The 112,849-nt window shown below is 65.8% G+C and carries 109 protein-coding genes, 2 tRNA genes and 1 pseudogene (2 of these 112 only partly in view); 61 read left to right on the top strand and 51 right to left on the bottom strand.

Annotated features, from left to right (window positions below):
* From J0X25_RS19615 to J0X25_RS19605, 3 genes are all read left to right on the top strand, one after another.
* On the top strand, positions 1-540 hold the 3' end of the coding sequence (locus J0X25_RS19615) for a pyridoxal phosphate-dependent aminotransferase (protein ID WP_207289135.1). 561 nt of this gene lie to the left of the window's left edge; the window shows 540 of its 1,101 coding nt (coding positions 562-1,101); its start codon lies off the left edge, out of view; its stop codon occupies positions 538-540.
* A 113-nt stretch (positions 541-653) separates the two neighbouring features.
* Positions 654-2,240 (top strand): glycosyltransferase family 2 protein, encoded by a 1,587-nt coding sequence (locus tag J0X25_RS19610; RefSeq protein ID WP_207289134.1) that lies wholly within the window; start codon positions 654-656, stop codon positions 2,238-2,240.
* Positions 2,241-2,368: 128 nt separating this feature from the next.
* Entirely contained in the window at positions 2,369-3,613 is a 1,245-nt protein-coding gene (locus tag J0X25_RS19605) for an ArsA family ATPase (protein ID WP_207289133.1), read from the top strand.
* Between the two features lie 426 nt (positions 3,614-4,039).
* On the opposite strand, the gene J0X25_RS19600 is transcribed toward J0X25_RS19605, so the two are convergent.
* Together J0X25_RS19600 and J0X25_RS19595 are read right to left on the bottom strand one after the other, a co-directional pair.
* Positions 4,040-4,192: a hypothetical protein gene (locus tag J0X25_RS19600; protein WP_207289132.1), complete on the bottom strand. Its 153-nt coding sequence runs from the start codon at positions 4,190-4,192 to the stop codon at positions 4,040-4,042.
* Between the two features lie 93 nt (positions 4,193-4,285).
* Positions 4,286-5,482 (bottom strand): MFS transporter, encoded by a 1,197-nt coding sequence (locus tag J0X25_RS19595; protein WP_207289131.1) that lies wholly within the window; start codon positions 5,480-5,482, stop codon positions 4,286-4,288.
* A 150-nt stretch (positions 5,483-5,632) separates the two neighbouring features.
* Here J0X25_RS19595 and J0X25_RS19590 point away from each other — a divergent pair, with 150 nt between their 5' ends.
* A complete protein-coding gene (locus J0X25_RS19590; RefSeq protein ID WP_207289130.1) occupies positions 5,633-5,908 on the top strand; it encodes a DeoR/GlpR family DNA-binding transcription regulator in 276 nt (91 codons plus the stop codon).
* Between the two features lie 157 nt (positions 5,909-6,065).
* Here the strand turns inward: J0X25_RS19590 and J0X25_RS19585 are convergent, their stop codons facing one another.
* Positions 6,066-7,037, bottom strand: coding sequence for an SDR family oxidoreductase (locus tag J0X25_RS19585; protein ID WP_207289129.1), 972 nt, complete (start codon positions 7,035-7,037; stop codon positions 6,066-6,068).
* Between the two features lie 225 nt (positions 7,038-7,262).
* Here J0X25_RS19585 and J0X25_RS19580 point away from each other — a divergent pair, with 225 nt between their 5' ends.
* A complete protein-coding gene (locus J0X25_RS19580; protein WP_207289128.1) occupies positions 7,263-8,159 on the top strand; it encodes a universal stress protein in 897 nt (298 codons plus the stop codon).
* 21 nt (positions 8,160-8,180) lie between these two features.
* Here J0X25_RS19580 and J0X25_RS19575 read toward each other — a convergent pair whose 3' ends face one another.
* On the bottom strand, positions 8,181-8,972 hold the full coding sequence (locus tag J0X25_RS19575) for an endonuclease V (RefSeq protein ID WP_207289127.1): 792 nt from the start codon (positions 8,970-8,972) through the stop codon (positions 8,181-8,183).
* An 89-nt stretch (positions 8,973-9,061) separates the two neighbouring features.
* The gene (locus tag J0X25_RS19570; protein WP_207289126.1) at positions 9,062-10,006 is read right to left on the bottom strand and encodes a rhomboid family intramembrane serine protease; all 945 of its coding nucleotides are present in this window, start codon (positions 10,004-10,006) and stop codon (positions 9,062-9,064) included.
* Positions 10,007-10,284: 278 nt separating this feature from the next.
* Here J0X25_RS19570 and J0X25_RS19565 point away from each other — a divergent pair, with 278 nt between their 5' ends.
* The 3 genes and pseudogenes from J0X25_RS19565 (at position 10,285) to J0X25_RS19555 (ending at position 12,992) form a co-directional block, all read left to right on the top strand.
* Entirely contained in the window at positions 10,285-10,725 is a 441-nt protein-coding gene (locus tag J0X25_RS19565; protein WP_207289125.1) for a DUF5788 family protein, read from the top strand.
* Entirely contained in the window at positions 10,726-12,477 is a 1,752-nt protein-coding gene (gene polX / locus J0X25_RS19560; protein ID WP_207289124.1) for a DNA polymerase/3'-5' exonuclease PolX, read from the top strand.
* Positions 12,478-12,516: 39 nt separating this feature from the next.
* Positions 12,517-12,992: pseudogene (locus J0X25_RS19555) on the top strand (Mut7-C RNAse domain-containing protein).
* 40 nt (positions 12,993-13,032) lie between these two features.
* Here the strand turns inward: J0X25_RS19555 and J0X25_RS19550 are convergent.
* From J0X25_RS19550 to J0X25_RS19540, 3 genes are all read right to left on the bottom strand, one after another.
* Positions 13,033-13,239: a dodecin family protein gene (locus J0X25_RS19550; RefSeq protein WP_207289123.1), complete on the bottom strand. Its 207-nt coding sequence runs from the start codon at positions 13,237-13,239 to the stop codon at positions 13,033-13,035.
* 117 nt (positions 13,240-13,356) lie between these two features.
* Positions 13,357-14,124: a PHP-associated domain-containing protein gene (locus tag J0X25_RS19545; protein WP_207289122.1), complete on the bottom strand. Its 768-nt coding sequence runs from the start codon at positions 14,122-14,124 to the stop codon at positions 13,357-13,359.
* A gap of 25 nt (positions 14,125-14,149) precedes the next feature.
* Positions 14,150-14,578, bottom strand: coding sequence for a hypothetical protein (locus tag J0X25_RS19540; RefSeq protein ID WP_207289121.1), 429 nt, complete (start codon positions 14,576-14,578; stop codon positions 14,150-14,152).
* Between the two features lie 126 nt (positions 14,579-14,704).
* Between J0X25_RS19540 and J0X25_RS19535 the strand changes: the two genes are divergently transcribed.
* From J0X25_RS19535 to J0X25_RS19520, 4 genes are all read left to right on the top strand, one after another.
* Positions 14,705-14,992 carry a DUF7565 family protein gene (locus tag J0X25_RS19535; protein ID WP_207289120.1) on the top strand — a complete coding sequence of 96 codons (288 nt, stop codon included), beginning with the start codon at positions 14,705-14,707 and terminating at the stop codon, positions 14,990-14,992.
* A 188-nt stretch (positions 14,993-15,180) separates the two neighbouring features.
* A complete protein-coding gene (locus tag J0X25_RS19530) occupies positions 15,181-15,960 on the top strand; it encodes an NAD-dependent epimerase/dehydratase family protein (protein WP_207289119.1) in 780 nt (259 codons plus the stop codon).
* Positions 15,961-16,042: 82 nt separating this feature from the next.
* Positions 16,043-16,261 carry a DUF7535 family protein gene (locus J0X25_RS19525; RefSeq protein ID WP_207289118.1) on the top strand — a complete coding sequence of 73 codons (219 nt, stop codon included), beginning with the start codon at positions 16,043-16,045 and terminating at the stop codon, positions 16,259-16,261.
* A 497-nt stretch (positions 16,262-16,758) separates the two neighbouring features.
* Positions 16,759-18,015 carry a divalent metal cation transporter gene (locus tag J0X25_RS19520; protein ID WP_207289117.1) on the top strand — a complete coding sequence of 419 codons (1,257 nt, stop codon included), beginning with the start codon at positions 16,759-16,761 and terminating at the stop codon, positions 18,013-18,015.
* A gap of 122 nt (positions 18,016-18,137) precedes the next feature.
* Here J0X25_RS19520 and J0X25_RS19515 read toward each other — a convergent pair whose 3' ends face one another.
* Complete coding sequence (locus J0X25_RS19515) at positions 18,138-19,148, bottom strand: glutathione S-transferase family protein (RefSeq protein ID WP_207289116.1); 1,011 nt, start codon at positions 19,146-19,148, stop codon at positions 18,138-18,140.
* 81 nt (positions 19,149-19,229) lie between these two features.
* Positions 19,230-20,198: a calcium/sodium antiporter gene (locus tag J0X25_RS19510; protein WP_207289115.1), complete on the bottom strand. Its 969-nt coding sequence runs from the start codon at positions 20,196-20,198 to the stop codon at positions 19,230-19,232.
* Between the two features lie 184 nt (positions 20,199-20,382).
* On the opposite strand from J0X25_RS19510, the gene J0X25_RS19505 reads away from it, so the two are divergent.
* The 3 genes from J0X25_RS19505 (at position 20,383) to J0X25_RS19495 (ending at position 23,457) form a co-directional block, all read left to right on the top strand.
* Positions 20,383-21,954 carry a Na+/H+ antiporter NhaC family protein gene (locus J0X25_RS19505; RefSeq protein ID WP_207289114.1) on the top strand — a complete coding sequence of 524 codons (1,572 nt, stop codon included), beginning with the start codon at positions 20,383-20,385 and terminating at the stop codon, positions 21,952-21,954.
* Positions 21,951-22,223 carry a DUF7513 family protein gene (locus J0X25_RS19500; protein WP_207289113.1) on the top strand — a complete coding sequence of 91 codons (273 nt, stop codon included), beginning with the start codon at positions 21,951-21,953 and terminating at the stop codon, positions 22,221-22,223. The genes J0X25_RS19505 and J0X25_RS19500 overlap by 4 nt, the downstream gene beginning before the upstream one ends.
* Positions 22,224-22,308: 85 nt before the next feature.
* On the top strand, positions 22,309-23,457 hold the full coding sequence (locus J0X25_RS19495) for a DNA methyltransferase (protein ID WP_207289112.1): 1,149 nt from the start codon (positions 22,309-22,311) through the stop codon (positions 23,455-23,457).
* 210 nt (positions 23,458-23,667) lie between these two features.
* Here J0X25_RS19495 and J0X25_RS19490 read toward each other — a convergent pair whose 3' ends face one another.
* Positions 23,668-24,330, bottom strand: coding sequence for a potassium channel family protein (locus J0X25_RS19490; protein WP_207289111.1), 663 nt, complete (start codon positions 24,328-24,330; stop codon positions 23,668-23,670).
* 658 nt (positions 24,331-24,988) lie between these two features.
* Positions 24,989-26,335: a glycerate kinase type-2 family protein gene (locus J0X25_RS19485; RefSeq protein WP_207289110.1), complete on the bottom strand. Its 1,347-nt coding sequence runs from the start codon at positions 26,333-26,335 to the stop codon at positions 24,989-24,991.
* Positions 26,336-26,537: 202 nt separating this feature from the next.
* On the opposite strand from J0X25_RS19485, the gene J0X25_RS19480 reads away from it, so the two are divergent.
* Entirely contained in the window at positions 26,538-27,950 is a 1,413-nt protein-coding gene (locus J0X25_RS19480) for an NCS2 family permease (RefSeq protein ID WP_207289109.1), read from the top strand.
* 108 nt (positions 27,951-28,058) lie between these two features.
* Positions 28,059-28,316: a glutaredoxin family protein gene (locus tag J0X25_RS19475; RefSeq protein ID WP_207289108.1), complete on the top strand. Its 258-nt coding sequence runs from the start codon at positions 28,059-28,061 to the stop codon at positions 28,314-28,316.
* A 57-nt stretch (positions 28,317-28,373) separates the two neighbouring features.
* Here the strand turns inward: J0X25_RS19475 and J0X25_RS19470 are convergent, their stop codons facing one another.
* Together J0X25_RS19470 and J0X25_RS19465 are read right to left on the bottom strand one after the other, a co-directional pair.
* Positions 28,374-28,583: a hypothetical protein gene (locus J0X25_RS19470; RefSeq protein WP_207289107.1), complete on the bottom strand. Its 210-nt coding sequence runs from the start codon at positions 28,581-28,583 to the stop codon at positions 28,374-28,376.
* A 99-nt stretch (positions 28,584-28,682) separates the two neighbouring features.
* Positions 28,683-29,657, bottom strand: coding sequence for a transcriptional regulator (locus J0X25_RS19465; RefSeq protein WP_207289106.1), 975 nt, complete (start codon positions 29,655-29,657; stop codon positions 28,683-28,685).
* A 258-nt stretch (positions 29,658-29,915) separates the two neighbouring features.
* Here J0X25_RS19465 and J0X25_RS19460 point away from each other — a divergent pair, with 258 nt between their 5' ends.
* Entirely contained in the window at positions 29,916-31,256 is a 1,341-nt protein-coding gene (locus J0X25_RS19460; protein ID WP_207289105.1) for a tRNA(Ile)(2)-agmatinylcytidine synthase, read from the top strand.
* Between the two features lie 105 nt (positions 31,257-31,361).
* Here J0X25_RS19460 and J0X25_RS19455 read toward each other — a convergent pair whose 3' ends face one another.
* Both J0X25_RS19455 and tnpA read right to left on the bottom strand, forming a co-directional pair.
* Positions 31,362-32,600, bottom strand: a complete 1,239-nt coding sequence (locus J0X25_RS19455) for an RNA-guided endonuclease InsQ/TnpB family protein (protein ID WP_207289104.1) — start codon at positions 32,598-32,600, stop codon at positions 31,362-31,364.
* Complete coding sequence (tnpA, locus tag J0X25_RS19450; protein ID WP_207289103.1) at positions 32,597-32,986, bottom strand: IS200/IS605 family transposase; 390 nt, start codon at positions 32,984-32,986, stop codon at positions 32,597-32,599. The genes J0X25_RS19455 and tnpA overlap by 4 nt, the downstream gene beginning before the upstream one ends.
* A 244-nt stretch (positions 32,987-33,230) precedes the next feature.
* Between tnpA and J0X25_RS19445 the strand changes: the two genes are divergently transcribed.
* On the top strand, positions 33,231-34,445 hold the full coding sequence (locus J0X25_RS19445) for an outer membrane protein assembly factor BamB family protein (protein WP_207289102.1): 1,215 nt from the start codon (positions 33,231-33,233) through the stop codon (positions 34,443-34,445).
* Complete coding sequence (locus tag J0X25_RS19440) at positions 34,442-34,870, top strand: hypothetical protein (RefSeq protein ID WP_207289101.1); 429 nt, start codon at positions 34,442-34,444, stop codon at positions 34,868-34,870. The genes J0X25_RS19445 and J0X25_RS19440 overlap by 4 nt, the downstream gene beginning before the upstream one ends.
* Before the next feature lie 196 nt (positions 34,871-35,066).
* Here the strand turns inward: J0X25_RS19440 and J0X25_RS19435 are convergent, their stop codons facing one another.
* A complete protein-coding gene (locus J0X25_RS19435; protein WP_207289100.1) occupies positions 35,067-35,270 on the bottom strand; it encodes a VNG_1110C family protein in 204 nt (67 codons plus the stop codon).
* Positions 35,271-35,451: 181 nt separating this feature from the next.
* Between J0X25_RS19435 and J0X25_RS19430 the strand changes: the two genes are divergently transcribed.
* The 5 genes from J0X25_RS19430 (at position 35,452) to J0X25_RS19410 (ending at position 45,840) form a co-directional block, all read left to right on the top strand.
* Positions 35,452-36,561, top strand: a complete 1,110-nt coding sequence (locus tag J0X25_RS19430) for an OBG GTPase family GTP-binding protein (protein ID WP_207289099.1) — start codon at positions 35,452-35,454, stop codon at positions 36,559-36,561.
* Between the two features lie 160 nt (positions 36,562-36,721).
* Positions 36,722-38,437 (top strand): Na+/H+ antiporter NhaC family protein, encoded by a 1,716-nt coding sequence (locus J0X25_RS19425; protein WP_207289098.1) that lies wholly within the window; start codon positions 36,722-36,724, stop codon positions 38,435-38,437.
* A 48-nt stretch (positions 38,438-38,485) separates the two neighbouring features.
* A complete protein-coding gene (locus tag J0X25_RS19420) occupies positions 38,486-39,274 on the top strand; it encodes a VOC family protein (RefSeq protein ID WP_207289097.1) in 789 nt (262 codons plus the stop codon).
* A 761-nt stretch (positions 39,275-40,035) separates the two neighbouring features.
* Positions 40,036-42,612: a DUF7827 domain-containing protein gene (locus J0X25_RS19415; RefSeq protein ID WP_207290831.1), complete on the top strand. Its 2,577-nt coding sequence runs from the start codon at positions 40,036-40,038 to the stop codon at positions 42,610-42,612.
* Positions 42,613-42,975: 363 nt separating this feature from the next.
* Entirely contained in the window at positions 42,976-45,840 is a 2,865-nt protein-coding gene (locus J0X25_RS19410) for a DUF7827 domain-containing protein (RefSeq protein WP_225896707.1), read from the top strand.
* 334 nt (positions 45,841-46,174) lie between these two features.
* On the opposite strand, the gene J0X25_RS19405 is transcribed toward J0X25_RS19410, so the two are convergent.
* The 3 genes from J0X25_RS19405 to J0X25_RS19395 form a co-directional block, all read right to left on the bottom strand.
* Positions 46,175-47,464, bottom strand: coding sequence for an outer membrane protein assembly factor BamB family protein (locus J0X25_RS19405; protein ID WP_425600924.1), 1,290 nt, complete (start codon positions 47,462-47,464; stop codon positions 46,175-46,177).
* 366 nt (positions 47,465-47,830) lie between these two features.
* On the bottom strand, positions 47,831-49,030 hold the full coding sequence (locus J0X25_RS19400; protein ID WP_207289094.1) for a hypothetical protein: 1,200 nt from the start codon (positions 49,028-49,030) through the stop codon (positions 47,831-47,833).
* A 184-nt stretch (positions 49,031-49,214) separates the two neighbouring features.
* The gene (locus J0X25_RS19395; protein WP_207289093.1) at positions 49,215-50,543 is read right to left on the bottom strand and encodes an FAD-dependent oxidoreductase; all 1,329 of its coding nucleotides are present in this window, start codon (positions 50,541-50,543) and stop codon (positions 49,215-49,217) included.
* A 162-nt stretch (positions 50,544-50,705) separates the two neighbouring features.
* On the opposite strand from J0X25_RS19395, the gene J0X25_RS19390 reads away from it, so the two are divergent.
* The 4 genes from J0X25_RS19390 (at position 50,706) to J0X25_RS19375 (ending at position 53,182) form a co-directional block, all read left to right on the top strand.
* Positions 50,706-50,990, top strand: coding sequence for a DUF357 domain-containing protein (locus J0X25_RS19390; protein WP_207289092.1), 285 nt, complete (start codon positions 50,706-50,708; stop codon positions 50,988-50,990).
* A gap of 354 nt (positions 50,991-51,344) precedes the next feature.
* Positions 51,345-52,316, top strand: a complete 972-nt coding sequence (locus J0X25_RS19385) for a transcription initiation factor IIB (protein ID WP_207289091.1) — start codon at positions 51,345-51,347, stop codon at positions 52,314-52,316.
* A gap of 111 nt (positions 52,317-52,427) precedes the next feature.
* On the top strand, positions 52,428-52,607 hold the full coding sequence (locus J0X25_RS19380) for a DUF7836 family putative zinc-binding protein (RefSeq protein ID WP_007261362.1): 180 nt from the start codon (positions 52,428-52,430) through the stop codon (positions 52,605-52,607).
* 338 nt (positions 52,608-52,945) lie between these two features.
* Positions 52,946-53,182, top strand: a complete 237-nt coding sequence (locus J0X25_RS19375) for a UPF0058 family protein (RefSeq protein ID WP_207289090.1) — start codon at positions 52,946-52,948, stop codon at positions 53,180-53,182.
* 205 nt (positions 53,183-53,387) lie between these two features.
* Here the strand turns inward: J0X25_RS19375 and J0X25_RS19370 are convergent, their stop codons facing one another.
* The gene (locus J0X25_RS19370) at positions 53,388-53,888 is read right to left on the bottom strand and encodes a DUF555 domain-containing protein (protein ID WP_207289089.1); all 501 of its coding nucleotides are present in this window, start codon (positions 53,886-53,888) and stop codon (positions 53,388-53,390) included.
* A 210-nt stretch (positions 53,889-54,098) separates the two neighbouring features.
* Between J0X25_RS19370 and J0X25_RS19365 the strand changes: the two genes are divergently transcribed.
* A complete protein-coding gene (locus J0X25_RS19365) occupies positions 54,099-55,049 on the top strand; it encodes a DNA-3-methyladenine glycosylase family protein (RefSeq protein ID WP_207289088.1) in 951 nt (316 codons plus the stop codon).
* A 45-nt stretch (positions 55,050-55,094) separates the two neighbouring features.
* On the opposite strand, the gene J0X25_RS19360 is transcribed toward J0X25_RS19365, so the two are convergent.
* Complete coding sequence (locus J0X25_RS19360; RefSeq protein WP_207289087.1) at positions 55,095-55,346, bottom strand: hypothetical protein; 252 nt, start codon at positions 55,344-55,346, stop codon at positions 55,095-55,097.
* Positions 55,347-55,372: 26 nt separating this feature from the next.
* Positions 55,373-56,473, bottom strand: a complete 1,101-nt coding sequence (locus J0X25_RS19355) for an MBL fold metallo-hydrolase (protein WP_225896706.1) — start codon at positions 56,471-56,473, stop codon at positions 55,373-55,375.
* 337 nt (positions 56,474-56,810) lie between these two features.
* Here J0X25_RS19355 and J0X25_RS19350 point away from each other — a divergent pair, with 337 nt between their 5' ends.
* A complete protein-coding gene (locus J0X25_RS19350) occupies positions 56,811-57,089 on the top strand; it encodes an acylphosphatase (protein ID WP_207289086.1) in 279 nt (92 codons plus the stop codon).
* A gap of 24 nt (positions 57,090-57,113) precedes the next feature.
* Here J0X25_RS19350 and J0X25_RS19345 read toward each other — a convergent pair whose 3' ends face one another.
* Together J0X25_RS19345 and J0X25_RS19340 are read right to left on the bottom strand one after the other, a co-directional pair.
* The gene (locus J0X25_RS19345; RefSeq protein ID WP_207289085.1) at positions 57,114-57,386 is read right to left on the bottom strand and encodes a hypothetical protein; all 273 of its coding nucleotides are present in this window, start codon (positions 57,384-57,386) and stop codon (positions 57,114-57,116) included.
* Between the two features lie 99 nt (positions 57,387-57,485).
* On the bottom strand, positions 57,486-57,983 hold the full coding sequence (locus J0X25_RS19340; protein ID WP_207289084.1) for a hypothetical protein: 498 nt from the start codon (positions 57,981-57,983) through the stop codon (positions 57,486-57,488).
* A gap of 104 nt (positions 57,984-58,087) precedes the next feature.
* On the opposite strand from J0X25_RS19340, the gene J0X25_RS19335 reads away from it, so the two are divergent.
* The 3 genes from J0X25_RS19335 to J0X25_RS19325 are packed head-to-tail and all read left to right on the top strand — an operon-like array spanning position 58,088 to position 61,112.
* Positions 58,088-59,521 carry an NAD(P)H-hydrate dehydratase gene (locus tag J0X25_RS19335; protein ID WP_207289083.1) on the top strand — a complete coding sequence of 478 codons (1,434 nt, stop codon included), beginning with the start codon at positions 58,088-58,090 and terminating at the stop codon, positions 59,519-59,521.
* Positions 59,514-60,056: a cyclic pyranopterin monophosphate synthase MoaC gene (gene moaC, locus J0X25_RS19330; protein WP_207289082.1), complete on the top strand. Its 543-nt coding sequence runs from the start codon at positions 59,514-59,516 to the stop codon at positions 60,054-60,056. The genes J0X25_RS19335 and moaC overlap by 8 nt, the downstream gene beginning before the upstream one ends.
* Before the next feature lie 30 nt (positions 60,057-60,086).
* Entirely contained in the window at positions 60,087-61,112 is a 1,026-nt protein-coding gene (locus tag J0X25_RS19325) for an NAD(P)H-dependent flavin oxidoreductase (RefSeq protein WP_207289081.1), read from the top strand.
* A 271-nt stretch (positions 61,113-61,383) separates the two neighbouring features.
* Here the strand turns inward: J0X25_RS19325 and fabG are convergent, their stop codons facing one another.
* From fabG to J0X25_RS19300, 5 genes are all read right to left on the bottom strand, one after another.
* Entirely contained in the window at positions 61,384-62,127 is a 744-nt protein-coding gene (gene fabG, locus J0X25_RS19320) for a 3-oxoacyl-ACP reductase FabG (RefSeq protein ID WP_207289080.1), read from the bottom strand.
* A 154-nt stretch (positions 62,128-62,281) separates the two neighbouring features.
* Positions 62,282-63,934, bottom strand: a complete 1,653-nt coding sequence (gene phaC / locus J0X25_RS19315) for a class III poly(R)-hydroxyalkanoic acid synthase subunit PhaC (RefSeq protein WP_207289079.1) — start codon at positions 63,932-63,934, stop codon at positions 62,282-62,284.
* The gene (locus J0X25_RS19310; RefSeq protein WP_207289078.1) at positions 63,931-64,476 is read right to left on the bottom strand and encodes a poly(R)-hydroxyalkanoic acid synthase subunit PhaE; all 546 of its coding nucleotides are present in this window, start codon (positions 64,474-64,476) and stop codon (positions 63,931-63,933) included. Before J0X25_RS19310 ends, phaC begins: the two co-directional genes overlap by 4 nt.
* A 58-nt stretch (positions 64,477-64,534) precedes the next feature.
* Entirely contained in the window at positions 64,535-65,020 is a 486-nt protein-coding gene (locus J0X25_RS19305) for a hypothetical protein (protein WP_207289077.1), read from the bottom strand.
* Positions 65,017-65,337: an AbrB/MazE/SpoVT family DNA-binding domain-containing protein gene (locus J0X25_RS19300; RefSeq protein WP_207289076.1), complete on the bottom strand. Its 321-nt coding sequence runs from the start codon at positions 65,335-65,337 to the stop codon at positions 65,017-65,019. Before J0X25_RS19300 ends, J0X25_RS19305 begins: the two co-directional genes overlap by 4 nt.
* Before the next feature lie 288 nt (positions 65,338-65,625).
* Between J0X25_RS19300 and J0X25_RS19295 the strand changes: the two genes are divergently transcribed.
* The 7 genes from J0X25_RS19295 (at position 65,626) to cdd (ending at position 73,511) form a co-directional block, all read left to right on the top strand.
* The gene (locus J0X25_RS19295; protein ID WP_207289075.1) at positions 65,626-66,261 is read left to right on the top strand and encodes a MaoC family dehydratase; all 636 of its coding nucleotides are present in this window, start codon (positions 65,626-65,628) and stop codon (positions 66,259-66,261) included.
* A gap of 220 nt (positions 66,262-66,481) precedes the next feature.
* Complete coding sequence (locus J0X25_RS19290) at positions 66,482-67,927, top strand: phosphohexomutase domain-containing protein (protein WP_207289074.1); 1,446 nt, start codon at positions 66,482-66,484, stop codon at positions 67,925-67,927.
* A 130-nt stretch (positions 67,928-68,057) separates the two neighbouring features.
* The gene (locus J0X25_RS19285; protein ID WP_207289073.1) at positions 68,058-69,110 is read left to right on the top strand and encodes a BMP family lipoprotein; all 1,053 of its coding nucleotides are present in this window, start codon (positions 68,058-68,060) and stop codon (positions 69,108-69,110) included.
* Positions 69,111-69,114: 4 nt separating this feature from the next.
* Entirely contained in the window at positions 69,115-70,758 is a 1,644-nt protein-coding gene (locus J0X25_RS19280) for an ABC transporter ATP-binding protein (RefSeq protein WP_207289072.1), read from the top strand.
* The gene (locus J0X25_RS19275) at positions 70,755-71,990 is read left to right on the top strand and encodes an ABC transporter permease (RefSeq protein ID WP_207289071.1); all 1,236 of its coding nucleotides are present in this window, start codon (positions 70,755-70,757) and stop codon (positions 71,988-71,990) included. Before J0X25_RS19280 ends, J0X25_RS19275 begins: the two co-directional genes overlap by 4 nt.
* Positions 71,983-73,047: an ABC transporter permease gene (locus J0X25_RS19270; protein ID WP_207289070.1), complete on the top strand. Its 1,065-nt coding sequence runs from the start codon at positions 71,983-71,985 to the stop codon at positions 73,045-73,047. The genes J0X25_RS19275 and J0X25_RS19270 overlap by 8 nt, the downstream gene beginning before the upstream one ends.
* A gap of 71 nt (positions 73,048-73,118) precedes the next feature.
* Complete coding sequence (gene cdd / locus J0X25_RS19265; protein WP_207289069.1) at positions 73,119-73,511, top strand: cytidine deaminase; 393 nt, start codon at positions 73,119-73,121, stop codon at positions 73,509-73,511.
* Between the two features lie 37 nt (positions 73,512-73,548).
* Here cdd and J0X25_RS19260 read toward each other — a convergent pair whose 3' ends face one another.
* Together J0X25_RS19260 and J0X25_RS19255 are read right to left on the bottom strand one after the other, a co-directional pair.
* The gene (locus tag J0X25_RS19260) at positions 73,549-74,142 is read right to left on the bottom strand and encodes a flavin reductase family protein (RefSeq protein ID WP_207289068.1); all 594 of its coding nucleotides are present in this window, start codon (positions 74,140-74,142) and stop codon (positions 73,549-73,551) included.
* A 106-nt stretch (positions 74,143-74,248) separates the two neighbouring features.
* Positions 74,249-74,734, bottom strand: coding sequence for a DUF488 domain-containing protein (locus tag J0X25_RS19255; RefSeq protein ID WP_207289067.1), 486 nt, complete (start codon positions 74,732-74,734; stop codon positions 74,249-74,251).
* A gap of 58 nt (positions 74,735-74,792) precedes the next feature.
* Here J0X25_RS19255 and J0X25_RS19250 point away from each other — a divergent pair, with 58 nt between their 5' ends.
* On the top strand, positions 74,793-75,632 hold the full coding sequence (locus J0X25_RS19250; protein ID WP_207289066.1) for a nucleoside phosphorylase: 840 nt from the start codon (positions 74,793-74,795) through the stop codon (positions 75,630-75,632).
* Positions 75,633-75,668: 36 nt separating this feature from the next.
* Here J0X25_RS19250 and J0X25_RS19245 read toward each other — a convergent pair whose 3' ends face one another.
* The 5 genes from J0X25_RS19245 to J0X25_RS19225 all read right to left on the bottom strand — a co-directional run bounded on the left by J0X25_RS19245 (position 75,669) and on the right by J0X25_RS19225 (position 79,694).
* The gene (locus J0X25_RS19245) at positions 75,669-77,051 is read right to left on the bottom strand and encodes an APC family permease (protein WP_207289065.1); all 1,383 of its coding nucleotides are present in this window, start codon (positions 77,049-77,051) and stop codon (positions 75,669-75,671) included.
* Between the two features lie 442 nt (positions 77,052-77,493).
* A complete protein-coding gene (locus J0X25_RS19240; protein ID WP_207289064.1) occupies positions 77,494-78,261 on the bottom strand; it encodes a mechanosensitive ion channel family protein in 768 nt (255 codons plus the stop codon).
* A 1-nt stretch (position 78,262) separates the two neighbouring features.
* The gene (gene dacZ, locus J0X25_RS19235) at positions 78,263-79,075 is read right to left on the bottom strand and encodes a diadenylate cyclase DacZ (RefSeq protein ID WP_207289063.1); all 813 of its coding nucleotides are present in this window, start codon (positions 79,073-79,075) and stop codon (positions 78,263-78,265) included.
* 316 nt (positions 79,076-79,391) lie between these two features.
* Positions 79,392-79,476: transfer RNA gene (locus J0X25_RS19230), tRNA-Leu, on the bottom strand.
* Positions 79,477-79,520: 44 nt separating this feature from the next.
* Positions 79,521-79,694, bottom strand: a complete 174-nt coding sequence (locus J0X25_RS19225; RefSeq protein ID WP_207289062.1) for a hypothetical protein — start codon at positions 79,692-79,694, stop codon at positions 79,521-79,523.
* 255 nt (positions 79,695-79,949) lie between these two features.
* Between J0X25_RS19225 and J0X25_RS19220 the strand changes: the two genes are divergently transcribed.
* Entirely contained in the window at positions 79,950-80,258 is a 309-nt protein-coding gene (locus J0X25_RS19220; protein ID WP_207289061.1) for a transcription initiation factor IIB family protein, read from the top strand.
* A 135-nt stretch (positions 80,259-80,393) separates the two neighbouring features.
* On the opposite strand, the gene J0X25_RS19215 is transcribed toward J0X25_RS19220, so the two are convergent.
* The gene (locus J0X25_RS19215) at positions 80,394-80,879 is read right to left on the bottom strand and encodes a phosphopantetheine adenylyltransferase (RefSeq protein WP_207289060.1); all 486 of its coding nucleotides are present in this window, start codon (positions 80,877-80,879) and stop codon (positions 80,394-80,396) included.
* A gap of 147 nt (positions 80,880-81,026) precedes the next feature.
* On the opposite strand from J0X25_RS19215, the gene J0X25_RS19210 reads away from it, so the two are divergent.
* From J0X25_RS19210 to J0X25_RS19200, 3 genes are all read left to right on the top strand, one after another.
* Positions 81,027-83,282 (top strand): NADP-dependent malic enzyme, encoded by a 2,256-nt coding sequence (locus tag J0X25_RS19210; protein WP_207289059.1) that lies wholly within the window; start codon positions 81,027-81,029, stop codon positions 83,280-83,282.
* 9 nt (positions 83,283-83,291) lie between these two features.
* Positions 83,292-84,689, top strand: a complete 1,398-nt coding sequence (locus tag J0X25_RS19205; RefSeq protein WP_207289058.1) for an outer membrane protein assembly factor BamB family protein — start codon at positions 83,292-83,294, stop codon at positions 84,687-84,689.
* Positions 84,690-84,782: 93 nt separating this feature from the next.
* Positions 84,783-85,154: a 30S ribosomal protein S8e gene (locus tag J0X25_RS19200; protein ID WP_207289057.1), complete on the top strand. Its 372-nt coding sequence runs from the start codon at positions 84,783-84,785 to the stop codon at positions 85,152-85,154.
* 96 nt (positions 85,155-85,250) lie between these two features.
* Here the strand turns inward: J0X25_RS19200 and J0X25_RS19195 are convergent, their stop codons facing one another.
* Together J0X25_RS19195 and J0X25_RS19190 are read right to left on the bottom strand one after the other, a co-directional pair.
* On the bottom strand, positions 85,251-86,234 hold the full coding sequence (locus J0X25_RS19195; protein WP_207289056.1) for an aldo/keto reductase: 984 nt from the start codon (positions 86,232-86,234) through the stop codon (positions 85,251-85,253).
* A gap of 101 nt (positions 86,235-86,335) precedes the next feature.
* Positions 86,336-87,331 (bottom strand): phosphate uptake regulator PhoU, encoded by a 996-nt coding sequence (locus tag J0X25_RS19190; protein ID WP_207289055.1) that lies wholly within the window; start codon positions 87,329-87,331, stop codon positions 86,336-86,338.
* A gap of 317 nt (positions 87,332-87,648) precedes the next feature.
* On the opposite strand from J0X25_RS19190, the gene pstB (J0X25_RS19185) reads away from it, so the two are divergent.
* From pstB (J0X25_RS19185) to phoU, 6 genes are all read left to right on the top strand, one after another.
* A complete protein-coding gene (pstB, locus tag J0X25_RS19185; RefSeq protein WP_207289054.1) occupies positions 87,649-88,503 on the top strand; it encodes a phosphate ABC transporter ATP-binding protein PstB in 855 nt (284 codons plus the stop codon).
* A 277-nt stretch (positions 88,504-88,780) separates the two neighbouring features.
* Complete coding sequence (locus J0X25_RS19180) at positions 88,781-89,755, top strand: PstS family phosphate ABC transporter substrate-binding protein (RefSeq protein ID WP_207289053.1); 975 nt, start codon at positions 88,781-88,783, stop codon at positions 89,753-89,755.
* On the top strand, positions 89,752-90,681 hold the full coding sequence (gene pstC / locus J0X25_RS19175; RefSeq protein ID WP_207289052.1) for a phosphate ABC transporter permease subunit PstC: 930 nt from the start codon (positions 89,752-89,754) through the stop codon (positions 90,679-90,681). The genes J0X25_RS19180 and pstC overlap by 4 nt, the downstream gene beginning before the upstream one ends.
* Positions 90,681-91,571, top strand: a complete 891-nt coding sequence (gene pstA, locus J0X25_RS19170) for a phosphate ABC transporter permease PstA (protein WP_207289051.1) — start codon at positions 90,681-90,683, stop codon at positions 91,569-91,571. Before pstC ends, pstA begins: the two co-directional genes overlap by 1 nt.
* Before the next feature lie 2 nt (positions 91,572-91,573).
* Entirely contained in the window at positions 91,574-92,449 is an 876-nt protein-coding gene (gene pstB, locus J0X25_RS19165; RefSeq protein ID WP_207289050.1) for a phosphate ABC transporter ATP-binding protein PstB, read from the top strand.
* 166 nt (positions 92,450-92,615) lie between these two features.
* The gene (gene phoU, locus J0X25_RS19160; protein ID WP_207289049.1) at positions 92,616-93,287 is read left to right on the top strand and encodes a phosphate signaling complex protein PhoU; all 672 of its coding nucleotides are present in this window, start codon (positions 92,616-92,618) and stop codon (positions 93,285-93,287) included.
* 43 nt (positions 93,288-93,330) lie between these two features.
* Here the strand turns inward: phoU and J0X25_RS19155 are convergent, their stop codons facing one another.
* The 7 genes from J0X25_RS19155 to J0X25_RS19125 all read right to left on the bottom strand — a co-directional run bounded on the left by J0X25_RS19155 (position 93,331) and on the right by J0X25_RS19125 (position 100,042).
* Positions 93,331-93,642 carry a HalOD1 output domain-containing protein gene (locus J0X25_RS19155; RefSeq protein ID WP_207289048.1) on the bottom strand — a complete coding sequence of 104 codons (312 nt, stop codon included), beginning with the start codon at positions 93,640-93,642 and terminating at the stop codon, positions 93,331-93,333.
* Between the two features lie 54 nt (positions 93,643-93,696).
* Positions 93,697-94,338: a helix-turn-helix domain-containing protein gene (locus J0X25_RS19150; protein WP_207289047.1), complete on the bottom strand. Its 642-nt coding sequence runs from the start codon at positions 94,336-94,338 to the stop codon at positions 93,697-93,699.
* Positions 94,339-94,434: 96 nt separating this feature from the next.
* Complete coding sequence (locus J0X25_RS19145; protein ID WP_207289046.1) at positions 94,435-94,785, bottom strand: DUF8055 family protein; 351 nt, start codon at positions 94,783-94,785, stop codon at positions 94,435-94,437.
* Positions 94,786-94,787: 2 nt separating this feature from the next.
* Complete coding sequence (locus J0X25_RS19140) at positions 94,788-96,458, bottom strand: FAD-dependent monooxygenase (RefSeq protein WP_207289045.1); 1,671 nt, start codon at positions 96,456-96,458, stop codon at positions 94,788-94,790.
* A complete protein-coding gene (locus J0X25_RS19135; RefSeq protein WP_207289044.1) occupies positions 96,451-98,040 on the bottom strand; it encodes an electron transfer flavoprotein subunit alpha/FixB family protein in 1,590 nt (529 codons plus the stop codon). The genes J0X25_RS19140 and J0X25_RS19135 overlap by 8 nt, the downstream gene beginning before the upstream one ends.
* Position 98,041: 1 nt before the next feature.
* The gene (locus J0X25_RS19130) at positions 98,042-98,911 is read right to left on the bottom strand and encodes an electron transfer flavoprotein subunit beta/FixA family protein (RefSeq protein ID WP_207289043.1); all 870 of its coding nucleotides are present in this window, start codon (positions 98,909-98,911) and stop codon (positions 98,042-98,044) included.
* A 273-nt stretch (positions 98,912-99,184) separates the two neighbouring features.
* Positions 99,185-100,042 carry a polymer-forming cytoskeletal protein gene (locus tag J0X25_RS19125; protein WP_207289042.1) on the bottom strand — a complete coding sequence of 286 codons (858 nt, stop codon included), beginning with the start codon at positions 100,040-100,042 and terminating at the stop codon, positions 99,185-99,187.
* Between the two features lie 126 nt (positions 100,043-100,168).
* Between J0X25_RS19125 and J0X25_RS19120 the strand changes: the two genes are divergently transcribed.
* From J0X25_RS19120 to J0X25_RS19105, 4 genes are all read left to right on the top strand, one after another.
* Positions 100,169-100,366: a DUF5800 family protein gene (locus J0X25_RS19120; protein WP_207289041.1), complete on the top strand. Its 198-nt coding sequence runs from the start codon at positions 100,169-100,171 to the stop codon at positions 100,364-100,366.
* 108 nt (positions 100,367-100,474) lie between these two features.
* Positions 100,475-100,559: transfer RNA gene (locus tag J0X25_RS19115), tRNA-Ser, on the top strand.
* Between the two features lie 436 nt (positions 100,560-100,995).
* Positions 100,996-102,726 carry a 4Fe-4S ferredoxin N-terminal domain-containing protein gene (locus J0X25_RS19110; protein ID WP_207289040.1) on the top strand — a complete coding sequence of 577 codons (1,731 nt, stop codon included), beginning with the start codon at positions 100,996-100,998 and terminating at the stop codon, positions 102,724-102,726.
* Between the two features lie 69 nt (positions 102,727-102,795).
* Positions 102,796-102,993 carry a hypothetical protein gene (locus tag J0X25_RS19105; protein ID WP_207289039.1) on the top strand — a complete coding sequence of 66 codons (198 nt, stop codon included), beginning with the start codon at positions 102,796-102,798 and terminating at the stop codon, positions 102,991-102,993.
* 37 nt (positions 102,994-103,030) lie between these two features.
* Here the strand turns inward: J0X25_RS19105 and J0X25_RS19100 are convergent, their stop codons facing one another.
* Positions 103,031-104,557 carry a (R)-citramalate synthase gene (locus J0X25_RS19100; RefSeq protein ID WP_207289038.1) on the bottom strand — a complete coding sequence of 509 codons (1,527 nt, stop codon included), beginning with the start codon at positions 104,555-104,557 and terminating at the stop codon, positions 103,031-103,033.
* Positions 104,558-105,094: 537 nt separating this feature from the next.
* Here J0X25_RS19100 and hpt point away from each other — a divergent pair.
* Positions 105,095-105,673, top strand: coding sequence for a hypoxanthine/guanine phosphoribosyltransferase (hpt, locus tag J0X25_RS19095; RefSeq protein ID WP_207289037.1), 579 nt, complete (start codon positions 105,095-105,097; stop codon positions 105,671-105,673).
* A 49-nt stretch (positions 105,674-105,722) separates the two neighbouring features.
* Positions 105,723-105,905, top strand: coding sequence for a hypothetical protein (locus tag J0X25_RS19090; protein ID WP_207289036.1), 183 nt, complete (start codon positions 105,723-105,725; stop codon positions 105,903-105,905).
* A 27-nt stretch (positions 105,906-105,932) separates the two neighbouring features.
* On the opposite strand, the gene J0X25_RS19085 is transcribed toward J0X25_RS19090, so the two are convergent.
* Both J0X25_RS19085 and J0X25_RS19080 read right to left on the bottom strand, forming a co-directional pair.
* Positions 105,933-106,310, bottom strand: coding sequence for a DUF192 domain-containing protein (locus J0X25_RS19085; RefSeq protein WP_207289035.1), 378 nt, complete (start codon positions 106,308-106,310; stop codon positions 105,933-105,935).
* Positions 106,311-106,626: 316 nt separating this feature from the next.
* Complete coding sequence (locus J0X25_RS19080; protein ID WP_207289034.1) at positions 106,627-106,995, bottom strand: ArsR family transcriptional regulator; 369 nt, start codon at positions 106,993-106,995, stop codon at positions 106,627-106,629.
* Positions 106,996-107,139: 144 nt separating this feature from the next.
* Here J0X25_RS19080 and J0X25_RS19075 point away from each other — a divergent pair, with 144 nt between their 5' ends.
* Positions 107,140-107,667, top strand: coding sequence for a DUF7097 family protein (locus tag J0X25_RS19075; RefSeq protein ID WP_207289033.1), 528 nt, complete (start codon positions 107,140-107,142; stop codon positions 107,665-107,667).
* A gap of 70 nt (positions 107,668-107,737) precedes the next feature.
* On the opposite strand, the gene ppc is transcribed toward J0X25_RS19075, so the two are convergent.
* Positions 107,738-110,482 carry a phosphoenolpyruvate carboxylase gene (ppc, locus tag J0X25_RS19070; protein WP_207289032.1) on the bottom strand — a complete coding sequence of 915 codons (2,745 nt, stop codon included), beginning with the start codon at positions 110,480-110,482 and terminating at the stop codon, positions 107,738-107,740.
* A gap of 1,087 nt (positions 110,483-111,569) precedes the next feature.
* Here ppc and J0X25_RS19065 point away from each other — a divergent pair.
* Positions 111,570-112,592: a glycosyltransferase family 2 protein gene (locus J0X25_RS19065; RefSeq protein WP_207289031.1), complete on the top strand. Its 1,023-nt coding sequence runs from the start codon at positions 111,570-111,572 to the stop codon at positions 112,590-112,592.
* Positions 112,585-112,849, top strand: partial view of a DUF354 domain-containing protein gene (locus J0X25_RS19060; protein WP_207289030.1) — the beginning only. The gene runs 914 nt beyond the window's last position; the window shows 265 of its 1,179 coding nt (coding positions 1-265); the start codon lies at positions 112,585-112,587; its stop codon lies beyond the right edge, outside the window. The genes J0X25_RS19065 and J0X25_RS19060 overlap by 8 nt, the downstream gene beginning before the upstream one ends.

Here is a 112,849-nt window from a genome sequence, read left to right as displayed (position 1 = left end):
GACGAGGTGTACGACCACTACGACCTCTCGGGGCGGTTCGCCAGCGCGCTCGCGGTCGACTCGAGCCACCGGATCGTCACGAACGCCTTCTCGAAGTCGATGGCGATCACGGGCGTTCGGGTCGGCTACGCGATCTTCCCGCCGGAACTCGTCGCGAACGCCAGGAGTCGCCACATGCTGGTCAACGTCGCCACCACTCGCCCCGGCCAGTACGCGGTCCTGCGGGCGCTCCGTGAGACGGGACCCGACTACTACGAGGCCAACCGCGACCTGCTCCGGGAGCGCGTCGAGACCTTCACCGACGCCCTCGACGACGCGGGCGCCGAGTACACCACGCCCCAGGGCTCGTTCTACGTGATGGCTCGCTTCGACGGCTACCCCGGGACCCTCGCGAACGTCGAACGGCTGATCGACGAGGCCGGCGTCGCGGGGATGCCCGGCGAGGCGTTCGGCGACTCCCGAACCGAGTGGCTGCGCTTCGCGCTCGTCACCCCGCGCGTCGAGGAGGCGGCCCGGCGACTGGCGGCGTACTTCGAGTGAGCGCCCGCGTCGCTCGAGCCCGAATCGACCGACCGGTCCCGTCGAACTCCCGGTCGAACTCCCGGCCGAACCGGCCGCAATACAGATACGGAGGGACGACAGTCCCCTAGTCGATGCTGGTCGAGGCCGTCGTCGCCGCGTTCGTCGCGACGCAACTCTGTTACTTCGTCGTCAACTGCGGGCTCCTGGGGCTGTTCCTCCGCCGTCCGACGAACGTGGTCGACGAGCGGACGCTCGGGCGCGTCCTCGAGCGGGCCGCGAAACAGGACGAGCGCCGGCCCGACGACGCGGCCGACCGGGCTCGAGCCCGCGCCGACGGCGGCCATCGCGGGACGAGCCACTCAGGGACACACGCGGGGACGACAACGGCAACGTCGGTCGACACGTCGACGACGGGGGTCAACACGGAGACGACAGCGGCCGACGCGGAAGCGAACCCGCACCGAACGCCGGCCGTCGAAGACGGGCCCGGCCCCCGCTGTCGGCTTCCCGAGCGCTACCGTCGGCGGATTCACGTCTTCGTGCCGGTCGCGAGCGATCGGTGGGGCGCCCTCGAGCGAACGCTCGCGAGCGTCGCGCGCGGGACCTTTCCGGCGTCGGCGATCACCGTCTACCCCGTCTTCGAATCGCCCGACTCGAGTTCGACCGATCTCGAGGGGACGATCGACCCGCGGCGACCGCCGGGGCTCGAGGTCGATCCGATCGAAGTCGACCCGACCAAATTCGGTCCGACCGAGACCGACCTCGGGGAGGCGGACTCAGAGGGGGCGCCGTACGAGCGACCCGCCCTCGCGTGGACGTTCGAGGGCCCGGAGCTCTCGCGGTCGACGGCCGCCGCGGTGGCCGACGCCTACGCCTCCCGATCGGTCGCGGCCGACGACGTCGTCACCGTCCTCGAGGCCGGAACGCGGGTGCCGGTCGACGCGCTCGAACTCGCCGTCGCCGGCCTCGAGGAGTACGACATCGTGCAGGCCAAACGGACGGTGGACGACGTCGACGGCGGAATCCTCCCGCTGCTCGAGTCGATGGGAGCGGCGATCCGTTCGGATCTCGAGGCCGGCTCGAGTGCGGGCCCGTTCCACCTGCCCGGGACGGCCGCGTTCCTCGAAGCGAGCGCGCTGGAGGACCTCGACCGCTGGCGACGCGAGACGGAGTCGGCGCTGCCCCTCGGCGTGGCGGCGTCCCGCCGGGGTTACGCGTTCGGCGTTATCGACCGGTACGTTCGAGCGCCCTGTCCGACGAGATTCGGCGACTGGGTGCGGGAAAAGCGGGGATGGGTCCGCCGGCTGTATCGGGACCTGTTCGCGCGCTGTGTGGCCGGCGTCGACGACCGACGACGGTGGGCGGGGACCCTCCTGTTGCAGTCGCTGGCCGTTCTCACCGTCGTCGGACTCCCCGCCGCGGCGCTCGTGGCGCTGCTGTCCCCCAGCGGCCTCGACGGGGTCGCGTTCTCGACCCCGATGCGGTTCCTCGTCGGCTTCAACGCGGTCGTCTGGATCTACGCCGTCGTGCGGGCCTATCGGGCCGCCTGGGACGCGGTGCCCTTCCGATCCGGTTTGCACAAACTCGCTTACTCCGTCCTCGCGAATCCAGGTTCACAGGCGCTGTACGCGATGGCGTGGGCAGTCCCGATCTGGCTCGGTCTCGCTGATGTTATCCGCGGCCGCGACGAGTCCGCCGTCGATCCTGCGTCGCGCTAGCGTTTTTCCTGGGTTTCGCCGGTAGAGCCGACTCGAGGGACGCTGTTACTCGAAGTCGACGCTGTTGCTCGAGACTCACACCACTCGATACCGACGAATACTCGTGGCGGGGGGATGAACCGACCGCTATGAGTGGAATCGACGTGGAGCCGGTCGACGAAGAGGCCGAGGGAGCCGACGCTGACGGGGCCGAGGGCGCAGACGACGACTCGCACACGATCGAGGTGACGCCGACGGAGTCCGTCGACGAGCGCGAGACGGTCGGCGTGGAGCCGTCGGACGACCCCATCGACGGCCCCAGCTACGTCCTCTACGGGGGAAAGGGCGGCGTCGGGAAGACGACGATGGCGGCGGCGACCGCGCTCGACAGCGCCCGCGGCGGGACCAGCACGCTCGTCGTCTCGACGGATCCGGCACACTCCCTCTCGGATACCTTCGAGACCGACGTCCCGGCCGAACCGGCCCGCATTCGTGAGGACGTCCCCCTCTACGCGGCGGAGATCGATCCGGAGGCCGCGATGGAGGGCGGCGGGATCGGCTTCCTCGGCGGCGGTGCTGGCGGGCCCGGCGACGATGCGGACGCCGACGCTGCGGGCCGGAACCCCTTCGCCGACGGAGCCGACTCCGCCGCGGGTGGCGCGGGCGAGATGGGTGGGCTCGGCGGCCTCGGTGAACTGCTCGGCGGCGACGAATCGCCGATGGAGGCCCTCTTCGGCGGCGCGATGCCCGGCGCCGACGAGGCCGCCGCGATGCAACTCCTGCTCGAGTACCTCGACGACCCCCGGTTCGAGCGCGTGGTCGTCGACACCGCGCCGACGGGTCACACCCTCCGGCTGCTGAAGCTGCCCGAACTGATGGACACGATGATGGGCCGGATGATGAAGTTCCGCCAGCGGCTCAGCGGGATGCTCGAGGGAATGAAGGGGATGTTCCCCGGGCAGAACGCCCCAGAGAGCGCGGACGACCTCGGCGATCTGGACGAACTCCGCGACCGGATCGAGCGTCTCCGGGCGGCCCTGCAGGATCCCGCGCGGACCGACTTCCGGATCGTGATGGTCCCCGAGGAGATGAGCGTCTTCGAGTCCAAACGCCTGCGCCAGCAGCTCGAGGAGTTCCAGATTCCGGTCGGCACGGTGGTCGTCAACCGCGTCATGGAGCCCCTCTCGGACGTCACCGACGACGTGCACGGTGAGTTCCTCCAGCCGAATCTGGACGACTGCGAGTTCTGCCAGCGGCGGTGGGACGTCCAGCAGAAGGCCCTCGCCGAAGCGCAGGACCTCTTTCGGGGCACCGACGTCCGCCGCGTCCCGCTGTTCGCCGAGGAGGTCCGCGGCGAGGGGATGCTCGAGGTCGTCGCGGCCTGTCTGCGGTGATCGGCGTGTCGGGCGGTTGATCTCAGGTGTGCTGTTCACGCGGTAGACGTTCCGAAGCCAGTCGTTCGGTGATGGCCTCTTCATTCGGAGAGAGAGACGCAGTTTGCACAGCGTGTTCGACGTATCGTGGCAACGGGGAACTGCCTCGTCCTCCCCAGCCGATTCACTCACTCCCTTCGGTCGTTCGCTCATCCCTCGCACAATTTCGCCCCGCGGCTCGCTGGTCGCTCACCGCGGACCAGCGCGCGCCACCGCGCGGCGGACACGTACCACGCGGTGGCGTGCGCTGTCAGCTGGCCGAGCACTGCGAGGCCAGCTGATACTTCCGCGCGAGGGATGAGCGAGTGCAACGAGCGAATCGGCTGGGGAGGGCGTGGCGATTCCCCGTTGCCACGATAGGAGAAAGCGGTTCGACTCCGTCCGCGTTCATTCGGGTTCCTCATCCCCTGCAGCGTCCTCGTGGACGTGCAACAGGTCGACGTGTATCTCCTCGTCGGCCGCCGGCAGGTCGCGGACCGCCGCGGCCTGGGCGCGCGCCCTCGATTCCTCGTCGTCGACAAGTAGCAGGACTGCGCACATGTGATACCGTACCACGCGCAGTTCCTAACGTCGTCCTCCGGCCCCGGTCGACGGACGGGGTGCGATCGGCCGCGCGCTCGCGCCCGCCACCGGTCACTCGCTCATCGCCGGCTCGTCGACCGGCGGCTCGAGTCGAACGGCGTACGACAGGAGTCCGGCGGCGAGGACGGTGCCGGCGGCGAGCAGCCACCACGAGGCGCGGTAGCCGGCGGCGTCCGCGAGGTAGCCGAACGCGGGCGGGGAGACGATCGAACCGGCGACCAGCGAGAGCTGTCCGGCGGCGGTCGCACCGCCCATCTCGTCGCTCGAGACGAGCGTCGCCATGTAGGAGTAGTAGACGCCGGTGTTCCCGAGGACGAAAAAGCCCAGCGCCGAGAAGGCGACGACGGCGCCGCGGACCGTCGCGGTCGCCGCGACGACGAGGAACAGCGCGGCGCTCCCGAGCGACTGTACGATCAGGATCGCACCGATCCGAACGTCCGGATCGCCGGGGAGGTTGTCGCTGAGCCAGCCGCCGACCACGCGGCCGACGCTCCCGAACAGCTGGACGAGCGCGAGGACGACCCCGCCGAACGCGGCCGAGGCGCCGACCGCCTCCTCGACGTACAGTACGGTGTAGCCGGTCGTGGTGAACAGCGCCGCACCGAGGAAGAAGCCGGCGGCGACGAGGACGCGGTAGGGACGGTTCCGGGACAGCGCGCGGAAGTCGAGATAGCCCGTCCCGTCGCCGTCGCCGGATTCCTCGTAGCAAACGGCGAAGAGCAGCGCGACGACGACGGCGACGCCGGTGGCGATCAGGAACCCGGCTTGCCAGAATAGGACGCCCGCCAGCCCCGTCACGAGCAGGGCGCTGATCCCGCTGCCGGCCGTGACGCCGACCTGTTTGATCCCCAGCGCGAGGTTCTGGCGGCCCTCGGTGATGGCGTCGTAGATCGCCTTGTTCGTCCCCGGAATCGCCGTCGCGTACGCCGACCCGAGGACGAACGCGGCCGCGAGCAACAGCGCGTAGCTGGGCGCGCCGGCCACCAGCGTGGCGCCGGTCGCCAGCCCGACGAGTCCGAGCACGAGCGACCGCCGCTCGCCGAACCGGTCGATCAGCGCGCCCGCCGGCAGGAGCCAGACCGCGTAGCCCAGCGTGAGCGCGGTCACGACGAAGCCGACCGAAACGCGCGCGAGCCCGAACGCGTCGCGGAAGAACGTCGTCGCGGCGAAAACCGTGTAGTAACAGATACTCGCCGACACCTGCCACAGCGTCACGAGCGCGACCGTCCGCCAGTACGACCGGTCCATTCGACGACGGGACCTTCCTCGAGGACGCGCTTGACTGTCCCGGTGGCGGAGACCCTTCCGTTATATTTCCAATGGAAACCACGTTCCAACTCGCTGGGAACGGGGTACAGCGTTGATACGCATCGTCGGTGAGTATCCGGACGAGACGGTATGCCAGACCGCACCACAGCACGACGACGGGAGGACGCGATTCTCGAGGTCCTCGAGGAGTCGAGTCCGGCGACGACCGCCGACCTCGCGACGGCGCTCGAGACGCATCCGGTAACGATCGAGCGCCGCTGTCGTGCGCTGTACCGGTCCGGGCGTATCCGTCGCTGTACCGGCGGCGCGTACGCGCTCGCCGAGTCCGGCGCCGATCGGCCCGCGGCGTCGGCGATCGACGACGCGAGCGCCGACCGAACCACGTCGACGAACCCCGCCGACTGACTCGCCTCTCCGACGACAGGTATCGTCGATCGGCCCCACGTCGCGACCGCGGACCGTCCCGTAGCACCGGTTCGCCGCTCCCATAGCATCCTGCCGATTCCCGGCCGGTCGATTTCGATTCCCGCCTCCCGTTTTTGGACCGCGCGCGTCGACCGACTCAGACTAACTTCCGGAGCAGCCGGTAGCCCGCGTCGCGAAGCGTGTCCGGCAAGAATCGCGCGTAGACGCCGTACTGAGCCAGCGGTCCGACCGGATACCGGGCCGGCGGCTCGGGCGTCGTGGCGGCCTCGAGGATGGCCGCGGCGACGTCCTCGGCCGAGGATGCGAAGGGGCCGCCGTTGCCGCCGCCGATCAGTTGCATCTCGTCGTAGAGGTCGTACAGCGTCTCGTAGGCGGGCGTCCGCTCGTCGTCGGGCAGTTCCTCGTCGACGCGGTCGGAGAAGTTCGTCTCGACCGGGCCGGGTTCGATCACGGTGACGTCGATGCCGAACTCCTCGACCTCGGCGCGCAGCGAGTCGCTCATCGCCTCGAGGGCGTGTTTCGACCCGGCGTACGCGCCCGATCCGGGGAACGCGATCCGACCGACGACGCTCGAGACGTTGATGATCCGCCCGGCGCCCTGGGCGCGCATGTGGGGCAAGGCGGCGCGAACGAGCCGGTGGGGGCCGTAGACGTTGACGTCGAACTGGCGGTGGAGGTCCGACGTCGCGACGTCCTCCATCGGCCCCATCTGGGCGTAGCCGGCGTTGTTGACGAGACAGTCGATGGCGCCGGCGACGTCGACGACCCGTTCGACCGCCTCCGCGACCTGTTCGGGGTCGGTGACGTCCAGCGCGAACGTCGTACAGCCGGCCTCCTCGAGGGCCGCGATGTCGTCTTCGTTGCGGGCCGTGGCGAACACCTGCCAGTCGTCTCGCAGGAAGGCGGTAGCGGTCGCCCGGCCGATGCCCGAGGAACAACCGGTGATCAGGACGCTCTTCTTGCGCGTGTAGCGGTCGTCCCCGTCGCCCACGGTCGTCTCCTCGACGCGGTCGTCGGCGGTTCCCGGTGCCGCATTACGGTCATCCTCGACGACGGCGCCGTCCGGCCCGTCGTCGTCTGTGCGCTCGACGTCCTCAGCGGTGGCCATACGTGACCGATTCGAGAGGCGATACCTAAGTAGCGACGGTTTGTCGCGCTGAACGGACTGTCCGGGTGACCCGGGTGCCGGCCGCTGCGAGCATCGGATGACGGCGACGTGACGCCACCGGACGACAGCACTGCGACGCCACCGAACGTCCGTATCTATCACCGAGGCGGATATTCACTACCGGCGTCCGAGAACTATTCGGTATCGTGGCACTAGGTAACACATATGATGGACGCTTCGACGGACCGACCGATACTGGTCGCTGTCGCAAACCCCGACCACACCCCGCAACTCGTCCGAACGGCCAGTGACCTCGCTCGAGCGAGCGACGCGATCGTTCGGATCGTCTCGGTCGTCGTCAAGTCCCACGACTCGCCGTTTTCCGTCTATTCGGACGAGACGATCATCGAGCAGTACGCGGAAAACAGCCGGAAGCTACTCGACAGCGCACTCGCCGTCGCGCCGGACGACGTCAGGATCGACGACGCACAGGTCGTCAGTCGGTCGGTTTCCGACGGGATACTCACGGCGGTCGACGAGACCGACGCGCGGGCGCTCGTCGTCGGCTGGGAGGACCGCAAGCGCCGAACCGACGCGGTACTCGGCTCGACGAACGATCGGCTTCTCGAGCGCGCCCCGTGTGATCTCTACGTCGAACGCATCGGGCACGAGGCCGACGGCGTCGACTCGATCCTGCTGCCGGTCGCGGGCGGTCCGCACGTCCGGCCGGCGGTCGACGTGGCGAACGCGATCGCGGCCCGCAACGATGCGGCCGTCTCGTTCTGCTCGGTCATCGACGACGACGCGGATCCGTCGGTGGCCCGCGAATCGATCGAACGGGCGACGACGTTCCTCGAGGACGCGCCGGGGCCGCCCGTTCGGTCGGAATCGACGATCTACGACGGCGGCGACGTCGTCGAGACGCTCCTCGAGGCCGCGGCCGAACACGATATCGTCGTCTTCGGGGCGACGCGTCAGGGGGCGGTTCACCGCCGCCTCGTCGGTTCCATCCCGCGGAGGGTGGCGCGCCGAACCGACCGCACGGTGATCCTCGCTCGAGACGGGGACGCCGTCGGCGGGCCGGTGATCCGCCGGCTCAGACGGCTCTTGCCGACTCCGTGACGTGCGTCGTCCGCGAGCGAGTCACTCGTCGAGTCCGCGCTTCGCCTCGTCGGCGTAGCCGTCGGCCAGACGGACGGGGTCGGGGAGTTTGTACGACGTGGCGAGCGCGAGCGCGGCGTCGGCGGCCGTTTCGGAGCCGACGCGGTGGCCGGGGCTGACGTACAGCGGATTGATGTACCGATCCGGCGAGTCGTACTGGCGCGTCTGGACCGCGTAGCCCAGTAGTGTGCCGTCGGGGGCGTCGACCCGCGAGTTCGACTCGATCGGAACGCGGGACCCCGCCGGGAGGTTCTCGGTGTCCTCCGTCGGCGTCCCGCAGAGCAGGCTCTTGGCGACGCCGATGCTCGGCACGTCGCGGACGACGCCCATGTGGGTCGCGATGCCGGCCTGCCGGAAGTGGATGCGGCCGCTGCCGTCGAAGAGAATTAGGTCCGGGTCGACGGAAAGTTCCTCGAGCGCCGCGAGGATCGGCCGTCCCTCGCGGAAGGAGAGTAGGCCCGGGATGTAGGGAATCTCGAGGGGCGTGACGGCGTGAACGCGCTCGATCACCTCGCCGCCGCGCATCGCGACGACGGCGGACAGCGCCCGGTCCTGATCGCCCGCCTCGTTCGTGAGAAACGACTGGTCGACGCCGACCACGGTCACGGGGTCGTCGGGACTCGAGGCCGACGCGAGCGGATCGCCGAGCGTGGCGGCATCGAAGTCGAACTCGTCTTCGAACACCGCGGCGTCGGCGATTTCGCGCTGCATGGCTTCCATCTCGTCGCGCTCGAGCGAGCCGTCGGGAACGAGGTCGGGCCGGGCCGTGGACATTGCTGCTCGAGGATTGACGGCGGGCGAAAATCAGTGTCGGGGTTGCGATACCGAATGAGTGAACCGGATGGGAAGAACGAATGAATGGGTTAGAATCGACGGCGACCGCCGGGACCGCCCGGGCCGCCGGGGCCACCGGGACCGCCCGGCCCGCCACCGCCGAGCTGGAACTGGTTCGGCGTGCGGACGTTCTGGGTGCGCTTGACGTACTCGCCGTAGCCCAGTCCGATCGCGAGGCCGACGAGGTGGGCCATGTGGGCGATATTGCCGCCGCCCCCGGTGCCGATGAAGAAGATACTGATTAGCGCCGTGAACCCGGTCAGGATCCAGATCGGGACTGGGAGGATGAAGTAGAGGTACACCGTGAGGTTCGGGTTCAGGATCGTCAGGATGCCCATGATCGCGAGCGCGGCACCGCTGGCACCGAGGACGCCCGGCGTGAGGGGGGTGATCGGACCCTGCAGGAGGGTGATACCGATCTGTGCGAGGCCGGCGAGCGCGCCGCTCACCAGGAAGAGGATCGCGAAGTTCCTCGAGCCGACGTAGCGCTCGACGAGCGGCCCGAAGAAGAATATCACGATGCTGTTGAACACGATGTGCATGAAGCCGCCGTGGGCGAAGATCGACGTGAACCACGTCCAGACGTACTCCGGATGCTGCGGCGTCAGGACGAACAGCGTCCGGTGGAGGCCGAACCCGAACGCCGTCTGCACGACCAACTGTAACAGGAACGTGATCCACATCAGCGCGAGGAACGTGTAGGTCACGTTCCCGCGGAAGTACGCGAGCGGCCCGCCCGGTCCCGTGTCGATCGGCAGTTTGTCGGTGAGACTCGAGGCCCGGGAAGTGCTCCCGCCGCTCTCGACGCCGTCGTCGAAGCCGCTGTCGAAGACCCCCTGCGGATCGTTCCAGTTTTGCAGCCCCGTACAGTCGTGGTTCTCCGGCAGCCGGTGGTCGGCACAGAAGGTGCCCCCGCAGTGCCGACAGTTGTAGGGCATGCTTTCGTCTTTCCCACACACGTCGCACTTGGCCATTGAGCGGGGGTATGTGTGGCACCGCTAAGGGATTTGGGGTTCGTCCCTCGCACTGATTTCCCGCGGTCGCGGGCGTGCTTCCGCCCGTATACGCGAGCGTTTCGGCCCGTTGAACGGTCCGCTTCGGACGGTAGTCGCGTCTTACGGACCGTTTCTGGTGGTGACACGAGAGTGGGGAAGTCACCGACTCGACCGGCCGTCCGGCGGCGACCGCCGGCCGCCCCGCCCGCGTCGCCCCGAACTGTACATTTTTGCTTCCCGAACCCCCATATCGAGGCGTGCAAGAGTACGAGCGCAAGCAGCTGCTCGAGCGCGTCGAGCGCGAGGGCGCGACCGTCGGCGCGGACATCCCGGAGACGATCACCGTCCAGGGGGAGGAGATCGAGCTCCGGACGTTCGTCTTCGAGATCAAGCGCCGCGAGACGGTGCCCGCCGGCGAGCGCGACCGCGTCGAGCAGGCCAAACGGAACCTGCGACGCGAGCGACGCGAGCGCCTCGAGGCCATCGAGGAGGGCGATATCAGCCGCGAGGAGGGCGAGGAACTCGCCGGGAGCATCATCGGCATCGATCGGGCGCTGAACGCCCTCGAGAGCCTCGGACCGACGGACTTAGAGCGCGAACAGCAGGCCAAACAGGCCCAGGATCGCAAGCGCTGGATGTCGTTCCTCAAAAAGGCGCTGGGGAAGGACGACGGCGGCGCCTCCCGGAGGGGACGATAAATGGCGACCAACGCCGAAATCGCCGGTCGCTTCGAGGAGTTCGCCGACCTGCTCGAGGCCGACGACGTCGAGTACAAGCCCCGCGCGTACCGGCGCGCGGCCGAGAACATCCGCGCCCACCCCGTCCCGATCGCCGACCGCGTCGAGGACGGCGACGAGGCGGTTCTCGAGGAGATCGACGGCGTCGGCGACGCCATCTCCTCGAAGGTGATCGAGTACGTCGAAACGGGCGAGATCGAGGAACTCGAGGAACTCCGCGCGGAGCTGCCGATCGACATTGCCGACATCACGCGCATCGAGGGCGTCGGTCCCAAAACGGCGGGGAAACTCTACCGCGAACTCGGGATCGAGACGCTCGACGACCTCGAGGACGCAGCCGAAGCCAACGAGATACGGGCAGTCAAGGGGTTCGGCCCCAAAACGGAGCAGAACATCCGGGAGAACATCGAATTCGCCCGGGAAGTCGGCCAGCGCCAACTGCTTGGCGAGGCCCGGCCGCTCGCGGACGACGTGCTCGAGTTCCTCGAGTCGGTCGACGAGGTCGAGCGCTGCGAGGTCGCCGGCTCCATCCGGCGGTGGCGCGAGACGATCGGCGACGTGGACGTGCTCGCCGCCACCGAGGACGGCGAGGCGGTCGTCGACACCTTCGTGAACTGGGACTCGGTCGACGGCGAGATCGAGTCCGGCCCCGAAAAAGCGAGCGTCCGCGTCGGCGAGATTCGGGTTGACCTCCGCGTGGTCGTCCCCGAGGAGTTCGGTTCCGCGCTGCAGTACTTCACGGGGAGCAGGGACCACAACGTCGCGCTGCGCAACTACGCGATCGATCGCGGAATGAAGCTGAACGAGTACGGGGCCTTCGACGTGAGCGACGTCGAGGACCACGAGTCGGACCAGCGCGTCGGCGAACGCGTCGCCGGCGAGACCGAGGAAGGGATGTACGAGGCGCTGGGGCTCCCGTGGATTCCGCCGGAACTCCGATCGGACCGCGGGGAGATCGCGGCGGCGGCAAACGACGCGTTGCCCGACCTGCTTACCCGCGAGGACGTCCGCGGCGACCTGCACAGTCACACCGAGTGGTCCGACGGCAACACCGATATCGAAGCGATGGTCGAGGCGGCCAAAGCCATGGGCTACGACTACTACGGCGTCGCCGACCACGCGGAGGGACCCGGCATCGTCGGCGGGATGGGCCTCTCGGACACCGAAATCCTCGAGCAGGTCGAGGCGATCCGCGAAGTGGCCGCCGCAGTCGACATCGAGGTGTTCGCGGGAATCGAGGCCAACGTCGACGCCGAGGGCGAGATCGACCTCTCGGAGGAGGTGATCGAGGCCTTAGACGTCATCGTCGCCTCAACCCACAGCGCGCTCGGACAGGATGCGGAGACGGCGACCGAACGCCTCGTCCGCGCCGCGAAGAACCCGACGATCGACGTGCTCGGCCATCCCAGCGGCCGCCTACTCAACGAGCGCTCCGGACTGGAGTTCGACGCCGCCGCGCTCGGCGAGGCCGCGGCCGAGCACGGCACCGCCCTCGAGGTCAACTCGAACCCGCGCCGGCTGGACCTCTGGGGGAGCGCCGTTCAGGCCGTCCTCGAGGAGGGAGCCCCCATTGCGATCAACACCGATGCCCATCAGCCGTCGACGCTCGAGTACATGCGCTGGGGCGTCCACACGGCGCGACGCGGGTGGGCCGAACCGGACGACGTGATCAACACGTGGGCACTCGAGGACCTGCGCGAGTTCCTGCACTGACCGCTCGCCGACTTCGGTTCGGACGCGCTCGAGACGACAATGAAACTGCTCCTCGACGTCATGTGCGGTGGCCTTCCGGCCTACCTGCGAATGTGCGGCCACGACGCCGCCTACGCGGGCGACCGGGGCCTCGAGGCCGACAATGCCCTTCGCGCGCTCGCGCAGCGGAGAACCGGACGCTGGTCACGCGAGACGTCGACCTCGCCGCCCGCACGGCGGACGCGATCCTACTCGAGTCCCGCGACGTCGAGGATCAACTGGCGGAACTCGCCGCGGCGGGCGTCGACCTGACGCTCGCCGACGAGCCCTCGTTTTGCGGCCGGTGTAACGGGCGCCTCGAGCGCGTCGCGGCGGGAGAACCGACGCCCGAATACGCGCCCGACCCCGCCGACACCGCCGTCCGGCGCTGTGGGGACTGCGGACAGCACTTCTGGCGCGGGAGCCACTGGGATCGGGTCGCGGCGACGCTCTCGAGAATCGACGCGGCCGGCGACCGCACCCGCGGGGATCGGTAGCCCTGCGGTGAGTCGCCTGTCGCGTTACGGTCGGCGACCGCTAGCCGTCCAGCACGAACGAGACGTCGAGGGTCGTTCTGTACTGCTCGATCGTCCCGCCCTCGACTTCCGCCGTCTGCGATTCGATCTCGATGCCGCTGATGTTCTCGAGGGTTTCGTCCGCTTGGTCGAGCGCGTTCTGCGCGGCGTCTTCCCACGACTCGTTCGAGTTACCGGTCAGTTTGATGATCTTGACTGTTTCGCCCATCGTACGGTGGACGAACACCACGTGGGGAGGTAGTGATTTGGCGTGACAATGCCGTTACTCGTCGAGCGTGACAGTGCGCTCCCGATGGGTGTGGGAGTGTCGCCTGGTGGTCGCAACTCAGTAGACGGAGACGTCGTCGAACCGGCCGTCGTAGGCGATGTGGTGTGGATGGGTCGGCTCGGTGCCCGAGAGGAAGAGCCGGTCGATCTTCTCCCACGTGTTCTCGTAGCCGAGGTGGGCGAGTTCGGCGGCGGTGGTACGCCAGCGGTGACTCCCGGTGTGGTGGACGACTCGGCGAGCGACGCCGTCTCGGAGGGCGTCGACGAGGTCGTCCGCGGCGTCGATCAACACATCGAACGCGGTGTGGGCGACCCCAACCGACTGGGGGAGGTGGGCGTACGAGGAAGTAAAGGGCGGGAACCCCATCGATTCGGCGAGTTCGCGGGCCCGGCGGTCGTGCGACGGGAGGTATTTCGGATTGAAGATCTCGACGGCGTCGATGACGTCCCGGTACCGACGCAGGTCCGACTCGCCCAGACTCACGTTCAGGAACTCGGGGTGGGGCGCGAGCACCGCGGCGTCCTGTCGCTCGAACTCCGCCATCGCCGTCTCGAGCGGGATGAAGTCGGGAACGGGCTCCTCGAGGCCGATCGCGAGGACGTGTTTGCGATTCCGCCACGAGCCGGTGAAGACCTCCCGCGCCGGAATCACGCGCAGCTCGTCGGTCGAGTAGCTGGCCGCTTCCCGCCGGATCTCCGGGATCCTGGTGAAGTGGGGCGCGTAGACGATCGCGTCGAGGCCGACGTCGATCGCTCGCTCGACGACCGCCTCGTCGAGCACCTTCACGTGACAGTCGACTCGCGTTTCCGCTGTGCCGTCGCTCACGATAGCCTCTTTCGAGTCGGTCGAGTTATGAATTCTGATTCGGCGGCCACCCGACCGTGTCCTTGATCGCGTCGACGATCGGTTCGACCGGTTCGTCGGGGTCGGTCGCGATGAACAGGCCGTCGTCGCCGACGTAAACTCGGAGGATCTTCAGGAAGTCCATCGCCGTCGCGATGTACTCGACGCGCTCGGCGTCCGGGAAGAGCGTGTTTCGGAAGAGTTCGATCTGCATGAAGTCCATGTGGACGTTCGTGTGGATCCGCTCGAAGTGCTCGAGCATCGCGTCCTTGCTCTCGTACATCGAGATGGTCCGATCGTCGATGTAGAGCGGCCGAAACGTCTCGGTATCGTACTCGCAGAAGGCGTACAGCGGGCCGGAAACCGTGTTCTTGACGACCTGTCGGACGCGGTCGGCGTCGAAGGAACACAGCTGCGAGCGGTTCGTCGCGGGCATAGCTGACCGATGGGGGCGCGCCGATGAATCCCTGTCGGACGCGAGGCGATCAGTTCGCCGCGAGCCACCCCCGTTCGCTGCGAAAGTATCATTAGGCCCGCCCGTCGATACCTTCAGTGAGAGTGAATGGCCTGGGAATGCGGAATCGACGGCTGCGGTGCGGTGTTCGAGGACGTCGAGTCGACCGTCGTCCACCAAGCGACGGAGCACGAACGCCGGGAGTGTAAGGTCTGCGGGACCGTCGTCCCCGACGGCTACCTCGCGATTCGACACGCCTTCACCGAGCACAGCCGCGCCGAGTACGTCCGCGCCTACGGCGCGAGTTCCGAAGACGTCCGCAACCGCGAGGAGCTCCTCGAGGAGATCGAGGACGTCGCGAACATGCAAGCGATCGCCCAGGAACTGAAACGGTAACGATCGCGTTTTCGTTCCGGCGGCGAGTCGCTCGAGCGTCGCGCACGCCGCCCGCCGAACCCGGCCGCGTTACGGGCGGCCGTTCCGTCGGCCTCCCGTCTCGTCTGTCTGAGATCGAATCTTGTATCGCGTGAACGGCCGGAACGCGCTGGCCCCGCCTATTTCCGCCCGCTCGACGTTCGTGGCCTATGACCGAGATCGCCATTACGGGTGCATCGGGGCGAGTCGGCAGAACGGCCATCGAGGCGTTTTCCGACGCGAATCTCACGCTCTTTTCTCACAGCGAAACCGAGGATATCGACACCGAAACGCTCGAGATCGCCGACTACGGCGCGTTCGCCGACGCGCTCTCGGACCGGGATATCGACGTGCTGATTCACCTCGCGGCCAACCCGGAGCCGCGCGCGGCGTGGGAGGACCTGCGCGGGCCGAACGTCGACGGCGCCTACAACGCCTTCGCGGCCGCCGTCGAGAACGACCTCGAGCGGGTCGTCTACGCGAGTTCGAACCACGCGGTCAACATGGCGAACACCGTCTCCCCGATCCGACCGGAGTCGACGGTCGGGTCGCCCGATGTCGTCCGGCCCGACGAGAGGATGGATCCCGACACCTACTACGGAGTCACCAAGGTCTTCGGCGAGGCGATGGGTCACTACTACGCGAACCGCCACGGACTGGACGTGGTCAACCTGCGGATCGGCTGGCTGCTCTCTGAAGACGAACTCAGGGAAGAATGCGAGCAGCGCGACGCCGCCGGCGAGCGATTCGCCCGGGCGATGTGGCTCAGCCACGGGGACTGCCGGCGGGTGATCGACGCCGCCGCGACCACCAGCCTCGCGTCGTCGCCGACGACTGCTCACGGTATCTCGGCCAACGCCGAGCGGTTCCTCTCCCTGTCGGAGACGATGCTCGAACTCGGCTACCGACCGCGGGACGATTCGGCCGACGTTCTCGACCCCGATCGGTAACGCCGCCCTCGAGGCCGGAACGGGTCCGATCGCTGGGCTCGGGACCGTAAGACCGAATACCGACAGGTCCGTATGCGGACACATGTCCACCAAAGTAGCCGACTCGACGGGCTACGGCCCGAACTCCCAGATGTCCGCGTTCGGGTACGTCATGGCGGCCATCATCGCGATCGCCCTGCTCCCGCTCTTGCCGGTGCTCATTCCCGCGTACCTCGTCTGGCGAGTGTTCTTCGCGGAGGAGGAGTTCGAGCACAGTTTCGAGGCGTGGCGCAACGAATCGGGGCGCCGGCCGAGTTCGTAACGCGCGCGGATCGGCGGTGAACCGGTCGGACTGAGAGCCGACTCGAGTCGCGGCAACCGGACAACCGATTTGAGCAACCCAGAATTTCGTTTTCGTCGTTTGATCCCCGGAAACCCCGTCGTAACCGCGGGTTTCGACGCGACAGTCGGGAGTATGATGTAAAATACGGCTTTCACAGTACGGCTTGGGACTCTCCGATATGGCGGGGCCAGAGGGACGTGAGGCGAACCGGTCGACGCGTCGCCGTCCCTCGTTACTCGAGGCGACGACGCTGCGATCGCCTGTCGGCCGGAACTGCCAGTGTCCGTCTTCGTACCGAACATGAACGGAGCACCAGTTCGCACGGATGCACCGGCACCGAATCGAACCACCCCCTTTCGAGCGCGTGCGGTCGACCGCCCGACCGACCCGCGGTCGATCACTCGCCGGATCGAGTTCGCGTGTCACGGACGGATCGGCGGAAGCGTCGTCCGAGGCGCGCCTCGAGGTGATCGCGAATGAGCGAACAGTCGGCCTCCTCCTCGACGGTCATCGACGCCGTTCCGGGCGGTGAAGCCATACACGGCGCCCTCTACCGGTACGGGCTGGGCGTTCTGTTCGCCGCGAACGTCTTCGGCGCGGGGTCGGTCTACATCCTCGCCGACGCCGGGGCGAACTTCGCGTTCTCCCTGCTGTGGGTCCTGCCGCTGGCCTTCCTCATCGACATCGCGCTCCACGACATGAGCGCCCGCCTCGCGGTGGCCGACGAACCGCTGGCGGATTACATCGTCGACGCGGTCCCGATCGGCGGCCGAGCACTCGTGATCTCGATATCGCTGATGTCGGCGCTGTGGGCCGTCTCGAACTACGCCGTCGCGGGGGCGGCGCTGGCCTGGCTCCTGCCCGGACTGGACAACGTCGTCGTCGGCATCGTCCTCGCCGGCGGCGCGGGGATCGCCATCGTCCAGCTGAAGGTCTACGACCGCATCGAGGCAGCGATCGCCGCAGCCGTTTTCGCGGTCTTCGGCTCGTACGGCCTCCTGCTCGCCGGGCTGGACGTGCCGTGGCAGTCGGTCGCCGCCGGCCTGCAGCCCGCGCTGACCAGCGACATCGGCTACCTCACGACGGTCATCGCCCTGCTCGGGACGACCGTCTACTGGCCGAACTTCTTCATCCAGTCGAGCATCCGGCCGACCAAGGAGTGGACCGACGTCTGGAAGTACCGCCGGGACAACGCCGCCGGCATCGCGACGACGCTGCTGATCGGCAGTTTCGTGATGATCGTCTCCGCGGTCACCCTCGCTCAGGGCGATATGACGCTGACCGGTCCCGGGCAGCCGCTGGCGGACATCATCGGCCGGGGCGCGCTCCTGGTGTTCATGATCGCCGTCTTCCTCGCGAGCATCACGTCCGCGACCGGGACGCTGTTCGGCGCCGGGTTCATGATTCCGCAGTCGCTGGGCAGACACACGGTGTTCGGCGACGCCGGATTCCGCCGGACGGTCATCGGGCTGATCGCGGTCTCGGCGGCCACCGCCCTCCCGCTGCTGGTCTACACCGGGTTCGGCCCCGTCGAGATGGCCATCATCATGCCCGCGGTCAACGGCGCGATCGGCCTGCCGGTCACCGTCTTCGCGCTCATCGGCGCAGTCAACAAGTTCTACGACGTCGAGTGGTACGAGAACGCGGCGTTCGTCGCCGCGGGGCTCGTGTTGCTGATCGGCAGCCTCACCACGATCCAGTCGCTGTACGAGACGATTATCGGCATCCTCTAAACCCGTCTCTCGGTCATTTTTTCGCGCCGTCCGAGCCGGAATGTCGTATTCGTGGGACCAGCAGCGCGTCTGCGATCGGTCTCGAGGACGCGCCTCCGAGCGCTGCGGGGCGCGTTCGCTCCTCAGTCGTCGGCGCTGGCGGCGGTAGCCAGATCCGACGGCGGACCGCCCGGCAGGTCGTCGCGGTCGTGGGGCGCGTCGAACGCGAGGTCGGGTCCTCGGGCGACGATTCGACTGGGGTTCACGTCGGGGTGTGTCGTGTAGTAGTGTTCCTTGATGTGGTCCATGTTCACGGTCTCGGCGATTCCGGGTGTCTGATAGAGCTCTCGCAGGTACGGCCAGAGGTTCTCGTACTCCCGGACGTACCGGACGTTACACATGAAGTGCGTGTGGTAGACGTTGTCGAAGCGGACGAGCGTCGTGAACATCGCGACGTCGGCCTCGGTCAGGCGGTCGCCGGCGAGGTAGCGCTGGTCCGCCAAGACCTCGTCCCAGTGGTCGAGCGCGGAAAAGAGGTCGTCGACCGCCTCGTCGTATGGCGCCTGCTCGGTGGCGAAGCCGGCCCGGTAGACGCCGTTGTTGATCGGTTCGTAGATCTCGTCGATGATCCGGTCGACCTCGTCTCGGTACCCCTCCGGGTAGAGGTCGACGTCTCTCGAGGCGACGTCGTCGAACTCGGTGTCGAGCATCCGCATGATCTCCGCCGACTCGTTGTTGACGATGGAGTCGGTCTCGGTGTCCCAGAGCACCGGCACCGTCACGCGACAGGTCGCGTCCGGGTCCGCGCGCACGTAGAGTTCGCGGAGGTAGTCGGCGCCGTGGACGTGATCGGGTGTACAGCCGTCCTTCTCGGGCGTGAACTGCCAGCCGTCCTCGTCGCGGTAGGGGTCGACGACCGAGGCCGAGATCGCGTCCTCGAGGCCCTTCAGCGCCCGGGTCACCAGGGTTCGGTGCGCCCACGGGCAGGCGTAGGAGACGTAGAGGTGGTACCGGCCGGCTTCGGGCTGGTATTCGGCGCCGGGATCGTCGCGGATCCGACCGCGGAACGTCGTCTCCTGTCGCTGGAAGGAGCCGTCGTCGTCGGTGTACTCCCCCGCATCGGTGCGCCACTCGCCGTCGACGAGCATGTTCATGGGTGGAGATAGGGGCTCGAGGCTCAAATGACCTCGCTAACATCGGTGTTACCCCTGCGTCGCGGACTCGGAGCCGCGAACTCACCCGACCGCGCTGGCGACCCAGTAGGCCAGCCCGACGGCGATGAGGGCGACCCCTTCGCGACGACTGACGCGTCTGTCGGTCGCGAGCAGGACCGTTCCGACGGCGGTCACGACGACCAGCCACGCCAGACCGCTCCGGACGGCCGGATCGACGGTCATCGGTCGGGCGATCGCCGAGACGCCGAGGACGCCCAGGAGGTTGAACACGTTCGAGCCGATGACGTTGCCCGCCGCGATCCCCATGTCGTTGCGCCGTGCCGCGACGACCGACGTCACGAGTTCCGGCAGCGACGTGCCGGCGGCGACGACCGTCGCCCCGACCAGCCACGCCGAGACGCCCAGCGAGATGGCGATCCCCGTCGCCGCGTCGACCAGGATACGACCGCCGACGACGACGAGACCGAGTCCGGCGAGCAGGCGGACGCCCTCGCGACCGACCGAAATCGCCGACTCGTCGCGGCCGACGCTCGAGTCGCCGGCCGTCTCGTTCGGTACATCGTCGTCGTCGTCGCCTCGTCGGATCGCCAGTCCGATCGCGCCGAGGTACGCGACGAGCAGGACGACGAGCGCGACTCCCTCGAGCCGCGAGACGTCTCGATTCGCGAGGACGAGCGCGCCGACCGCCGTCGCGCCGCCCATCGCGAGCGCGTCCCGACGGACCAACGCGTTCGTGACGCGAAACGGGGCGATGACGGCGACGATACCGAGGATGACGCCGAGGTTGAACACGTTCGAGCCGACGACGTTCGCGACCGCGACGTCTCCCTGGCCCTCGAGCGCGGCGGTCACGGAGACGGTGACCTCCGGCGCGGAGGTCCCGAACGCGACGACGGTGAGACCGACGACGAGCGGGGAGATGCCGACCGTCGTCGCCAGCCTCGAGGCCCCGTCGACGAGCCAGCGGGCACCGAACCAGAGGCCACCGATACCGGCGGCGAGCAGCGCGATAGCTCCGACGACTGCCATCAGTTCTTCTGCCCGCCACGGGCACTAAAAGGAACGGGTAGCGGTCGGTGCCGGCCGCGCCCGGCGACGAGGGTCCGTCTCGGCGACCCGTCGCAGCGACCGCCGGCCCGTCTCGTATAGTTAGTTCACGGTTTCCGTAGTAAGAGTTTTCAACGACGGTGAGTTTACGATGTCGTATCACACGATGAGTGGTGTCAACGACGATCCGACCGGCGATCCGACGGATTCGTTCGTCGAGGGGACGGGCGACGACGAGCCGAGAATAACGTTCTACGGCGGCCGCGGGATAAGCGCGCTGCCGATCCTGTTTTTCATCGTCTGGGCCATCGCGCAGACGGCGCTCTGGCGAATCTCGGACACGGGCGGGCTGATCGTGGGAATCCTGATCGGCCTGATCCTCGGGATGTTCTTCGTCCGCGGGGACTGGGCGTCCTACGCGAACACCATCTTCGAGGGGATGACCCAGCCGGTAGCCGTCACGGCCATCGTCGCCTGGATCTGGGCGGGAATGTTCGCACAACTGTTGCAGGACGGCGGCTTCGTCGGCGGCCTCGTCTGGCTCGCCGACGTCGCGGGCGTCGGCGCGACGCTGTTCCCGGCTATCACGTTCGTCCTCGCGGCGCTGTTCACGACGGGTATCGGAACGGGGTACGGCGCCGCCGTCGCGTTCGTGACCCTGTTCTTCCCGACCGGGATCCTACTCGGCGCGAATCCGACGCTGCTGTTCGCCGCGATCCTATCGGGGGCGATCTTCGGCGACAACCTCGCGCCGGTCAGCGACACGACGATCGTCAGCGCCGTCACGCAGGACTCCGACATCGGGGGCGTCGTCGCCTCGCGGTTCAAGTACGTCATCATCGCCGCGATCCTGACGTTCGTCGGCTACGTCGTCGCGGGACAGACGATGGGCGGTGCCGTCGACATCGGCGCGGGGGCCCAGGAGATCCTCGCGGGAGAGAGCGAGCCCATCGGACTCGTCCACATCGTCTCCATGCTCGTCGTGATCGGGACGGCGATCGCCGGTCGCCACATCGTCGAGGCGATCTCGTGGGGGATCGTCGTCGCCATCGCGTTCAACCTCGTCCTCGGCCTGTCGAGCGTCGGCGACATCGTCACGTTCTCCGCGCCGACGGACGCGCCGCTGGCCGAACCGCTCGAGTTCCTGCCGTTTCTCACGATCGTCGAGGAGGCCGACGCGGTCGGGGTCAGCGGGAGTCTGATGACCGGCGTCTCGGGCTTCCTCGAGCTCTCGATCCTCGTCCTGCTGATCATCGGCGCGGCCCAGATCATGATCCGCGGCGGCGCGTTCGAGGCGATCCTCGACTGGTCGCTCGAGCACCTCGCGACGAACGTCCGCAACGCCGAACTGACGATGGTCGGCACGTCGGCGCTGATCAACGCGATCATCACCATCAACACGGCCGCGGAGGTCGCGATCGGGCCCTACATTTCGAAGATCGGCGAGCGGTTCAACCTGAACGGCTACCGCCGCGCGAACATTTTGGACGGCCAGACCGCCGCGCTGGGCTACATCTTCCCGTGGTCCGGCGGGGTTCTCGCCGGCTACTCGGCGATGCAGGAGCTCCCCGGCGAGTACGAGTGGTTCGACGCGGGGATGCTCGTCACCCCCATCGACGTCGTTCCCTACGTCTTCCAGGGGTGGCTGCTGGTCGCGGTGTTCGTCGTCGCGGCGATCACCGGCTTCGGCAGGGAGTACGTTACCGACCGCGAGAGCGAGGAGGTGGCTCGCGTATGAGCTTCGTCAGTAAGTACTTCAAGGGATGGACGTTCCGCGACTCGACACCGTCGTTCGAGGCCGGCGACGAGATCAGCGTCTTCGTCGCCGAATCGAACGGGACCGAGGGCCACGTCTACGTCGGCGACACCCACCTGATCGTCGAGGGGGCCGGCCCCGAGACCGTCGAGAAACGCGTCCGGCTCCGCATCACGGAGTTCGACGAGAGCGAGTCGACCGGGCGCGCGGAGTTCCTCGAGGTCGTCGGCGAGAGTTCCTACACCGGTTGACGGCGCCCACGGTCGGTCCAATTCTCGTGACGCGCGAGCGAGGAGAGACGCGGCTTTATGAGCCAGCGGTTCCCAACCGAGCACCATGGCAGACGACGGCGACGGGGACCGGGACCGGCACCGCCAGAGCCGCCTGTTCACGGACGATGACGGCGAGTTCGACGCCGAACGGGCACGGGAGGAGTCGCTGCCGGTCGAGGACGGCGAGGTGATCGATACCGACGAACTGGCCGATCACCAGACCTACCTCGAGGGCCGCGGGATCTACGACGAGCGCAACCGGGTCAACGACCTCACCGGCAAGGAGTGGAAGTACGCGACGAAGTCCGTGATCGCCGAGGGCTACCCGCCGGACCTCCAGCACGACCTGCGCAGCGAGCACGGCGGCCAGAAGCCCCCGCGGCTCTGCGCCGAACTGATCGGCCGATTCAGCAAGGCCGGCGACACCGTCCTCGACCCCTTCGCCGGCGTCGGCGGCACCCTGCTGGGCGCGAGCCTCTGTGAACACGAAAGCACCGGGCTCCGGGAGGCGATCGGCTTCGAACGCAATCGGCGGTGGATCGAGATCTACGAGACCGTCCTCGAGCGCGAGAACGAGGAGCGTCGCGAGCGCGACGAGCCCCCGCTGGCCGACCAGGACGTGCGCCACGGCGACTGCGCCGACCTGATCGCGGAGATCCCGGACGACTCGATCGACCTCCTGCTGACCGACGTCCCCTACTGGCACATGGACGAACTCGAGCAGACGCGCAACGAACGCGAGACCCGGGAGAGCAAACTGGGAGCGTTCGACGCCGGCGACGGGGACGCGACCGACGCGTCGGTGGACGGCGACGAGACCGATACGTCGGTGGACGGCGACGAAACGAGCATCCGGACGGGTGACGACGTCGGCGATACGGTTCGCTCGAGCACCGACGCAGAGGAGGAGACCCAGTCGAAAGACGAGTGGCTGGCCGACATGGCCGCGAAGTTCGAGCGGTTCGCCGACGCGGTCGCGCCGGGGGGCCACCTGGTCGTGTTCATCGGCGACATGTACCGGGAGCAGTCATACGAGTTCCTCTCGGCCGATCTCGCGCAGGCGATCGAGTCGACCGCGCCGGTGACGCTCGCGGCGAACCTGATCTGGTACGATCCGACGAAGGAGCTGCACGTCTACGGCTACCCGTTCTCGTTCGTCCCGTCGATGGTCCACCAGAACGTGCTCGTCTTCCGCCCCGAAAGCGAGGGCTGATCCCGGTCTGACTCGCGTCGTTCGACTGTCTGACGCGGTTTTATTGCCGCTACCGGAAAAGACGAATCTGGCGCGCACCTGGCGGACGCTCCCCATCCCACTCCATCCGCGCGCCAGCATCCCTCCCTTCCCGTTTCCCGCTTCGCACCGGACGGGCGCGGCGTCGAACCGCCCGTCCGGCGGTGACGGGAGACGGTCCCTGTCGGCCCTTCAGGCGCTCGCGGGCATCAGTGTCTTCCGGACGTCGTCTGCCCGATCTGTTTCCGTGATGACCGCGACCTCGTCGCCGACCGCGAGTTCCGTCCCCGGCAGCGGAATCGTCAGCGACTCGCGCTCGCGACCGTGGGCGTAGATCCGCGCCCCCTCGGGGAGGTCGAGTTCGCTCATTCGCTTGCCGACCGCCGGCGATCCGTCCTTGATCTCGAGGACGGTCAACTGGAGGTTCGTCGCGAGGTCGGCGACGACGTTGAAGTCGCCGCCCAGCATGGCCGTCTTGGCGCCGGCGGCGCCGAGCCGTTCGGGGTAGATGATCTCGTCGACGTTCTCCGCGTACTTCTCGTAGATGTCCTCGCGGTAGTCCTCGTCGATCCGGAGGACCGTCCGACAGCCGTGGTGGGTGCCGACCATGCAGGCGGCGAAGTTGGCGTTCAGGTCGGGCGTGAACGCGCCGATCGCGTCGGCGGTCTCGATCCCCGCGTCGACCAGCACCGCCTCGTCGGCGCCGTCGCCCTGCACCGTCTCGAACCCGTCGGCCTCCGCGCGTTCGATTCGCTCGAGGTCGTTGTCGACGAGCACGACGTGGTGGCCTTCTTCGGACAGAATCCGTGCCGTTCGCGAGCCGACCCGTCCGTATCCCACGATGACGAATCTCATGGTACTCGTATACACGCTCCGTGGTGAAATACGTTGGCTCGGCAACGGTGTGCGAACGGCCTCGAGCGGGACGATCTCGGACGGGGCTCGAGCGGTGTCTCGACGGGCCGGCTTTCGGCTGGGCTGCCGCACGATATCGTCGCGCCGCTGTTACAGCGGGTCGCCCATCCGACGTGCGGTGGCGCGCGCTCTGCTGCGGTGAGTGAATAACGAACCGCAGCAGGACGATGCGCGAGGGATGAGCGAGTGACTCTCGGGAGCGAGCGAATCGGCTGGGGAGGACGTGGCGATTCCCTGCCGCCACGATAGCAGGACGCTTCGTCTTACTCGGATCACTCTCGAGTTCACTGTGCAGTCCGCGTGTGAATAGAACCGACGCGTCGATCGACGGAACAAGTGAAGAGGACTGTCCTGCTATCGTGGCGACGGTGATTTCCCCACCCTCCCCAGCCGATTCGCTCGCAGGCTCGCTCATCCCTCGCACAACGTCGTGCCGTGGTTCGCTGATCGCTTCACCACGGCACAGCGCGCGCCACAGCACGTGGTCAGATCGTGCCGTCTGTACGGTTCACGACGGACGGAGCGCTCTCGAGGGAGAACCGTTCTCCGCCGTACTGTCGACGATCGAGACGCGACAACGGGCTCATCGACGGCGGCCTCAGTCGACGACGATGAGACGCAGATCGTTCAGGTTCGTCCCCGTCGGACCGGTGTGAATCAGCGCGTCGCGCTCCTCGAGGTACGGATAGACGTCGTTGTCGGCCAGCGCCGCGTGCGCCCGGTCCCGCTCGCCGTCCGCGACCGTCGTTCCGTCGACGAGCGCACCTGCGGCGTCGGTCGCGCCGTCGATCCCGTCGGTGTCGACCGCGGCGACGATGATTCCGTTCTCGGGGCCACCTCCGTCCGCGATTTCGACGGCCGCGCTCGTCGCGAACTCCTGATTGGGACCGCCCGTCCCGTCGCCCCGGACCGTCACGGTCGTCTCGCCGCCCGAGAGGAGCACTGCCGGCGGCGAGACCGGCGTTCCGGTGGCCAGCGCCTCCTCCGCGATCGCAATGTGGGTCGTGGCCGCCTCGCGGGCCTCGCCGCGCACGCGGGAGGAGAGCACGAGCGCCTCGTAGCCTCGCTCGGTAGCGACGTCGCGCGCGGCCTCGAGCACCGTCATCCCGTCGGCGATGACGTGAGTCGACACGTTGTCGAACGCGGGATCGTCGGGACCCGGCGTTTCGTCGACCTCGCCGGCCGCGCCGCGCTCGAGGCGGTCGACGACGCGCTCGGGGGCGTCGATCCCGTATCGCTCGAGAACGGCGAGCGCGTCCGCGAACGTCGACGCGTCGGGCGCGAGGGGACCGCTGGCGATCACGCTGCGATCGTTCCCGACCACGTCGCTGAAGACCAGCGAGACGACAGTCGCCGGGGCGACCCGCCGGGCCAGTCGCCCGCCCTTCAGCGCCGAGCAGTGCTTTCGGACGGCGTTGATCTCGCCGATGTCGGCGCCGCTCTCGAGGAGCGCGGTCGTCGTCGCCTGCAGGGCCTCGAGCGAGACGTCGCCCGCGGGCGCCGGCATGAGCGCGCTGCCGCCGCCGGTGATCGCCGCCAGCACGAGCGTGTCCTCGTCGGCGGCGTCGGCGGCCGCGAGCAGGTCGCGCGTGCTCTCGACGCCGCGCTCGCTCGGGACCGGGTGGTCACCCTCGCGCACGGAGACGTACTGGGTCTCGCCGGGGTCGTCCGTGACGACCAGGCCGCCGTCGATTCGATCGCCGAGGACGTCCTCGAGCGCCGCGGCGACGTGGACCGCGGCGTTGCCGCCCCCGAGGACGACGATCTCGTCGTAGTGCTCGAGATGGTACGTCGCGTCGCCGACGCGGAGCGTCTCATCACCCTCGAGGGAGACCGCCTCGCGGATCACGCGCCGGGGCTGTCCGGCCGCGATCCCGGCTTCGACGCACTCGAGGGCGACCTCACGGGCGTCAGTCGTCGCCAGTCGGTCCCGGTTCTCGATCACGCGCTATCGTCCCCCATGGACGGGTATTGCCGCCACGATCGGTAAGGTGATTCGATCCGTCGATCGAACGCTACTAAAATCAAAACTGGACCAGCGGGGAAAAACGACCCTCGGGAGGGTTGTACACGAACGTGCGTATTCGAGCGACGGACGCGGACGGGAACATTTAACTAATCGGTATGGTTATGCTCGAACGTCCAATATGGGGGCATCAGATACGCTCGGCGACTACTTCGGCGTCGGCGAACACGACTCCGACGTCGGTACCGAAATCGTCGCGGGGATCACGACGTTCCTCGCGATGTCGTACATCATTCTGGTCAATCCGTTCATTCTGGCGGACGCGATTCAAATCCAGGGGTACGGCTACATCGAGGTCGTCCAGATGATCGCCATCGGGACGATCATCGCGTCGGCCGTCGCCATCTTCGTGATGGCCTTCTACGCGAATCGACCGTTCGGTCTCGCGCCGGGGATGGGACTGAACGTCTTCTTCGCGTACACGGTCGTGCTCGGGATGGGGATCCCGTGGGAGACGGCACTCGCCGCGGTGTTCGTCGAGGGGATCATCTTCATCGTCATCACGGCGGTGGGCGCCCGCGAGTACGTGATTCGACTGTTCCCCGAACCGGTGAAGTTCTCCGTCGGGGCGGGGATCGGGATCTTCCTCCTGTTCATCGGGCTGCTCGAGATGTCGATCGTCGTTCCGGATCCGGACACCGCGGTCGCGCTCGGTGATCTCGCGACGAGTCCGGCGGCGCTGCTCGGACTGTTCGGCCTGCTCCTGACGTTCGTGCTCTGGGCGCGCGGTCTCACCGGCGCGATCATCATCGGTATCGTCGCGACGACGGCGGTCGGCTGGGTGACGTACCTGACTGGGCTCGCCGGCTCGGCCGTTCTCCCGCAGGCGCTCGTCGGCGACGACGGGGGTCTTTCCTTCGCGGTCGTCACATCGCCTCAGTACGACATCTCGCCGCTGCTGTTCGCGTTCGTCGACGGCCTGCAGGACGTCGACCCGCTCACGTTCGCCCTGGTCGTCTTCACGTTCTTCTTCGTCGACTTCTTCGACACCGCCGGGACGCTCATCGGCGTCTCCCAGTTCGGCGGCTTCCTCGACGAGGACGGCAACCTCCCCGACATCGACGAGCCGTTGATGGCCGACGCGGTCGGGACGACCGTCGGCGCGATGGTCGGCACCTCGACGGTCACGACGTACATCGAGTCCTCGACCGGCGTCGAGGAAGGCGGGCGCACGGGACTGACGGCGCTGGTCGTCGGCCTCCTCTTTCTCGCCACGCTCGTGCTCATTCCGCTGATCGCGATAATTCCCGCCTACGCGTCGTTCATCGCGCTGGTCGTCGTCGGGATCATCATGCTCGAGGGTGTCCTCGACGTCGACTGGGACGATCCGGCGTGGGCGGTCTCCGCCGGGCTGACGATCACCATCATGCCGCTCACCTACTCGATCGCGAACGGGCTGGCGGCCGGGATCATCGTCTTCCCGGTGATCAAGGCCGCGACGGGCAAGTTCGGCGACGTTCGCCCCGGCCAGTGGCTCATGTCGCTGATCCTCGTCGGCTACTTCTACGTCTACACGAGCGGGATGCTCGGCTGAGTCGTCGGTGCTCGGTTGAATTGTCAGTCATCGTTCCTCGCGATTTCGCCCCGCCGGACCACCGCAACCACTGCGCTCTTACGGCTCGAGGCCCCAGTATATTCCAGCATGGCTGACATCACGATGTACGAACTGCCCGGCTGTCCGTACTGCGCGAAAGTCCGCTCGAAACTCGACGACCTCGACCTCGAGTACGACGTGATCGAAGTGCCCCGCTCGCACGACGAGCGCACCGAAGTCGAGAAGGTCAGCGGCCAGACCGGCGTCCCCGTCATCAGCGACGACGCCAACGGCGTCGAAGGGATGTCGGAGAGCGACGACATCGTCGAGTACCTCGAGAAGACGTACGGCAACGGCGCGGCGTAAACGAGCCCGAAACCGGTGTGACGGATCGCTTCGGAATCGACTGTTCTAAAGGGACGATCAGCCGCTCCACAGGAGTCGCTCGAAGAGCAGATCACCCACTGTGAGCGTGAGATAGCCGAGGACGAGGAAGACGGCCGCGGCCGCCGCCGCGTCGAACGCGGTCTCGACGAGCGAGCCGTAGTTGAAGACGAGCAGGAGGACCGCCAGACAGCCGGTCAGGATCGCACGACGTCCGCTGACGAGGGCGACGGTATTTCGTTCGGACATCGGATACGCTGACGACAGTTATGTGCGAGCGCCGATAGGTGTTGCCATCGGACGCATTTCTCCGCTCGAGAACCGGACCGGCGTCGCCGGGGCGGCCGATCAGGCCGCCTCTTCGGGTTCGGCACGCTCCCGGATGACCTTCCGGAGTTCGGCCGCGTCGCGGAGCTGCTCGAGTTCGTCGCGCTCGACGAGCGCGGTGCCGTCGACGGACTCCTGTTTCGCGCGGTCGACGACGTACACCGAGTGGGTGTGGGTGACGTGACCGATCGAACTCATGATCCGGGCGCGTTTCTCGGCGGCCTTCGTGAACTCGGAGTGGCCGGTGAGCACGACGTCGTCGTCGTTGTCGTCTTCCTCGTCGCGGCTGACGGCCTTGAACGGGGAGCGGAGCGTCGGATGCACGTTGTAGCCGGCCCGCGTGAGGACGGCGACGACCTCCTCGTCGTCGGGGTCGGCCGCCGGGTCGTCGGGCGTCGCCTCCGTCTCGTGGACCTCGTCGGCCCCGTCGAGGACGGAGACGGGACTCGTCAGGGGCGCGTCGAACAGTTCCTCGAGTTCCATCGCAACTTCGACGGAAGCGTTCATGCCGTCCTCGTACTTGGAGACGGTGCGCCGGGAGACGCCGAGTTCGGTGGCCAGCTGTCCGAGACTCCAGTCTCTGTCCTGTCGTTCGTCGGCCAGCAGGTCGCCGTCGATGTTGACGTAGAGGCCGCCGGGCGCGGCGTAGATCAGCGGCGGGACGTCCTCGATGAACAGGTTGTACGCCGTGTCGGGGCTGAAGACGGGGACGCCGTGGCGGAAGTAGACCACGTCCGGCTTGAGATCCTCGTCGCGACTCCGCAGGCCGATGACTATCGGCGTCGCGTTGAGGTAGGTGCCGAGCCGTCGCATCTCGTGGCCCGTCGCCTCGTTGAACGCGTCGATGTTGCCGAGGATCTTGACCAGAATGAGGTCTTCTCCCCGGCGCGCGGCGATATCGAAACTCTTCGGCCGGATCGCACACCGGTCGCTGACCACGAATCCCGCGTCCTCTAACATCGCGGTTACGTTGCCGACCAGTGCGGAGCGGGACATACGGGTACGTAAGCTATTCCTCGTATAAGACGTTTTCCCCGGGATATCCGGGTGCCGTGTCCCGGTTCGGATGCGTACCGGCAGTATACTTATATACGGGTATCTCCCGTCGGGCGATGATAGGTCACTCGAACTGACCGGTTTCGCTCAGTTTCCCTCGACTGCCTCCGCCAGCGCCGTCCAGACGTCGGTCCGGCGCGGTCCAGACGTGCGGTCCGTCCCGAAAGGGGTTATTCCGTCGCGCTCGAAACCCGCCCGATGACCGTCGTCGGCCTCGACGATACCGACTCTCGCGAGCGGGGAATGTGTACGACCTACGTCGCCGCGCAGATCGCGAAGCGACTGCGCCGGGAGGGGAATACGGTCTCGAGACTCCTCCTCGTGCGACTCAATCCCGCCGTCGAGTACAAGACGCGGGGGAACGCCGCGCTCGCGATCCACACCGACGCCAATCCCGATTACGCGTTCGCGCTCGCCCGCGAGCGACTCGAGTCGCTGGCCGAAACCGCCGACGAGCGGACGAACCCCGGGCTAGTCGTCACCGGCGACGGACTCGACGCCGTCGCCGACGACGTGAGCGAATTCACCCGCGCGGCGATCCGCGACCACCTCCAGATTCGCGACGCCACCGAACTGCTCGAGCGGCGGGGCTACCGCTCGTGGCACACTGGGGACGGCCGCGGCCGGATCGGGGCGCTCGCCGCCGTCGGCGCCTGGAACGCCCTCGAGGAGTGGACTCACGAGCACATCTCCTACCGCGCTCCCGATCAGTGGGGCACGCCGCGCGAGGTCGACCGCGAGAGCGTCTTCGAGGCGGCCGATCGTGGCTACCCCGCGGTCTGGGACACGGTCGACCGGGGCGAAGGCGAGACCGTCTGCGTGCCCCACACGCCCGGCCCGATTCTATACGGGATCCGCGGCGACGACCCCGACGCCGTCCGCGACGTCGCCGACCGCATCGCAGGCGAACCCGTCGACTCGAGCCAGTCGTTCGTGACTAATCAGGGAACCGACGTCCACCTCCGGGACGGAACCCTCGAGTCGGTGACTGACGGTCGCGCCTACCGGGTCAACGGCGTGGTCGCGAGTGCGCCCGAGACCCGCCGCGGCGGCCACGTCTTCGTCGCCCTCGAGGGCGACCGCGGCGAATCGCCCGACGACAACGATACTGACGACGGCGATACTGACGACGGCGACCGTGACGATGGCGACCCCGAGCGCCTCGAGTGCGCCGCCTTCGAACCCACCAAACGCTTTCGCGACCGCGTGCGGGCGCTCCGCGTCGGCGATCGAATCACCGCCTGCGGCGAGGTTGCGCGGGGAACGCTCAAACTCGAGAAGTTCGCGGTTCGGGAGCTCGTGACGACCGAGCGCGTGACGCCGACCTGTCCCGACTGCGAGCGGACGATGGAGAGCGCCGGCCGCGGGCAGGGGTATCGGTGCCGGGATTGCGGGACGAGGGCGGAGGGAAAGACGGAGCGCCCGCTCGAGCGCGACCTCGAGACGGGGTGGTACGAGGTGCCGCCGTGTGCGCGCCGCCACATCGCGAAGCCGCTGGTCCGAGGCGGGTTCGACGCGCCGACGCATCCGGAGCGGTAGACGTCTAGAGCGGGGCGGCTCGGACGCTGGTTGACCTCCTCCCGCGCCTGAAGACGCGGGAATCCCGCCACGGGATTTCAGGCCGAGTGCAACGACCCTGTGGTTTCAAGACGCATACGTTCCAAGCGTCAACTGCTGGATTTCAACATCGGCTTGGCTGTCTTGTGGCGCGGTCAAATGCGCCCCATCCTCAGCCGAGTCATCGTCGTTCGGGTGTTCTCTGGAACGACTCTCTCCGCTGAGGTAGCGGTCTGCAATGTTTATCGCCCCATTCACATCCGCTTGGTACTCGCCCATCCAGCAGTCGTCGTTCGTGCATTTGAACGTCGCCTGCTTCGGGCGATACCCGACTTCACCGCACGCATGGCACTCCTTCGACGTGTTACGCGGATTGACCGTCTCGACGGGAATCCCTTTCTCGACGGCTTTGTAGCGTATCTGCGCGTGGAGTTTGGCGAACCCCCATCCGTGAAGACGACGGTTCATGTACTCGCCGTAGTCCATCGACTCCCGAATGTACGTCAAGTCTTCCAGAACCAGTACGGGATTCTCAACGGATTCTGCGTACTCCACGACTTCGCGGGTGACACGATGGAACACGTCGTCTATCTGGTTCCACAGGTCGTCGCCGAACGATTCGGCGATACGGTCGCTTCCGCGTTCTTGAAGCCGTCGCGTAGCGGTGAAGTAGGTCTTGCGTAGCCGACGAACGGTTTTACCCTCGTCGGCCCACAGTTCGGGGCGAGTCGGAGAACCGTGGTCGTCGCGGTGACACACCGTGACAAGTGACGCTTCTCCAATGTCCACTCCGATAGGCGTCCGTTCATCTTCGGACGCTTCGGAACAATCCTCCACGTCGCGGGTCGCGGTGACGTGCAGATACCACGTCTCATCCCGCTGAAACAGCCGACTCTCGCCCATCTCCGCGTCACCAACGTTCAACGCTTCTAACCAGTTCCGTTGGTCGGGATTCGGCTGTGCTGGCATCCAGAGGTGGTAGTCCTCGTGGTGCGGGATTTTGACGTACCACTCGATAGCGTTCTCGGGATTGTGGTCGAGGCGTAACCCCTCATTGGTGAACCGAACAGGGTGGTCGTCGTGTAGGTCGCCCGCGTTGTACGTCGTCGTCAACTGCGGGACGTACTTTTTGAGGGCGTTCTTCGCGTACCCCGATAGGTCGTAGTTGACCACTATGTCGTTCGCTTCGGTTTGAGTGGTGCAACCAGCGTCGAACGCATCCTGAAGGGCCTGCTGGTAGGTATCCCGCGTCTCGCGGAGTTTTCGTCGTTTGTGCGCGTTCGGGTCCACCAGCTTGAGTTCCAACGTCTTGGTGAGTTCGGTCATTGGTCGCCCTCCTCGTGACGCTGGATGTAGTCCTGTACCGTTTCGCTGGAAACGTGACCCGCCGTTCCTGCGTAGTAGCCTCTCGCCCATCGAATCTTCTCACCGTCGTTGTCCGCGTAGCGGTGGTTGTATTTCCGCGAGGAAATACCCTTGAACCAGTTGGCGAGAAGCGACGGCGCGTGCTTCGGTGGACTACTGACGAACAGGTGGATGTGGTCGGGTTGAACGGTCAGGTCAATAATCTCTAAGCCTTTGTCGTCGGCGATTTCGTGGAGGATGTCTCGCACACGGTTGGCGACCTCGTTGACGAGTACCGACTGGCGGTACTTCGGCAACCACACTATGTGGTAGTTGAGGTTGTAGGTCGCGTGCCGTGTGGTCTTCATCCGTGTTGCACACTATGGTTCGTTGGCGTCTTAATACCTTCGGTGAAGCGTGGGAAATCCAGTAATGGCGGGACTCGTGGATTGACGCACTATGCCTATCGCTTGACCTCCGCCTGAAGACGGAGGTATGCGCTATCGGTCTGGATCACTCGAGACCGACCGGTTCGCTCGGAACGGGGAACCGGCGTTGCGGCGCCGATCTGAAGGAGGAAAAACATATATTCCCTGTACGTCTGTCTCGAGTATGTATCCGTCACTGACCCGACGTCGATTGCTCGGCGTGACGGGCGGGTCGCTGCTCGGCGCCAGTCTCCTCGGTCCGCGCATCGGCACGTCGAACCACGCGGGTCCGGACGCCGAAGACGGGTGGCTCCAGCCGCGCGCCGACTCGAGAAACAGCGCGACGACGGCCGATCCCGGTCCAGGCGCGGACGGAACGGTCGGCTGGGATCGGACGCTCGAGACGCACCGACGATATGAACACGCGGGGCTCGCACTGGTCGACGGGACGCTGCTCGTCCCGACGCACCGATCGCTCCGGGCGATCGACGTCGGGAGCGGCGCGGAGCGCTGGCGGTACGCGTACCGACAGCCCCCGCCGCTTGGGACGCACGACCGCCCGCAGCTCGATACGGAGCCGCGGGTTCGCGACGGCGTCGTCTATCTCGTGTTTCAGACCGACGTCTGCGCGCTCGACCTCGACTCCCGTCGGCTGCGCTGGCGCTACGAACTCAACAGCAGCAGCGACGGGCTCCACCTGTTCGGGAACACCGTCTCCGTGTCGGCCCTCGTCGACGGCGGCGACCGGCTTCTCGCCCTCGACGCGGAGACGGGGCTGGAACGCTGGCGACAGGCCGGGCGGCTGACGCCGCTGGCCGCCCGCAGCGGGCTCCTCGTCGGCGCCCACTACGACGACGGCCGACTGGTCGGCCTCGAGGCCGAAACCGGCGCTCGACGCTGGGAGAGCGACGCGGCTATCGGCGCCTCGTCGCTGAGCCGCGGGCAGGTCGCGGTCGCCGACGATTTCGTCGCCGTCGTGGCATCGAACGGCGACCTGACCGCTCTCGAAACCGACTCCGGGAATCGACGGTGGACCATCCCCGACGAGTCGACCGACCGGAGCACGCATCACGACTCGATCGCACTTGACGCGTCGAACGGCGCACTGTACTGGTCGCGACCGAACGCCGAATCGATCGATCGAATCGACCTCGAGGGGAGAGATGTGTGGCAGCGAGAACGCTCGGCCCTCGAGTTCGGGCTCAGCGTCGGCGGCGAGACCGTCTACGCCTCGCGGGCGGACGGACTCCTCGCGCTCGAGGCCGACACCGGCGACGAGCGGTTTCGCGTCTCGGTCGACACCGACGATAGCGACCCGTTCGGCAGTACGCCGCTGATCGCCGGTGATCGCGTCTACCACCTACTCGGCGAGACGGTGTACGAGGTGAGTCCGCAGTGAGCCGCGCGACCGACGCCGCCGGACGGGCCGTCTGGGCGCTCCTGATCGCGGTTCTCGTCTCGCCCGCGCTCTTGCCGCTCGGGGAACTGCTCACGTCGGCCGGCGAACTGACGGGCGTCGTCGTACCGAACTGGGTTCTGGTGGTCGTCGCGCTGGCGGTCGGGTTCGTCCTCGAGGAAACGTACGACGGACCGGAGGAGCGACTGTTTCACGCCGCGCTCCTGATCGTGATCCTGTTCGTCGCCTTCCAGTGGCTCGTCGGGCTCTGGGGGCTGAACGTGATCTCGATGCGCCTCCTGGTGGCCGACGCCCTCGTCTATCTGGCCGCGGTGTCGGCTGGCGTCGCGCTCGTCTTCCGGACCGACCTCCGCGAGCGCGTGGCGACCCGGACCGGCGGGACGGACGCCGAGCCTCGAGCGGAGTAGGGGGTCGCTACGAGACCCCGCTCGAGTCGGCGAGGAATCGCGGTTACGGTATCGCAAATGAGCGGGCAAAAGCAGTAACCGAGAGCGAAACCCGGTGGATGGGCGGCGGACGCGGTACGCCGGACGAGGCGCCAGTCGTTAGTTCGGGACGAGACGCCGGTTATCGGTCAGCAGCCGTGATTCCCCGGTCGTCGACTCAGCGAACGGTGATTCCCCGGCGGGCGAGGAACTCGCTCGCGTCCTTGATCTCGACGGGGCTGCCGATGATTCGGCACAGCCCCTCCGCTTCCTGGACGACGGTCACCGTGAACTCGTCGTCCAGCGGGGGCTCGAGCCCCTGAAGCGTCTCCCGCGGGAGGACGATCTGCGTGCTGTCGCGAAGCCGCGCCGCGTCTGGCATCACTTTCTGGCTACCCCGCGCTGTCGTTTATGTATGTCGAAGTCACGTTCGAATGGTAACGGATTCGAGTAGTACCACTCAGTCGTCGCTTCGGCGTCGAACTCGAGAGCCCGGCCGCGTGACGGGGGTCGGCGGTCGGCATGGAAAGTGTTTTTCGGCGCGGGCGGTTGGATACTGACAAATGGGGCTCGAGGAGGAGATCGAGGAGATCGAAGACGAAATCGCCAACACGCCCTACAACAAGTCGACGGAGGCCCACATCGGCCGGTTGAAGTCCAAGCTCGCGGAGAAGAAGGAGAAGCTCCAGAACCAGAGTTCGGCGGGCGGCGGCACCGGCTACTCGGTCGAGAAACACGGAGACGCGACCGTCGCGCTGGTCGGCTTTCCGAGCGTCGGCAAGTCGTCGCTGCTGAACTCGCTGACCAACGCCGAGAGCGAGACCGGCTCCTACGAATTCACGACGCTGGACGTCAACCCCGGGATGCTCCAGCACCGCGGCGCGAACATCCAGCTGCTGGACGTGCCCGGGTTGATCGAGGGTGCGGCCTCGGGTCGGGGCGACGGCCAGCAGGTGCTGGCGGTCGTCCGCAACGCCGACCTCATCATCTTCATGCTCTCGGTGTTCGAGATCGACCAGTACGACCGCCTGCAGGAGGAGTTGTACGACATCAACATCCGCGTCGACAGGAAGCCCCCGCGAGTGACCGTCCGGCCGAAGATCAAGGACGGCATCAAGATCACCTCGAGCACCGACCAGGACCTAGACGAGGAGACGATCAAGCAGGTCCTCCGCGAACACGGCTACGTTAACGCCGTCGTCAACCTCCAGGAGAACGTCACCATCGACCGGCTGGTCGACGGTCTGATGGAGAACCGGGAGTACATCCCCTCGATCACGGCCGTCAACAAGGTCGACCTGATCGAACCCGACTACAAGGAGACGGTCGACGAGCAGTTGCGCGAACGCGACCTCGATCCCGAGGAGGTCACGTTCATCAGCGCCGAGGAGGAGAGGGGCCTCGACGCCCTCAAAGACCGCATCTGGAACAATCTGGGACTGATCCGCGTCTACATGGACAAACCCGGTCGGGGCATCGACTGGGAGGAACCACTCGTCATCGAGGAAGGGGCGACCGTCGGCGAAGCCATCGACAAACTCGGCGGCGAGATGCAAGAGCGGTTCCGCTTCGCGCGGGTAACGGGTCCCAGCGCGACCCACGACCAGCAGCAGGTCGGGAAGGACCACGTTCTCGAGGACGAGGACGTCCTCAAATTGATTCTGCGGCGATAGTCGTCGGTCCGACGAACTCACGATTCCGTTCCCGCTCAGGGGTCACTGCTGTCCGTCGAGACGGGTCATCCCTAACCAGTTGAGAGCAGATAACAGCATAATATGACGGAATGGTATCACAATCAATAGCATTATCTGACCGTCTAGCGACTGTTTGAGCATGTTTGAGGCCGGATATTATTCACTGGTTCCGCCGTTGCTGGCGATCGCGCTCGCGATCGTCACGCGTCGGCCGATCCTGTCGCTGTTTCTCGGGATCTGGTCGGGCGGCGTCATCGCGACCGAAAGTATCGGTATCGGACAAACGTTCGACTGGATCGCCGGGTCGATCGCGGACGTGTTTCACGCGCAGATTCTGATTTTCACCCTCCTGTTGGGATCCGGCGTAGCGCTGATTTGGCGACTCGGCGGCGCGACCGCCGTTCGCAACTGGGCGACGAGCCGGCTCGAGACCCAGCGCAAGACCGGGCTCGCGGCGTGGATACTGGGAATGCTCCTGTTCTTCGACGATTACGCCAATACCGCCATCGTGGGAAGTACGATGCGCGAGATCTCCGATCAGATGCGCATCTCTCGAGAGAAGCTCTCCTACATCGTCGACTCGACGGCCGCGCCCGTGGCGACGATCGGGCTCTCGAGCTGGGTTGCGTTCCAGCTGTCGATGATCGACGAAGGGTACACCGCGCTCGTCGAGAGCGAGGATTACAGCGTCGCCGCGGCCGACACGCCGGGAGCGTTCGAAACGTTCGTTGGGTCGATTCCGTTCAACGCCTACTCGCTGTTCGCGATCCTCATGGTGGGGATCATCGTCGTCTCGCGGCGCGACTACGGGGAGATGCTCGACGCCGAACACCGCGCTTGGCAGACGGGAAAGGTGAACCGCGACGAGGCACAGCCGCTCCAGGAAGTCGAAAAAGACCTGGGTGCTCCGATCGAGGACCGGCCGATGCTCCGGACCTTCTTCGCACCGATCGCCGTCCTGATCTCGGTTACGCTCGCCGGTGCGTTCTGGACCGGCTATCAGTCGTGGCTCTCGGACCAGGCCGAAGCGGATGCGCCAACGTCGCTCGAGACGGCCATCGGTACCGACGGCGTCGTGCAGGTTCTGGTCGACGTCGTGGGAGCCGGCGACTTCGCGGCCGCCCTCGTGTGGGGATCGTTCGCTATGGTCGCGACGCTGATACTCATCGGGTTGGCGTACGACCTCTTCGATCTCGGCGATAGTATCGATACGGTTCTCGAGGGGTTCAGCCTCATGCTGACCGCGGTGACGATTCTGGTCCTCGCCTGGTCGATCAGCGCGGTCGCCGAGGAACTCGGCACGGGCAGTTACGTCGCCGGCGTCGCGGAGGGGATCGTCTCCCCGGCGCTGCTCCCGATCGTCGTGTTGCTCGTGTCCGCGTTCGTCGCGTTCACCATGGGGTCGTCGTGGGCGACGATGGGAATCGTCACGCCGATCGCGATTCGAGTCGCCTACGAACTCACCGGCAGTTTCGAACTCATGCCGGTGATGATCGGTGCGGTGTTCTCGGGTGCGATCTTCGGAGATCACTCGTCACCGATCTCCGACACGTCCGTCCTCTCCGCGACGTTCACCGGTGCGGATCTCATCGATCACATCCGCACGCAGCTGTACTACGCCGGAACCGTCCTGTTCGTCGTGATCGTCTGTTACGCGCTCTACGGGTTCCTCGGTGTCCCGTGGATGGTCTTCCTCCCGCTGGGGGCCGTCCTGCTCGTCGGTCTCGTCTACGGCCTCTCCGAGCTCGACGCGCGTCGCAAGGGCGTCGATCCCAGGGCCTCGTCGATCGACGTCGATCGCGGGAGTCGAGAGCCGGGGACGGAACCCGGTTCCACGACCGAAGACCTCGATTAGACCGCCGCCTTCGCCACGCTTTTTGGAGTCGCAGGCGTTCGCTCGCGTATGGACGGAACGCTCGACCACACGATGATCCGCGTCTCGGATCTCGAGGAGTCGCTCGAGTGGTACCAGACCCACCTCGAGTACGAGGAGAAGGACCGCTTCGAGGGCGACGGCTTCACCATCGTCTATCTCGGACCGGAGGGGATGCACGAGGACGGCGCGATGCTCGAGATCACCCACAACGAGGGCGAAGAACCCGAGGTCGGTGATGCCTGGGGCCATATCGCCGTCCGGGTTCCCGAGGGCGAACTCGAGGACTACTACCAGCAGCTGATGGACGGGGGTGTCGAGGACTACCGCGACCCCGAGTCCTGCGGCGGTCGCTACGCGTTCGTGAAGGACCCGGACGGTCACGAGATCGAAATCGTCCAGCGTGACGAGGGGGCGCTGTGGTCGCTCGACCACACCATGATCCGCGTCGAGGATGCCGACGAGGCGCTGGGCTTCTGGACTCGCAAGTTCGAGTACGACGAGGTCGGCCGCTGGGAGTCCGACACCTTCGCGAACTACTTCGTCGAACCCCGAGACGCCGCTAGCGAGGCGATGTCAGTCGAGTTAACGTACAACTACGACGGCCGCAGCTACGAGATGAGAGACGCGTGGGGCCACCTCTGCGTCCGCGTCGACGATCTGACCGAGGACTGGGAGACTCTCGTGGAACGCGGGGCCGACGACTACCGCGATCCCGAGAGCAACGACAACATGTACGCGTTCACGCGGGATCAGGACGGCCACGAGATCGAACTGATAGAGCGGGATCTCGAGGCCGACTCGCTGTTCCCGTTCTGAGCCGCTCGAGGTCGTTCGCGGTGTTTCGTAACTGGATTTTTCGTGGTAGCAGTCGGTATCGTGCTCGAGTATAGTGACACCGTCGGCGCCTGATCCGATGCGACTACGCTCGCGCCAGTGGCTTGCAGCAGGCAACAGCTATCCCGACTCAAATGCCGTCTCGATCACGTGCTTCTGAGGACGCTACGGATTACTTGCCTAGTCGCGCTTGCCCTGCGTATGATGCAGTCGATCCGGCTCGCGTCGAGAGACGGCCAAACTCGCTCCAGTGACCGTCGGCCGCTGTGACCTGTCGACTTGAGCGGATAGCGACGAAATATGAGTAAGTTGTCATCTCTCCCCACCCCGTCGCCCCAAATTAGGCCCTAATCGAGTTCTGCGGCGAGTAATATATTATTATACACACACGGGATGGGTTGTACCTCAAGTTCGCGGTCGCAGGTGGCTGGAGAACGCGCGTTCTCGCTTAGAGCGCCCTACTGGCTCGCGATTATCCACCTCCATATAAATAATACTCTCTTGTAACAGTCATTCATGGACATATTGCTGTCGTCCGGCAATCCAACAAACTCGTTCACGTCTTGCGGTTTATAGAGCATTACTCAAGTTAATGGACCTATTCGAGCTCCAGAAAGCTTATTACGGGATGGTTTATAGATCCAGTTACCCCTACCCGGTGCGAGTTGGTGCGGACGTCCGCACTGATCGCACTCCATGTCGCATCGCACGCCAACCAACCAAACCAAACAACAAGACAACCAATGACAAACGAATCAACCATCCGCGAAAAGGGACGCGCAGTGTTCCTGGCCGCGCTTATGGTACTTTCTGTTGTCGCTATGTCCGCAGCGTTTGTGGGCTCGGCGGCAGCCGCGACCGATGACGTTACATTCGCAGATCAAGCTACAACTGGTAGCTCAGTAGATGTTGAGATTACAGATGTTGATCAGGCAGATCGCCTGATCATTGAAAACGCGTCCGAAGAGATCGGCAACGTCAGTGTCGATGATCTCGAGACGGGTGAAATCAATACGATTGAACTCGATGACGAGATCACAGCAGACACGCTCGATACTGGCGCTGACGATTATGATGCCTATCTGGCTGATGCGACTGGAGCCGCTGTGGGTGCGGACTCTACTGCCGACAGCTGGGATAATGCAACCCTGTCGCTCGTTGATGACGCTTCCGCAGTTGATCAAGGTCCCGTCTCCTACGTCGTTGACGAATCCACCGACGATTACATGCTGGAGATCGTCTACGAGAACGGTGACTTCTCCAACCTGAACGCAGATCAGGTTGAAATCACTAACCGTAACGGTGATTCCGTTAACTTCGATACGCTTTCGGGAGATGCCAATGGCGTTGTTACGCTCAGCCCTGCTGAGAAACTCGCCAGTGGTTCCACGATAGAGATCCTCGGTGTCGAGCACGATATCGAGACGACCTCGACTACGCTCGAATCGGGTACGGACGATTCGGCCTACGTTGGCGAAACGATCGCCATCGTCGGTACCACGAACGAAGAAATCGACATCGAGACCGAGGACCGAACGGTCACTCGTGCCCTCGGTGAAAACAGTCTGGTCCGCACGCTCGATACCAGCGGCCTCAGTGACGGTAGCTCAGTCAACGTCACCTTCTCTGATGATTCCGAAGGCACGCTCGAGCTGGACGACCTCGGTGTGACGGTCGAGACTGACCGTAGCCAGTACGCCCAGGGTAACCCCATCGAGGCCACTGTTGAGGCTGACGACATCAACCGCGATGTTGAAGTCCGCATCCTCGACTCTGAGGGTGAGGAAGTCGACGGCGCCGTTGATTCGGGTTCGCTCGACTCCGACGGTATCTACAACGCTCAGCTGACCGCGCCCAAGCCGGGCGACTACACGGTTGAAGTTGAGGACGTCGACAGCGGTATCACCGTCGAGTCTGACAGCTTCTCCGTCACGGAAGAAGAACAGGTCGCGAACTTCGACGCGAACCAGTACGAACAAGAGATCGGTGACGTCGTCGAGTTCACGGTCGAACTCGAGGACACCGATTCGGCATACGTGAACCTCTCTGAGGTTGACAACAACTACGACGCCACCCTCAACCTGACCGACACTGACGATGACGGCGAAGTGACCGTCACGTTCAACACCTACTACGCTGGTCAGGACAGCGACAAGGCGTTCACCTCCGAAGACGACGAGGTTGAGGTCGCCAGCGAAACCTCGTTCGATAGTGGCGTTCGCCTGCTCGACGCAGACTACGAGCTCGAAGCGTTCGTCACTGAAGACCGCGAACGAGCGACCGACGCTTCGTTCCTGGTCCTCAGCGAGCGTAACACCGGCGACGTGACCACCGCGGTCGCACCCGCCGACCTCGCACACGATGACGACCTCGAGACCATCCTCGAGGCAAGCTCCGAGAGCGACACGGTCGCGAACAGTGACCTGCTCGTCGCAGAGGTTGAAGCCAGCGGTGTCTACGGCTACCTCCTCAACGACGACGGTGAACTGGCCGACGGCACGGGCCTGGAGCTGAACCTGACGAACACGCACGAGCCGCGCTACAACGATGCGGAGCAGATCCTCCTCTCTGACATCGAAGGTGACAGCGCAACCGTCCACGAGGACGCTGCAAACGACACGTTCTACGTCGTTGTCGACGTCGCTGCCGTCACTGACGGCGACACGACGATCGACGCTGACGAGACCTGGAACGTCGAATTCGCTGTGACCGAGGACAATGACTACGTCGACGAGGACGAGCGCACCGACGCGACCTTCAGCGTTGAAGAGCGCAGCGTCGAGATCACCGGTGACTTCGACGAGGACGAGCGACTGCAGGTCGGCAACGGTGAAGAGTCCGAGATCACCGCTGACTCCAACGTCGCACCTGGTACAGAAGTCCGATACAACGTCCGTCTCCCGACGGAGGTCATCGGCTTCAACACGGAAGTCACTGACGACGGTTCGATCGTCGGCACCTTCGACCTCAGCAACTACGACGCTGGTGACGAGATTCGTTCGATCTCCGTGACCGAACTCGGCGACGACGCCTCCGACTCCACGAAAGGCGTCATCGTCGACGAGGATCCTGACAAGAAGGACGACAAGGAGAACGGTACCGAGGAGAACGGTACTGAAGAGAACGGAACCGAGGATAACGGAACCGAGGATAACGGAACCGAGGATAACGGTACCGAAGACAACGGAACCGAGGACAACGGCACCGAGGAGAACGGCGAGGAAGACGATGACGAAGACGGAACGCCCGGCTTCGGCATCGCTGTCGCCCTCGTCGCGATGCTCGCCGCCGCCATGCTGGCACTCCGCCGCCAGAACTAACTCGGCCACCTAACCAACTACCGGACTCCGTCCGGCCCCGACGCACTTTCATTTCTTTTAAGGAAGAGACCTAGTCCTTCCACCGCGAATCTCAATGATCCCAATAGGAATATTTGAGGAGCAAAACGAGCTCTATTCGGGTTAAGTGCATAGTAGAGCCAGATTCTGAAAACAGATCGACAATTACTACGACCATATATAACAACAGAAGACTTATTATATAAGATGATAGTCAGTCGGATACCCCTACCCGGGCGGCCGAGTGGGTTGATGATGAGTATGCGGTTCAACCGCAGCCGGTTGTCGCATCCCGGATGTATCGTGCGCTAACCAACCGAAATCCAAAACAACAAGACAACATAAATGACAAGCGAAACTACATATCGCGAAAAGGGACGAGCAGCGTTCCTGGCCGCGCTTATGGTCCTGTCTGTGTTCGCCATGTCCGCAGCATTCGCGGGCGGCGCAGCAGCAGACGTAGGCAGCACAGACGACCTCGAATTCAATGACCAAGCGACGGATGGTCAAACGGTTGAAGTTGAATTGAGCGATGAATTCAGCAACGCAGAGTACCTCAGTATCACCAATGCTACTGGTGACGAGGTTGCAAACCTCTCCCTCAATGAAGAAGACCACGGAGGGGAGGTCGTCACGGTCGACCTGAAAGACGACATTACGCAAGCAACTCTGGATAATGATTACACTGCTGAACTGCTCCAGGGTGACGGAACCTCGCTGAGCACTGCAGTCACTGATTCTGCGACGCTGGCCCTCGGTCTCGACTCCGTTGATCAGGGTCCGCAGGAATTCACGGACAGTGGTACCCATTACGTTGAGGTTGTCTTCGACGGTGAAATTGCCGGTCTCGAAGCATCTCACGTGAACGTCACTGACCGGAACAGCAACACGAACGTTGTGAACAACGTTTACGTTGGCGGGGAAAACACCGCTGACACCAGCACTTACGGTGCTAGTGCCGACCTAGCTAATAACAACCTGATCATCGAGCTTGACGGTGCTACGCTCGGTGAGAGTGGCCTTGCGCCGGGCGCAACGGTCGACATCCTCGGTGAGGAGTATGACATCGAGACGACGTCGACGACCGTTCAGGACCCCGACGAGGGCGGTGCCGCAGACCTCGATGCCTACGATGGTGAAAACCTGGCTCTCCTCGCAGCGAGTAACCCGGACACCAGCGTCGACATCGCGGCCCCTGACGGATCCGTGACTCGTGGTCTCGGTGAGAACAGCGTTGTCCGTACGCTCAACACCGATGCCTACGAAAATGGTGACGAGATCACTGTCACGTTCGCTAGTGATGCAACTGTCAACGTGACGGTTGACGATCTCGGTGTGTCGGTCTCGACCGACAAGAGCCAGTACGCGCAGGGCGACACCATCAAAGCCACCGTCGAGGCTGACGACATCGACCGCGATGTCGAAGCCCGTCTCCTCGACTCCAACGGTAAGGAAGTCGACGGTGCCGTTGATTCGGGTTCGCTCGACTCCAACGGTGTCTACGAAGCTGAGCTGACTGCGCCCGAGCCGGGCGACTACACGGTCGAAGTTGAGGACGTCGACAGCGGTATCACCGCCGAGTCCGACAGCTTCTCCGTTACGGAAGAAGAACAGGTCGCGAACTTCGATGCGAACCAGTACGAACAAGAGATCGGTGACGTCGTCGAGTTCACCGTCGACCTTGAGGACACCGACGAAGCGTACGTGAACCTCTCTGAGGTTGACAACAACTACGACGCCACCCTCAACCTGACCGACACGAACGACGACGGCGAAGTGACCGTCAAGTTCAACACCTACTACGCTGGTCACGGTGACAAAGCGTTCTCCTCGGAAGACGACGAGGTTGAAGTCGACAGCCAGACCTCGTTCGACTCTGGAGTCCGTCTGCTCGACGCTGACTACGAACTCGAAGCATTCGTCAACGACGCCCGCGACCGAGCGACCGACGCCTCGTTCCTGGTCCTGAGCGAACGCAACACTGGCGACGTGACGACTCACGTCGCACCCAGCGACCTCGCTCACGACGACAACATCGAGGACATCCTCGGAGCAAGCTCGGAGAGCGACACGATCGCGGCCGATGACCTGCTCGTCGCCGAGGTTGACGCCAGCGGTGTCTACGGCTACCTCCTCGACGACAGCGGTAACTGGAACGGTGAAGGTCTCGAACTGAACCTGACGAACACGCACAACCCGCGCTACGACGATCCGGAACAGCTCCAGCTGTCCGACATCGAAGGTAGCAGTGCAACGGTCCACGAAGACGCTGCAAACGACACGTTCTACGTCGTCGTTGACGTCTCGGCGGCCGCTGACGGCGACACGTCGATCGACGCCGACGAGACGTGGAACGTCGAGTTCGCAGTGACTGAGGAGAACGACTACGTCGACGAGGACGAGCGCTCGGACGCTACATTCAGCGTCGAAGAGCGTGACGTCACGATCACGGGCGACTTCGACGACGACGAGCGCCTGCTGGTCGAGAACGTCGAGAACTCGGAGATTACGGCCGAGTCCAATATCGCACCTGGCACGGAGGTCCGCTACAACGTCCGCCTCCCGACGGAAGTCAAGACCGCGACCACGGAGGTCGCTGAAGACGGTACGATCAGCGCCACCTTCGACCTCAGCAACTACGACGCTGGCACCGAGATCCGTTCGATCTCCGTCAGCGAACTCAACGAGGATGCCTCCGACTCCACGAAGGGCATCATCGTTGATGGCGAGGCTGAAACTAAGGGCGACGTCACCGTCGAGGGTGACGCACCCACTAACGTCAAGGTTGATGACGACGCGTCGCTCGACGTGACCGTCACCAACAACGACGCTGATCTCGAGAAGACCACGAGCTACACGGTCACCATCGACGGCGAAGTCGTCGACGAGCAGGACCTTACGCTCGAGGCCGGCGAAGAGATCACCAACAGCTACGACTTCGACACCAGCGCCGAGGGTGACATCAACTGGGATGTCTCCGTCGACGACGACTCCGACTCCGGCACCCTGACCGTCGGCAAAGACGACGGCAACGGTGACGAGAACGGAGCCGAGAATGGTGACGAGAACGGTGACGAGAACGGCGACGAGAACGGTGACGAGAACGGCGGGGAAGACGATGACGAAGACGGAACGCCCGGCTTCGGCATCGCTGTCGCCCTCGTCGCGATGCTCGCCGCCGCCATGCTGGCACTCCGCCGCCAGAACTAACTCGGCCACCTAACTACCGGACTTCGTCCGGTCCCGACGCACTTTCATTTCTTTCGCGCGCTACACTCGATAGCGACGCTACCCGAGGAGCCGACTATTTCGATACCGCTACTCCATTAATACAGGCAGACGGTGTTTTTCACTCGGCCCTTTCGGACCGAGTACCGACACTTCTGGCTCATTGAAGCCACCTTCCCGGCACGTATCGGCGAGTCCGATACCGAACGGCGTCGGCCGTTCGACACACCTTGCAGCGTGTGAGACAGAATCGACAACGGAAATGAGGACAACTGACGATTGAAGCCGTATTCGATGAATCTGGAGCGTACCGGGACTATTCGTCGGCGACCAGACAGTACGCGTGACCGGGTTCATCCATGGTCGTCTCCTTGTCGTCGTCATAATAGTTCGAGAACACGGCACGTTCGGCGTAGTAGATTCGGCCGTCGACTGGAACGGGAGCACTGGTAACCCGGCCTCGGTTCTCGACCCGCCAGCACTGCCCGCCCGTCTCCTTGTCGAAAGCATAGAGGTGGGAATCGTACGAGCCGACGAGCACCGATCCGGCAGTGACCGAGAGACCACCGATGACGCGGCCGCCGACGTCGGCCGACCACAGTTCCTCGCCGGATTTTGCGTCGATCGCGTAAACGGCGCCGTCGTCGTTCCCCATGTAGACGACGTCCTCGTCGACGTCGACGGCCGGATTCGCCATGATCGAGCCGTCCGTCTCGAACGCCCACTCCTCAGTACCGTCCTCGAGGTCGATGCAGTAGAACGTATCGTCCCAGCTCCCGACGTATCCGTAGCCGTCGTGTGCCGCGACCGTTCCCTTGATCTGGGCGCCGAGTCGGAACGCGCCGTCGGCCTTCGACTCGCCGTCGGGGCCGCCCTCGCCGCCCGTCTGGAACGACCAGGCGAACTGGAGGGAGGGGAACGCCCAGCAGTAGACGACGCCGTCGTTCGAGCCGGCCAGAATCCGACCCGCGTCGAGGTCGATCGTCGGCGAGGGGTGCGGTTGACCCCAGATGCGGTCGTCGCTCCACGTCGGCTCGCCGGTCTCGGGATCGATTTCCCACAGCGCGCCGGAGGATGGCGAGCCGTACTCGGCGATGACGTACAGCCGACCGTCGTAGTAGGCGGGACTCGAGCCGATCGCCAGCGTCCCCTCGAGGTCCCGGGAGCGGGTCCGCCAGACCAGATCGCCGGTCTCCCGGTCCAGTGCGTAGAGGTCCCCGTCGTAGCCGCCGATGTAGACGGTGTCGTCGACGATCGCCGCAGAGCCGTGGAAGCCGAGCTCGGTTGCACCGGTCAGGGTCGCCCACCGTTTCTCACCGTTCGGGGCGTAGGCGTGCACCCAGCCGCTGTCTCCCGCGAATACGATCGTTTCGCCGTCGGGCGTCGGCACCGGACTCGCCTTGGCGGCCGTGTGACCAACGTAGTTGATGGGAAACGTCCAGTTGACGCGCACCGATTCGGGAACGACTTCGTCGGGGAAGTAGCCGAGCCGACGCAGTCCGCGCCGGAACATCGAGACGTTCTCGTTCGGATGCGTCGCGTACTCAGAAACGGAGGCCGCGGGTTCGACGGAGCCACAATTGCCGCTATTATCGAAAGTATTCACTATCTCGGAACAACCGGCGAGCCCCGTGACCAGGGCTGCGCCGCCCGCACGAAGGAGCTGTCGCCGGGTCGGTGTGGTGGAGTATTCCCGTGTGCGCCCGGATCCCGCGAACTGATTCGTCGATCCCATTGGAGGTTCTGTTGCTGTCAAAAACCGTTGCGCGCAAAAACACCCCGATCTCTCGGCTGAGAGCGTGTCGATAGAGCGACGCTTGGTGACAGGTGGGACGGCCGCGATCACGGGTACCCGTTAGTGACCGTCACTCGAATGAACGAGCCCGTGTCCAACCACACGGAGACAATGGTCGAATCGACCCGTCTTCCCGCGTTGAAAGGCGGCAGATAACTCCGTTCCGAACCGACTCGTTCAAGCCGCGGATGAATCATCGCCCGCGACGTCGGATTCCTCGAGGGCGTTCTCGTCCCAGGTCGCCGTCGCGACCACCCGATCGTCGTCGAACTCGAGGGTCGCGTCGTCGGTCGAACTCCCGAGCGACGCCTCGAGATCGGCTTTGGTCTCCGTATCGATGTCGTCGAAGACGGCTGCGAACGTTCCCGACGACTCGGTCGACCCGTCGATCGTCAGGGATCCGACGAACCCGTTCGCGCCGGCTAGTTCGTCGTACGTCTCGTTCTCGCCGATCTCCAGTTCGGCTTCACCCTCTTCGGATGCCGGCTCGTCCTGCTGCTCGAGGTCGCCGTACGCGCCGAACACGACGTGACCGCTCCCGGCGGTCTCGACGAGCCAGTTCAGGTCCTCGTGTTGGTCGACGGTCCGCTTTGTTTCGCCGCTGTAGGCCTCGAGCGGCCCGCGGAGTTGCTCGACGGATTCGCCCTCCGATCCCATCGAAAACACGACCGCGTCCTCGCTGACGCCGATCGCGGTTTCCGTCGTCGCGTATTCGGAGTCGCCGTCGACGGGTTCGTAGACGTCGAACTCGCCGATTCCCTCGCTTCGTTCGTACACCGTCTTCAGCCCGTACTCGCTCTCCGGTTGTCGGGTCAGCGTCTCGTGAATCTCGCCGGTGTCGATACTCCCGGTGATCACGTAGGCGTCGTTCACCCAGAAGAGGTCGTCGACGGAGGTCTCGAAACGCTCGCCATCCTCGTCGGCTGCCTCCCCGTCCTCGCCGTCGGTCCCAGTTTCGGTACCGGCACCGCCCATCGCCCCGCTACCGGCGCCTCCGAGGAGTCCCTCGAGACCGGTTCCGAGCGTCCCCATCACGCCGAAGGCGACGAAGAACGTCCCCATCAGCGGCGCGGCCAGCATCACGTCTTCTTCGTTCGCCATCGGATTGGCGTCGTCGGGCGATTCCGTCCGGTTGGCTCCGACCTCCGTGTCCGCCGCCTCGAGGGCCTCGAGGCGGTCCCAATCGGCGTACGCGACGAACAATCCGTCCTCCTCGTCGGTCACCAACCAGTTTCGATACGGTGCCGAAGTCGAATTCTCGTCGCCCGCGTCGTCGTCCGTGGGATCGCTCCCACCGAGGCAGCCGGCGATGCCGACCGTCGAGGCGACCGTCGTCGCACCGGCGAGTCGGAGTAGCTCCCGTCTCTCGAGTGTCATCTCCCGCGAGATACGAATACGGAGCATAAATCAGTTGTGATGACAGTCATTGTATAGCTATATGTCGGCCCAGACCGCGGGTTCGAGCTCGAGAGTTGTTACTCCCGATCGCTATTCCACCGGTAGATACCGAAGACAACAGATGAACGCCAGCCGAGACTCCCCCTCGCGACGGGAGCGCCGATCAGTCGTCAGCCGCGGCCGGTTCGACCTCCTCGGCGCTCGAGTCGGCGCGCTCGAGGTCCTCGAGGTACTCGTCGGCGTCGAGGGCGGCCTTCGAGCCCATTCCCGCCGCCGTGACGGCCTGCTGGTAGTGGTAGTCGACGACGTCGCCGGCGCCGAAGATGCCGGGGACGCCGGTCTCGGTCTGGCCGCCGCCGTCGCCGCCCTGCGTGCGGAGGTAGCCCTCGTCGTCCATCTCGACGCCGGTGTCCTCGAGGTAGTCGGTGTTGGGGGTGTGGCCGATCGCGAGGAAGACGGCGCCGACGTCGAACTCGAATTCGTCGGTCTCGGGGTCGTCGAGGCGGTCGGTGGGGTGGCCCTTCTCGTTCTCGACGAGGGTAACGTGGTCGACGCCCTCCTCCTGGGAGCCGTGGATCTCGACCAGTTCGGTGTTTTTCATGATCTCGATCTCGCCCTCCTCGACCTTTTCGTGGACGCGGTCGATCCAGTAGTCCTCGGCGCGGAACTCCTCGCGGCGGTGGGCGATGTAGACGGTGTCGGCGAACTTCGTGAGGAAGGTGGCCTCCTCCATGGCGGCGTCGCCGCCGCCGACGACGAGCATGTCCTCGCCGCGGAAGAACGCGCCGTCGCAGGTCGCACACGTCGAGAGCCCGTAGCCCATCAGCTCGTCCTCGCCGGGGACGCCCAGGGTGCGGGCGCTGGCGCCGGAAGCGGCGATGACGGCGTCGGCCGTGTAGACGTCGCCGTTGGTCAGTTCGACGCGGAACGGCCGCTGGTCGGCGTCCACGGTCTCGATGATGCCGTTCTTGAGGTCGGCGCCGAACTGCCTGGCCTGCTCCTTCATGTTGTTGACCAGTTCTGGGCCGCTGATGCCCTCGGGGAAGCCGGGGTAGTTCGCGACGTCCGTGGTCAGGGTGAGCTGGCCGCCGGGTTCGTCGCCCTCGATGACCAGCGGCTCGTTGTTCGAGCGGCCGGCGTAGATGGCCGCGGTGAGGCCGGCGATCCCGGTACCGGCGATGATGAGTTTGCGGTGCTCGAGGACCTCGCCGTCCTCGGTGTCGTCCGCGATGCCGAGTTTTTCGTCCAGCTCGCCCGTCTCGTCGAGTGCGCTGGTGTCGTCCCAGCCGCCGATCAGTTCGTCGTCGATGAACACTTCGGGCGCGGTCTTGCGGCCGTCTGCGCGCTCGATCATCTCCTCGAAGCGCTCCTCGTCGCCGGTGACGTTGTAGGTCTCGTACTCGACGTCCTTGCTGTCGAAGAGGTCCTTGGCCTTCTCGCAGTAGGGGCAGTCCTCCTTGGTATAGATCTCGACGCGAGGCTGTTCGCTCATGTATCTGGATTGGGATAGCGGGCCTAAACCCCTTGCGCTCTCAGCAATGCGTCGTCGTCTTCTGTGACGACAGGCAGCTCCCGTCGGTCGCCCGCTGTCGACGAACCCGACGGGAGTCCCGCGGGACGACGCACTTACGGCCCCGCCGCCCGAGGATCGACTATGGCTGCGGATCTCGAGGAGAAGACGGATCGCTACGGCGAGTTGCTCGCGGAGGCCCTCGAGGCGGCGTCGGTCGCGCCGCCGGACGGGACCCCGATGGCCGAGGCGGCCGCGGAGTGTTACGAGATGGCGGCGTCGTACCTCGAGGACGGCCGTCACTTCCGCGACGACGGCGACCTCGTCAACGCGCTGGCAGCGTTTTCCTACGGCCACGCGTGGCTGGACGCCGGCGCCCGCATCGGACTGTTCGACGTCCCTACCGACGGTCACCTTTTCACCGTCTGAGACGGGCCGCCGCGTCGGCGGGCACACCAACACAGTTGGACATCACCTTTCTGTAGCAGTCGCTCGTGCGCTAGGGTGAGGGGAGAACGGATGGACCGACACGACCGCGCGTCCCACGACTCCCGAGCGTCCACCCGCTGGCGATGCCGCCAGTCGAGACGCATCGTCGGCGCTCCATTCCGAACGATTAATAGCCATATAACCGGAACATATATAACAACAATCCCGATTAGTTTATAAAGAAGGCGAAACGTTTATATGCCTTCCGGCCTTACCATATGTTAGCTGAGGCGACCGGGTTTCTTCTGGTTACCCCACCCGGAAGCCCCGAGTAACGCACCCGATACACACACCATGACAGACACCACCATCAAAACGTACACCGGCGAGACGGAGAGCGAGGAAACCACCGAGCAGGAGGGAGAGCAAGAGCACTGTCCGGAGTGTGGCGGCCGACTCGTCTCGGACGCCGAGCACGCCGAGACCGTCTGCGACGACTGCGGTCTCGTCGTCGAGGAAGACGAGATCGACCGCGGCCCCGAGTGGCGAGCCTTCGACGCCGCCGAGAAGGACAAGAAATCCCGCGTCGGCGCCCCCACGACGAACATGATGCACGACCAGGGGCTCTCGACGAACATCGGCTGGCAGGACAAAGACGCCTACGGCCGTGCGCTCTCGAGTCGCCAGCGCCAGAAGATGCAGCGCCTGCGCACCTGGAACGAGCGCTTTCGCACCCGCGACTCCAAGGAGCGCAACCTGAAGCAGGCGCTCGGCGAGATCGACCGGATGGCCTCCGCGCTCGGCCTGCCGGAGAACGTCCGCGAAACGGCCAGCGTGATCTACCGCCGCGCGCTCGAGGAGGACCTGCTGCCGGGCCGCTCGATCGAGGGCGTCGCGACGGCCTCGCTGTACGCCGCCGCTCGGCAGGCCGGCACGCCGCGCAGCTTAGACGAGATCTCGGCGGTCAGCCGCGTCGAGAAGATGGAGCTGACTCGGACCTACCGGTACATCATCCGGGAGCTCGGCCTCGAGGTCAAGCCCGCGGACCCCGAACACTACGTCCCGCGGTTCGTCAGCGATCTCGACCTCTCGGACGAAACCGAGCGCATGGCCCGCGAACTGCTCGAGTCGGCGCGTCAGGAGGGCGTCCACAGCGGCAAGTCGCCGGTCGGCCTCGCGGCCGCCTCGGTGTACGCCGCCGCCCTGCTGACTAACGAGAAGGTTACCCAGAACGACGTCAGCGAGGTCGCCAGCATCTCCGAGGTAACCATCCGCAACCGCTACAAGGAACTGCTAGAGGCCTCCGACACGGCAGCCCCGGCGTAAACGCGATGTTTCGGGGTCTGTCATCGGAGATTTCCGTTCGGTTACGGGTGCTGTGATCGGTCGTTCGAACGGGCGACAACACTTTTGAGGCGCGGTGTGTAATGGCGTAGCATGGACGAGACGACCGTGCAACTATTGTGTCCCGAATGTACCAAAGATTGGCAGATTTCTCCGGGTGAACTCCCCGCGGCCGCCGATATGTTTCACTGCCCCGGCTGTCACGCGTCGCGACGGATGTCCGAGTTCATGCGGACGGATCGGGACCTCCAGACGCTGAAGCAACTCGGATAGCGGTCTTCGCGCGGCTCTTCCTCTCGGTACTCCGTGTGCGCTTCAGCTCTCGATACTGCGTGTCTGCGTCAGCGACTAGCGGCGACGGTGGAGCGCCGAACGTGGCGGCGCAGTATCGACGGACTCTCCAGTTCGGTGAGACACGCTGGAAATCCGGAAGGAAAGCGCGTATTACCGAGAAATATCGACGTATACCCGTTCCCTTCGCGCGATTTCCGTTCGTAGGATCCCCCTTCCGGTAGGTCTAGCGAGTGACATACTGGGAGCCGGTTACGGGGTGCGTGTTAACGGGACTCAAGATAATAATATAACCCTGCAGTGGGTAGGAGAGGATGGTTATGAAGAAGCAGGAGCTCATTCACCTTCACGGCCTTCTCGCGGAGGTATCGAACCAGTGCGCGGAGTGGGACGACTGTCAGATCGACCTCGATGAGTACGAATCGCTCGGGATTCGACCGACATCGATTCACAAGTCGAAAACTGATCACAAAGCTGCTGTCTTCGCGCTTGCCGGGGGAATCACCATGAACATGCGCGAGGGAGAGCAGGAAGCAGTCGCCGCTACTGCGGACTGAGAAACACGTCACCTCTTTCGATCACTCACAGTACTCACTGGCGAGACTCGGTTTCGACTGGTTGTCTCCCGACTGATCGCGTCCCACACTGGTCTTTCTGCTCCTGCTTGCACTGACTGTTCTGCTCTCGCAGTCCGTCTCGGCGGGCGAGTCGCTCACGAGAACGGACGCGCCTGCGAAAACGCACTGCTGGGTCGTGTCGCGATTACTCGACTAAGTCCTCGAACTCGGGGAGAATTTCCTCCTCCTCCTCGTCGCTCTCCGACGTGGTCGACTCGTCCCCCGAAGCCGACCGATCCGTCGACTCGTCGTCGTCGCCATTCGACTCGTCGGCGTTGGTTTCGGCGTCCGACTCGTCGTCCTCGTCCTCGTCTTCGATCTCCTCGATGCTGAGGACCTCGAGCGGGATGTTCTCGAGGCGTTGCCCGATCTCCTTCCGTGCGATCCGCGAGGCGTGCTCGTCGCGCTCGACGTTGAAGACGGTCATCTCCAACTCGAGTGCGACGAGGGCTTCGTCGGCCGCGATGAACGCGGGCGGCAACTCCTCCCCCGACGGGGAGGTGCGCTCGCCCATGTTGATCTCGACGTAGTTCAGGTCAGGGTTCAACATCTCACCGGTCTTCGAGATGGCGATCCGGATCGCCTCGTCTGGCGTCTCCACGTCGAACACCGGCACGGCGGCTTCGACGACAACCCTGCAGTTCATACCCTGATATTGTGTCGCATCCAGTATGAAAGTTCGCCTCAGGGAACACGACACTCCGCTCGAAGGCTATCTCTCGGCGCGGTCGGTCCTCGCCAGTCGGTTCGGGAGGGAGTGATGAGCGTATCGTCGGGCCGGTCCAATGCTCACCGCTTCCGTCGGCCGCCGGTCGGTTCGAAAGGCAAAAGCCCGCGCACCCGAACGGTCGGCTAGATGGAGACAGGGACGATCCCGGTCGACGAACTCGCCGGCGGACTCGACCCGTATCGCACGCTCGAGAGCGGCCAGAGCTACCTCTGGCGGCGCAGCGACGGCGAGATGTACGGCGGCCGGCCGGCTCCCGACGCGTGGTATTACACGGTCGTCGACGGCGCGGTCGTCCGCGTCCGCGACCGCCCGGACGGCGACGCGACCGCGGGTGAGCCGAATAAGACGAGGCGATCCTCGTCGGTCCGACGGACCGACGTTGGCGTCCTCGAGTGGGAGTCCACCGTCGACGCCGACCCGCTCGTCCGTCGGCTGTTGCGCCTCGACGACGACCTCGAGGCAATCGTCGAAGCCGCCCCGGACGACCCCCTGCTCCGCGAGGCCTACGAGGCCCACCGCGGAATGCGACTGGTCGACGATCCGCCCTTCGGCTGTCTGATCTCGTTCATCTGCTCGGCCCAGATGCGGGTCGACCGGATCCACACGATGGTCTCGACGCTGGCCCGGGAATACGGCGATCCGATCCCCTTCGACGGCGAGACGTACCACGCGTTTCCGACGCCCGAACAACTCGCCGCGGCGACCGAAGCTGAACTGCGCGAACTGGGGCTGGGGTACCGGGCACCGTACGTCGTTCGGACCGCCGAGATGGTGGCCAGCGGCGAGGCACATCCGAACGAGGCCCGGGACCTCGAGTACGAGGCCGCTCGAGAGTACCTGACGCGGTTCGTCGGCGTCGGCGACAAGGTAGCCGACTGCGTGCTCCTGTTCTCGCTGGGGTTCGACGAGGCCGTACCGCTGGACACGTGGCTCAAGTCGGCCATCGAGGAGTACTACCCCGACTGCGATCGGGGCTCCTACGCCGCGACTTCGCGGGCGATCCGCGAGCGACTGGGCGGGGAATACGCGGGCTACGCCCAGACTTACATCTTCCACCACCTCCGGACCGGGGAGTGACCACCTGCGGACTGGGGAGTAACTCGACGTCTTACGCGGGGAGTCCTACGTCTCCTCGTAATCCTCGCGGCCGGTGAGGGCCCAGTAGGCCTGCGAGACGAACGTGATCGCGAATATGATCGTCAGCAATCCGGCGACGTAGCGGGCGATTCCGGGGCCGAGCAGGTAGTACGAGAGCGCGCTCGCGCCGACGACGAACAGCACCGCCCCGACGAACAACTCGAGTAACTCCCGGAGCGTCGCGCGGCTACTCGAGACGTCGAGGTACTCGTCTTCGAAGCGGTCGATGATGCCCATACTTGTGTTTGTGTCTTCTTCAGCGGTCAGCAGAACTCCTCGAGCGTCGTCTGCTCTCGCTTCAGCGGCCGCGCTCGGTAGCCGTACTCGGTCTCGAGACGATCGGCGAACGCCTCGTCGAAGCCGTGGTGGGTGTAGACGACGTCGGGATCGATCGCCCGGACCGTCTCGAGCAGTTCGTCGAAGTCGCAGTGATCGGTAAGGGGGAACGTGACGTCGTAATTGCCCCGATACAGGAACGAGTCGTCGACGGCCCACCCCGAGAAGCCGGCCTTCAGGGCGCCCTCGCGCTCGACCGCGGTCTCGACCCAGTCCGCCCGAGCCTGATTCGACGGGAGGATCACGATTTCGTCGGTGAGGTCGCGCAGGGAGTCGTACGGTCGGCCGGAGAACGCGAGGTCGCCGTCCGTCGCGGTCTCGATGGCCTCGTTGACGTCGTGGATCGAGTCCGAGACGAGGATCTCGCGGGCGCAGTCGCTGCTGCCGTTGCCGTCATCGTTATCGGCACCGGCACCGTCGCCGTAATCGTCACTGGCATCCGCGCCGCCACTGCCACCGGTCGCCTCGCGGGCGATCCACTGGAGTTTCTGGGCCCGGCCCAGCGAGTAGCCGAAGCAGAACAGCGGCCGGTCGGCGTTGTCGCGGATCCAGTCGCCGATCTCGGCCTCGAGCGCGTCCTGCGACGGGAATCGATATTTCGGGAGCCCGTAGGTCGTCTCCATCACGAGGACGTCCGCGTCGACCGCGTCGGGGTCGAACCCCTCGAGGTAGCACCGCTCCCGGGTCGAGAAGTCGCCCGTGTAGCAGTAGCGGCGGACGTCGCCGCTGGCGCCGTCCTCGAGGTCGAACAGCGCCGCGCGGGAGCCGACGACGTGGCCGGCGGGGACGAGGTCGACACCCGGCGCGGACTCGACGAACTCGAAGCCGCGCCCGGTGCGGGCCTCGGCGATGGCCGCTGTTTCGGCCGAGCAGACGACGGTTTCGGGCGCTGACCGGAAGGTGTGATCGGCGTGGGCGTGGCTCACGACGTTGATCGCCCCGACGGCGCTGCGCGCGTCGGCGACGACGCTGGGTTCGGGGTCGGCCTCGCGTTCGAAGTGGATGCCATCTCGGTGGCGAACGGTCACTGCGATCGCGGTGGTGTAGGGGCTCGAGGCACCTTCCGTTGTCGCTTCTCGATATGCAGCTGTGGCTGGACTGTCACTGCTCGACTTCGATGCCAGTTCGGGCACGGGGGATAGCGATAGGACTCGAGCCGTGCACACTCCTCATCGTGGCAACTAGGGACGCCACACCCTCCCCAACCGATTCGCTCCCTGCGGTCGCTCATCCCTCGCGCAGTGTCATCGCCCGCCCTCGTTATCACTCGGGCGCTCGATAGCGCGCGCCACGGCGGATGGTTAGTCGGCTATCGCTCGTCCCTGTAGAGCCGGATTTTTGACGCTCGCGGTCGAGTCGTCGCGTATGGCAGGGCGAACCCGCGCACACGTCTTCGTCTCCGGCACGGTACAGGGCGTCTACTACCGCGCGACCACCCGCGACACGGCCCGCGAGCGGGGCGTCGGCGGCTGGGTAAAGAACCTCGAGGACGGTCGCGTCGAGGCGATCTTCGAAGGCCCCGAGGACGCCGTCGAGGGAATGATCGAGTGGTGTCACACGGGCAGCCCCGCTGCCGACGTCGAGGACGTCGAGGCCGAGTTCGAGGAACCCCAGGGCGAGGACGGCTTCGAAATTCGGCACTGAACCGGGACGCGGTCGCCCGTCGACTCAGTCGGATCGACCGACTCTCGAGTCGTCGCGTTCGGAACCGGTCCCGGTGAACTCGTCGTCGTAGATATCGATGTGGTGGACGGCGTGGGGCGAGAGCAGCCGGTTCCCCTCGAGTTCGATCCAGCCGTTGGCGCGGACGACGATCGGACCCTCGTAGAGCGGGTCGTCGTCGACCGGGTCGTCGTAGATAACGACGTCCCTGTAGGCCCGCGTAAAGGGGTTCGCGTCGTCCGAAACGATCGAATCGCGGGCGGCGAATGCCGGGAACATAGTAAGAAAATGACACCAGACTGCCGGATAAGTGTACCGTAACGGACAGCAAGTATTCCGTGCGGGGCGAGGGTTACAGCGCGATCCGAACAGGATCGGTCACGCGGAATCGATCAGCGCCGCCTCGAGCCACGGCGGCTCCTCGGTGTACTTCCACTCGGCCCACGCGGCCTTCTCCCCGGCGTAGTAGGCGCGGTAGGCGGCGACGGGGTCGCCCGGGCGCTGATACTCGTCGGGCATCGTCTGGGGACGGGGCGTCGGCTCGTCGGCGGGGAACTCGATCGCGCTGACGTCGATCCGCTCGATCACCCGCCAGGAGGCGTGGTCGTCGTCCTTGTCGTAGCGCTCGACGAACTCGGCGTTGAGCGCCTCGGCGTGCTCCCGGAGCCGCAGCCAGTTCGCGCGGGACTCGGCGGCCCACTGCGTGACGGGGTGCTCGACGTGGGTCGACTGGTAGAGGAAGTCGGCCTCGTAGCCGTTCTCCCGGGCCGCGGTACACAGAACCTGCGCGGCCTCGAGCAGCAGCTTGTTGACGTGCTGATCGCAGTGATAGCGCGCGGCCAGCCGCGGGTCCTCGTCGAGCCAGAAGACGTTCACGTCGGCGTTTGGGGCTCGAGGGGTATGGCCCTACTGCCTAACCATGTTCCGGCCGTTGCCGCGGGTCCGCAACGTTGAACGGACGGCCCGTCGAACCCCCGCACATGATCACAGGCGAGCGGATGGGCGCCGTCGACGAGAACGCCGCGGCGCTGGGCGTCCCGCGAAAGCAGTTGATGGAGTCGAGCGGACACGCCGTCGCCCGCGCGGTCCGAGACGCCGCGGAGCCGGGTGCTAGCGTCGCTATCGTCGCCGGTCGGGGAAACAACGGCGGCGACGCGTTCGTCGCGGCCCGCTTCCTCGATGCGTACGACGTCACCACGCTCCTGCTGGGTCGCTCCGAGAACATCGGAACCGACATCGCTCGGGAGAACTGGGACGCGCTCCAGCAAGCGGCATACGACACGCGAGAGGTCAAAGACTCGAGCGGGTTCGACCTCCCCGGCGCGGACGTGATCGTCGACGCGATGCTGGGAACCGGGATCAGCGGCGACCTCCGTGAACCGGCGGCGACCGCAGCCGAAGCGATCAACGCGGCCGATGCGACCGTCGTCGCGGTCGACGTCCCCTCGGGGTTCGACGCCGATGGGGGCGACCACGCCGCTAACTGCGTCGAGGCCGACCGCGTCGTCACCTTCCACGACGCGAAACCGGGACTCCAGGACCTCGACGCGGAAGTCACCGTCGCGGACATCGGCATCCCGGCCGCCGCGGAGCGGTACGTCGGCCCCGGCGATATCGAACTCGCGCGACCCGACGGTCGGGAGGGACGACCGAACGTCATCGGCGGTGGTCCCTACACCGGGGCGCCCGCGCTTGCCGCACAGGCCGCGCTGCGGGCCAGCGCGGAACTCGCCTTCGTCGCCGCGCCCGAATCCGTCGCGGGCGAGATCCAGGGCTACAGCGAGGACCTGATCGTCCAGCCCTACGAGGAGGACGTGCTCACCCCCGAGGTGGCCGACGACCTGCTCGAGACCGTCGAGAACTACGACAGCGTCGTCGTCATCGGTCCCGGCCTCGGCACCGCCGACGAGACGCTCGAGGCGACCCGCCGGTTCCTCGAGTCCTACACCGGGCGGGCGGTCGTCGACGCGGACGCCCTCGCGGTCGTCCCCGACGTCGAGACCGACGCGACGCTGGTCTGTACGCCCAACCGCGGCGAACTCGCGCGGATGGGCGGGCCGGACACCGACGATCTGGCCGCCGCGGCGGACGAGATCGAGTCCTTCGCGGCCGAACTGGGCCACGTCGTGCTCGCGAAGGGGGCGAACGACGTGATCACGGACGGCGAGCGAACGCGGATCAGTCGCTCGGGAACCGTGGGGATGAAAGTCGGCGGCACCGGCGACACGCTCGCCGGGATCGTCGCGGCGCTGCTGGAACACGCCGACCCGCTCGATGCCGCCGCGGCAGGAGCCCACGTCAACGGCCTCGCGGGCGAACGCCTCGCGGAGAGTCAGGCGTACGGCTTCCTCGCGTCGGACATGCTCGCGGAGATTCCCGCGGTCCTGTGGGATGGCGGTGATTCCGATGTCTGACGATCCGACGCCGGCAGAAGGCTCGAATCCCGATCCGAGAGCCGACGCCGCCGAGACCGACTCCGCGGATCTCACCCACACCACCGACGCAGGCGACGTCCAGATGGTCGACGTCGGGGACAAACCCGACAGCGAGCGCCGCGCGGTCGCCGCCGGCGAGATTCGCCTGCAGCCCTCGACGATCGAGGCCATCGGGGACGACGAAATCGGCAAGGGCGACGTCCTCGCCACCGCCCGCGTCGGTGCGATCCAGGCGGTCAAACACACCTGGGAAACGATCCCGATGTGCCACCAGATCCCGATTACCAACGTCGACACGGCGTTCGACCTGCGCGAGGACCGCGTCGAGTGCGAGGTGGCCGTCGAGACGACCGGCAAGACGGGCTGCGAGATGGAGGCCCTCGAGGGCGTCACGACCGGCCTCAACGTCGTCTGGGACATGGTGAAGGCCGTCGAGAAGGACGACGACGGCCAGTACCCCGAGACGGGTATCGAGAACGTGCGGGTCGTGGCGAAGGAGAAACACCGGAAGTGAAATAGCGGTGACGAGAATCGGCGCGCATAGATGGCGCTCCGGACGTCCCTCTGTGACCGCCTCGAGATCGACTACCCGATCGTGCAGGCGCCGATCGGCAGCGCGACGACGCCCGAACTCGCGGCGGCCGTCTCGAACGCCGGCGGACTGGGCCACCTCGCGGTGACGTGGCGCGACCGCGAGGAGACCCGCGCGGTGATCCGCGAGACTCGCGAGCGAACCGACGCGCCGTTCGCGGTCAACCTTGCCCTCGACGACGCGACGACGGTCGTCGACACCGACGCGCACCTCGAGGCCGTCCTCGAGGCGGGTGCACCGATCGTCTCCTTCTCGTTCGGCGACGCAGCCCCCTACGTCGACCGCGTCCACGAGGCGAGCGCGACGGCGATGCAAACCGTCGGCAGCGCCGCCGGTGCGCGCGAAGCGGTCGACGCCGGCGTCGACGTCGTGGTCACGCAGGGCCTCGAGGCCGGCGGCCACGTCCAGAGCGAGGTTGCGACGACGGCGCTCGTTCCCCGGGTCGCGGACGCGGTCGGCGACGAGGTCCCGATCGTCGCGGCGGGCGGCATCGCGGACGGTCGCGGCATCGCCGCGGCGCTCGCACTCGGTGCGGACGGCGCGTGGCTCGGCACCCGATTCGTGGCGACCGAGGAAGCGAACGTCCACGACGAGTATCGACGACGGCTCCGCGAGGGCGACGAAACGGACACTGCGTACACCTCCCTCTACGACAAGGGCTGGCCCGAGACGCCCCACCGCGTGCTCGAGAACGAGACGCTCGAGCGCTGGCGGGAGGCCGGTGAGCCGCCAGCGGGCGAGCGGCCCGGCGAGGACGACGTGGTCGCGCGGACCGACAGCGGCGACGGCGACTCCATCGAACGCTACGACGTGGCGCTGGCGACGCCCGACCTCGAGGGCGATATCCAGTCGATGGCGCTGTACGCCGGGCAGAGCGTCGGGCTGACCGACGACGTTCGACCGGCCGTAACGGTCCTCGAGGACCTCCTCGCGGAGACGCGAGACGTGATTACCGGGCTCCCGGGTCGCCGCTCGTGACCCTGCCGGAACCCGCCGCGCGGCGCGCCCGACATCACCGGGGGTGACGGCCCTCGCGAGGATATATGATAGCTAAAACAGCTTTTAGCCGGCGGGACGTACGAATCCGTCTCGACCGTCTTCGTCGATTGCAGGGTCGACGACTCACCGACGAGTCACGGTTTCAGGACGACAGACTCGAACGCGGAGCGGACCGCGAAAAAACGCGAGCGAACGGCGGGGCGGAGGGCGCCACGCACGAAGGACGGGAACCTGGCGGGCTCGAGGGCGACTAGAGGTCCATTCCGCCGTTGACGTCGATCACTTCGCCGGTGACGTACGAGGACTCCTCGCTGGCGAGGAAGCGGACCACGGCCGCGATGTCTTCGACTTCAGCCAGACGCTCGAGCGGGATGCCCGAGACGATCCGCTCGAGGACCCGATCTGGAATGCTCTCGACCATATCGGTGCGCGTGAAGCCGGGCGCCACGCAGTTCGCCGTCGAGCCGCCCTTGGCGAGCTCGAGGGCGATGGTCCGGGTGAAGCCGAACATGCCGCTCTTGGCGGCGGCGTAGTTGGCCTGGCCGAAGTTGCCTTGCTTGCCGACGACGCTCGAGATGTTGATCAGTCGGCCCTCGTCGGCGTTCCAGACGTCGTCGAAGAACTCCTGGGTGCAGTTGAACATCCCGCCGAGGTTGACGTCCATGACCCGGTCCCACTCCTCGCGGGTCATCTCGGTGAACTGCTCGTCGGCGGTGATGCCGGCGTTGTTCACGAGGACGTCCGCCGGACCGAACGCCTCGTGGCAGACCTCTCGCATGTGTTCGACTTCCGCTCGGTCGGCGACGTCGGCTTGCGCGGCGACGGCGCTGCCGCCGGCCGTTTCGATGGTATCGACCGCCTCCTGAGCGTCTCCTTTCGAGGAACGGTAGTTGATCACGACGTTCGCACCCTCTTCGCCGAGGTACTCCGCGATTCCCCGACCGATGCCGCGTGCCGAGCCGGTGATGACGCAGGTTCGCCCATCCATGGACATGACTCGCCACTTCGACCTCCGGCGGTAAATAACGACCTGTTGGTCGGCAGGACATACGGCTGAGAGAACAGTTTGCGGCCCGACCGGTCGGGTGCGAGCCTCGAGACGGCGAGTCGAAAGTCGTCTCCCCCGCCTGCGGCCTCGGATCGCGGAGCTACCGGCTCCGGGCCTGTTCGATCCAGTCTTCGATGCGACTGGGCGAGATGCCGGTATCGGCGGCCAGTTCCGCGGCGTCCGCGTCGGCGAGTTGGGCGAAGGTATCGATGCCGGCCTCCGAGAGATCGTCCGCGTAGGCCTGCCCGACTCCGTTCAGGTCGGTCAGATCGTCGGTCTCGGACGCGATCGCCGACTCGGCGTCGACGTCCTCGTCGGTAGTTTCCTCGGCGACCCCCTCGTCGATGGTCATCTCGCCCGGTTCGGCGGGCTCGTCTTGCACGTCGTCCTCGCCCCGCTCGAGGATCTCCTCGTCGGAGCGGTCCTCGCCGTGGCGGTCGCTCGTCTCGACGTCGAGGTCGGTCGGTTCGGCGTCCACACTGCTCCCGCCGGTCTCGATGCTCGTGCCGCCGTCGGCGAGGTCCTCCGCGCCCGACTCGTCGCCGGCGACGTCTTCGGCCAGCGCGGCGTCGGCGTCTTCGGCTCCGGGCGTTTCGGGCTCCGAATCGACGTCGGTGTCTCGCGGCTCCGCCGCCCGACTATCCGAGGCGCGTTGCGCCTCGCTTTCCCCGTCCGAGCGCTCCTCGAACCACTCGCTGACCTGCGGCCAGAGCTCCTCGTGGCTGCGCGATGAGACCGACATGCCGATGTGGCCCGTCGCGAACTCGAGGACCTCGGTGTCGTCCGAGCCGATGACCTCGTTGAACGGTTTGGAGGCTCCCGGCGGGATGAGGTGGTCGTACTCCGCGACGATCTGGAGGACGGGCATGTCGATGTTGGAGATGTCGACGTGCTCGCCGCCCAGATAGAGCTCGTTGTTGTAGAGCTTGTTGTCCTGGTAGATGTCGCCGATGAACTCCTCGTAGGCCTCGCCGGCGACGTCGATGCCCTCGTCGAGCCAGCGTTCCATCCGCGCGAAGTTCTCGACGAACTCTTCGTCCTCCATGTTGTCGTAGAAGCGGACGTACTTCGTCACGTTGTTCGCGACGGGGTCCATCAGCGCGAAGCCGACGTCCAAGAACTCGGCGGGCACGTTGCCGAAGGTCTCGGTGACCGTCTCGGGGTCGTAGAACTCCTCGCCGCCCCAGAGCTCGAGGACGCCGCCCTCGCCGGCGAAGCAGAGCCCGGCGGCCATCAGGCCGAGGTTCTTGACCTTCTCGGGGTACAGCGAGGCGTACATGGCCGACTTCGTGCCGCCCATGCAGTAGCCCAGAACGTTGATCGAGTCCTGCCCGGAGCGCTCGCGGACGACGTCGACGCAGTTGTCGATGTAGCGGTTGACGTAGTCGTCGAGCGACAGCGAGCGGTCCAGTTTGGAGGGTTCGCCCCAGTCGATCAGGTAGACGTCGAAGCCGGCCTCGAGCAAGGTTCGGACCACCGAGCGGTCCGGCTGGAGGTCGAGGATGTAGGGCTTGTTGATCAGCGCGTAGACGATGAGGATCGGCACGTCGTGTTGCTCCTCCGTCTGCGACTCGTAGTGGAGGAGTTCGAGCTTGTTCTCCTCGTAGACGACCTCGCTGGGCGTCTGGCCGACCTCGATGTTCTCGACGGTCTCGGTCCGATCGGGTGCCACCCGGCTCTTGTCGGCCAGGTCGGCGGTCGCCTCCCAGGCCTGGCGTTGCATGTCCAGAACGGTCGCGTACGGGTTCTTCATTGGTCTTCGAGGTGCTCGAGGACGCGGTCGAGTTTCTGCTCGACGGCGTGCTGGCGGCGCTCGAGTTCGACCAGTCGGTCGCCGACTTCGACGACGTCCTCCCCGGTCGCGAAGCCGAGCGTCCGCAGGGTCTCCTGGGACGTCTCCTCGGCCTGCTGTTGCATCTCGAGGACGTCACCGACGGTCTCGCCGGTCATCCGGGCGAACGCGGTCGTCGACATGACGTCCTTGAACGCCTCGTTGGCCGTGTTGAGCCAGATGTCGCGGAACTCCTCGACGTCGACCTCCTCGCCCTCCAGCTGGTCGTTCGTCCGCTCGACCATCTGCTGGGAGGCGTTCATCCACGTCTCGTAGGCCTTCGCGTAGCCCTCGACGCCCTCGGAGAGCTCGTCGTCGTCGGAGGCCTCGCCGACGGCGTCCGACCAGCTCTCGACGAACTGGGCCTGGGCCTCCATGTTCTCCTCGAGCGCGTCGATGAACTGCTCGTTCCACTGTTCGACGACCGCGTTCCACTCCTTTGACTGGGGCTGTGAATCTGCCATTGTAGTCTTGTAGTAAAATTGACCGTCCAACCTCAAAAGGCTGGGGCTGGTAGCTGCGTTACGCCGAAACGTCGATCTCTTCGGCGGCTTCCTCGACGTTCTCGGCGACCGAGGAGACGTTCTCCTCGACCTGTTCGTGGGCCTCGAGGTAGGCGTCGAAGGAGGTGTCGACGACCTCGGCGTAGCTTGCGGCGAACTCGTCGTAGGCGGCTTCCGACTCCTCGATGGCCTCGACGACGGCCTCGAGAGACTGGCTCTGGGCCTCGGTCGCGGAGTCGAAGCCTTCGTCGACGAGTTCGCGTACCTCGTCGAACTCGGCGGCTTCCTCGGGCAGCGAGGCCTCGAGGGCGTCGAAGTAGGCGTGGACGGCGCCCTTGGTCAGTTCGGCGTTGGACTCGAACAGCGAGCCCGAGGACTCGACGGCGTCGCCGAAGGCGCCGATCGAGGTCTTCTGGGCCTCGAGGGCGTCGTGGGTCAGGCTCTGGGACTGTTCGATGGCGGTGCGCTGTGCGTCGAAGACGGCGGTGAATGGGTTCTGGGTCATGATTGGTCCTCTCGGTTTCGCTTGACGGGAACGACGATCGTCTGGACGATATCGCCCTCTTCGATGTCGAGGGCTTCCCGTTCGGGTTCGGGAATACTGATCCGACCGCCGCTCTGGACGCGAGCTTTGAACGTCGCCGTTCCCATGTTCATCGGGCCGAAACTCGAGCCCGTATCGAACGGGTTCGAGCCGCCGGCCTGCATCATCTTCTTCAGCATCTCCTGCTGGGATTCGGCAACCTGCTCGCCGGCTTCCTGCATCTGTTCGGTGAACATCGCAGGGGGAAACCAGAGCGATCGGTCGGAGTCGTCCGTCATCACCTGTATCAACGCGCTCCGACCTTATAAAGGTTTCCACTAAATACCATCTGATACCATTCAATGGATCGCACTGGGTCGACCAGCGACAGACGTGCGAGGATCGTGCGCCGACCGCAGTTCGAATCACCCGGTCCTATCAGCAACGAATACCTGTCTCTCGACGACAGTGATCGGAATCCGGCTGCCAGAGCCCGTCTAATGATAAATTGCTAGGTACCGAGAGCGGTAACAGCCGTCGTGCAGCCAAAGAAGTCATAATCCCCACACGCTTACCGACCCCCATAGATGTCCCACCAGAACCCTGCGAAGCGGAACCTCGCTGCCATGACCGACGCGTGGACGGCGATGACCCAGACGTTCCTCCAGAGCGCGACCGCGGCGAACCGGGCGGCCATGTCGGCGATGCTGCCGGCGAGCGGGTCGAACGGATCGGACGGCGAGACGGTCCCCGCGTCGATCCCCTCGATCGACCACTCCAATCTCGACTGGCAGTTCGATCGGACCGTCGACGATCCGGCCCGCATCAGCGTCGGCGACACCGTCACGTTCGAGAAGGTGCTCAGCGACGACGACGTCCGCGCGTTCGCCCACGTCAGCGGCGACACGAACCGGCTCCACCTCGACGACGAGTTCGCGGCCGACACTCGCTTCGGCGAACGGATCGTCCACGGGACCCTCGTCTCCGGACTCATCAGCGCCGCACTGGCGCGCCTGCCCGGCCTGACCATCTACCTCTCCCAGGACCTCGAGTTCAGCGGCCCCGTCGGCATCGGCGACCGCGTCTCCGCCCGCGTCGAGATCGTCGAGGATCTGGGGAACAGTCAGTACCGCCTCGAGACGGTCATCCGAAACGAGGACGAGGACGCGACCGTCATCAACGGCGAGGCCGTCGTCCTGATCGACGACCTCCCCGAGGAGTAATCCCAACCTCGATCCGCCGACCCTGATGCGCCGGTCTCGGTGACTGCGCCCCCGGACTCCAGTCTCCGTTCTTCTCTATCGCTCCGGTTTTCAGTCTCCACTCTCTTCGCCGCTCCCCGGACTTCGGTCTCCACTCTCTCCAGCGCTTCGTTGCCCATTCGCGTTACGCGGGAACGACCATCACCGACAGTATAAGTAGTTCCTCACGGAACGGCCCCACATGACGCTATTCGGGACTGCAGGAATCCGCGGGCCGGTCGACGAAGTGACGCCGTCGCTGGCGCTTTCGGTCGGGCGGGCCGCCGGCGAGCCCGGGGCGACGTTCGTCGTGGGTCGCGACGGCCGGGCGACCGGCCCCGCGCTCGCCGCCGCCGTCGAAGCCGGCCTCGAGAGCGCCGGTGCCGACGTCTACCGCATCGGACAGGTACCGACGCCGGCCCTCGCCTTCGCCTCGCGGGGCCGGCGGGGGGTGATGCTCACCGCGAGTCACAACCCGCCCACGGACAACGGCATCAAACTCTTCGCAGACGGCGTCGAGTACGACCGCGAGGCCGAGCGCGCCATCGAGGACGGGGTCGCGGCCGAGAGCGCCGACCTCGCCGCCTGGAGCGAGTGGGGCGACTCGTCGCGACTCGAGGTGCTCGACCGGTACCGCGACGCCGTCGTCGCCTACGTCCGCGACCAGTTCGCCGACCTGGGGGCCGAGCGGAACCGCACAAGCGCCCCGCTGGCCGGCCTCTCCGTCGCCGTCGACTGTGGCAACGGGATGGGATCGGTCGCGACGCCGCAGGTGCTCGACCGTCTCGGCGCCGACGTCGTCGCGCTCAACGCGAACGTCGACGGGCACTTCGTCGCCCGCGAGAGCAAGCCCACGCCCGAGACGCTGACCGATTTTCGGGAGTTCCTGGCGGCGAGCGAGGCATCAGGCGCCTCGAACCGGCCGAGCGGCACGGCTGCGAGAGGATCCGGCGAGTTCGACCTCGGACTGGCCCACGACGGCGACGCCGACCGCCTCGTCGTCCTCGGTCCCGACGGCGAGGTGATCCACGAGGACACGATTCTGGCGGTCGTCGCGGCCCACTACACCGCCGCCAGCGATGCTGCGGACCCCGTCGTCGTCACCACACCCAACGCCTCGGCTCGCATCGACGAACGGGTCCGCGCGGCCGGCGGTCGCGTCGAACGCGTCCGCCTCGGCGCGCTCCACGAGGGAATCGCTCGAGAGAGCGCACAGGGCAGTTCGGACACCGAGGTCGTCTTCGCCGCCGAACCGTGGAAACACATCCACACCGCGTTCGGCGGCTGGATCGACGCCGTCACCGGTGCCGCCGTCGTCGCCGCGCTGGTCGCCGACGCCGGAGAGACGGACGCGCTCCGCGAGCCCGTCACCGAACGCCCCTATCGGAAGGTCAGCGTCGACTGTCCGGACGCGGCCAAAGCTGACGTCATGGCCGCTCTCGAGGCCGACCTCCCCCGGGCGTTCCCCGAGGCCGCGGTGGACACCGACTACGGCGTCCGCCTCGAGTTCGAGGACGCCTCCTGGGTCCTCGTGCGCCCGAGCGGCACCGAACCCTACGTCCGGATTTACGCCGAGAGCGACGCCGTCGACGAGTTGATCGCCGAGGCCCGCGAGGTCGTCGAGCGTGCGATCGCCGAGACAGCGTAAGCGACGAGCCGATAGTCAGCGCCTCCAAATCGGAAGACTAGGGGCGATGTGGAAGACGGATATCCACGCAGTCACGCATCCTTGCGAAGATTCGACGGGTATTTACCGAATGTTTACGCTATCCCGTCTCATGGGTCAAAATCGACGACGGTTTCTCGAGGGTGCAAGCGCGATGGGACTCGCCGGTATCGCCGGCTGCGTCGGCGGGTTCGGCGCCGAAGGAGACGCGGAGTATCAGGTCGGGATGGTGTACGCGACCGGCGGGCTCGGTGACGACTCGTTCAACGACATGGCACAGCAGGGGGTCACGGATGCGCGCGACGAATTCGACCTCGCGTTCGACGAGACCGAACCGGGGAGTGAGGGCGAATTCGACGGTGCCCAGCGTGACTACGCCGAGTCCGGGGAGTACGACCTGATCTGCTGTATCGGGTACGCACAGACCGACGCCCTCTCGGGGAACGCGCCCGAGTATCCCGAGCAGAACTTCATGATCATCGACTCGGTCGTCGAAGAAGAGAACGTCCGGAACTACGTGTTCGGCGAACCGGAGGGGTCGTTCCAGGTCGGCCACCTCGCGGGCCTGTTGACGGATCAGGAGTTCGCGGCTGGGGCCGGGGAGACGAATCCCGAGGAGAGCGTCGTCGGCTTCGTCGGCGGCACGGAATCACAGTTGATCGAGTCGTTCCAGGCCGGCTTCGAGGCCGGCGTCGAGTACGCCAACGAGGACGCCGAGGTCGTCTCGTCGTACGTCGGCGACTTCAACGATACTGCCGGCGGACAGGAGGCCGCTCGAACGATGTATCAGGACCAGAACGCGGACATCGTCTTCCACGCTGCGGGCCGGACCGGTATCGGCGTCTTTCAGGCGGCTCAGGACGAAGGCCGATTCGCGATCGGCGTCGACGACGACCAGTCGCTCTCGAACGAGGACTACGCGGACGTCATCCTTGCGAGTATGGTCAAACGCGTCGACACGGCGGTCTATTCCGCCATCGAGTCCGTCGTCAACGACAACTTCGCCGGCGGCGAGACCGTGACCCTCGGCCTCGAAGAAGAGGGCGTCGCCAACGTCTACGGCGACGAACTCGGCGACGAGATCCCACAGGAGATCAAGGACCAGGTTGCTGAGTCCCGACAGGCGATCATCGACGGCGATATCGACGTTCCGAGCGAACTGTAATCGCATGAGTGATCCGGGAACGGGACCGACTGACGGGAGGGAATCGACGGCGGAGGGAGGGACGGACACTGCCGATCGGGGGAGTACCGGCAGTGACCTCGCCGTCCACCTCGATGGCATCACGAAGCGGTTTCCGGGAGTCGTCGCGAACGACGACGTCGACCTCCGCGTCGAACGGGGGACCGTCCACGCCCTCCTCGGGGAGAACGGTGCCGGGAAGACGACGCTGATGAACGTCCTTTACGGGCTCTACGAGCCGGAGGAAGGGCGGGTCGTCGTCGACGGCGAGGAGCGGACCTTCGACTCTCCTCGCGACGCCATCGACGCCGGTATCGGGATGATCCACCAGCATTTCATGCTTGTCGATCCCATGACGGTCGCCGAGAACATCGCGCTGGGGAACGAACCCACGAAGTGGTTCGGGATGGCGGTCGACCGCGACCGGATCGACCGCGAGATTCGCGACCTCTGCGATCGGTACGGCTTCGACCTCGATCCCGACGCCACCGTCGAAGACGTGAGCGTCGGCGTCCAGCAACGCGTCGAGATCCTCAAGGCGCTGTTCCGCGGTGCGGAGGTCCTCATCCTCGACGAGCCGACCGCCGTCCTCACGCCCCAGGAGGTCGAGGGGCTCTACGACGTCCTCGAGGAACTCACCGCCCAGGGGAAGACGATCATCTTCATCACGCACAAACTCGAGGAGGCGACCCACGCGGCCGACGCGATCACCGTCCTCCGGGACGGGAAATCCGTCGGAACGGTCGATCCGAACCGCACGAGCCGGGACGACCTCGCCGAGCGCATGGTCGGTCGGGAAGTGCTCCTCGAGGCGGAATCCGAGCCGGTCGAAACGGGCGACGTCGTCCTGTCGACCGAAACCGTCTCCGTCGAGGACGACCGCGGCGTCGAGGTCGTCTCGGGGATCGATCTCGACGTTCGCTCGGGGGAAATCTTCGGTATCGCCGGGGTCGACGGTAACGGGCAGGCCGAACTGGTCGAGGCGATCACCGGCCTCAGAGCCCCCGACGAGGGGACGATCGCCTACGACGGAACGGACATCACGGCGTGGTCTCGTCGCCGGCGCATCGAGAACGGGATGGCGTACATCCCGGAGGATCGCCACGAACGCGGCCTCGTCATGCCCTTCGATCTCGTCGAGAACGGCGTCCTCGGCAGTCAGCGGTCGGCTCGGTTCGCCGACCGCGGCCGGATCGACTGGACCGGCGTTCGCGACCACGCCGAGGGGATCATCGAGACTTACGACGTCCGACCGCCGGACGCCGACGCGGAGGCCCGCTCGCTCTCCGGGGGCAACCAGCAGAAGTTCATCGTGGGCCGCGAGTTCGAGCGCGATCCGTCGCTCGTCGTCGCGACCCACCCCACTCGCGGCGTCGATATCGGCTCGACCGAGTTCATCCACGACCGCCTCCTCGAACTTCGACGCGAGGGAGTCGCGATCCTGCTGGTCTCTTCGAATCTCGACGAGGTTCGGTCGCTCTCGGACCGGCTGGCGGTCATGTACGAGGGCGAGTTCATCGACGTCACCGAGCCCGACGACGTGACCGAGGAGGAACTCGGCCTGCTCATGGCCGGTGAACGACCGGGGCAGCGAGTCGCGGACGGACCGGACGCGGGTGATGGCCGATGAGAGAGCGCCTCGAGCGACTCCTCGACCGTCTCGTCCGCGCGTCGGTCCTCGAGCGAATCGCGATCAGCGTCGCGGCGCTGTTCGCCGCCGTCCTCGTCGGCGGCGTGCTCGTGTTCGTCTCGGGCGGGTTCGCCAGCTGCCGGTCCGGCCTCGACCTCGCCGGCTGGACCTTCTGTTACAACCCGATGCAGGTCTACTACGAGCTGTTCCTCGGGGCGCTCGGCCACCCGCTCGAGGGGGGTTGGGAGCTCACGAACTACAGCCTCGCGACGACCCTCCAGCAGACGACGCTGCTGATCTTCGCGGGGCTGTCGGTCGCCGTGGCGTTCCGCGCCGGCCTGCTCAACATCGGGACGCAGGGACAGCTGGTCGTCGGCGGGTTGGCGACGGCCGTCACCGTCGTCTACGCGGCGGCGGTCGTCCCCGATGGCTTCGTCGGGACCGTCGTCCTCATCCCGATCGGCGTCCTCGCCGGCGCGCTCGTCGGCGGATTTTACGGTGCGATTCCGGGGGTTCTGAAGGCGTACGCCGACGCAAACGAGGTCATCACGACGATCATGCTCAACTTCGTCGCGGCCGGCGTGACGTCCACGGTGCTGTCTTGGCAGTTTCAGGATCCGAACAGTAACAATCCCCAGACTGCACCCGTCCCCGAGTACGCGGAGATTCCGAACCTCCCCGTCGTCGGGTTCGGCGCTCGAGCGGACTTTTCCCTGCTCGCGCTCGCCTTCGCCGTCGCGCTCATGATCGGGATCGCCTGGCTGTTCGCCCGAACGTCGTTCGGCTACGAACTTCGGACGAGCGGCGTCCAGCCCGAGGCGGCCGCCTACGGCGGCGTCGACGACCGGCGCATGACCGTCGCGAGCATGACTCTCTCGGGCGCACTCGGCGGCATCGGCGGCGCGTTCTGGGTGCTCATGGTCCACGGGCGCTGGCTCGAGAACGTGCCCTCGCTCGGGTTCGACGGCATCGCCGTCTCGGTGCTGGCCGGCAACAATCCGTTGGGCGTCGGCGGGGCGGCGTTCCTGTTCGGCGTGCTCCGGAGCGGCGAGCGGGCGATCGGGACCGGGACGGGCGTGCCGCCGGAGCTGGTCGTCATCCTGACGGGACTCATTATCCTCTTCGTGGCGATGCCGGAGTTCTTCCGGCTGTTCGGGCGACGATTTATCCGGACGGAAACGCGGCGCGTAGCTCGGACGGACGGCGGTGAAGGGGGTGAGGGCGATGAGTGAACTGTACTCTCGGCGAACCGTCGGCGCGGCCGTCGGCCTCCTCGCGGTGTGGGTCGCCGTCGGGCTGCTCGCCCCCGACTCGTGGCCCGGCGTTTTGCTTTCGATCGCCGCCAGTCCGAACACGCATACGGCGACGCTCCGTCTCGCCGTCCCGATCGCCCTCGCGGCGATCGGCGGCATCTTCGCCGAGAAGAGCGGCGTCATCAACATCGGGATCGAAGGGCTGCTCATCGTCTCGGCGTTCAGCTCGATCGTGGCCACCTACTGGCTCGGGTCCGGGGACGCGACGATGGGGCTGTCCAACCACTGGTGGGGGCTCCTCGCTGGCGTCCTCGTCAGCGTCCTGTTCGCGCTGCTCTTCGCGATCGTCTGCATCGAGTTCAAGGCCGATCAGATCATCGCCGGACTCGCCGTCTGGCTCATCGCACTGGGGCTCGCTCCGTTCGCCTCGCGGATCGTGTTCGGGAGCCCGAACGCCACCACCATGGGGACGTTCGACGCCGTCACGATCCCGCTGCTGTCGGAGATTCCGGTCGTCGGCTATCTGTTGTTCGACACGCCGCCGCAGGTGTACGTCATGCTGGTCGGCGCGGTCGCCGGCTGGTACCTGCTCTCCCGGACCAGCTTCGGCCGCTGGGTCGTCGCCAGCGGCGAGGATCCGAAGGCGCTCGACACGGCCGGCGTCGACGTCAGGAAGGTCCGCTACGCCGCGGTCCTCCTCTCGGGCGTCTTCGCCGGACTCGGGGGCGCGGGCTTCGCACTCGGGCAACTCGGCACGTTCGCCGGCGGCGGCCAGACCGACATCGCCGGCCGCGGGTTCATCGCGATCGCGACCTACCTGCTCGCGAACTACCACCCCATCGGCGCACTCCTCGGCTCGTTCCTCTTCGCGGGGCTCAACTCGATGCAGAACGGGCTACAGGCCGCGGGTTACGCCATTCCGACCGAACTCATTCGAACGATCCCCTACGCGACCGTGATCGTCGTCCTCGTGTTCGTCGGCCGTACCCGCTTGCCGGCAGCCGCCGGCGAGGACTACGAGTCCGGCGAGGACTGAGCCACCGACGCCGACCTCACCGGCGGCGATCCGGTCGATGCCTTCTTGCCCCTCCTCGAATCAGTACCGCTATGACCGACTTACTCGAGGCCGCCCGCGACGTACAGGACTCCGCCCACGTCCCCTACTCCGAGTACCCCGTCGGCGCCGCCCTCGAGACCGCCGACGGCGACGTGTTCGTCGGCTGTAACCTCGAGAACGCCAACTTCAGCAACAGCCTCCACGCCGAGGAGGTCGCGATCGCCGAAGCCGTCAAGAACGGTCATCGCGACTTCGCTCGGCTCGCTGTCAGTTCCGGCCGCCGCGACGGCGTCACCCCCTGCGGGATGTGTCGCCAGACCCTCGCCGAATTCTGCGACGACGACCTCGTCGTCATCTGCGACGAAGGTGAGGCCGAGGCGCCCAGCGAGTACACGCTCGGCGACCTGCTGCCGAACACGATCACGGAGGAGATGCTCGAGTAGCACTCGAGTCGTCGGGAACGCCCTCCTCGATACCTCTCTAGAACTGGCGTTCGAACTCGACCGGATCGGAGACCGTGTAGTACGGACCGCCGAGACGGCCGACCGTGTCGAGGTTCCGCGAGTCGATCTTTCCGTCGCTCAGGAGGGCCTCGTCGACGTGGACGCGCTGGACGTCGCCGAGGATCATCAGTTTGTCGTGGACCTCGAGGGAATCGTGCAGCGTACACTCCATCGAGACGGGCGCGTCCGCGACCCGCGGCGCGGACACCGTCCGACAGTCGGCGCGTTCGACGCCGGCGAGGTCGAACTCGCTCTCCTCCGGCGGGAGCGACGCCGAGGTGTGATCCATTCGCTCGATCTCCGACTCGGTGACGACGTTGACGACGAACTCGCCCGTCTCGAGGGCGTTTCTCGCCGTATCCTTCAGTTCGCTTCGGTCGCCGTTCGGCGTGTTGAACAGCACCGTCGGTTCGCGCAGCGAGACGTAGTTGTAGGAACTGAACGGCGCGAGGTTGTCGACGCCGTCCTCGCTTCGCGTGCTGATCCAGGCGATCGGTCGCGGCGTGACGACGGTCTTGACGAAGCGAGCGACCTCGTCGCTCGAGCGTTCGTCTGGGTCGAACTCGTGCATTAGGGAGGGTTAGCACGGTCGGACCTATCAGTGCGACGGCTCCCAGCCGCTCGGCGCTCCGACGATGTTCGGCCGCTCGCTGCTCGGACGACGCACCCCTCGACGCTCAGTTCCGTTCGGCGAGCACGTCCCGAAGGATCGTCCGATGACACCGCTTCTTCGCGGTATTCTCGAAACAGACCAGCGCCAGCGATTCGCCGTCTTCGAGTCGCGATTCCAGTTCCTCGAGCGCCGCCTGCGCCTCGTCGGACCCCTCGAGATACTCGCGATACTGCGCCTCGAACCCGACCTCGTCCCACGCGGCGTTGTGGGCGCCCTCCTCGCAGAGCCCCTGCATCTTCATGTCCTCCTCGCGCTGTCGGAACGACTCGAGCAGAGCCGACGGCGGCCCCAGTTCCGGGTGGTTCTCGTCGACGGCGCCGTGGAACCAGGGGGTCGGTTGACGGACGACGCCGACGAGGGTCGTCTCGGTGGGCAACTCTACGAGATCGTGTTGAATCGCGGCGACGTACGTGTCCGCGAGCGTTCCCGCGTCGACGGTCTCGCCGGTCCCGTCCTCGCTCGCACGCTCGCGTTCGTCTGCGTCGGCCATACCCTCGCTACGGCGTCCCTGCAGTTATATACGACGCCGGTGCGAATCGCCGACCCGAATGACCGACGATGCCGACGTGAGCGACAGCGAAGACCCGAACGCCGACGTCCAGTACCACCTCGAGGTCGGCCCCGACGACGTGGCCGACACCGTGCTCCTGCCGGGGAATCCGGAGCGACTCGAGAAGATCGTGGCCCACTGGGACGACCACGAGATCAGGGCCCACCACCGGGAGTACCGGACCGCGACGGGCACCTACGAGGGAACGCCGATCTCGGTCACGTCGACGGGGATCGGCGGGCCCTCGGCCGCGATCGCCGTCGAGGAACTCGCGCGCGTGGACAGTAACACGTTCATCCGGGTGGGTTCCTGCGGCGCGATCCAGCCCGAGATGGACGTGGGCGATCTGGTGATCACCACCGGCGCGGTGCGCCAGGAGGGGACCAGCGACGAGTACGTCCGCGAGGACTACCCCGCCGCGGCCGACTACGAGGTCGTGAGCGCGCTGGTCGCCGCCGCCGAACGCCTCGGCTACGACTACCACACCGGCGTCACGATGAGCGCCGACGCCTTCTACCCGGGGCAGGGACGGCCCGGCTTCGAGGGGTTCGAGGCCGCCGGGGCCGACGAACTGGTCGCGGATCTCAAAGCGGCGAACGTCAAGAACATCGAGATGGAGGCCAGCGCCATCCTCACGCTGGCGAACCTCTACGGCCTGCGCGCCGGGGCGGTCTGTTCAGTCTACGCCAACCGCGAGACCGGCGAGTTCCGGACGGAAGGCGAGTCACGCGCCGCCGAGACCGCGACGCTCGCGACCCACCTTCTCGCCGAGATGGACCGCGTCAAGCGCGAGGCCGGCGCCGATCGGTGGCACGCGGGCCTCTCGCTCGAGGAGTGAGGAAGCCGGATCGACCACACCGCGGCGGTGGGGCGGTCAGTCGGCCTGCGCCTGCTCGCTCTCGTGGAGGCGTCCCATCCGGGCCTCGAGGTCGACTCCCTGCTTCTCGAAGTACCAGACGCGAGCGCGATAGAAGCCGTACCCGAGTGCCATCCAGCCGGCGAGGACGGCGACCATCGCGGGCAGTTGCGTCGAGACCAGCACCCACAGGAACGCCGCCGAGAGGACCGACCCCGCGGCGACGCCCTTCAGCAGCCACGGCGGGAGCTTGAACAGCGAGTACTCGTACCGCTCGGGGAAGACCTTCGGGAGGTTCCACAGCGCCACGCCGGCGACCGCGAGGCCGAACAGGATCGTCAGCGAGAGCGCGACCGAGAGGGTGACGGTCCCCGGCGAGAACGGCGCGACGAGCAGCGGCGGGATGCCCAGCAGGAGGACCGCGACGTACGGCGAGTCGTAGCGGCCGTGGATCTTCGCGATCGCCGCCGGGATGATGTCGTCGCGACCGGCCCGCATCAGTAGCCTCGAGTAGGCGGTGTAGGTCATGTTGATCGACGTGAGCGCGCCCATCGCGGCGGCGGCGAGGACCAGCCCGGTCAGCGGCGCTGGGAAGTGTTGTAGCGAGACCTCCGCGACCGCGGCCTCCATCCCGCCCAGCACTTCGTAGTTCGTCGTCCCGACGAGGACGACGACGAGCCCGATCAGCAGCGACAGCGATACCGCGGCCGACAGCCCCAGTACGCGAGGAATGTTCGCCGCCGGATCCTCCATCTCCTCGCCGAGTTCGACGACGAGGCGGAACCCGCGCAGCGGGAAGTACAGCGAGACGATGGCGACGATGACCTCCCCCGCACCCTCGGGGAACAGGGGCGTGTAGTTGGCCGTCTCGACGACGAACGCCCCGGGGACGATGAACGCGGCCATCCCGAGGACGATGAGCGACACCATCAGGAACTGGACGATGGCGACCATCTTGATCCCGAGCACGTTCAGGACGATGAACGGAATCAGGAGCCCGTATATCAGCGCGAGGTCGGGGATCGACGGTACCAGCGCGATATTGTCGGCGACGAAACCGGCGTACTCGGCGAATCCGAGCCCGATGAACAGCATGCCGGCCCAGACGCCGGGGATCGTGATCCACGGCAACAGGAAGCCCCAGAACGGCCCCACGAGACGAGACGCGTAGACGTAACTCCCCCCGGCGACCGGGATCGCGCTCCCCAGTTGCAACGACATGAGGATCCCGAAGCTCAGCGGGATCAACGCGAGTAACAGCGCGACGATGATCCCCGGTCCCGCATCGCCCGCCAACGGCCCCGGCAGGACGAACGCGCTCACGCCGATGACGTTTCCGATGATCAGTACCGTCGCGCCGACGACGCCGACTTCCGTGTCGATGATTCCGTGTTCTGACATTGTCCTCCAACTGCTGTGGTAGGTAACCTCAATCCCGCCATCTCGTAACAATGTTACGCCTTCTCTCGAGTACTATTACCACATTACGTCTTAACACTCTATCAGCTCGACATTGTTAATTAGTACCATGGGGGAGCACGACGAGGGCCGACCGGTGGCCTCGTTCCGCTGGATTCGGTTACCGCTCGGGATGTCGACATCTCGTTCCTTCGCGCGCTCGAGGAGCTCCGTTCGATGCGAGAACAGAATGAACGATTCGCTCGCTACGTTCCCATCGGAACCGCTCTACTCACGGGCACTGCGTGCCCGTTCGTCGGAGGTTCCGAAGGAACCTCCCTACTCACGGCGCGCAACGCACGCCGTTCGTTCGAGGGATCTTCGATCCCTCGTTACTTGCGGGTCGCTTTGCGACCCGCTCGTTAGCGGTTTCTTCGAAACCGCTCTACTCCCGAATACGAACGATCCCGTCCTCGAACACCTTCCGATTGGGAACGATGTACTCCTCGGCATCGCTCTCGATCTTGGTGACGAACAGATCGACCTCCTGGACGATCCCCGTCTGTTCGCCGATCCGGATCTCGTCGCCGATCCCGTAGGGCTGGTTGAGCAGCAGGTAGATGCCCGCCGCACTCGAGAGGAGGAACTCCTTGAAGGCGACGGTGCCGACGAGGACGATGCCGACGGCGTACACCGTCAACAGGATGAGGAGCGCCACGACGTGAACGCCGATCTGGCCCAGCGCGATGATCAGCGTGACGAAGAGGACGGTGTACTTGACGAGTTTCGGGAGCAGGGAGACCTCGGGGAGCTTGACCCCCCGGAGATACTCGCCGACGATTAGTTCGGCCTTGTCGGCGATGATGAAACCGATGATGAGCACGAGGACGGCGATGAACAGCTGCGGGATGAAGCCGGTGACGCGGAGCCAGAACGCCTGCGTGTCGAGCAACTGCGCGATGTGGATCGCCGTCAGCACGGCGATCCCGTAGATGAACCACGAACTCAGTCGGGCGACGATTTCGACGGTCGACGTTCCGATCGACTGGGCCGTTCGCTCGAACGGGGTCCCCTCGACGGCGTCCGGGACGCCGGAGGCCTGCAGGAGTTCCTCGTTGAGCCGCCCGACCAGGTAGCCCACGACGAGCCCGAGGGCCAGTACCGCCGCCGCTATCACGGCTGGCTCGTCGACGAGCGTCTGCCACTCTACCATATCAGTACGCCTCCGGATCGACCTCCAGAATGATCTCGCCGGCTTTGAACGCCCGGACGAGACCGTCGCTCTCCGAGAGCACGATCGTGATCGCGTTGGTGTCGCGCGTGATCGCACCCCCGGCCATGTGCCGCGCCCCCAGCCCCTTCGGAATGTCGACGCCCTCCGCAGAGGGCTCGAGGTAGCGGTACGCCGAGACGATCTTGCCCGCGTCGGAGATGATGAACGCGCCGTCGAGCCGCGAGAACTCCTTGAGCATCACGTTCACGATCGGGTCGCCGACGTGGACGTGAGACTTCTCGAAGGGGTTGTAGGAGAGCGGGCGGGACTTGTTCATCACCTTGCCCGCGTCGCCGACGACGAACAGCGCGCCGACGGGCTTGCCCTTCTGGCCCTTCTTGCCGAGCTCGATCGCGAGTTCGAGAACCGCCTTGATCACTTCCGGCTCAGCGCGGGACTTGACGAACAGGTCGTAGATGCCCGTGTGGGACTCGGCGTCGGCACGGACCCGGGAAATCGTGTCGGTCCCGTCGCCGAACATGCTCGTCGCACACACCAGATCGTCGCCGTCGTCGATCACGTCCTGTTCGAGCGCCCCCTCGAGTCCGAAGCGGATCCGTTCTTTGACGTCGTCGAACGCCAGCGGTAGCTCGACGAACGTCTCGGCGCCGACGGTGTCTTCCGTCCCGACGACGATGACGTCGAGGTCCTCGACGTCCGCGAACCGTTCGTAGTACGAGCCGCTCGGGGAGAAGAGAAGAACGGCATCGACACTCGAAAAGAGATCACCGAACACGTCGTCTAATCCGGCCATTGGTCATACAAGTTGTTCGCGCGCGAATAAGCGTTATGGACCGTCTGACGCTCGTCTGTCGTTTCTCTCGTGAACCGAGCGAACGCACGGATTTCGCGGACCGGTGATTCGTGGCCGCAATACCGGCTGGAATCCGGCGTAACATCCGATCTCGTGGCCGTTCGCTGATGTGGCTCGGGGCTCGAGCGTCGTGGTCGCGCGGGACCGGATTCGAACAACGCGAAGACGTGCTCGCTCCCGTTGGTCGCTGCGCGCGCCTTCTCTCGTTCGAATCCTTGTCGCGATGCTTCTCCTCGCGTAATTGCTCGGAGAAGCATGCGCGGGACCGGATTCGAACCGGCGGACCCCTACGGGACAGCGTCCTAAGCGCTGCGCCGTTGGCCTAGCTTGGCTACCCGCGCGCATCCCTCATTTCCAACGAATCGAGTAAGAACCTGTCGGTCCGTTAGCGCTGTTTCACTGGCTCCTCGGGCGACCACTCCGGCGGTACGATGAACGTCACGTGTTCCGAATCCCGAAGCTGATGGAGTTCCGCCGCTTGTTCGGCCAGCGATCGATTCCGATACGGCATCTCGAGGCCGCAACCGGTACAGACGAGCTTGCAGGTTGGCTCTTTCATAGACGGGACGCTTGTGGACCGAGCCCTGACGAGCGTCTATATGCTAGTCGGCGACACGGGTGGTTTAGTAGTCGTATCCTAGTGAAATCGGACGCGAATACCCGGTATACCTACTCGTTCGTATCTGAACGTTGCCCGACGTAGCACCGGATTGAGCGGGATATTACGCACGTACACCGTTCTCGAACGATAGTTATATGCGTCATCTGACACGTATCGCCACAGTTTTATCCGTATCGCGTCGTATCCCGTTGTATGCACAGCGCCCGGGACCGAATCGAATACGAACCGTGGCTCGAGGAACTCGAGCAGGTCGCCGATCGACTCGAGCTATCGACCGAGGCGCGGTCGTGTGCGGTGGACCTCTTTCTGGCCGACGTTCCCGACGACGACCGGTCGAAGCGGGCCGTTCTGGCGGCCAGCGTCTACGCCGGATCGCTCGTCGCCGGGGACGGTCGAACCCAGGGGACGGTCGCCGACGCCGCGGACGTCTCGCGGCTCTCGATCCAGTCCCGGTGGAAGGACCTGCTCGAGTCGGCCGGTCTCGAACCGCCGCAGTGGTAATTCGAGCGGGCCGACTACTTCGATCGTTTCACGACCGCAGTCCGGAACTGTCTCGGCGTAAGTGTACGATACCACGACTGAATGTGATGTGGTAACGGGCCACAGTCAGTGGCCGACACGTTCGCGTCGACGAATTCAACTGGTCGACGACTCGTCGTCTCCATCGACGACGTTCCCGTGCTCGTCGATCTCGCCGTGGACGATTCGGGTACTCGAGATGATGTCACCGTCCTCGGCGAGGACGTGGGGAACGACGACGACCTCGAGCGGGTCGTGGCCGCGCTCGCGACGGATCTCGTTGATCCGCTGGCCGCCGTCGCGGGTCTCCGGCGAGACGACGAGATAGTCGAACTGCGGTTCGGTCGCGATTCCGGTCGGCTCCTCGAGACGCCGGACCTCGAACTCGCGGTCGTGATCGGCCGCGAACGGCTCGAGTTCGGCCTCGAGGGCCGCTTTGCGCTCGTCGAACGATCTGACGCGGCGTTCGACGTGGCGCGTCTTCGGCGCGAGTTCGTCGCTCGTCAGTCCCACAGTCACGTCCCCGAGTTCGAACGCCCGTTCGAACAGCCGACGATGGCCATCGTGGACGGGGTCGAACGTCCCACCAAGCGCGACGTCCATACCCCATCCCACTTGGGCGGAGCGTATAAAACGGTCGAATCCGGGGATCGATCGCCGGCGAGGACGGCCCGAATGGGCCCGTGTATTCGACGACTGTCGAAAGTCCCCTTCGCATTGTTTTTAGTACTCCCCTGCAGTGTCCCCAATATGGGATTAGATGAGGACGCACTGGAGTACCACCGGATCGATCCACCCGGAAAGATAGAAATCTCGACCACGAAACCGACGAATACGCAGCGGGACCTCTCGCTCGCGTATTCGCCCGGTGTCGCCGCACCGTGTACCGAGATCGACGAGAATCCGGACGACGCCTACACCTACACGGCGAAGGGGAACCTCGTCGGCGTCGTCTCGAACGGCTCGGCCGTGCTCGGTCTGGGCGACATCGGCGCGCAGGCCTCCAAGCCCGTCATGGAAGGGAAAGGCGTTCTGTTCAAGCGCTTCGCGGATATCGACGTCTTCGACATCGAACTCGACGAGGCCGACCCCGACAAGATCGTCGAGGCCGTCAAGATGATGGAACCGACCTTCGGCGGCGTCAACTTGGAGGACATCAAGGCCCCCGAGTGTTTCACCGTCGAAGAACGACTACGGGAGGAGATCGACATCCCGGTCTTCCACGACGACCAGCACGGCACCGCCATCATCTCCGGCGCGGCGCTGCTCAACGCCGCCGACATCGCCGGCAAGGACCTCGAGGACCTGGAGATCGCGTTCTCGGGCGCCGGCGCGAGCGCGATCGCGACCGCCCGCTTCTACGTCTCGCTGGGCTGCAAGAAGGAGAACATCACCATGTGCGACTCCTCGGGGATCATCACCGAGGAGCGCGCGAAACGCGGCGACGTCAACGAGTACAAACAGCAGTTCGCCCGCGACGTCCCCGAGGGCGACCTCGAGGACGCCATGGAGGGGGCCGACGTCTTCGTCGGCCTCTCGATCGGCGGCATCGTCTCCCAGGAGATGATCCAGTCGATGGCGTCGGATCCGATCGTCTTCGCGATGGCCAACCCCGACCCCGAGATCGGCTACGAAGAGGCCAAGGACGCCCGCGACGACACCGTCATCATGGCCACGGGCCGCTCGGACTACCCGAATCAGGTCAACAACGTGCTCGGCTTCCCCTTCATCTTCCGCGGCGCGCTCGACGTGCGCGCGACCGAGATCAACGAGGAGATGAAGGTCGCCTGCGCCGAGGCGCTCTCCGAACTCGCCCGCCAGGACGTCCCCGACGCGGTTGTCAAAGCCTACGGCGACGAACCGATCCAGTACGGCCCGGACTACATCATTCCCAAGCCGGTCGACCCTCGCGTGCTCTTCCGCGTCGCGCCCTCGATCGCCGAGGCCGCGATGGAGTCGGGCGCCGCCCGCACCGAGATCGACTTGGACGAGTACGAGGAGGAACTCGAGGCCCGCCTCGGTAAGTCCCGAGAGATGATGCGCGTCGTCCTCAACAAGGCCAAGAGCGATCCAAAGACGGTCGCGCTCGCCGAAGGGGAGAACGAGAAGATGATCCGCGCGGCCTACCAGATCCAGGAACAGGGCATCGCCCTGCCGGTGCTGATCGGCGACGAGAGCGATATCCGCCAGACCGCGGCGAATCTGGGGTTGGACTTCGATCCGCAGGTCGCGGACCCCTCCGTCGGCGACTACGAGGACTACGCCGACCGCCTCCACGAACTCCGGTCGCGGAAGGGAATCACGCGGAGCGAGGCCGGCGAACTAATCGAGCGGGACTCGAACTACTTCGGCAGCGTGATGGTCGAGCAGGGCGACGCCGACGCGCTCCTGTCCGGGCTCTCCCACCACTACCCCTCGGCGCTGCGACCGCCGCTGCAGGTGATCGGCACCGACGAGGACGTCGACTACGCCGCGGGCGTCTACCTGCTCACCTTCAAGAACCGCGTGATCTTCGTGGCCGACGCGACGGTCAACCAGGACCCCGACGAGGAGGTCCTCGCCGAGGTCACCAAACAGACGGGCAAACTCGCTCGCCGGTTCAACGTCGAGCCTCGCGCCGCCTTGCTGTCGTACTCGAACTTCGGCAGCGTCGACAACGAGGGCACGCGCAAGCCGCGTAACGCCGCCAGAATGTTGCAGAACGACCCCGAGGTCGACTTCCCCGTCGACGGCGAGATGCAGGCCGACACCGCCGTCGTCGAGGACATCCTCGAGGGAACCTACGGCTTCTCCGACCTCGAGGAGCCCGCGAACGTGCTCGTCTTCCCGAACCTCGAGTCGGGCAACATCGGCTACAAGCTGCTCCAGCGACTCGGCGGCGCCGACGCCATCGGGCCGATGCTGGTCGGGATGGACGAGCCGGTCCACGTCCTCCAGCGAGGCGACGAGGTCAAGGACATCGTCAACCTGGCCGGCGTGGCCGTCGTCGACGCCCAGCAGGAGTGACGAGGACGCGTGCGCGACGGTAGCGACGCTCCTCGAGTCAGCAGACGCCGGCTGCTCGCGGCCACCGGCACCGTCGGCGCCGTCGGCGTCGGCCTCGCGGGTTGTCCCGACCGTGTCTCTCGGCGGATACCGGACTGCGGTCCAGTCGCCGACGCAGCGACGGCTGCGAACGGCTACGTGCCGCTCCCGGCCGACGACGACATCTCGATGTTCCGGCGCGGCCTGCGGCGGTACGGCTACTACCCCGAGGCGACCGTCCCCGAGTCGGTCCGGGTCGACTGGTCGACCCCGGTCAATCGCATCGGGCACACCGCGGCCAAGTCGACGCCGCGGCCGACGCCCGCCGGCGAGACCGTTCTGATCGCCGGCGACACCGGGGTCATCCACGCGTTCACGCCGGACGGTGAGCGCCGCTGGCGCCTCGAGACGGAAGCCTCGCGGAGCCTCGGCTTCCACGGGACGCCGGCGATCGTGGGCGACACCGCCTACATCGGTGGCTACGACGGCGGCCTCTACGCCGTCGACGTTCCCGCCGGTGAGTTAATCTGGGCGACGCGTCCCCGCCAGTTCGACGGCGCCATCGCCATCGGCTCGAGTCCGGCCTACGTCGACGGCACCCTCTACCTCCTCGCGGAATACAGCGACCCCGACAGCGGCGCGCTGTGGGAGGTCGACGCCGCGACCGGCGCGCCGACCTGGAGCGACGACCGCCTCTGGGGGATGCCCCACCCCTCGCCCGCGATCGACTGCGAGGCGGGGCGACTCGTCACCGGGTCGAACGACGGCGTCGTCTACTGCTGGGAGTTCCCCTCCCTCGAGTTCGCCTGGTCGTTTCAGGCGGGCGGCGAGGGCGGCCCCGACGGCGAGTCGAAGGCTGGCGGCGCGTTCCGACTCGGCGCCCAGATCAAGGGGACGATTCCCGTCTACGACGGCGCGGCGTTCGTCGGCTCCTGGGACGACCGGTTCTACCGCCTCGACCTCGCCGACGGCACCGAGGAGTGGTCGTTCGAGACCGGCGGCATCGTCATGTCGAACCCGGCGATCGACCCCGACGAGGGCGTGGTCTACGTGGGCAGCGACGACGACACCGTGTACGCGCTCGACGCGACGACCGGCGAGGAACGGTGGTCGGCCGACGTCGGCGGCAACGTCATCGGATCGATCACGGCAACCGCCGACACGATCCTCGTCGGCTCCTACGACGCGCACCTGTACGCCCTCGAGAAGGACACCGGCGAGCGGCGGTGGCGCGTCGAGAATCGCGGACACGTGACCAGCGGGGCGATTCCCCGGGAGGACCGCATCTACTACGCCGAGCGCGGCGTCTTCTCGAACCACTGGGACGACGATGAGGAGACCGTACTCGAGGAACCCGGCCGCGCCTACTGTCTGGTTCCCGACGAGTGAACCGGCGAGAGGTGTGCGGTCCCCGATCGATTCTCGACCAACGACGGACCGCATCTCGTTGCATATAAATACGCGCCGGGACTGGATGCGTGTATGCAAGACCAGGGACGCTCCACGCGCAAGCGAACCGGTGGCCGACTGAAGAACGTCCGCAAACGCCGCAAGGACGAACTGGGTCGACTCCCGACGGAGACGCAGGTCGGCGAGCCCCGATTCCGGACCGTCGACGTCCGCGGGAACGACTCGAAGACCCGCGCGCTCGCGACGAACGTCGCCAGCGTCAACGACGGCGGCGAGACGATCTCCGCCGATATCGAGGACGTCGTCGAGAACGACGCCAACCCCAACTACGTGCGCCGAAACATCATCACGAAGGGCGCCGTCATCGAAACCTCGGAGGGCCGCGCGCGCGTCACCTCCCGTCCCGGCCAGACCGGTCAGGTCAACGCCGTTCTCCTCGACTGAATCGCGACCGCTCCTGCTTCCTTCGTCTCCCCCGGGAGACGACGCCGTTCGCCCGGACTCGAGCGACGCCGATCCGAGGACGCTGCCAGTCCTCGATCAGACGTCGCCGATCTCCGCGTTCCAGACCGGCGTCTGCGGCGCCTCGAGTCGCTCGATCTCCCCGTCGGTGAGTTCGACCTCGAGCGCACCGACGGTCCCCTCGAGGTGGTCGATCGTTCGCGGGCCGACGATGGGGGCGTCGACGAGATCCTTGTGGAGCAACCACGAAAGCGAGAGTTGCGCCGGAGTGAGGCCCTTCTCGTCGGCGAGGTCGCGGACGACCTCGAGGACGTCCCAGTTCTCCTCGGTGAACCGCTTCTCCATGAACTCGTCCGACGCGGCCCGACCGTCTTCCGGGTCCTCGCCTCGCTCGTACTTGCCCGTCAGGAAGCCGCCGGCCAGCGGCGACCACGGGAGGACGCCGATCCCCTGATCCGCACAGAGGGGGAGGACGTTGGCCTCCTCGTGGCGGTCGACGAGGTTGTACTCGCACTGCATCGAAACGAACCGTTCGCGATTGTCGACGTCGGCCCGCGAGAGCGCCTTCATGAACTTCCAGGCGGGCATCGTGCTGGCGCCGATATAGCGAACTTTGCCCGCCTCGATCAGTGCGTCGAGCGCCGAGAGCGTTTCGTCGATCGGCGTCTCGTCGTCCCAGCGGTGGATCTGGTACAGGTCGACGTAGTCGAGGCCGAGTCGCTCGAGGCTCGCCTCGGCCTGCTCGAGGACGTGCTTGCGGGAGAGCCCCTGTCCGTTCGGGCCGTCGTGCATCGGACCGTAGACCTTCGTCGCGACGGCCAGTTCCGATCGATCGCGGTCCGCGTCGGCGAGCGCCTCGCCGAGGATCTCCTCGCTCTCGCCCTGCGAATAGATGTTCGCCGTGTCGAAGAACGTGATTCCGAGGTCGAGCGCCCGGTGGATCACGGCGCGGGCCTGCTCGCGGTCGTGGACCATCCAGGGCTGGTCGGTTCCGAAGTTCATACAGCCGAGACAGAGCCGGGACACCTCGAGTCCCGTCTCGCCGAGGTGGGTGTACTCCATGCCGTCGTCGTACACCGCGTCGCGGGAAAATCCTCGTTCGTCGTCGCGAGTACTGTCTCGAACGCCGATGCGTTGCTCGCGGAGCCGCGACGCCGCTCGGATCAGGGACGAGGGGCGGCCTTCTGCAGCGCCGTCTCGGCGATGTTGCCGCCGTAGTCTGCGCTTCGAGAGAGCGAGTCGACGATCAGCCCCAGCGACTGGGCCTGCACGGGCTCGAGTTCGCGGAGCATGTCGTCGATCGTCCGGGTGTGCTCGTCGATTTCGAGGATGGCCTCGCGGGCGGCGTGGCCGAGATCGGTCGCCTCGTCGGGGTCCCCGGCGAACAGCGCGTCCATCGACTTCTCGATGACGTCCGAGACGTCCGCGTGAAGGTCGACGAGCGCCTCGGCCACGCCCTCGGGGATCTCCTCGAGTTTGAGCGCGAGGTTGCTGATCTTGGCCGCGTGGTCGGCGACCCGTTCGAGCTGGCGGGCGCTGGAGTGGTAGTCGAAACAGTCCTCCCGCGGGACGCCGAGTTCCTCCGCGGCGCGGGGCGAGCGAAGCGTCGCCCGGAAGATCCGCGAGACGACCAGCCAGAGGCGGTCGACGTCGTCGTCGCGCTCGATGACGTCCTGGGCGATGTCGTCGTCGTTCTCGACGAGCGCCGTGACGGCGTCCTCGAGCATCGAGCGGGCGATCAGCCGCATCCGCGAGACGGCGTTGACGATCGAGAGCTCAGAGGAGTCCAGTAAGTCCTGAATGACGACGCTGTCGTTCGTCTCGGAGAGGACTTCGACGCCGACGAGGCTCTGGGTCGCCGACCGGATCGCGCTGCGCTGATCGGTCGTGATGCGCGCGGCCTCGAGTCTGATGATGTCGAAGCCGCTGACGTACATCGTCATCACGGCCCGGGTGAGTCGGTCGCCCTCGAGATCCGAGATGTCGAGCGTCCCTTCCTGTCGATCCGTCTCGTCTCGGGGTGTCAACAGGAGCGAATCTTTTTCGGGGTAGAACTCGACCGTCGTCCCGGCGCTGACGCCGTTGTCGGTCGCCCAGGATTTCGGGATCGAGACGGTGTACGTCGACCCGCCCGTCACCTGCACTTTTCGCGTCTCCATACGGAGCGGTTTCGGCCGTGTACTGATAAATCCATCTTCCTCTATAGAGCCGGCAACGAGCGTGATACCGGGCCAGTACTGCTACTATCGCCGATTATCGAGGGTTCGCGTACGACGGTGGCCACGAGTGCGGGTGGCGAGTAGACGCCTATGTAGATCGGGGCAGTGACTACGTACTGGCTGCACCGCTCGTTGACGCGATGGAGTGGCGTCGCATCGACGAGGTGCTCGACTGACTCGCGGGCGCGGTATCGGTCTCGTCGACCCACCCTCCACAACAGGTAACTGCGTGAGCACCAAGGTTCAACTACTCCAGCATGACCGCAAACGGACCCCAAACAGTCTCGACGTCCGGTTCCAGCGATGGCTCGACCGACGTCGGGATGACCGACGACCCGCCGCTCGGTTCCCCGCGCGTCGACGATCCCGTCATTATGTCGCGGGATCTCGACGTCTACTACGGTGACGATCAGGCGCTCCACGGGATCGACATGGACATCCCCGAGCGGCAGGTGACCGCCCTGATCGGGCCGTCGGGCTGCGGGAAGTCGACGTTCCTGCGGTCGATCAACCGGATGAACGACCTCATCGACATCGCCCGCGTCGAGGGCGACCTCTACTTCCGCGGGAAGAACGTCTACGACGAGGACGTCGATCCCGTCGCCCTGCGCCGGAAGATCGGCATGGTCTTCCAGACGCCCAATCCGTTCCCGAAGTCGATCCGGGACAACGTCGCCTACGGGCTGAAGGTTCAGGGCAAAGACGACGACGTCGACGAGCAGATTCACAAAGCCCTCGAGCGCGCGGCGCTGCTCGAGGAAGTCGAGGACCAGCTGGACTCGAGCGGGCTGGACCTCTCGGGGGGCCAGCAACAGCGTCTCTGTATCGCGCGAGCGATCGCTCCCGATCCGGAGGTCATTCTGATGGACGAGCCGGCCTCGGCGCTCGACCCGATCGCGACCTCGAAGATCGAGGACCTGATCGAGGACTTAGCCGAGGAGTACACGGTCGTCATCGTCACACACAACATGCAACAAGCCGCGCGCATCTCCGACAAGACCGCCGTCTTCCTCACCGGCGGCCACCTCGTGGAGTTCGACGATACGAACGAACTCTTCGAGAACCCCGAAAGCGACCGCGTCGAGGACTACATCACCGGAAAATTCGGCTGACGACCCGCTGAGCGACGATCGAGGGGCCTCCTGGACGGCCCCGACGAGGGGTAGGGGTTCGTCTATATATGTTCGGTCAGCCACTGGGGAAAGACGGGCCCCTCGGACGCAGTCACGGTCGATCCGAACCCGTGTCGTGCCAAGGGTTGGCATATGTATGAGTACAACGCCTCGGTATCCGTATCAGTTCCCGACCTGACAGTCGCGGCAAACAGTACATACTGCTATATAGCAATCATAGTAGTATACTTATCTACAGTGTGGCTTCGATCAGGTGATGTCGAGAGATTCAACGGCGTCGCTGTCGACCGGCTCCGGTCGGCGTGATTTTCTCGCCGCGGCAAGCGTCGTCCTCTCGGGCAGCCTCGCCGGCTGTAGCGGCGTGTTCGCCGCGGAGGACGACCAGGTAAACGTCGCGGGGAGCAGCACGGTCTTCCCCGTGACCGAGGCGATCAGTTCCGCCTTTTCCGAGGAGAATCCGACCGTCAACGTCTCGCTCAGTAAGACCGGGACCGGCGGCGGATTCGGGAACTTCTTCTGTGCGGGACGGACCGACGTCAACAACGCGAGTCGGGAGATCGCCGACGCCGAGGTCGAACAGTGCGGGAACAACGGGATCACGCCCCTCGAGTTCCCGATCGCGACGGACGCGTTGACCGTCGTCGTCAATCCGAACGCCGACTGGATCGACTGCCTCACCGTCGAACAGCTCCAGGAGATCTGGCGCGCCGACGGCGCCCAGAACTGGAGCGATATCAACGAGGAGTGGCCCGACCAGGAGTTCGAACTGTACGGCGCCGCCACGACCTCGGGGACGTTCGATTACTTCAACGAGGCGGTCCTCGGCGAGGAGTTCAACCACACGAGCGAGTACTACGCGACCGAGCGCGACCGCACGATCGTCCAGGGCGTCCAGGGGTCGGAGGCCGCGATGGGCTACTTCGGATTCGCCTACTACAGCGAGAACCCGGACTCGATCAAGGCGGTCGCGATCGACGACGGCGACGGGTGCGTCGAACCGTCGACCGAGACGGCCAAGTCGGGCGAGTACACGCCCCTCTCCCGGCCGCTGTTCATCTACATTGCCAAGGAGTCGCTCACGGAACCGGCCGTCCGTGACTTCGCTCGCTTCTACATGGAACGGGCCGCGACCGACCTCGTCTCCGAGGTCGGCTACGTCCCGATCACCGAGGAGCAACGCGACGAGAACCTCGAGAAACTCGAGGCCGCGATCGAGGAGGTGACCGAATGAGCCAACCGGACTTCTCCCACGACGGAATCCGCACCGCGCGCGGCAGGGCGTTCCGCTACCTCTTCATGCTGTGTGCGCTCCTGTCGATTCTGACGACCGTCGCCATTTTGCTGACGCTGCTCGTCGACGCAATCGACTTCTTCGCGCAGGTCTCGTTCGTCGAGTTCCTCACGGGCACGCGGTGGAGCCCGACGAACGATCCGGTCGCGTTCGGCGTCTTGCCGCTGATCTCGGGAACGTTGATCATCACCGTCGGCGCGGCGCTGGTCGCGCTCCCGATCGGCCTGCTGACCGCGATCTATCTCAGCGAGTACGCCTCCGAGCGCCGGCGGGCCTACCTGAAACCGGCGCTCGAGGTGCTGGCGGGCGTGCCGACGGTCGTCTACGGCTACTTCGCGCTCGTCTACGTCACGCCGGCGCTAGATACGGTTCTGCCGGTCGAGTTGACGACGTTCAACGCGCTCTCGGCGTCGATCATGGTCGGGATCATGATCATCCCGATGGTCTCCTCGATCAGCGAGGACGCGATGAGCGCCGTTCCCGACTCGCTGCGTCAGGCCAGTTACGGCCTCGGCGCGACGAAGTTCACCGTTTCGACGTCCGTCGTCGTCCCGGCGGCGCTGTCGGGGATCTTCTCCTCCTTTATCCTCGCGCTCTCGCGAGCGATCGGCGAGACGATGATCGTCGCCATCGCCGCGGGACAGACGCCGCGACTGATCGACGTGACCGATCCCGCCGGGCTGTTCACGAACTCGATCCAGACGATGACCGCCGCGATGGTCCAGATCGGGACGGGCGACCTCGTCGGTCAGGGGGCCGCCTACAAGAGCCTCTTCGCGGTCGGACTGACCCTGTTCGTCATCACGTTCGTCATGAATCTCATCAGTGAACTCGTCGCGTCGCGCTACCGGGAGGTGTACCGCTGATGGCCGCCGATACGCCCGACGCAGCCGCCGACTCCGGGTTCGGTCGGGTCAGCCGAACGAAAGACGTCGCCTTCCGCCTGCTCGCGCTGGCGGCGACGCTCGTGGGGATCGTTTCGCTCGCGGTCCTGCTGGCGAACGTCGCCGTCGACTCGATCGGCTGGCTCGACTGGCAGTTCCTCACGAGCCCGCCCCATCCGAACCCGTACGAGGCCGGGTTCCTGCCCGCGCTGATCGGCTCCATCGCGATCATGCTGCTGATCGCGCTGATCACGTTCCCGCTCGGCGTCGGCGCGGCGGTCTACCTCGAGGAGTACGCCAGCGACGGCTACCTCACGAAGTTCATCCAACTCAACATCGCCAACCTGGCGGGGGTTCCCTCGGTCGTCTACGGACTGCTGGGACTGGGGCTGTTCGTCAGCCTCCTGAACCTCGGCTACGGGACGGTGTTCGTCGCGGCGTTCACCGTCGCCCTGCTGATCCTGCCGATCGTGATCATCTCGGCCCAGGAGGCGATCCGGGCGGTTCCCGACTCGCAGCGCCAGGCCTCCTACGGGATGGGCGCGACGAAGTGGCAGACGATCCGGAACGTCGTCCTGCCGCGGGCGATGCCCGGGATCATGACCGGAACGATCCTCGCGCTCGGCCGCGCGATCGGTGAAACGGCGCCGCTGATCATGATCGCCGCGCCGACGACCGTCTTCGGGGTCCCCAACAGCCTCTTCAGCAAGGTCAGCGCGATGCCCCTGCAGATCTACAACTGGGCGTCCTACCCCGAAACCGAGTTCCAGTACGGCGTCGTCGCCGCCGGCGTCGTCACGCTGCTCGTCGTCTTGCTCACGATCAACTCCATCGCGATCATCATCCGCAACCGATACCAACAGCGCACGTAACCATGTCGAACGATCAGCTCACGTCCACGGAGACGGAATCGACCGACGACCAACCGGCCCCGACGCCGGGAACCGACAGCCTCACCGACAGCGTCGACCCCGACGAGGGGGCGACGCCGACGGCGGAGCGGACCATCCTCGAGGCCCGGGATCTGAGCGTCTACTACGGCGAGGAGCAAGCCCTCGACGGCGTCGACATCGAGATTCCCGAAAAGCAGGTCACGGCGGTCATCGGGCCGTCGGGCTGCGGGAAATCGACGTTCCTCCGGTGTATCAACCGGATGAACGATCTCGTCGACGCGGCACGCGTCGAGGGCGAACTGCTGTTCGACGGGAAGAACGTCTACGACGAGGACGTCGACCCCGTCGCCCTGCGGCGGAAGATCGGGATGGTCTTCCAGTCGCCCAACCCGTTCCCGAAGTCGATCCGAGACAACGTCGCCTACGGGCTGAAGGTTCAGGGCAAAGACGAGAACGTCGACGAGCAGGTCCGCAAGGCCCTCGAGCGCGCGGCGCTGCTCGAGGAAGTCGAGGATCAACTCGACTCGAGCGGGCTGGACCTCTCGGGTGGCCAGCAACAGCGGTTGTGTATCGCGCGGGCGATCGCGCCGGACCCGGACGTGATCCTCATGGACGAGCCGGCATCGGCGCTGGACCCGGTCGCGACCTCGAAGATCGAGGACCTGATCGAGGATCTGGCTGAAGAGTACACGGTCGTCATCGTCACCCACAACATGCAACAGGCCGCGCGTATCTCCGACAAGACCGCCGTCTTCCTCACCGGCGGCGAACTCGTCGAGTTCGACGACACCGACAAGATCTTCGAGAACCCCGAACACGACCGCGTCGAGGACTACATCACCGGCAAGTTCGGATAACGGTTCCGTCGGCCCGCTGACCCGGGATCGCGTTCGCCTCGATCGGTGCGTCTACACGCGAACGGTCCGCACGCCTCCCGGGAGACGGTTCGTCTCACCGCGCATCACGAAGGAACAATTCTACTCAAACAAAACGCTAATCACGATCGCACGAGCTTTCACCACTATGGCCAGGAAATCCTACCAGGAGAAACTCGCGGAGCTCCGCGAGGACCTCCTCTACATGAGCGAAGTCGTCATGGAGCGATTACGAATGGGACTCGACGCCCTCGAGCAGAAAGACGACGAACTCGCCCGCGAGGTGATCGAGGGCGACGGCGAGATCAACCGGATGTACCTCGATCTGGAACAGGACTGCATCGACTTGCTCGCCCTCCAGCAACCCGTCGCGAGCGACCTCCGGTTCATCGCCGCCTCGTTCAAGATCATCACCGACCTCGAACGAATCGCCGACCTCGCGGTCAACCTCGGCGAGTACACCCTCGAGGCCGAGGAGAACCTCTTCCCCGACGTCGACGTCCAGGAGATGGGCGAGTTGACCCTCGATATGATCGAGGACGCGATGTTGGCCTACGACGAGGAAGACACCGAGTCCTGTCGGGAACTCGCCGCTCGCGACGACAACCTCGACCAGTTCGCCGAGCGAGCCAGCGAGATCGTCGTTCGGGACCTGATCGAGCGCGAACTCGACTCGGCCGACAACATCGAACTGCTGCTCCAGGACGTCTCCCGACTCCTGTTGACGATTCGGGACCTCGAGCGCGTCGGTGATCACGCGGTCAACATCGCGGCGCGGACGCTGTACATGGTCGAGAACGACGACGAACTGATCTACTGACTGGCGTGGCTCCGGGGCGGGTTCGGTCTCCGCGATCGCACCGTCACTCTACGGGAACGAGTTCGACCCGTCCCGTCGTATCGACCCTGACGTCCCGTTCTGCGTAGCGAAAGCTGACCGAGCCGTCCGATCGCTGGGTCGTCCTCGTGGCTTCGAACAGCGAGTCCAGAGCCGCGGGATCGATCACGTCGTACAGCGGTCCGAACGCGTCGGCGACGGCCATCGGATCGTCCGCGTCCGACTGCGCGGTGATCGCGTCGATCACCGCTTCGCTCGGTGACTGGTCGGGGTCGGCCTGGTAGACGAATCGGTCCGTCGGGGCGAGCGAATCGGATCCGGTTTCTCGTGCTGTCATCGTCAGCACAACGCCGCGACGGGGTGAAAGCTCCCGCATTGGCGCTCCAATCCTTTAAATGGGGTCGTCGGCCAGGGTGTGGCGAAGCAGGGTCGCCTGTCCGCGGCGCAGGCGGGCCGACAGCGCCTGATCCGAGATGTCGAGTTCCGCGGCGACGTCCGAAAGCGTCGCGTCTCGGGGGACCTCGAAGTAGCCGTCCTCGAGCGCGGCCAGCAGGGCCTCCCGCTGGCTGTCCGTGACGCCGTACGGGTCGACGTCCGGCTCCTGCTCCCGGTAGATCCGCCGGAGTCGAACGCCGACGCCCTTCTCGAGACAGCGCTGGCGATACGTGAACAGGGCGTCGCGGGAGGGGACCCGCGCCCTGACGACCGCCTCGTCGACCAGGTCGATATCGAGGAACGCGATGTCGAGTTCGGCGGCGATCGGATACGTGAGTTTGTCGGCCGCCGCGTCGGTCAGGGCGACGCTGTAGAGCGTTCGATCCGGGGCGTCGTCGAGAGCGGTGTACTCCGCGATGGTCGGATCCGCCGCCAGTGCCGACTCGAACGGTCCGAACTCCTCGTCGATCGCCCAGAACAGCAGCTTCGCGGTGCCCGATTCGATGCCGTACAGCTCTTCGAGCCTGAGCTCGCCGATCGCGTCCGCCGCGTGGCGGAGGATCGGCGTCCGCAGTTCGAACTCGACGATCAGAGACACTGCTCGTGGTTACGATACGGGCTCGAGAACGATGGTTCTTCGCACGCGTCGCTCAGTTGTCGTATCGAACGCGCTCGAGCCGGTTCTCCCCCGCTCTCAGTTCCGCGGCGGGACGCCGGTCAACAACTGGCCGACGTCGTCGATGTTTCGCGTCTGGACGAGCAACTCCGCCGCTTCCCGGATCGTGAACGCGGCCTCGAGGGCGACGCCGTGACAGCGCGCGTAACACTCGAACCAGCGGTTCATCGCGTTCTCGAGGGCCGCGAGTTCGGCCGGCGAGAACGGGACCAGCCGCCCGCCCGTGCGGGCCTCGACGTAGAGCCAGACGGCCCGTCCCGCGCCCTCGCGGAGGTAGCTCGCGGCGTCGGTAGCGTCGGCCTCGAGCGCCGCTCGCTCCCGTTCTGCGCGTCGCTCGAGGGCGGCGATCCGGGGACCGTAGCGGCTCACGGCTATCCCTCGCGGTACTCGACCCCCTTGCCGCCCCGCGGGTGGGTCCACTCGGTGTCGGCCACGATGGCGCAGGTGCCACACTCGATGCAGGGCTGGGTGTCGAGGCTGACGAGCGTCTCCTCGGAGCCGTTCGTCTGCACGCGCTCCGTGCGGTAACAGCCGCCGCCGAAGTCCTCGGCGCTGACCGGACAGGCGGCCACCGCGGCGCCGCTGGCTTCGGCCGACTCGTCGAGGAGTTCGATGTGGGGGTTGCCGACGTCCGTGTCGTAGGTGAGGTCGCCGATCCGTTCCTCGAGAGAGGGGGTCTCGATATCGTTCTCCCAGCGGATGGTCCGGCCGTGTTCTGCCCCGATGATCGACGGGAGCGTGACGTAGCCGGTGCTCGTATCCGGGAGCATCGACACGAGGAACGGCGAGTTGTACGCCCGCTCGAGGAGGCGCTCGGCGATCGGGTTGCCGACCGCGAGCGAACCGATCCGCGACTCGAGGACCCGCTCGAGCGCGTTCGTCACGTCGTCGCGCTCGCCGACGGAGCGGGTCAGTTCGTACCGTCGGGGTCGCAGTTTCTCCATCGTGCCCGACTTCTCGAGCATCTCGGAGTACCGCCGCCCGGCGGCCTCGGGGTCGGTGTTGCCGCGGCTGACGACGAAGGCGTCGGCGGCGAGCGCACCGGCGGTGACCGCGTGGTTCATCCCCTTGATGATCGGACCCTGAGCTTGCATCTGACCGGCGGCGTCGCCGACGAGGACTAACCGATCGCGGTAGGGCTCCTCGTGTGCGACCTTCTTGGAGTCGGGGACGAGTTTCGCGGCGTACTCCCGCTCGCGGTAGTCGTCCCGGAGCCACTGGGCGAGCAGCGGATGCGTGAGCAGGGCGTCGAGCAACTCGTGGGGCTCGGCCCCCTGCTCGACGAGGCTGTCGAGGTGGAAGACGGTCCCGATCGACAGCGAGTCCTCGTTCGTGTAGAGGAACCCCCCGCCGCGGACGTCCTCGAAGAGGTCGCCAGAGAACAGGTGGGCGGCGCCCTCCTCCGGGCCGATATCGAATCGATCGTCGATGGCGTCCGGCTCCATGTCGACGACGGCTTTGACGCCCTGGAACCACTCGTCGGGCTCCTCCCAGTCCATCAGGCCCGCCTCGCGGGCGAGTTCGGAGTTGACGCCGTCGGCGGCGACGATCAGGTCCGCTTCGATGGGGTCGAGTTCGTCGCAGGTGACCCCGACGATCTCGCCGTTTTCACGGAGCAGGCCGTCCACGTGAACGTTCGTCAGTACGCCGCCGCCCGTCGCGCTGGTCTTCTCGTGGACGCGCTCCTCGAGCCACGAGTCCATCTTCCGGCGGAGCACGGCGTCGCACCAGTCCGTGTCGTGCTCGTGGAGGTCGACCAGGTCGAACGTCTTGACCTTCTCGCCCGCCACGTTGTGGATGTAGTAGTCCGTGACGGGCCGTTCCGCCGCCTCCTCCCGGAAGCCGTCGAACAGGTCGTCGAGCGTGTACGGCGCGGACTCCTCGGCGTAGACGAGGCCGCCCGAGACGTTCTTCGAACCCGACTCCATCCCCCGCTCGAGGACGAGCGTCTCGACGCCGTGATCGGCCAGTCGCGCGGCGGCCGCGGCCCCGCCGGGCCCGCAGCCGACGACGACGGCCTCGTACCGTTCGCGCTCAGTCATCGTCCTCACCTCCGCTGCCGTCGGCGACGGCTTCGGGCTCGAGCTGGAGCTCCCCCGATTCGACCGCGCTCGTCAGCCGCGGCACCACCTCGAACAGGTCGCCCTCGACGAAGTAATCCGAGAAGTCCCGAATGCGGGCGTCGGTGTCGGTGTTGATCGCGACGATGGTGTCGGACTCGTCCATGCCGACCTTGTGCTGGACGGCGCCCGACACGCCGGCGGCGATGTAGAGATCGGGGGCCACGACCTGCCCGGTCTCGCCGATCTGGCGCTCCTCCTTCGAGTACCGTTCGACGTGGCCCTCGAACTGGTAGGAGGAGGTGACGATCCCCCGCGTGATGCCGAGTTCGGCGTCCTCGAAGGCGTCGACGAGGTCGAGGCCCAGTTCCATCCCCTCGGTGGGGTCGTCGGCGATCCCGCGGCCGAGACAGACGATCACATCGTGGCCGGTGAGGTCGATCCCGGCCTCGAGGCGGTCGTGCTCGGTGATCTCGACGCGGAACCAGTCCTCGTCGAGTTCGATATCGTGCTCGATCACCAGTCCCTCCCGATCGTCGTCCCGCTCGATCGGGTCGAAGCTCCCGGGGATGATCGACGCCCCCTGCGGGTGGAACTCCCGGCCGGGGTTGTCGAGACAGAGGATCGTCGAGTACTCGAAGCCCGAGAAGTCCGGCCGCTTCATGTGCAGGACCTTCTCGAAGATCTTCTTGACGCCGGGTTCGCCGGTCTTGACCGGGTTCGAGACCTCGTTCTCCTCGATGAACAGGTCCGAGCAGTCCGAGGCCAGTCCGGAGTCGAGTTCCGCCTGCACCTTCGCCGAGAGGTCCCGGCCGTTGTCCGTCGCCGGGAACAGGACGTACCGGGGCTTGTCGTAGTCGCGCCAGTCGGTGCTCTCGACGGTCCCCTCGCCGCGGGCCATGTGGGCCGTGATCTCGGCGTAGGGCTTGTGGAGGAACCGCTCGAGGCGCTCGTCGTCGTGGTAGACCGCCACGTCGGCGCCGTAGGCGATACACTCCTCGGCGAGCCCCTCGCAGTCGTCGCCCATCAGGAACGCGACCACCCGCTCCTCGTCGCCGTAATCCTCTGCGAACTGATCCATCAGCCGCCGCGCCTTCCCGAGCATCTCCCGGGAGACCTCGAGCAACTCGCCGCCCTGCGTCTCGCAGAACACCCACATGTCCTCGTAGTGGCCGTCCTCGAGTCCGCGAACGTGTTTCTTGTCGCGGGTGGGATGTGAGAGGCCGTCGTCCGCCTCGGCGTCGGTCTCGTCCGGTTCGGTGTCATCGTCCGCGACCTCGTCGACGTCCTCGCCCTCCGCTTCCTCGCCGACGGTTTCCTTCGTCTCCTCGTACTCGCCTTCGGTCTCGGTTCCCTCCTCGACGCCGTCGCTCTCGCCCGTCTCGTCGGCGTCGGCTTCGCCGATCGCCTCGAGTCGCCGGTGGACCGCCTCCCGGGCCGTCTGTCGGTCCCGGCCGGCCTGCTCGGCCTCGAGGATCGCCCGCAGTTCGTCCGCGTCGTCGATCGTCTCGAGTTCGTCGGTCAGTTCGTCGACCGTGTGCTCGCTGGGATCCACGTCGGTCATCTCAATCACCCGCCTCCGCCGCGAACGGTTGCATTTCCTCGAGCACCTCGCTCATCGCGTCCTCGTCGCCGGGATCGACCATCGTCGCCTCCCGCTCGGAGGGCGCCTTGGGAATCGGATCGACCGACGAGACGATCGTGGGCGATCCGTCGAGGCCGATGTAGTCGGGGTCGAGGTTCAGATCCACCTGGCTCCACGTCGTCAGGTGCTCGTCGTGGTCGGCCGCCCGTTCCTCCGTCTCCGCCCGGAGCCGTTTCCGCGTCAGTCGGTGGGAGGCCTTCCGGTAGGTGGGCTCGAACTCGGGATCGGTGACGACGAAACAGGGAAGGGGCGCTTCAACGGTCTCGATCTCGTCGACGTCGCCTTCGACGAGTCGCTTCGCCCGCAGAATCCGCTCGTCGGGGTCGATGTCCAGTGCGATGACGTGGGTGACGATCGGCCAGTCCAGCGCCCACGCGGTCTGGGGGCCCGTCTGGCCGGTCTCGCCGTCGGCGGATTTGAACCCGGCGAAGACGATGTCGACGTCGCCGACCTCCTCCTGGTACTTCTCGAGACCGGCGCTGAGCGTGATCGCCGTCGCCCACGTGTCCGAGGCGGCGAGTTCCCGATCCGAGAGCAGGTAGCTGTCGTCGGTGTACACCGCCTCCATGGCCTCCTTCAGGACGTCGGCGTAACCCGGCGGCCCCATACTTATCCCGCTGACGTGCCCGCCGTGGCGAACCTTCGTCTGCAGCGCCGCCTCGACGGCGAACTTGTCGTTGGGATTCATCACCGTCGGCGTCTTCCCGCGCTCGAGGTGGCCGTCCTCGTCGAACGAGACGGCCCCCTCCGAGAAGTCCGGGACGCCTTTCGTCAGAACGATCGATCGCATGGATCCCTCCGTGACAAGTGTGTGGTGTTATCTCGCATGCCTGCGTTTCTCTAACGCAATTATCAGTATTAAGAATGGGGGTAAAAATCGCCCTGGGAAATCGACTGATACTGTCGCTGACGCTGTAGGATCCGATCGAGCGCGAACGGGTCGACGGAGCCGTTCACTCCTCGAGCGGGGCCTAGCGGAGAGCGTATCGGCTCGAGGGGGCGAGGAGAGAGAATTGCGGATCGAACGGACGAACTTTGGACGGCTATCCGGCGATCGATCGCGTCACTCGGGTTCGCGCTCGGTCGTGCCCATCGTGATCTCCCCGCGGGCGCGGATCGTTCCGTCGACTTCGGCGTCCGGACCGAGTTCGAGGTTCGCCGAGGCGACGTCGCCGAGGATGCGGGATTCGGCGCCGATCGTGACGTCGCCGTCGCGGGTGGTCAGATCGCCGTGGATCCGCGTCCCCTCGCCGACGGTGATGTCGCCGCGGGCCCGGAGACTGCCGAAGATAGTCGTATCGTCGCCGACGTCGATCGTTTCCGCGCGGACGTTGCCGTGGAGGCGGCAGTCGTCGCCGATCGTCGCGGGGGTCGAGACCCGCCACGCGTCGTCGCTGACGGTCGCGTTCCGCGGGATCACGAGCGGTTCGACGTCGGCCTCCGCGTCGTCGTCCTCGAGCATTTCGGAGACGAGTTGCTGGGCCGTCTCCTCTTCGCCGATCAGCAGAAGGTGCTTGAGGTAGACGAACAGGAAGACGATGGTCGGCATCGGGTTCCGGATGACGATCCAGCCGTTGGCTTCGAACCCCTCCTCGATCTCGACGTCGTCGCCGATGTCTAAGTCGCCGGCGACTTTCATCTCGCCGCCGACGTGGACGCGCTCGCCGATGTAGGCGTCCTGCCCGACCAGCACGTTCTCGGCGACCTCACACCACATGTCGAGACGGCAGTCACCTTCGGCTTCGATGGCGCCGCCGAACTCGACGGACTCGCCGGCGAGGACGTTTCGGCCGCGCACCCCGAAGTCGACGGTCGATCGAGCGCCGATGAGGATGTCGCCGGCGGTCACGAGGTCGACTTCCTTGACTTCCGTCCCGTCGGGGACGGATAGTTTGTCGAGCGGATCCCTGCTGATGGCCACGTTTCAGCCCAAAGGAGTCATCCACTAATAAACCTCGCGCGTCGTCAGCCTCGCGTCAGACGCCCGTCGGACGCCGCCGGCCGCTCGGTCGCCTTCCTTTTACTCCCCCACCGCGTAGAGCCGCCCATGACGACGCTCGCGTTCGACGAAGAGGGGATCGACGTCGTGTACGAAGGAACGGAGTTCCGCCTCGAGCGAGACCTCATCGAAGAGGCGACGGAGAAGTCCTACTACGACGTGACCGATCACGAGGTGCTCAAGATCGTCGCCGAACAGCCGAACCTCCAGGGGGAACCGCGACGCGTCGGCGATATCCTCCAGTGAGCGCGTCGGTGTGGTCGGTCGTCCAATGGCGATCGTCGCTCGAGACGAATCCGCACGGAGCGCGAAAATCGAAACGGGTAAAAACGTCTCCCCGATAGATACGGATGAGCCGAGATAGCCTAGCCCGGCCAAGGCGGTAGATTCGAAATCTACTGTCCTCACGGACTCGGGAGTTCAAATCTCCCTCTCGGCGCTTTCACGGCAACTACTCCCGACGAGCGGCGCGTGGCGCCGCGAGTCGATCCGTTGCCGTGAAACGACTCCGGGAGATTTGAACCAGGGAGGTCGCACGCTCGCGAACGAAGTGAGCGAGACCGTCCGACCGTGGTTCAAATCTCCCTCTCGGCCTGTTTTCCGACGACAATTTCTAACGAACGGCGCGGAGCGTGCCCTCGAGTCGCTGTCCGCTATCGCCGCCCTATCCATCCCCAGACCGGACGGCCGACCGTCTCGACCGAACACACCGCCCGAGTACTGGACTCCGCTGTGAGCGGTCCTCGAGCGCACGCAACCAACTGTGTGTCACTCGCAAGCATGCTGTTTATCGAGGACGGAGTGAACAGATAATGGTACTAGTTAACAATGGTGGCCGACCGCAATCAGTTCGCCGTAGCCCGGGGTGAGGAGCGGTGAACTTCGACCGCGAGGATGGCGACGACGCGTTCCATCCGCTCGGGGAAGCGTGGCAGGACGAACTCGAGGCGGGGCTCGAGGAGTCCGAGTACGATTCGGAACTGGGCATGCAGATGGCCGAAGACGCCATGCGCGTCACCGAGGGGGAACTCTCGGAGGAGGCGTTCTACGACCGGTATCACGAGGCCATCGCCGAGGAGTTCGGCGACGAGTTCGACGAGGAAGGGTTGCCGATGGCCGACGCGTTCGAATCCGCTGGAGAGCGGAGTCGGTTCGAGGGTGCGCTCTCCCAGGTCGGCATGGACGGGGATTCGCGCCGGGAGGTGATGAAGAAGATGAGCGCCGGCGCGGGGGCCGTGGGGCTCGGCGCCTGGGGGACGAAAGCCGCCAATAGCGACGATCCGGAGCCGTCTTTCGCCGAGGCGTCCGAGGAATCCGACGAGGGCGGCGACGAGGGGACGCAATGGGGAATGGCCCTCGACCTCGAGCACTGCGACGGTTGTCTCTCCTGCGTCGTCGCTTGCAACGAGGAGCACAACTGGAATCAGGGCGCCAACTGGATGTACATCCTCGATTACGAGGACGAGACGTCCGAGGCGGACGACTCGCCCAACCGTCTCATTCGACCGTGTCAACACTGCACCGACGCGCCCTGCGAGAAGGTGTGTCCGACGACGGCCCGTCACACCCGGGACTCGGACGGGCTCGTCCTGACCGACTACAACGTCTGTATCGGCTGCCGGTACTGTCAGGTCGCCTGCCCGTACGGCGTCAACTACTTCCAGTGGGAGGAACCGTCGGTGCCGGCCGACGAACTCGAGTCGGACCACGTCTACGACGAGCGCGGCCGTCCGGTCAGTTCCCGCGGACCCCGGGGCGTCATGGAGAAGTGTACGTTCTGTCCGACGCGTCAGGACGGCCAGCAGGGCGAGGAGCTGATCGGTCGGACCGCCTGCGAGGACGCCTGTCCGCCGGAAGTGATTCAGTTCGGCGACATGAACGACGAGAACAGCGATCCGCAGCGGTACCTCTCGAACACCGCCAAGAGCCGATCGCTCGTCCGACTGGCCAGCGACCTCCCGGATCCGGAGGGCCTCCAGGAATCACTGCAGGGCGCGGGCTCGGACCTCGAATCCATCGTCGACGCCGTCGAGGATCTCGACGAGGACCTGGTGGCGGTGCTGCTCGCGATCGCCATTCTCGGCGAGGAGGGCGAACCCGAGGGCCGGGAGAACAGCTCCCTCGCGCAGCAGGAGGACACCGCTCTCAACATCGTGAGCATCCTCGAGGACCACGGCCTCGACACGACAAGCCAGGAGCTCCTCGTCGAACTGGACCTCGCCGAGGAGCCCGAGGAGAGCGGCGATGGCGAGGAAAGCGGTAGCGGGGGCGGAGACACCGGTGGCGGTGAGGGCTCCGGCGGGGGCAACGAGACCGACGGCGGGAACGAGACCGAGACCGGGTCGTTCGTTCAAGAAGACGGCGGCGAGTTCGAGGGACCGAGCGAGGAGCTCGCCCAGGAGCGGCTCGTCGACTTCGCCGGCGATCCGGAGTCGTCGTACAAGCTCCTCGAGGATATCGGGACGGATCCGAACGTCGTCTATCTCGGCGACCAGCCCGGACCGGAGGCCCATCAGGTCGAGGGCCCGGTGGCCTACGAGGACGTCGGAATGACCGACAATCGCAAGAACGTCGTCGACGACGGAACCGTCGACCCCTTCTTCTGATCTCACTCGGAGACTCGGGTCGGCGACCGGACTCGTCGGGTTCATTACGACGGCCCCGAACGTCTGCGTATGAACATTCGTCAGCGGCTCATCGTCGGAAGCCTCTGGATCTCGGTCGCGGCGGTGATGGCGATCACGATCGAGCCGGGGATTCCGTCGACCCTCGGCGGAATTATCCGACTGTTCGTCGTCGTCCTCGCACTGTTTCTCGCCGGCGTCTACCTGCTCGACCCCTGGAACGTCGTCAGCCGGCACCCGTTCCACTAGGTGACCGGGTGAGAAAGGAAAGCGGGGACGGTATCGATCAGTCGTCCGCCGGCGTCAGGGGCTGCTGGTCGGCTGCGAGCAGTCGATCGAGGGCGTCGACCATCGCCTCGACGCTGGCCCGCGTGATGTCGGCCTCGCTGCGGGCGACGGTGACCGACCGGTCGTTGCGGACCATCGTCACTTCGACGGTGACGACCGCGTCCGTACCACCCGTTACCGCGTCGACGTGATAGGACTCGAGTTCGGCGTCTGCCATCGAGCCCAGCGCCTCGCGGACGGCGGAGACGGCGGCGTCGACGGGGCCGGATCCGGTCCCGCTGGCGACGCGTTCCTCGCCGCCGACGGCGAGTCGGACGCTGGCCGTCGGGACGGGTCCGCCGCTGGTCGCGGAGAGGTCGAGTAAGTCGACGACGCGCTCGCGGTCGTCGCCGGTGACGTCCTCGGCGATGGCCAGCAGGTCGGCGTCGGTGACCCGACGGCCGCGGTCGCCGAGTTCCGTCACTCGAGTGGCGATCTCGGCGATCTCGTCGTCGTCGGCCGCGACGTCGTGTTCCTCGAGGGTTGCCTCGACGCCCGCGCGACCGGTGTGCTTGCCGAGCGCGAGTCGCCGTTCGCGACCGACCGTCTCGGGCGGGTACGGCTCGTACATCTTGTCGTCCTTGAGCGTCCCGTCGGTGTGGATGCCGCTCTCGTGGGTGAACGCGTTCTCGCCGATGACGGCCTTGTTCGGCGGGAGCTGAACGCCCGTCGCCCGGGAGACGGTTTGGGCGAGATCGTACAGTTCCTCGAGTTCGAGGGTCTCGACGTCGTAGACGTGCGAGAGCGCGATCGCGACCTCCTCGAGCGCGACGTTGCCGGCGCGCTCGCCGAGCCCGTTGACGGTACAGTGGACGAGGTCGGCGCCGGCCGAGACGGCCGACAGCGCGTTCGCGACGCCCAGCCCCAGATCGTCGTGGGTGTGGGCGCTGACCGGGCCGACGTCGGTGAGCCGCGAGACCGCCTCGGCGGTGCGCTCGGGTCCGGTGTGGCCGACGGTGTCGGCGAAGCAGATCCGATCGGCGCCGGCGTCGACGGCCGTCGCCATCAGCTCCTCGAGGTAGTCGAGGTCGGCCCGCGAGCCGTCCTCGCCGATGACCTCGACCCAGAGGTCGTGGGCCTTCGCGTAGGCGACGAGTTCGGCCGTCTTCTCGAGGTTGTCCTCGCGGGAGGTGCCGACCTTGCCCTCGACGTGGCGGTCGCTTGCGGGGACGACGATGTGGACGCCGTCGACGTCACAGTCGAGCGCGAGGTCGACGTCGGCTTCCATTCCGCGGCAGAAGCTCGTAACGCGGGCCTCGAGGTCGAGGTCGGTCACCCGCGAGATGGCCTGTCGCTCGCCCGCGCCGGTACAGGCACTACCCGCCTCGATGACGGCGACGCCCGCCCGCTCTAACGCGCGGGCGATGTCGACTTTCTCGTCGGGCGTCAGGGAGACGCCCGGGGCTTGTTCGCCGTCGCGAAGCGTCGTATCGAGAAGGCGCACTGTACGGTCGGGGGCGATCGTATCGGCGGCGGAGTGAGTCACAGGTAGAAGCGAATCGGTAGTTGCAGTCGGTTCATCGGAGAATTTCACGCCCAGCCGGGTTGCCCCGACTTCCTCTATCCTCGGACATGGTATGCGATGCTATCGCAACACGCTGACTTAAATCCGCCGGTCCCCGATTACGAGGACGATTGACGGCAATAGACGGGCCCTCCATCGCGTACCGATCCGAACCATCCGGCGTGCAGTGGCGCGCGCTGTCGTCCGTCCGAACGGTAGTGAGGACGGACGATGATACTGCGCGAGGGATGAGCGAGTGACGGAAGGAGCGAGCGAATCGGTTGGGGAGGGAGTGGCTCCTCCCCGTTGCCACGAGAGCAGGACGCTTCCCTTCGTCCACAATTTCATCGGAGTCGACGATCTGTTCGAAAGTCACAATATCTGCTCGCAAGTCGTCGCACCGCACCCCGGAACAGGAACGGGTCAGTGCCACCCCTGGACGCCTCGAGCGAAAATTCCCACATCCGAACGAGTCCATCCGAACACCCTTCCAGCCGCCCGTGGTACCGTCGCTCGAGCATGGACGCAACCCTGGAGCCGCTGGCGCGGTCGCTCCGCGAGGCCCCGGTCGTCGATCGAGACGGCTACGAGTACTTCGTTCACGGCGTTACCGACGGCGTACCGCCGATCGAACCGGCGGTGCTCGAGGCCGTCGCCGACGGCATCCGCGAGCGAATCGACCTCGAGGGCGTCGACAAACTCGTCGCGCCCGAGGCCATGGGCATCCATCACGGCACCGCACTCTCGCTGGCGACGGGGATTCCGATGGCCGTCGTCCGCAAGCGCTCCTACGGCTTTCCCGACGAGGTCGCCGTCCACCAGGAGACCAGCTACGGCGAGAGCGAACTGTTCCTGAACGGCGTCGACGCGGGCGATCGGGTGGTGCTCGTCGACGACGTCCTCTCCTCGGGCGGCACGATCGAAGCGGTCTGCGAGGCCCTCGAGGCCGTCGAGGCGGAGCTCGTCGATATCGTCGTCGTGCTCCGACGCGTCGACGCGGACCACGAAGCGGTCTCCCGGGAGGTGACGAGCCTGCTCGACGTCCGCGTTCGGGACGGGGCGCTCGAGGTCGTGGACGACGACTCGACGTTCGAATAGCGACTCGAGTACCGCAATCGGTATCCGGATTTCCGACGAAACTGGAACCATGGGAACCCGCGAGGAGGACGATCCCGACCGAGTGATCGAACGGATGGCGCAACTCGTCGAGGAGACGTCTCCCCGGTCGGAAGAGACGTCGTCGCTCGACGACGGCGGTCACCCGATAGCCCGGAAGCACAGAGACGCGATCCGCCGGGGCGCACGAACGACCGAAACGGACGGTGAGTGATGCGAGTAGCAGTACGTCGGCTCTAGATCACGCCTCCTCGAGCACGACCCGATCGCCGGATTCGACGCCGTCCGCAGCGCCGGCCGGAAGTTCGACGAGCAGGTCGCACTCCGCGCGGGCGAAACTCAGCCACGGGCGAAGGCGTTCGACGCGCTGAACGACGCCGTCGGCGACCCAGAGGGCGTCGATCGAGAAGAAGACGAACAGCATGTGGACGTCGCGGACCTCCGCGGAATCGAATTGGAAGGCCAGCGCGTAGTCGTCGGGTATCGAGCGGCGGAACATCAGGCCGCGGGTCTGGCTCAGCAGCGAGTCGGCGATGTCGACGTCCGTCGCAAGCACCCGTCGGTCATCGCGTTCGTCGGTCGAATCGCCGCCCGAAATCGGTTCGTGAACCAACTGCACGCCCTCGAGTCGGAAGGCGGGTAGCAAAAGTCTTCTCGCTCGAGGCGTCTCCGGAGAGTCGACCGGGACGAGGTGCGAGAGAACTAGTGACGGAACGACGTGTTCTGCTACCGTGGCAACGGGGAATCGCCACGCCCTCCCCAGCCGATTCGCTCGTTCCCTTCGGTCACTCGCTCATCCCTCGCACGGAATCGCCGCCACGCCTTCGCAGTGCTCAGGCGTGACGCCAGCGCGCGCCACCGTTTGCCGGCCGAAATGTTTCGAGCGGGACGTAAAACGCGTGTCCATTCCGAATCGATGCGGTGGTCCGAACCGATCAGAGCGCCCCGAACTCGACCTCGTCGACTTGCTCGGCTGCTTCGAACAGTGCGAGCACGCCCTCCTCGAGCAACAATCGGCCGAACTCCGTCAGTTCGTACTCCGGGCCGTCGACGGTCGGGTCGACCAGACACGGCATCCGCTCGGTGACGACGCCGGCGTCACGGAGGGCGCCGATGCTCGCGTTCGCGTCCGTCTCAGAGTGTTCCGTTTCGGCCGCAATGGCCTCGAGCGTGGCTGCCTCGGCGTCCATCGCGTATAGGGTGTAGGCGACCTCGAACCGGTCTCGGTCGCCGAGGGCGGCGACGGCCTCGAGAACCTCGTCCGCGTCGAGCAGCGTCTCGCTCGAGTCGTCGGTCGGTAGCATACCGGTCCCCACGAACGCGGACACGAAAATCGCATCGGACGGATCGCTGGTGGGCCACGATCCGAGTGATCGACCGAAGTCCAGAAGAAAGCCCCCGAGCCGTGACGTTCAATTGCTCGCCGTGCGAATGGCCGCTGACTGCGCATGGAGAAAACGCCGCGGGGCACGTCGGTCGGCGTCGACGACCCCTACGAGTTCGCGGGCGTCTGCGACCACCTCACCGGCGAGGGAACGTGCCGGTACGCCTTCGACCACTACGAGCACGACCCGGAGTTCGCCCGCCAGCGCGCCGAAGACGACTACGAGTGTCCCGTCGTCGACCCCGAATCGGACTGGGAGTGGCGCGACTGTCCGCACTTCCGTTCGCGCAACCGGGACCGCGAGTGCGTCCGCTGTGGCATCGCGGAGAAGCGCATGGCCCACGACGACGAGCGCCCGCTGCTCGAGGAACATCACCTCTCGTACGCGCGCGACGGCGAGGAACTCACCCACGAGATCACGGTCTACCTCTGTCGGTGGTGTCACGCCAAGGTCCACAACTCGTGGGCGCGGATCACCGACGACGCGGGCCCGGATCCCGAGGCGATCGCCGCGCTCGAGGAACGCCGCGGGCGCGAGTACGAAGAGTTGGGGTTCGAGTCGGCGGCGGAGCGGTACGACGAAGAGCGGTGACGTAATCGGACGCCGGTGTCGGCGTCACGGTGGCGTCACGGCGGCGCGGCGTCCGCACCGAATTGGCCCGTCACCCGGTGTTCTTCATGCCGGCCGCGATTCCCTTGACGGTCAGCCGCAGCGTCCGCTCCTCGATGTCGGTACGGTGGGTCCGGTCGAGCAGGTAGACCTGCAGCAGGTTCAGCGGGTCGACGTACGGGTTGCGCCGCGCGAGGTTCTCGCCGAGCCAGTCGCGGGTGTGGAGATCATCGCGCTGGCCGATCTCGGTGATCAACTCCGTCGCCCGCTGGTACTCGTCGGTGAGCCGCGGGAAGAACCGTTCCCGAAGCTCGGGATCCGCCAGGTCGGCGTACTGGTCGGCGATCCCGAGTTCGGTGCGAGAGAGCGAGAGGGCGGCGTTGTCGAGCGTGGTCCGGAAGAACGACCACTCGTCGTACATCTCCTGGAGAGTCTCCATCGAGCCGCCGTCGTCTCGCGGCTCATCGCCGCTCGACTCGTCCGAGGAGCGTGGCTCCTCGCCCTCCAGATACGCATCCACGCCGGAGGCCAGCGCGTACCACCCGGGGAGGATACACCGCGACTGGGTCCAGGAGAACACCCACGGGATCGCCCGCAGGTCCTCGACGGTGCGTTCGCCGCTGCGCGAGGCGGGCCGAGAGCCGAGGTCCAGATCCTCGATGACGGTGATCGGCGTCGCCTGCTCGAAGTAGCTGACGAATCCGTCGCTCTCGAGGAGGTCGCGATACTCCTGCCGGGCGGCGTCGGCCATCGTCTCCATGGCGTCGAACCACTCCTCGGGAAGTTCCTGCTCGTCGGGTTCTTCCATCGCGTACAGGCGCGCGCGGAGTTGCGCGTTGAGCATCTGTTCGATGTTGCGTTCGGCGATGCGGGGATTGCCGTACTTCTCGGCGATGGCCTCGCCCTGCTCGGTGAACTTGACCTGACCCGTGATCGTGTTGTTCGGCAGCGCCAGCAGCGCCTCGTTCATCGGGCCGCCGCCCCGCGAAATCGAGCCGCCGCGGCCGTGGAACAGCCGCATCTGCACGTCGTAGTCGTCGCAGATCTCGCCCAGTCGCCGCTGATTTTTAAAGAGCGACCAGTTCGCCGCCAGAAAGCCGTTCTCCTTGTTCGAGTCCGAGTAGCCCAGCATGATCTCCTGGGTCTGCCCCCGGGCCTCCAACGCTTGCGAGTAGGCTTCGTTCTCGAAGAGCGTGCCCATGATGCGGCGGGCCCCCGAGAGGGCGTACTCGGTCTCGAGCAGCGGGACGATGTCGATTCCCGAGTGCTCGGGCAGGGAGACCACGCCCGCCTGATCCGCGAGGAACAGGACCTCGAGGACGTGACTCGGTTCGTCGGTCATCGAGATGGCGTAGGTGTCGATGGCGTGGACGCCGTACTCCGTCTGCCAGTCGCCGAGGTCCTCGAACAGTTCGAGGACGCGTGTCGACTCCGCCGAGAACCCCTCGGTTGCCGAGAGGTCGACGACGGGTTCGTCCTGCAAGACGGCGTCGGTCAGCAGGTCGACGCGCTCGTCCTCGCTCAGGCCGTGGTAGTCTATTCCCTCGCTCTCGAGGGCCTCGGCGATGGCGTCGGTGTGTTTCTGTTGGTGTTCGCGGAGGTCGAGGCTGGCCAGCGAGAAGCCGAATGTGGCGACCTGTCGGCGGATCGGGTCGACGTGGGCCTCGACGACGCTCTCGGCGCCGTTGTTTCGCAGGCTCTGGGCGATGACCGCGAGGTCCGCGAGGAGGTCGTCGACGTCGTCGTAGCCGCCCGGTCGGACGTCGCCGACCCGGGCGAGGCGTTCGCGCATGAGTTTGAGCTTCTGCCGGTAGGGCTCGCCCGGATACCGCTCCTGGGCCGTGCGAGCGCTGCCGGGCAGTCGCTCGCGATCTTCTTCCAGAGTGGCCTCGAACTCGCTTCCCGTCTCGATCCGGCTACCGTCCTGACTCAAGACGCCGGAGAGGCGCTTGAGTTCGTCGCGGTACTTCTCGAGGACGACCTCGCGCTGGCGCTCGAGCGTGTTCGCGGTCACCTCGGGGGTGACGAAGGGGTTACCGTCGCGATCGCTGCCCGCCCACGAGCGGAACTCGAACAGTTTCGGGATCTCGAGGCCGGGTTCGACTTCCGCGTCGATGGCGTCGGCCAGTTCGTCGTAGACCTCGCCGACCACGTCGAACAGCGTGTTCTCGAGGTACCACTGGACGTTGCGCGCCTCGTCCTCGGGTTCGGGCTGACGATTGCGTACCTGCGGCGTCTGCCAGAGGCTGGTCACCTCCGCGTCGATATCGCGCCAGATCTGGCTCTCTTCTTTCTCGGTCAGGAGTCGCTCGTCGAGCGTCTCGAGGTGCGTCGAGATGGTCCGAAGCTTCGATTTGACGGTCTTCCGGCGGGCTTCGGTCGGATGTGCGGTAAAGGTCGGCTCGATCAGCACGTCCTCGAGCACCTGCCGAACGGTGTCGATGTCCCGCTTCCCTAACTCCTCGGCTGCCGTCTCGAGGCTATCCTCGAGGGTCTCCTCGTGAGACTCGGTGCGGATCGTCCGCACACGCTCGCGTTCCTCGGCGAGGTTGATCAGTTCGAAGTAGGTCGTAAACGCCCGCGCGACGATCCGCTGCTGGTGTGGTGAGAGCGCCTCGAGGTCCGCGATCAGCGACTCGCGCGACTCGAGATCGCCCGACCGGTAGTCGATCGCGGCCCGTCGGGACGATTCGACCGTCTCGAACGCTCTCCGAGAGGTCTGTTCCTCGAGCACGTCGCCGAGCAACGCGCCGAGTTCCCGAACGTCCTGCCGGATCTCTCTGTTATGGAGTCTCATTGCGTCATCGTACGGTCGCTATCCCAAAAACCCCCGTGCAGCAGGGTCGTGATCGCCCTCGGGTTCCGTGAACGGTCGTGGCATGGACTGGATCGTCACCGGAGGATCGCGGGTGACGGCGACTGACGGCGGCGACTCGAGTGTGCTCTCGGTGGGAACGGACGACTAGCGGTCCGGTTCGGGACACTGACGTTGACCTCCACGAGGTCTGATAACTGGTCGGTCCCAATTCCACGCCGACACGCTCGCGACGGACCAGCTATTGGCCACAGCGCCGACAGCGAAGGACCGACTGACGAGTACGAAAACTGACGGTTCACGGTAGGAAGCGGGCTATCACCGAGTCGAATAGTCGGCGGCCTGAACGGATCACGGTTCGTGTCTGTATGGAATGGATAGCGGGTTGTCACACCCGCCAAACTTCAGGAAGGAGAGTATTATATATCTAAATATTGCTTGGAATTTACGAAGATGGTCTCACGGATCCCACTACGATAGCCGTGAACGACCGGTGTTGGTTGGCCGATCGCTGACAACGACGATGAACGAATGGGTTGACAGAACGCGGCGTCCGGAATCGCTATCGGCACCGTCTCTGGAATTGAAATGTTTTAATCATAGCTACGTTTCCGTTGCTTCTTGGTAGGATAAATTGAAAGTGAGCCACACACCGGCCGGATGTTACGCAGAATGAACAAACTGTACGAGTGAAATAACAATCCCCTACTCGGTGTCACGATAGCGGCGTGTTCGAGTCATGGATGGTGTAACCGACGTTCACCGATATCTCGCGTCTGCACCCGCAGCCGGCGGCCGACCGCCCGGGAGTCGAGCCCGGCTGTCCGGCCGCCGGCCGACGGAAGCAGCGGGTGCCGATCGCGTCGCGATCGATCGGCGACGTCGCAGGGGAGCGCTCCGACAGTTACGCACGGACAGCGTGCGAGCCCCTGACGACACCGCCGACCATCAGCGCTCGAGCGCTCTGGCCGGCGGCCCGAGCGATTGTGAGCGAGCGCCGGTGCGCGGAGGGACTCACGAATGACCAGTTGGCCCCGCGGCCGATCGATTCCGGCGGAGGTCGACATCGATGTATAGGCAGCACACGGTCGCCGTCGTGGTTCCGGCGTACAACGAGGAGGGATTCGTCGGCGAGGTCCTCGAGACGATGCCGGAGTACGTCGATCGGATCTACGCCGTCGACGACGCGTCGTCCGACGAGACCTGGGAGGAGATCACCGAGACCGCGGCGGAGCTCAACGAGGAGACGCGAGCGGAAGAGGCCCCGACCGTCGCAGCCGACGGGGGGCCGGCCTTCGATCGTCGCGTCGTTCCGATCCGCCACGAGACGAACCGGGGCGTCGGCGGCGCGATCAAGACCGGCTACCTCGAGGCGCTCGAGGACGAGGTCGACATCACGGCGGTGATGGGCGGCGACGGCCAGATGGATCCCGACATCCTACCGCGGTTCCTCGATCCGATCGTCGACGGCGAGGTGGACTACACGAAGGGGAATCGCCTGCTCGACCGGGAGTACCGGGAGGGAATGTCGCGGTGGCGATTCCTCGGGAACTCGGTCCTGACGTTCCTCACGAAGATCGCCTCGGGCTACTGGAAGATGATGGACCCGCAAAACGGGTACACGGCCATCTCGCTGCGGGCGCTCGAGAACGTCGAGATCGAGGAGATGTACGAGTACTACGGCTACTGCAACGACCTCCTGGTAAAGCTCAACGCCAAGGGGATGCGGGTCGCCGACGTCGCGATGCCGGCCGTCTACGGCGACGAGGAGTCGAGCATCAAGTACCCGTCCTACATTCGGAAGGTGTCCGGAATGCTCCTGAAGAACTTCTTCTGGCGGCTCAAGACCCGGTACCTCGTCCTCGACTTCCATCCGCTCGCGCTGTTTTACCTCTTCGGCGCGGTGATCTGCGGCGTGGCCCTCGGCGGCCTCCTCTGGTCGCTGTACGCCTGGCTGATGCTCGCGTACCCGCTGTTCGTGCGCGGGTCGTTGAGCATCCTCCTGTTCATCACCGGGAGCCTGTTCCTGCTGTTCGCGATGCTGTTCGACATGCAGGTCAACGAACCCCGCGAGGTGCAGTTCTATGACTGAGCGGGACCGGGTCCTGATCACGATTCAGCACCCGGCCCACGTCCACTTCTTCAGGAACGCCGTCGCGGACCTCGAGGACCGGGGCTACGACGTTCACGTCTACGCCCGCGACAAGGACGTGACCTGCGACCTCCTCGAGGCCTACGATATGGAATACGAGGTGCTGGCGGGCAGCGCCGAATCGACCGTCGAACTCGCGAAAGTCCAGGCGGTCTACGAGTACCGGATCCTGAAACGCGCTCGAGAACTCTCGCCGG

Origin of the sequence: Haloterrigena alkaliphila (genome assembly GCF_017352155.2) — an archaeon.
Classification (GTDB): domain Archaea; phylum Halobacteriota; class Halobacteria; order Halobacteriales; family Natrialbaceae; genus Haloterrigena; species Haloterrigena alkaliphila.
The sequence above is the reverse complement of the archived record's forward strand: the minus strand, read 5'-3'. Positions and strand labels throughout refer to the sequence as shown.

Bases quoted from the DNA above. Each gene is read 5' to 3' on its own strand.
- J0X25_RS19395 (WP_207289093.1), bottom strand. From the start codon at position 50,543: ATGAGCGAACAGCCTCGCGTCGAGATCTATACCAAGGAGGACTGCCCC.
- J0X25_RS19250 (WP_207289066.1), top strand. From the start codon at position 74,793: ATGACCGACGATGCCGACGTGAGCGACAGCGAAGACCCGAACGCCGAC.
- J0X25_RS19375 (WP_207289090.1), top strand. From the start codon at position 52,946: ATGAAGAAGCAGGAGCTCATTCACCTTCACGGCCTTCTCGCGGAGGTA.
- J0X25_RS19155 (WP_207289048.1), bottom strand. From the start codon at position 93,642: ATGACAGCACGAGAAACCGGATCCGATTCGCTCGCCCCGACGGACCGA.
- J0X25_RS19380 (WP_007261362.1), top strand. From the start codon at position 52,428: ATGGACGAGACGACCGTGCAACTATTGTGTCCCGAATGTACCAAAGAT.
- J0X25_RS19490 (WP_207289111.1), bottom strand. From the start codon at position 24,330: ATGAGATTCGTCATCGTGGGATACGGACGGGTCGGCTCGCGAACGGCA.
- pstB (WP_207289054.1), top strand. From the start codon at position 87,649: ATGACCGCAAACGGACCCCAAACAGTCTCGACGTCCGGTTCCAGCGAT.
- J0X25_RS19580 (WP_207289128.1), top strand. From the start codon at position 7,263: ATGATGGACGCTTCGACGGACCGACCGATACTGGTCGCTGTCGCAAAC.
- J0X25_RS19575 (WP_207289127.1), bottom strand. From the start codon at position 8,972: ATGTCCACGGCCCGGCCCGACCTCGTTCCCGACGGCTCGCTCGAGCGC.
- J0X25_RS19105 (WP_207289039.1), top strand. From the start codon at position 102,796: ATGAACATTCGTCAGCGGCTCATCGTCGGAAGCCTCTGGATCTCGGTC.
- J0X25_RS19130 (WP_207289043.1), bottom strand. From the start codon at position 98,911: ATGCGATCGATCGTTCTGACGAAAGGCGTCCCGGACTTCTCGGAGGGG.
- J0X25_RS19310 (WP_207289078.1), bottom strand. From the start codon at position 64,476: ATGGCAGATTCACAGCCCCAGTCAAAGGAGTGGAACGCGGTCGTCGAA.
- J0X25_RS19135 (WP_207289044.1), bottom strand. From the start codon at position 98,040: ATGACCGACGTGGATCCCAGCGAGCACACGGTCGACGAACTGACCGAC.
- J0X25_RS19305 (WP_207289077.1), bottom strand. From the start codon at position 65,020: ATGACCCAGAACCCATTCACCGCCGTCTTCGACGCACAGCGCACCGCC.
- J0X25_RS19480 (WP_207289109.1), top strand. From the start codon at position 26,538: ATGGGGGCATCAGATACGCTCGGCGACTACTTCGGCGTCGGCGAACAC.
- J0X25_RS19075 (WP_207289033.1), top strand. From the start codon at position 107,140: ATGGAGAAAACGCCGCGGGGCACGTCGGTCGGCGTCGACGACCCCTAC.
- J0X25_RS19365 (WP_207289088.1), top strand. From the start codon at position 54,099: ATGGAGACAGGGACGATCCCGGTCGACGAACTCGCCGGCGGACTCGAC.
- J0X25_RS19350 (WP_207289086.1), top strand. From the start codon at position 56,811: ATGGCAGGGCGAACCCGCGCACACGTCTTCGTCTCCGGCACGGTACAG.
- J0X25_RS19370 (WP_207289089.1), bottom strand. From the start codon at position 53,888: ATGAACTGCAGGGTTGTCGTCGAAGCCGCCGTGCCGGTGTTCGACGTG.
- J0X25_RS19415 (WP_207290831.1), top strand. From the start codon at position 40,036: ATGACAAACGAATCAACCATCCGCGAAAAGGGACGCGCAGTGTTCCTG.
- J0X25_RS19215 (WP_207289060.1), bottom strand. From the start codon at position 80,879: ATGGACGTCGCGCTTGGTGGGACGTTCGACCCCGTCCACGATGGCCAT.
- J0X25_RS19455 (WP_207289104.1), bottom strand. From the start codon at position 32,600: ATGACCGAACTCACCAAGACGTTGGAACTCAAGCTGGTGGACCCGAAC.
- J0X25_RS19595 (WP_207289131.1), bottom strand. From the start codon at position 5,482: ATGGACCGGTCGTACTGGCGGACGGTCGCGCTCGTGACGCTGTGGCAG.
- J0X25_RS19420 (WP_207289097.1), top strand. From the start codon at position 38,486: ATGGACGGAACGCTCGACCACACGATGATCCGCGTCTCGGATCTCGAG.
- J0X25_RS19410 (WP_225896707.1), top strand. From the start codon at position 42,976: ATGACAAGCGAAACTACATATCGCGAAAAGGGACGAGCAGCGTTCCTG.
- J0X25_RS19285 (WP_207289073.1), top strand. From the start codon at position 68,058: ATGGGTCAAAATCGACGACGGTTTCTCGAGGGTGCAAGCGCGATGGGA.
- hpt (WP_207289037.1), top strand. From the start codon at position 105,095: ATGGACGCAACCCTGGAGCCGCTGGCGCGGTCGCTCCGCGAGGCCCCG.
- J0X25_RS19325 (WP_207289081.1), top strand. From the start codon at position 60,087: ATGGCGCTCCGGACGTCCCTCTGTGACCGCCTCGAGATCGACTACCCG.
- J0X25_RS19610 (WP_207289134.1), top strand. From the start codon at position 654: ATGCTGGTCGAGGCCGTCGTCGCCGCGTTCGTCGCGACGCAACTCTGT.
- J0X25_RS19065 (WP_207289031.1), top strand. From the start codon at position 111,570: ATGTATAGGCAGCACACGGTCGCCGTCGTGGTTCCGGCGTACAACGAG.
- J0X25_RS19275 (WP_207289071.1), top strand. From the start codon at position 70,755: ATGAGAGAGCGCCTCGAGCGACTCCTCGACCGTCTCGTCCGCGCGTCG.
- J0X25_RS19550 (WP_207289123.1), bottom strand. From the start codon at position 13,239: ATGGGCGAAACAGTCAAGATCATCAAACTGACCGGTAACTCGAACGAG.
- J0X25_RS19445 (WP_207289102.1), top strand. From the start codon at position 33,231: ATGTATCCGTCACTGACCCGACGTCGATTGCTCGGCGTGACGGGCGGG.
- ppc (WP_207289032.1), bottom strand. From the start codon at position 110,482: ATGAGACTCCATAACAGAGAGATCCGGCAGGACGTTCGGGAACTCGGC.
- J0X25_RS19260 (WP_207289068.1), bottom strand. From the start codon at position 74,142: ATGCACGAGTTCGACCCAGACGAACGCTCGAGCGACGAGGTCGCTCGC.
- moaC (WP_207289082.1), top strand. From the start codon at position 59,514: ATGTCTGACGATCCGACGCCGGCAGAAGGCTCGAATCCCGATCCGAGA.
- J0X25_RS19500 (WP_207289113.1), top strand. From the start codon at position 21,951: ATGAGCTTCGTCAGTAAGTACTTCAAGGGATGGACGTTCCGCGACTCG.
- J0X25_RS19590 (WP_207289130.1), top strand. From the start codon at position 5,633: ATGCCAGACCGCACCACAGCACGACGACGGGAGGACGCGATTCTCGAG.
- J0X25_RS19430 (WP_207289099.1), top strand. From the start codon at position 35,452: ATGGGGCTCGAGGAGGAGATCGAGGAGATCGAAGACGAAATCGCCAAC.
- J0X25_RS19200 (WP_207289057.1), top strand. From the start codon at position 84,783: ATGCAAGACCAGGGACGCTCCACGCGCAAGCGAACCGGTGGCCGACTG.
- J0X25_RS19525 (WP_207289118.1), top strand. From the start codon at position 16,043: ATGTCCACCAAAGTAGCCGACTCGACGGGCTACGGCCCGAACTCCCAG.
- J0X25_RS19570 (WP_207289126.1), bottom strand. From the start codon at position 10,006: ATGGCCAAGTGCGACGTGTGTGGGAAAGACGAAAGCATGCCCTACAAC.
- J0X25_RS19585 (WP_207289129.1), bottom strand. From the start codon at position 7,037: ATGGCCACCGCTGAGGACGTCGAGCGCACAGACGACGACGGGCCGGAC.
- J0X25_RS19435 (WP_207289100.1), bottom strand. From the start codon at position 35,270: ATGCCAGACGCGGCGCGGCTTCGCGACAGCACGCAGATCGTCCTCCCG.
- J0X25_RS19385 (WP_207289091.1), top strand. From the start codon at position 51,345: ATGACAGACACCACCATCAAAACGTACACCGGCGAGACGGAGAGCGAG.
- J0X25_RS19460 (WP_207289105.1), top strand. From the start codon at position 29,916: ATGACCGTCGTCGGCCTCGACGATACCGACTCTCGCGAGCGGGGAATG.
- pstA (WP_207289051.1), top strand. From the start codon at position 90,681: ATGGCCGCCGATACGCCCGACGCAGCCGCCGACTCCGGGTTCGGTCGG.
- J0X25_RS19270 (WP_207289070.1), top strand. From the start codon at position 71,983: ATGAGTGAACTGTACTCTCGGCGAACCGTCGGCGCGGCCGTCGGCCTC.
- J0X25_RS19530 (WP_207289119.1), top strand. From the start codon at position 15,181: ATGACCGAGATCGCCATTACGGGTGCATCGGGGCGAGTCGGCAGAACG.
- J0X25_RS19465 (WP_207289106.1), bottom strand. From the start codon at position 29,657: ATGTCCCGCTCCGCACTGGTCGGCAACGTAACCGCGATGTTAGAGGAC.
- J0X25_RS19120 (WP_207289041.1), top strand. From the start codon at position 100,169: ATGACGACGCTCGCGTTCGACGAAGAGGGGATCGACGTCGTGTACGAA.
- J0X25_RS19220 (WP_207289061.1), top strand. From the start codon at position 79,950: ATGCACAGCGCCCGGGACCGAATCGAATACGAACCGTGGCTCGAGGAA.
- pstC (WP_207289052.1), top strand. From the start codon at position 89,752: ATGAGCCAACCGGACTTCTCCCACGACGGAATCCGCACCGCGCGCGGC.
- J0X25_RS19255 (WP_207289067.1), bottom strand. From the start codon at position 74,734: ATGGCCGACGCAGACGAACGCGAGCGTGCGAGCGAGGACGGGACCGGC.
- J0X25_RS19515 (WP_207289116.1), bottom strand. From the start codon at position 19,148: ATGAACATGCTCGTCGACGGCGAGTGGCGCACCGATGCGGGGGAGTAC.
- J0X25_RS19140 (WP_207289045.1), bottom strand. From the start codon at position 96,458: ATGACTGAGCGCGAACGGTACGAGGCCGTCGTCGTCGGCTGCGGGCCC.
- J0X25_RS19535 (WP_207289120.1), top strand. From the start codon at position 14,705: ATGGCCTGGGAATGCGGAATCGACGGCTGCGGTGCGGTGTTCGAGGAC.
- J0X25_RS19335 (WP_207289083.1), top strand. From the start codon at position 58,088: ATGATCACAGGCGAGCGGATGGGCGCCGTCGACGAGAACGCCGCGGCG.
- J0X25_RS19520 (WP_207289117.1), top strand. From the start codon at position 16,759: ATGAGCGAACAGTCGGCCTCCTCCTCGACGGTCATCGACGCCGTTCCG.
- J0X25_RS19425 (WP_207289098.1), top strand. From the start codon at position 36,722: ATGTTTGAGGCCGGATATTATTCACTGGTTCCGCCGTTGCTGGCGATC.
- J0X25_RS19190 (WP_207289055.1), bottom strand. From the start codon at position 87,331: ATGGAGACGCGAAAAGTGCAGGTGACGGGCGGGTCGACGTACACCGTC.
- J0X25_RS19360 (WP_207289087.1), bottom strand. From the start codon at position 55,346: ATGGGCATCATCGACCGCTTCGAAGACGAGTACCTCGACGTCTCGAGT.
- J0X25_RS19240 (WP_207289064.1), bottom strand. From the start codon at position 78,261: ATGGTAGAGTGGCAGACGCTCGTCGACGAGCCAGCCGTGATAGCGGCG.
- J0X25_RS19245 (WP_207289065.1), bottom strand. From the start codon at position 77,051: ATGTCAGAACACGGAATCATCGACACGGAAGTCGGCGTCGTCGGCGCG.
- J0X25_RS19600 (WP_207289132.1), bottom strand. From the start codon at position 4,192: ATGTGCGCAGTCCTGCTACTTGTCGACGACGAGGAATCGAGGGCGCGC.
- phaC (WP_207289079.1), bottom strand. From the start codon at position 63,934: ATGAAGAACCCGTACGCGACCGTTCTGGACATGCAACGCCAGGCCTGG.
- J0X25_RS19295 (WP_207289075.1), top strand. From the start codon at position 65,626: ATGTCCCACCAGAACCCTGCGAAGCGGAACCTCGCTGCCATGACCGAC.
- J0X25_RS19080 (WP_207289034.1), bottom strand. From the start codon at position 106,995: ATGCTACCGACCGACGACTCGAGCGAGACGCTGCTCGACGCGGACGAG.
- J0X25_RS19280 (WP_207289072.1), top strand. From the start codon at position 69,115: ATGAGTGATCCGGGAACGGGACCGACTGACGGGAGGGAATCGACGGCG.
- J0X25_RS19605 (WP_207289133.1), top strand. From the start codon at position 2,369: ATGAGTGGAATCGACGTGGAGCCGGTCGACGAAGAGGCCGAGGGAGCC.
- J0X25_RS19225 (WP_207289062.1), bottom strand. From the start codon at position 79,694: ATGAAAGAGCCAACCTGCAAGCTCGTCTGTACCGGTTGCGGCCTCGAG.
- J0X25_RS19390 (WP_207289092.1), top strand. From the start codon at position 50,706: ATGGCTGCGGATCTCGAGGAGAAGACGGATCGCTACGGCGAGTTGCTC.
- J0X25_RS19470 (WP_207289107.1), bottom strand. From the start codon at position 28,583: ATGTCCGAACGAAATACCGTCGCCCTCGTCAGCGGACGTCGTGCGATC.
- tnpA (WP_207289103.1), bottom strand. From the start codon at position 32,986: ATGAAGACCACACGGCACGCGACCTACAACCTCAACTACCACATAGTG.
- J0X25_RS19345 (WP_207289085.1), bottom strand. From the start codon at position 57,386: ATGTTCCCGGCATTCGCCGCCCGCGATTCGATCGTTTCGGACGACGCG.
- J0X25_RS19180 (WP_207289053.1), top strand. From the start codon at position 88,781: ATGTCGAGAGATTCAACGGCGTCGCTGTCGACCGGCTCCGGTCGGCGT.
- fabG (WP_207289080.1), bottom strand. From the start codon at position 62,127: ATGTCCATGGATGGGCGAACCTGCGTCATCACCGGCTCGGCACGCGGC.
- J0X25_RS19400 (WP_207289094.1), bottom strand. From the start codon at position 49,030: ATGACACTCGAGAGACGGGAGCTACTCCGACTCGCCGGTGCGACGACG.
- polX (WP_207289124.1), top strand. From the start codon at position 10,726: ATGGCGACCAACGCCGAAATCGCCGGTCGCTTCGAGGAGTTCGCCGAC.
- J0X25_RS19290 (WP_207289074.1), top strand. From the start codon at position 66,482: ATGACGCTATTCGGGACTGCAGGAATCCGCGGGCCGGTCGACGAAGTG.
- J0X25_RS19495 (WP_207289112.1), top strand. From the start codon at position 22,309: ATGGCAGACGACGGCGACGGGGACCGGGACCGGCACCGCCAGAGCCGC.
- J0X25_RS19505 (WP_207289114.1), top strand. From the start codon at position 20,383: ATGAGTGGTGTCAACGACGATCCGACCGGCGATCCGACGGATTCGTTC.
- J0X25_RS19300 (WP_207289076.1), bottom strand. From the start codon at position 65,337: ATGACGGACGACTCCGACCGATCGCTCTGGTTTCCCCCTGCGATGTTC.
- cdd (WP_207289069.1), top strand. From the start codon at position 73,119: ATGACCGACTTACTCGAGGCCGCCCGCGACGTACAGGACTCCGCCCAC.
- pstB (WP_207289050.1), top strand. From the start codon at position 91,574: ATGTCGAACGATCAGCTCACGTCCACGGAGACGGAATCGACCGACGAC.
- phoU (WP_207289049.1), top strand. From the start codon at position 92,616: ATGGCCAGGAAATCCTACCAGGAGAAACTCGCGGAGCTCCGCGAGGAC.
- dacZ (WP_207289063.1), bottom strand. From the start codon at position 79,075: ATGGCCGGATTAGACGACGTGTTCGGTGATCTCTTTTCGAGTGTCGAT.
- J0X25_RS19475 (WP_207289108.1), top strand. From the start codon at position 28,059: ATGGCTGACATCACGATGTACGAACTGCCCGGCTGTCCGTACTGCGCG.
- J0X25_RS19090 (WP_207289036.1), top strand. From the start codon at position 105,723: ATGGGAACCCGCGAGGAGGACGATCCCGACCGAGTGATCGAACGGATG.
- J0X25_RS19540 (WP_207289121.1), bottom strand. From the start codon at position 14,578: ATGCCCGCGACGAACCGCTCGCAGCTGTGTTCCTTCGACGCCGACCGC.
- J0X25_RS19510 (WP_207289115.1), bottom strand. From the start codon at position 20,198: ATGGCAGTCGTCGGAGCTATCGCGCTGCTCGCCGCCGGTATCGGTGGC.
- J0X25_RS19210 (WP_207289059.1), top strand. From the start codon at position 81,027: ATGGGATTAGATGAGGACGCACTGGAGTACCACCGGATCGATCCACCC.
- J0X25_RS19195 (WP_207289056.1), bottom strand. From the start codon at position 86,234: ATGGAGTACACCCACCTCGGCGAGACGGGACTCGAGGTGTCCCGGCTC.